A 113280-nucleotide genomic window follows, 5' to 3' on the forward strand; every position below is an offset into this window, starting at 1 on the left:
CAAAGTGTCGCAGGGCCTGGGCTCGACGCCATCTGATCCGGTTTTAATCGAATTATCTGAGCCTGTTATGCAAACAGTTCAATGGTCATAGTGCGCCAGCCAGATACAGGCTGATGAGCGACCCGACCATGAGCGAAAGAATCCCCGTCCAGTTGATACAGACCTTCGAGCCCGCGCCAGTGAAAAGCAGGGCCGGGTCCACCGATAAGCTGATCCACACCCGCAGTTTTACCGGCTTGTTCCGCACCTTGCGCATCAGCGGTGCGGGGGTTCTGTTCCTGCTGTTCTTCGGCACGGTGTGGCTGAATTGGGGCGGTCGCCAGGCAGTGCTCTGGGATCTTTCCGAAAGCAAGTTCCACATTTTCGGCGCGACCTTCTGGCCCCAGGATTTCATCCTGCTCTCGGCGCTGTTGATCATTGCCGCCTTCGGCCTGTTTGCAATCACCGTGTTCGCCGGCCGCGTGTGGTGCGGCTACACCTGTCCGCAAAGCTCCTGGACTTGGATTTTCATGTGGTGCGAAAAAATTACCGAAGGTGAACGCAACCAACGGATCAAGCTGCAGGCCGCACCCTGGGGCGTGAACAAACTGTTACGCCGCACGGCCAAGCACACATTGTGGCTGGCCATCAGCCTGCTGACAGGCCTGACCTTCGTTGGCTACTTCACCCCGATCCGGCCGTTGGCCGAAGAGCTGCTGACCTTGCAAATGGCCGGCGTCAGTCTGTTCTGGGTGCTGTTTTTTACCGGGGCCACCTACCTCAACGCCGGCTGGCTGCGAGAAGCGGTGTGCATGCACATGTGCCCCTACGCACGGTTTCAGAGCGTGATGTTCGATAAAGACACACTGACCATCTCCTACGACACGGCCCGTGGCGAGATTCGCGGCCCGCGCAAGCGCGATGTGAACCCGGCGAATATCGGCCTGGGCGATTGCATCGACTGCCAGATGTGCGTGCAGGTCTGCCCCACCGGCATCGACATCCGCGACGGCCTGCAAATGGAATGCATCGGCTGTGCAGCGTGCATCGATGCCTGCGACTCGATCATGGACAAGATGGGCTACGCTCGCGGGCTGATCAAATACACCTCCGAACATCAATTGCAAGGCGGCAAGACGCACCTGCTACGGCCCCGGCTGATCGGCTACACGGCCGTGCTGCTGGTGATGATCGGGGCCCTGGCCCTGGCCTTGGTGCAGCGGCCCATGGTGTCTCTGGACGTCAGTAAGGACCGCGGTCTGTTCCGAGAAAACAGCGCCGGGCAGATCGAGAACATCTACAGCCTGAAGATCATCAACAAGACCCAGCAGCGCCAGGAATACCTGCTGTCCCTGGTGGACGGTGACGGCTTTATTCTCCAAGGCAAGACACAACTGACCCTGGCACCGGGGGAAATCGTCGACGTGCCGGTATCGGTGGCAATGCTCAGCGAGCGGCCCCGAAGTGGCTCCCAGGAAATGACCTTCAAGGTGGCCGACAGTGACGAACCTGAAATCTACAGCGTGGCCAAGAGCCGTTTTGTCGCGCCGATGAATCGGTGAAGCTTTAAGATGCCGGCACCTGTGATAGCGAGTTTGGCCGCGATAGCGGCCTGCCTGGACCGAAGATGGCGAATATGCAGCCACCATCACGAGCAAGCCAGTTCCCACAGTTGAAGTGCAAACCACATGCCTCTCCAAACCGGGCCCGCCATGAAACGCTACGAAAAATTCGCCGATGACATCGCTGAACTGATCCGCTCCGGCATGCTGGGGCCGGGCCAGCGCGTGCCGTCGGTGCGTTACGCCAGCCAGACCTATGGCGTCAGCCCATCCACCGTGTTCCAGGCCTACTACCTGCTGGAGCGACGGGGCTTGATCCGAGCCCGGCCGCGTTCCGGCTATTTCGTCAATACGCACGCGCCGAGTCCTTTTTCCGAGCCGGCAATCAGCAGCCAGGTGCACGAGTCCACCGAAGTCGATGTCAGCGAACTGGTGTTTTCAGTACTGGATTCGATCAAGGACCCAACCACCATCCCCTTCGGCTCGGCGTTCCCCAGCCCTTCGCTGTTCCCCCTGCAGCGCCTGTCCCGTTCCCTGTCCAGCGCCACGCGGGACATGGACCCGCGCATGGTCGTTACCGACATGTCTCCGGGCAACCCACAGTTGCGTCGACAAATCGCCCTGCGTTACATGGTCGGCGGCTTGATGCTGCCCATGGAGGAATTGCTGGTCACCAACGGCGCTTTGGAAGCCTTGAATCTGTGCCTGCAAGCCGTGACAGAGCCTGGCGACCTGGTAGCAATCGAGGCACCGGCGTTCTACGCCAGCCTGCAAGTGCTGGAACGGCTCAAGCTCAAGGCCGTGGAAATTCCCGTCCATCCGCGCGACGGCATTGACCTGGACGTGTTGGCGCAGACCCTGGAACGTCATCCGATCAAGGCCTGCTGGTGCATGACCAGTTTCCAGAACCCCATGGGCGCGACCATGCCCGAGGAAAGGAAACAAGCGCTGGTGGAACTCCTGCGCCGTCATCAGGTGCCGCTGATTGAAGACGACGTCTACGCTGAGCTTTATTACGGCCAGCAGGCGCCCAAGCCGGCCAAGGCGTTCGACACTGAAGGATTGGTGATGCACTGCGGCTCATTCGCCAAGAGCCTGGCACCGGGTTATCGCATCGGCTGGGTTGCCGCCGGGCGCTACGCGCAGAAAATCGAACGGCTCAAGCTCATGACCTCGTTATGCGCCTCGATGCCGGCCCAGGCCGCCATCGCCGACTACCTGCAACATGGCGGCTACGACCGTCACTTGCGCAAACTGCGCTACGCCCTGGAGGAACAGCAAAGTGCAATGCTTGCCGCGATCGCCCGCTACTTTCCGGCCCAGACCCGCGTCAGCCAACCGGCGGGCGGTTACTTCCTGTGGCTGGAACTGCCGGAACAGATGGACTCGTTGAAATTATTCCAGATGGCCTTGGCCCAGGGCATCAGCATCGCCCCGGGGCCGATTTTTTCACCGACCCGGCGATTTCGGAACTGCATCCGCTTGAATTACGGCAGCCCGTGGACCGAGGCGTCGGAACAGGCGATGGAGACGTTGGGGCGGATTATTCGATCCTTTTGAATGCGATGTTGACCTGGTTATCGCGTTCGCGAGCAAGCCCGCTCCCACTTGTGTTCTCCTGCGAACACATATCTTGTGTGCACATCAGATCCAGGGTGGGAGCGGGCTTGCTCGCGAAGAGGCCGGTCCTGAAAACCAAAATCCAGAACCTCAGCGTCCACCGCCCAGGTCCACAAACGTCCCGGTCGTATACGAGGCCTTGTCCGACAGCAGCCAGATAATCGCTTCGGCCACTTCATCCGGACGACCGCCACGGGCCATGGGGATCGCCGATTCCAGCTTGCTGACCCGGTCCGGGTCGCCACTGAGGGCGTGGAAATCGGTATAGATGTAGCCCGGACGAACCGCATTGACGCGGATGCCTTCGCCGGCGACTTCCTTGGACAGGCCGATGGTGAAGGTGTCCAACGCGCCCTTCGAGGCTGCGTAGTCAACGTACTCGCTTGGCGAGCCCAGGCGGGCCGCCACCGAGGACACGTTGACGATGCTGCCACCCTGCCCGCCATGGCGGGGCGACATGCGCAGCACTGCGTGCTTGGCACAGAGAATCGGCCCCAGCACGTTGGTTTTCAAGATCTTGAGAATGCGGAACTCGGACATTTCATCGAGCCGGGACTTGTGCGCCACCGTGCCGGCGTTGTTCACCAGCGCCGTGACGCGACCCAGTTCGGCGTCCACACGATGGAACAGGCCAACCACTTCATCTTCGATGCTGACATCAGCCCGCACGGCAATCGCCTGCGCGCCCTTCGCCCGGACCTGTTCAAGCACGTCCTGCGCGGCATTTTCATCGGACTGGTAGTTGATGCAGATCCGATAACCCAGCTCTGCAGCCAGCAGCGCCGTGGCCGCCCCGATCCCGCGGCCGCCACCGGTGATGACGATGACTTTTTCCACCTTAGCTTCTCCCCTTCCCACGGATGACGTGCGCCCCAAGGATAGCGTTCACGTCACGCGTTGCACAAACCGCTGCGCTTAACGGGCCAGGGCCCGCAGATCCAGGCGCCCATCCAGCAGCGGAGGACACCAATAGTAGCCGCCAGTGATCGGCCGGCTCATGCGATACAGGCCGTCGGTAATGCCATCTTCCAGGCCGCTCATCCGCCGCAATTGCGCTTCGAAGGCATCGAGGGAGAAACCGAACGCGAGGAACATCAGGCCCGCGCGATCACCTTCGATCCAAGGCATGGAGCGACGCACGACAAAAGCCTCCGGTGCGAAGCTCTCCTGGGCCGTGCGTTTGACGTGGGCCGATTCGGGCGCCTCGTCGATTTCCTCGTTGTCACTCAGGCGCCGGCCCATGATGTTGTCGCGTTCGTGGGGCTGCATCGCCGAGAAACCGTCCAGGTCGTGTTGCCACTGCTGGATCGCCGCGAAACTGCCACCGCGCAGTCCATCGGTGCCTTGGGCCAAGGCTGCGGCGATGGCAGCTTCGTCGTGAGGGTTTTCGGTGCCGTCTTCGTAACCCGTGAGGTCATGGCCGGTCATGTGGCGGAAGGTTTCGTTCATCTGCACCAGGCGTAATGCCGGGGCCAGCGCTGCCTCGATGGCGCGGCTGCGGTGCATGAGCTCACCCCGATCCTCGCCGTGCAACCAGCACCACAACGCGTGCTGGGTCGAGGGATTGTCCACCCCAACCCCGGCCAGTGCGGGAAATGCGCGAAGGCCGTCGATTTGCGCGCCCAGAGCCTGGACCAGCGATTCACCCAAGCCGACCACGGCCCGACCGTCCACCCACAACAAGAGCTTGTCTATCGCAGCCGGCAGCGCCTCGACCGATTCCAAGGCAAAAAACAGATGACGGGCCTGAGGCGGAACAGGGGTGGCGAGAATGCCGGGCTGGTAGTAGCTCATGTCGACTCCTTTAGAAAGAGCGCAAGTTTACCCGGCGGCCACGGGTTTGTGTGGTTTGCCGTGCGCGGCCAAAGGCCCGAGGCATCAAAGATTTTTGTAGGAACGCTCCTGCGACCCGGTCGGATAACTCGGAAGCTGGCCGGGAGCAGACGGCACGCGATTGCCGAGCCACAGAAAACCTCCTAGATTGGCCTCCCTCCAGGCGCACCAAGGCATTGGAAATTGCCGTATACAGGGGCGGCTTGAACATCACTATCAAAGGAGACGGTCCGACATGCATGTTGCCAAATCGCTACTGACAGGCACTTTTCTATTGGCCTGCGGGACGACCCCGGGCTTTGCCCAGGACCGCCTCGAAGAGACGGTCAATGCCGTTATCCAACCCTTGATGAAGCAGCAGAATATCGCCGGCATGGCCGTGGCGATCACACATAACGGTCAGCACCGTTTCTTCAATTATGGCATGGCGTCCAAGGATACGAAGAAGCCCGTCAACGACCAGACCCTCTTCGAAATCGGTTCGATCAGCAAGACCTTTACCGCCACCTTGGGTGCCTATGCCCAGGCCCAGGGCAAACTGTCCCTGTCGGACCCGGCGAGCCGCTTCGCCCCGGAGCTGCGTGGCAGTGCCTTCGACGGCATCAGCCTGCTCAACCTCGCCACGTACACCCCAGGCGGCCTGCCGCTGCAATTCCCCGACGAGGCGGACCATCCGGATCGGATGCTCGATTATTACAAGGGTTGGAAACCGCTCTACCCGGCCGGCACCCAGCGGCTCTATTCAAACCCCAGCATCGGTTTGTTCGGCTTCCTGGCGGCCCGCAGCCTGGGGCAACCATTCGACGAAGCGATGGAACACACACTGATGCCCGGGTTGGGCCTCAAGCACAGCTATCTGCGGGTACCGCAGGATCAGTTGAGCCGATATGCCCAAGGCTATGCCAAGGACGGCAAGCCCGTGCGGGTCGGGCCTGGCGCGTTGGATTCCGAGGCTTATGGGGTGAAGACCAGTTCATCGGACCTGGTCCGCTTCATCGAGGCCAACCTGCGACCCGGCAAACTGGACGCTGACCTGCGCAAAGCCATCGCCACCACGCACACCGGCTTCTATACGGTCGGTGGGATGACCCAGGGGCTGGGCTGGGAGCGTTACCCTTACCCGGTGAGTCTGGAGGTGCTGCTGGCCGGCAATTCGACGCCAATGGCCATGCAGGCAAACAAGGTCGAACCGCTCGACCCGCCGCGCCCAGCCCCTGACGACGCCTGGATCAACAAGACCGGCTCTACCGGCGGCTTCGGCGCCTACGCGGCGTTCGTTCCCGGCAAGGACATGGGCATCGTGCTGCTGGCAAACAAGAACTATCCGAACGAGGAACGGGTGAAAGCCGCGTATCAGATCTTGACGGCGCTGCAAGGGCTGTAAGCCGACAGGCTTTGGTGAGGGCGCTTGTTCCCTCACCAAAAGGGTCTGTCAATCATCCAACGGCGTGGGTGCTGCAGCAGGTGCTTTCCCCGCCTTGCCGGACTTGCCGGGCTTGGCGCCCTTGGCATCCTTGGTCGGTGCAGGTTCTGCCGCAGGCGGTGGGGTTGGGGCCGCCGCCTCTTTCTCTGCGGGAGGCAGCTTGTCGACGGCCTCGAAGATATCCTTGAGCTCGATTGCTCCGGAATGCTCAAGCTTCTTTTCCCCATCCTTGCCTACCAGGATGAACTTGGTTTGTGCGCCGGCCCCCAGCTTGAGTGAACGGATCAATGCCATGGTGCTTTGCGGGTCGAGGTCTTTGCCATCGCGCTGACCGATGGTATTGAGCACCGTGTAGAGCACCATGTTGCGCTCGGAAAAGCCTTGTTTGCCGGCCGGCTCCTCCAGGGCTTTTTTCAGGCTGACCCAGGCCGGGTCGACGGTGCTGGGCGCGATGACAATCAGGGGGCGTGCCTTGCCCACCTCCGCCACCAAGGGAGTATCGCCATCCGCGGCGAACAGGGGGCCAGCGATAGCCAGCAAGGTAGCGAAGGTCAAAGACCGAATGAGCATGCGCCTCTCCTTTTGATATTTACGCTGTACTGATTGCACATGGCGGCGATTGTTCCGCGAGAGTCGCCCGATACAGCACCTGCTTGCCTTCAAGCTTAGGTCAGGGGGGTCATTGCGCAACCGTGGGGAGAGGCGAAACCATTTCCTGTGCAGGTCCACTTGGGATAGACACAAAACCTGTGGTGAGGAAATTTATCCCCGGCCCATCAACGTTATCAGAACGCCAATTTGAAGCCGATCATCGCCAGCATCACCGCCAGGCACGGGCGCAGCAGTTCGTCTGAAACACGTCCCGACAAATGACTGCCCAGGTAAATACCGGGCAACGAACCAACCAGCAGGAAACCGAGGATGTGCCAATCCATGTTGCCCATGCTCGCATGCCCAAGGCCCGCGACCAGGGTCAACGGCACGGCATGGGCAATCTCGGTGCCCACCAGGCGCTTGGTGACCAGGAACGGATAGAGGATGAACAGCGCGACGGTGCCCAGGGCGCCGGCACCGATGGAGGTCAGCGCGACCATCGTGCCCAGTACCAGGCCAGTAATGACCGTGAGTACGTTGAGTCGCGAACCGGATGGATTGTAGTGGCCGCCAGCGCGGTCGTGGGCGAACTGCAGCAGGCGCTTCTTGAACAGGATTGCCAGGGCGGTGGCAAACAGCACGACACCCAAGGCTTGCTTGATCACAGCGTTCATGGCGTCGGGAGAGCTGTGCAGACAATTGAGAAACCACAGCGTCAGCCCCACCGCCGGCACGCTGCCCAGGGTCAGCCAGCCCGTGACGGCCCAATCGATATTGCGGTTCTTGGCGTGAACCAACACACCACCGGATTTGGTAATGGCCGCGTACAGCAGGTCCGTACCCACCGCAGTCGCCGGGTTGATACCGAACCACAACAGGATCGGGGTCATCAGCGAGCCGCCACCGACGCCGGTCATTCCCACGATGAAGCCGACCACCAGGCCCGCCACGACTAAACCGACATTACCGAAATCCATTGAACCCGTCTCAACGCGACCGCATGAAAAAACTGGCCGCGAGCATAGCGATTTTTCTTATAACTCCCTATATCGATATGATCTATGTTTATTCCTTTTGCGCAATTTCACTGCACCGGCAGGAAATTGAGGAACAGCAGGCTCTGTGCATAGTTCAGCCCGATACGCCGGTAACGCTCGTCCAGCATCTGGGTGAGCAAGTCCAATCGCGCGACGATTTTCCCGAACTCAACGGCGAAACTGAGGTTGCTGCCCTCCTCCGAAATTTCATTGGAGAACAGCAATGGCTTGCCTTCCTTGTCCTGTCGCTGGCTGAGCAGCCAAGTGGCTTTTTCAATGTTGCGCGCCGCATTGCTGACAAAACGCGGGTCGATGGCGTCGGTCATGTAGAACTCAAGGCGATTGCCATGGGCCGTGACCAGCATGCTACCGATGGCATAGATGAAAGCCCCTACCCGATCCCCCAGGAAATCCGGACTCATGGCATAGCTCAGGGCGGCCAAGTCCTTTCTGCCACCCAGGGTCGGCAAGGGTTGCTGCTGCTCGATGGCCATGCGCACCTGCTTCTCAGCGGTGCGGGCATCGAGAAAGCCGGATTTGCGCAGCTCTTCGGGGTTGCGCAGGTACAGCTTGCTCATCAGCAGATAAAGGCTCTGCAGGTTGTCATGCATCGACAACGTGGCCATGCGGTCGACGCTGGTCTGCAAGAACTCCTGGGGCCTGGCGTTGCTGAACTGCGTGACCATGTCCTGCCCCTGCTGGTGGCTGCAACCGCTGAGCAGCATCAACACACCCGCCACCCAGGCTGAAAAGCGCTGTCGCAACATTGTCACAGGATAAAAAGCACCGGCCATCGAGTCTCGGTCTGGCATGGGGAAGCGATGGGGGTCGCCGCTTCCAGGCCATGGATAGAGCGGCAAAAACCATAAAAGTGCAGTACCTGGAGAAAATGTCTGAGTTCGATTTAGCGTCGCCCCCTTCAATTAGTCTTACTTTTTAATTGAAATATCTATTTTTCCGACTATAAATCCCTTCTCTACTCTCAAATAGAAAGACTACTGAACAAAAAAACCTCCACCACTGTCCGACCAAGTAACGGACTCGACCCGCGTTCAAAACAACAACAAAACAACAGGAAGGTCACACCATGCTTGAATCCAGACATCTGCTCACGGCCCTCGGAGTGTCTCTGATGATCGCCACCTCTGCTTCCCAGGCTGCCGGCCTGACCAACCAACGTAGCGCGTTCGGCAAGACCGACGACGGTACGGCGGTGGAGAAATTCGTGTTGCGCAACAGTCACGGCATGCAGGCCACCGTGATCACCTACGGCGGTATCCTCCAGTCGTTGAGCGTGCCGGACAAACAGGGCAAGACGGCCGACGTCGTGCTGGGTTTCGATGACGTACAGGGCTACCAGAAGAACGGCAGCGTGTATTTCGGCGCGACGATCGGGCGCTTTGGCAATCGCCTGGCCGACGGTGCATTCGAGCTGGACGGCAAGCGCTACCAGGTGCCGCAGAACGACCATGGCAACTCCTTGCACGGCGGGCCGCAAGGGTTCGACAAACGCGTGTGGAAAGCCCAACCTCATGACGGTAAGGATTCGGTAGGCGTTACCCTGACCTACGTGTCGCCCGATGGCGAGATGGGTTTTCCCGGTACGCTGAAGACTGACGTGACCTACAGCCTCAACGAGCAGAACGAGTTGCGGATCGAGTACGCAGCCAGCACCGACAAACCCACCGTGCTGAACCTGACCAACCACAGCTATTTCAACCTGGCCGGCGCGGGTAACGGCGACATCCTCAAGCAGGTCGCCACCCTGCACGCCGCGCATTACACGCCTGTCACCGGCAAACTCATTCCTACCGGCGAACTGGCCCCGGTGGCCGGCACACCGATGGACTTCACCAAACCCACCGCCATCGGCACCCATATCAAGGCCGATCACCCTCAGCTCAAGTTCGCCGAACCGAAACAGGGTGGCTTCGATTTCAACTGGGCGCTGGACGCCAAGGGCGACGTGAGCAAAGTCGCCGCCGAGGTATACGATCCGCAATCCGGTCGGCACCTGCAGCTGTTCACTACCGAGCCTGGCGTGCAGTTCTACACCAGCAACTTCCTCGATGGCACGGTCAAGGGCAAGCAGGGCAAGGTCTATCCACATTGGGGTGCGTTTACCCTGGAAACCCAGCACTACCCCGACTCGCCCAACCAGCCGAATTTCCCGTCCACAAGGCTTGATCCGGGCCAGACCTACACCCAGACCATGGTCCTGAAGTTCTCGGCGAAGTAAGACAAAAGTCCATGCAGGAACTGTCACAGGCGGCGATCTTTTCTCGGTCGATGAGGTCGAGAGTGAAATATCAAGATCAAAAGATCGCCGTCTCTGGCAGCGCCTACCGGCTATCCTGCTGTCCATTGGATGATTGATCGAACGACAGGAGATAGGCATGAGGACTCTCGAATTGGCCGGCGTGTCCGTACCCGTGGTCGGCCAAGGCACTTGGCGCATGGGTGAAGAACCGTCGCATCACAAGAAGGAGGTAGCAGCCCTGCGATTGGGGATCGAATTGGGCATGACCCTGATCGACACTGCAGAGATGTACGCTGAGGGCGGCGCCGAGACAGTCGTTGGCGAAGCGATCACCGGCCTTCGCGACCAAGTGTTCCTGGTGAGCAAGGTCTACCCCCACAACGCCAGCCGCAAAGGCATTCCATTGGCCTGCGAGCGCAGCCTGCGCAGGCTCGACACCGATTACATCGATCTTTATCTATTGCATTGGCGTGGACAGTACCCACTGGACGAAACCGTCGAGGCTTTCGAACGCCTGCGCGAAGAAGGCAAGATCGGCCGTTGGGGCGTGTCGAACCTGGATGTCGCCGACCTTGAAGAACTGGCCTCGCCCGCCTGCGCCACCAACCAGGTGCTGTATAACCTGCAAGAGCGCGGCATCGAATTCGACTTGCTGCCCTGGTGCCGCCAACGAAACATGCCAGTCATGGCCTATTGTCCAGTCGGCCAGGGCAAGCATCTGCTCAAGGACCACACACTGGGGCAGATCGCCGAACGTCACGGCGCCACGCCGGCGCAAATCGCGCTGGCCTGGTTGCTGCGCCAGGACAATGTCATTGCCATCCCCAAGGCCGTGCAACCTGACCATGTGCGCTTGAATGCCGAAGCGGCCAACCTGAAGCTCGACCCTCAGGACCTGGCGGCATTGGACCTCATGTTTCCACAGCCCCAGGGCAAGCAGCGGTTGGCGATGGTCTAAAGCAAAAGAGTTTTATGTGGCGAGGGAGCTTGCTCCCGCTGGGGCGCGCAGCGGCCCCATTATTCTTACGATCGCTGCGCAATCGAGCGGGAGCAAGCTCCCTCGCCACAACAGCAAAAAGCAACAGCAACAGCAACAGCAACAAGACGCAGCCTTCAGAACAACCCCATCTGCCCGCCGACCAACGTCGAAAAATCATCGTCCACAAAGGGCAGGATCGCGTCCGCCACCGGCTGGAGCTGCTTGGTTACATAGTGATCGTAATCGATCGGTGCGCTGCGAATCTCCAGCGGCTCGGGCCCGGCCACGGTGATGACGTAACTGATCCAGCCGCCATTCTGGTATTGCCGCGGACGGCCTTGGCGCTGGTTGAACTCGTCGGCCAACCGCGCGGCCCGGACATGGGGCGGCACGTTGCGTTCGTAATCCTCCAGCGGGCGGCGCAGGCGCTTGCGGTAGACCAGCCGATCGTCGAACGCGCCGGCCAGGGTCTGCTGCACGTAATCGCGCACGTATTCCTGATAAGGCTGGCGGTGAAAAATCCTGCCGTAGAGTTGCTGCTGAAACTGCCGGGCCAGCGGCGACCAGTCGGTGCGCACGGTTTCCAGGCCCTTGTAGATGATGTCATCGCTGCCGTCGGCGCGAGTTACCAGCCCCGCGTAGCGTTTCTTGCTGCCTTCCTCGGCGCCGCGGATGGTCGGCATCAGGAAGCGCTTGAAGTGGGTTTCGAATTGCAGCTCCAGCGCACTCTCCAGGCCAAATTCCTCACGCACCTGTTCGCGCCACCATTGGTTGACGTGGGCCACCAGTTCGCGGCCAATCGTCGCCGCCTCCTCCTGGCCATGGGCACGGCGCAGCCAGACGAATGTGGAGTCGGTATCCCCGTAGATCACCACATGTCCCTGGGCTTCGATCAGTTGCCGGGTGCGTTGCATGATCTGATGACCACGCAATGTGATGGATGAGGCCAGCCGTGGATCGAAGAAGCGACAGCCGCTGGAACCGAGCACGCCGTAAAAGGCGTTCATGATGATTTTCAACGCTTGGGACAACGGTGCGTTGTGTTCGCGCTTGGCGGTTTCCCGACCTTCGGCGACCCGCGCCACGATGGCCGGCAGACAATGGCGAGTCCTGGAGAAGCGTGCCCCGCGAAAGCCTGGCACCGACTCGCGGTCGTCCGGGTGACGCAAGCCTTCGATCAAACCCACCGGGTCGATCAGGAACGTGCGGATGATCGACGGATACAGGCTTTTGTAATCGAGCACCAGCACCGACTCGTAGAGCCCCGGCTGGGAATCCATGACAAACCCTCCCGGGCTGGCCTCCGGCGGGCGCTGCCCGAGGTTCGGCGCTACGAAACCCTGGCGGTGCATCAGCGGCATGTACAGGTGCGTGAAGGCTGCCACGGAACCGCCGCTGCGGTCCGCCGGCAGGCCAGTGACACTGGCCCGCTCCAACAGGAACTTGAGCAGCTCGGTCTTGGCGAAGATCCGCGTCACCAGCTCACAATCCTTGAGGTTGTAGCGGGCCAGAGCCGGTTTGTCCTCGGCAAACATGCGATTGATCTCGTCCATGCGCTGGTAGGGATTGTCGATGGACTTGCCCTCTCCCAGCAGCGTCTGTGCAACGTTTTCCAGGCTGAACGAGGGGAAGCTCCATGTGGCCGAACGCAGGGACTCAATGCCGTCGATAATCAACCGACCGGCCGCCGAGGCGAAAAAGTGGTTGTTGCGCGCACCGTGTTCGCGCCATTGCATCTCTTCCCCGCCACGCCCCAGGCGCAACGGCACGGCCAGCCGTCGGGCGTGTTCATGCAGCACGCGCAGATCGAACTGCACCAGGTTCCAGCCGATGATCGCATCGGGGTCGAAACGGGCGAACCAGTCGTTGAGTTTTTTCAGCAGCTCAGTACGCGATTCGCAGTATTGGAGCTGGAAATCCACGCCGGTATCGTCGCCATTGGGCGGCCCGAGCATGTAGACCTGACGCTCGCCGCAGCCCTCAAGGGCGATGGAATACAAATCGCCCTGGGCGGTGGTCTCGATGTCCAGGGACACCAGGCGCAACGGCGGGCGATACTCCGGCGCCGGTTTCATCTGCGCATCAACCAGCAGCCCGCCGGCAGCCGGGGTCCCACCGAACCAGACCGGCGCGGTGATGAAGCGCTCCATCAGGTAGCGCTCCGGTGGCCGGACATCCGCCTCGAACACCTCGACGCCGGCACGGCGCAAGGTGGTGTCCAGGCGCATCAATTGGGCGTGTTGCTGGCAATACAGGCCGAGCACCGGGCGATGCTCGAAATCCAGCAGGTCCAAGGGGCGCAGTTCGATGTCCTTTTCGCCTTGCAGCAGGGCTTCAAGCTGGCCGCGCTGGACCTGCGGCACAAATGCCACCGACGGCTGCGCCGCAAGACGCACCCGCCGGGGGCCGGCGTCGGTCGCCAGCCAGAATTCGACTTCGGTGCCGGCCGGGGTATCGCGCCAATGCCGGGTCAGGACGAAGCCCTGCTGTAAATCCACCGCTACAACCTCGAAATGTGTGTATGGCGCGATTCTACCTGTGGCGAGGAGACTTCACCCGCTCAACCGTGGCGAGGGAGCTTGCTCCCGCTCGATCGCGCAGCGGTCGTCAAGAACTTGGGGCCGCTACGCAGCCCAGCGGGAGCAAGCTCCCTCGCCACAACAGCGCAGGGCATCGGATCGAGGGGGAATTCACCGGCCATGACGCTTTTGGACGACTGGCCGCCGCTTTACCGCTTGCTCTGCGCCGTTGGGTCTACGATGCTTGAATCACCCGCAAAAACATCACCCGAGGCTTCCCCATGAAAACCGTCGCGCAGTTGCTCCGGATAAAAGATGAAAAAACCAGCAAGTGCACACCATCTCACCGGACGACATGGTATTGCAGGCCCTGATGCGCATGGCCGAGAAAAACGTCGGCGCCTTGCTCGTGGTGAAGAACGATGAAGTGCTGGGGATCATCAGTGAGCGCGACTATGCGCGCAAAATGGTCTTGCATGGACGCTCATCGGTGGGCACGAAGGTGAGTGACATCATGGTATCCCCGGTGATCACCATAGACCCGCACCAGAATGTCGAGACCTGCCTGAGCATCATGACCGAGAAACATCTGCGGCATTTGCCGGTGGTCGAGGACGGCAAGCTCGTCGGCCTGTTGTCCATTGGTGACCTGGTCAAGGAAGCCATTGCCGAGCAGGCGGACCTGATCCGACAACTGGAGCAATACATTCGCGGCGAATGATCCGCGGGGTCGGGGTTGCTCATTCCCTGGGTACTTCTATATTGAAGGGGTTGTTCCTGCCCGAGCATCCTGATGGCCAATGCCGACCGACTGATCATTTGTGAACATTGCGATGCGGTATACGAGCCGGTTGTACTCGCCCGCCATCAGAAAGCCTCGTGCGTGCGATGCCACGCAGTCATCCAGCGTTACGACGGCCTAAGCATCGAGCAGCGCCTGGCCTTGAGTCTCACGGCCGCAGTGCTGTGGGCTTTTGCCAATGTCTACCCGGTGATGAGCATCCGGCTCCAGGGCTTGAACAACAGCGCCACGCTGTGGGATTCCATCGTGGCGCTCAGCCATGGGCCGATTACCTTCATTGCCCTCGTGGCTGCGGTAGCGATCATCGTCGCGCCGGCCCTTCAACTGGCGCTCCTGCTTTGGGTGCTGGCCTACGCCTACAGCCAACGGCGGGCGCCGGGGTTCAGCCTGTGCATGCGCAGCCTGGAAACCCTGCGGCCCTGGAGCATGCTGGAAGTGTGCCTGCTGGGCGCACTGGTGGCGGTGATCAAGCTCGCCGGGCTGCTGGACGTGTTGCCGGGCATCGGCCTGTTCGCCCTCGCGGCCTTGAGCCTGCTGATGATCCGCATTGCCGGGCGTGATGTCCGTGACCTGTGGGATCGTCCATGAACGGCCAGCCGCAGGTCACGCCGCCAGAAGCCAGCGACCTGAACCTGTGCCTGTGTCACAGCTGTGGCCTGGCCTGCGACATGACCGACGAGCCCGACACCTGCCCTCGCTGCGACGCCGCCCTGCATCGACGCAAGCCAGACTCCATCACTCGCACCTGGGCCTACATGCTCGCGGCGCTGGTGTTCTACATTCCGGCCAACCTGCTTCCGGTCATGAATACCCAGATGTTGGGCGAAGGTGCCGACAGCACCATCATCAGCGGCGTGATCGAATTCTGGCAAGGCGGTGCCTGGGACATCGCCCTGATCATCTTCATCGCCAGCATCGCCGTGCCCGGCATCAAGTTCGTGGTGTTGACGCTACTGCTGGTGACCGTGCAACGGCGCAGCACTTGGGCCCAACTGCAGCGGGCGAAGCTGTACCGGCTGGTGGAAGTCATCGGCTATTGGTCGATGCTCGACGTGCTGGTGGTGGCCCTGGTGGCAGCGCTGGTCAAGTTCCAGGCCCTGAGCGATATCGAACCGCGACCGGGCATTCTGTTCTTCGGCCTCGTGGTGCTGTTCACCATGCTGTCGGCCATGAGTTTCGACCCCCGGCTCATCTGGGACACCCAACCATCCGAGGAGATCATGGATGAAGTCGCAAGCCACTGACGGGCAACGACCCGCACCGGGTCGCGCCCATGTCACCACGCGCCGCTGGACGGTGTCGCTGGTGTGGATCGTGCCGATCATCGCCGTGCTGGTAGGGGTTTCCCTGGTGGTCCACAACTGGCTGCAGGAAGGCCCGACCATCTCCATCACCTTCAAGACCGGGCAGGGCCTGACCGCCAACAAGACCCAGGTGAAATATCGCAACGTAGTCATCGGCCAGGTCACCGATGTGCAATTGAGCAATGACCAGAAGAACGTCACCGCCACCGTCAAGCTCGCCAAGACGGCCGATACCTTCACCCACGAAGACTCGGTGTTCTGGGTAGTACGGCCGCGCATCGGCGCCGGCGGTATCTCAGGCATCGACACCCTGCTCTCTGGCGACTTCATCGGCGCCGACGCCGGCCAGTCGAAAGTACGGGCCAAGTCCTTCACGGGCCTGGAAGCCCCGCCACCGATCACTTACGGCGAACCGGGCAAGCGCTTCACCTTGCATTCCCAGGACCTCGGCTCGCTGGACATCGGCTCGCCGGTCTACCTGCGCAAGATCCCGGTGGGCCAGGTCGTGTCCTACGCCCTCGACGCCGATGGCAAGGGCGTCAATATCGACGTGTTCGTCAACGCACCCAACGATGTGTATGTCACCGAAAATACCCGGTTCTGGAACGTCAGTGGCGTGGACGTGAACGTCGGTGCCAATGGTTTCGCGGTCAAGACCGAATCATTGTCGGCGCTGCTGCTGGGCGGGATCGCGTTCCGGGCACCGGAATACAGCCCTGGCGACGTCCCCGCCACCGATGACAAGACCTTCGAGTTGTTCGCCGACCAGCAGAGCGCCCTCGCCCCGCCCAATGGCAAGGCGCAGTACCTGGCCTTGCGTTTCGACCAGGCATTGCGCGGTTTGCGGGTCGATGCGCCGGTGGAATTCCTGGGCGTGGAGATCGGCAGGGTCGTTGCCATCAATCTGGATTTCGACGAGAAGCAGCGCAGCTTCCCGGTCAATGTCGGGGTAGTGATCTATCCGCAGCGGCTGGGCAAGGCCCACGAAAAACTGCTCAGTGCGCTCAATCACAATCCGGACGACGAAGCCGCCGGCGCCCGCCTGATCGGCAGCTTCGTCGAACGGGGCCTGCGCGCCCAGGCCCGCAGCGGCAACCTGCTGACCGGGCAGTTGTATATCTCGCTGGACTTCTACCCCAAGGCTGAAAAAGTCGCCTTCGACCCCGCCGCCCGACCTGTGCGCATACCGACCATTCCAGGCAGCCTCCAGCAATTGCAAGAGCAATTGCAGTCGATGGTCGAACGCATCAACAAACTGCCGCTGGAAAGCATCGCCAGCAACCTGGATGGCAACCTCGTGGAGTTGCGCAAAGGTCTTTCCCAGTTCAACAGCAAGACCTTGCCAGGCGTGCAGAGCACGTTGCAGGACGTGAGCAAGACCCTGCAATCAGCCAACTCGACCCTGGCCGAAGATTCGCCGCAACGCGAACAACTGACCCAGACCCTGGACGATCTGGGGCGCATGTCGCGTTCGTTGCGCGAGCTCTCCGACTACCTGAGCCGCCACCCCGAGTCGCTGCTGCGCGGTCGCCCCAAGGACGCACCGGCACAGAACCTCACATTCCCGGTAAAAGAATGACCACAGGAGCGCGCCTTATGCCGCGAATGCTGAAATGCTCGTTGATTGCCTTGGCATTGCTGCTCGGCGCCTGCCGTAGCGATCCCATTCACTATCACACCCTGAGCCCGGCCCAACCGGCGGATCAAAGGCGCAGCAATGTGGACATCCAGGTCGAGCAAGTCAGTGTTCCACCTCAAGTGGATCGCACCCAGATGGTCATCCGCCAAGGCAACAGCGGGCTGGCGATCCTGGAAACCGAATGGTGGGGCGCCAGCCTGGCCGATGAACTGCACAGCAGCCTGGATGAACAATTGAACAACCCCGGCGCACCGAAACTGTTGCTGCGGGTAGACGTGCAACGCTTCGACTCGATCCCCGGCCGCTACGCCCGCATGGACGTGCAGTGGCGCTTGCGCAACCTCGGTAACGAAGCCCGTCCCCTGACCTGCCGCAGCAGCTTGCAAACGCCGGCCGCAGGCAGCATCGACGAGCTGGTGACAGCGCACCAGAACAACGTCCGGCAATTCGTCGGCCTGGTAGAGCAAGCTGCTTCACGCAAGGCGTGTCCCTGATTCACTCGGGCCAATGCTGCGACAGGATCGGCGCAACGCGTGGATGGCGGTCGATACGCTCCAGCAACCCATGAAACTCTGGGCGGGCGTTTAACATGGCTTCGCGCGTACCCTGCCACTGGGTGATCACGGCGGCCAGGATATCCAGCGCACCTGGCTCGGCGCCGCTGAGAAACGGCCGGGCCGGGAATTGGTCGGCAAACAGCGCCCAGTTGCGATACAGCCGCTGCTGTGTGCCGCGGACCAATTGCTGCCGAGTCGCCTCGTCCGCATCCTCCAGCCAGCGTTCCGGAAAATCGATGATGCCGATGGGCGTATAACAATGGGCGACGATGTAGACCAGGCCCCGTATGGCTTGCGCACGCTGCCCAGGATCGTCAGGCAGCAATTTCGACTGTGGAAAGGACAAACCGAGGTGAATCAGAATCGCCGCGGCTTCAGTCAGCACCGAGCCGTCCGGCAATTTCAGCGTCGGGACCAACTTCTGCGGGTTCAGCGCCTCGAGTTCCTTCGCCGCGGTGCTGTCCTCAGTGGAATACGCATCGACCCTGCGGTACGCCACGTCGCACAGGCCCAAGGCGATTTCCACCGCTGAGGAGCCGGATTGCCTGTGACCGAATAACAGATACATGAGTTTGCCTCCTGCTGAGTACTCAGCCCGGTAGAACCCGCGAACCCGCCGGTGTTCCACTTGGCGGACGACGCGCACCTTCCTCTATCACGCCAACCAAAGGTAGCTGAACGAGCTATCACTGCCATCGATGTTCACCATCATGTCAATGAAGTTCTCTTGATGATTGCCCGGCGCAACAATGGCATCACACCAACCCACTACACCCCGGAGCACACCATCATGAAACGCCAACTCATCCTCAGCTTCGCTTTCTCGGTACTGGCCGCCAACGTATTCGCCGCCTCCTCCCAACCGGTCGTTGCCGAAGGTGGCTCTGATCGCTTGATCGAAAATCGCGTTGCCGAAGGCGGTGCTGATCGTCTGCTGGAACGTCGCGTTGCCGAAGGTGGTTCTGATCGCCTGATCGAGAACCGCGTTGCCGAAGGCGGTGCTGATCGTCTGCTGGAACGTCGCGTTGCCGAAGGTGGTTCTGATCGCCTGATCGAGAACCGTGTTGCCGAAGGCGGTGCTGATCGTCTGCTGGAACGTCGTGTGGCTGAAGGTGGCTCTGATCGCTTGATCGAAAATCGCGTTGCCGAAGGCGGTGCTGATCGTCTGCTGGAACGTCGCGTTGCCGAAGGTGGTTCTGATCGCCTGATCGAGAACCGCGTTGCCGAAGGCGGTGCTGATCGTCTGCTGGAACGTCGTGTGGCTGAAGGTGGCTCCGACCGTCTGGCCCAGAACCGCGCATGAGGGGTTCGTTCGCTGCTGCAACATTCCAGACAGTTCTCGGACCAAACCCGTCGTCATAGAAGCCCGGCCTTATCCGCCGGGCTTTTTCGTGGGCCAGCCGCGCCTAACGACCCGATGCCCGCGCCATGCAGCGTTGATAGCGCTCATCCACCCGCTTGGCAAACCACGCCGTGGTCAGCTTGCGCGTGATCTTCGGACTCTTTAGCACGATCCCCGGCAGCACCGCCCGTGGCAACGGCTTGCCCTCGGCCCGTTCAGCCAGTTCGAAGACCTTTTTATAGAGTTTGCTGTCCTCGAATGCCAGGCTCTCACCCTGTTCCAACTGATCACGAATGGTCGGGTTGCGCATCTCCAATGATTTGCCCAACGTGCGCACCGCCAGCTCCGTACTGCCCGGCATGATGGAATCATGCACGATCAAATCGCCGTCCAGCGCCAGGGTAATGCCAGTTGCCCGACTCACCGCATGCTGGAAAGCCGCGTTGCGACTGGCGTACCACCCGGCATTGAAATCAGCGAAACGATACAGCGGCTCGGTGTAGCTCACCGGGTAGCCAAGCAAATGTGCGATGCCGAAATACATCCCGCCCCGACGGCTGAACACTTCGCGACGAATCGAGCCGTCCACCGCGTAGGGATAGTTTCGCGCATTGGCTTGGGCAAACGCGATGCTGACCTGCATCGGCCCACCCGTGTGCACCGGGTTGAAACCGCCGAACAGCGTCTTGCCCAGCGGCACCATGCCGATGAAGTCGTCGAAAATATCGCTCAGCTCTTTCTCGCTACGCGCCGCGTTGAGTCGGTCGCTGTAGCTTTTACCGTTGGAGGAACGCACCTGGAGCGCGCCGCTGACCAGCAGGCTCGGGATATGGACTTTGGCCGCACGGCGGTCGATCTCCTCCCGGGCAATCTTGCCCAGCCCGGGCACCGTCGGGTCCGCCTGGAATGTCGACTCCTGTTCGGTCACTGCCAGGACTGCGCAGATATTCTGCGTCGTGGGTGGGATCTGCTGCGCCGCGAAGGCCACGTATATATCAGTGGCCCAGCCTTCACGATCCGCCGTCTTGGCCGGTAACAACCGCACGATCTGCTGCTTGACCTCGGCAGGCTGACGCTCAGGCTCCTGCACCTGGCGACTGCCGCAACCGGCCAGGACCAGCAATGCGGCAAGGCTGATCATCAATCGATTGAAATGCATGGTGCTCCATCAGGTCGAGTACTCCGAAGCCACCATACGATCAAAAACGGACACGGGCTATGTTCCGTCGCGCAGAGCAACAAATATTCTGGAAGTAAAACCGATTCGATAACCCCCGCAGTCCCCTGTGTGCGAGCTTGCTCGCGATGGCGCCAGCACATCCGACATAGATGCAAACTGACCCACCGCTTTCGCGAGCAAGCTCGCTCCCACAGGGGATTTGTGGTGATTGCGATTGCAGCGTGTACCCCAGGAACCCGTGTGGTGAGTGCGGTGGGTCAGATTCCGCTCAGCGCCAGATCCATTGCGAAGTAGGTGAAGATCAGGTCTGCACCAGCCCGTTTGATCGCCCCCAAGCTCTCGCGTACCACGCGGGCTTCGTCGATGGCGCCTGCCTGGGCGGCGAATTTGATCATCGCGTATTCGCCGCTGACCTGGTAGGCCGACAGCGGCAGGTTCGAGGCCTGGCGGATGTCGCGGATGATATCGAGGTAGGCACCGGCCGGCTTGACCATCAGCGCATCGGCGCCTTCCTGCTCGTCGAGCAAGGATTCGCGCAGTGCTTCGCGGCGGTTCATCGGGTTCATCTGGTAGCTCTTGCGGTCGCCCTTCAAGGCGCTGCCGCCAGCCTCGCGGAACGGGCCGTAGAGCGCCGAGGCGAACTTGGTGGAATAGGCCATGATTGCAGTCTGGCTGAAACCGGCCTCGTCCAGGGCCTTGCGAATGGCCTGGACCTGTCCGTCCATGGCCGCAGACGGCGCGATCACGTCGGCACCGGCACGGGCTGCCGCCACGGCTTGCTTGCCCAGGTTGATCAAGGTCCGATCGTTGTCCACTTCGTGCCCGTGCAACACGCCGCAATGGCCATGATCGGTGTATTCACAGAAGCAGGTGTCGGACATCACGACCATTTCCGGCACCGCATCCTTGCAGATCCCGGCCATGCGCGACACCAGGCCGCGCTCGCTCCAGGTGTCGCTGCCGTCGCTGTCCAAATGATGCGACACACCGAAGGTCATCACCGACTTGATGCCGGCACGGGCATAGCGCTCGATTTCACTGGCCAGTTTCGCTTCGGGAATGCGTACCACGCCCGGCATGCTCTTGATCGGCACGAAATCATCAATTTCTTCTTCGACGAAAATCGGCAGCACCAAGTCGTTCAAGGTGAACTCGGTTTCTTGGAACAGGCTGCGCAGGCTGGCATTGCGGCGTAGACGGCGTGGACGTGCATCGGGGAACTGGCTGGACATGGGACTCCTGGGCAAATAGGTGTTCGATCACAGGGGCAAAGCTTATGCCCTGGCTGGCCAGGGCACAAACGCCGGCGGGAAAACAGAGTGTTACCCGGCGAGCAATAATCGCCTCACAAGCTCAGCGAGCCATTGATGCACGTCACCACCGCGCCGCCAATCCAAACGTCATCGCCCAATTGCTCGACATGAATGCGCCCGGCCCGGCCCATCGTCAGCCCCTGGCTGACCACGTAGGACGTCGGCGCCAAGCCCTTGGCCAGCATCCATTGCGCAAGCCCGGCATTCAGGCTGCCGGTCGCGGGATCCTCCGGCATGCCATCTCCGGCAATGAAACCGCGCACTTCAAAATGCGCCTCATCGCCATCCACCACCGGGTCCCAAGGCGCAATCACGCCCACGGCCAGATCCAGCAACTGGTGATAATCAGGCTTGAGCGTCAACACCTGCTGGCGATCCTTGAGCATCAAGGCCAACCAACCGGCGCCGTTATCGACCCATTGCGCGTCGACAATCGCCTCGGGCGCAAGCCCTAGCCCCTGGCGCACCCGCTCCAGCAGATCGGCCGCAAGCGGACCGGATTTGAGCAAGGGCGGCGCAAGAAACGCCAATCCGTGATCGCTGCGGCGGATTCTGACCAGGCCGACGCCACATTCCTGCACGATCTCCTGCCCTTTCGGCACGCCCCCGGCTTCAAGCCACGCGTGGCAACTGCCCAACGTCGGATGGCCGGCGAAGGGCAATTCGGTCGACGTGGTGAAGATGCGCACCCGGTAATCGGCTTGCGGATGTCGCGGCGCCAGCAGAAAAGTCGTTTCGCTGAGATTAGTCCAATTGGCGAAGGCGACCATACCTTCGTCGCTGATCCCATCGGCGCCGAGCACCACCGCCAGCGGGTTGCCCTTGAGGGGCACTTCGCTGAACACATCCAGTTGCTTGAAATCGAATCGGCCGGCCATGGATTTGTTCATTCCGGGATCTTCAAACCACGCGCCACGGCCGGTCGGGCCAGGAAGCGCTCCAGCACCCGCGTCACATTGGGGAAGTTCTGGATGCCGACCAAATCACCGGCCTCATAAAAGCCGATCAGGTTGCGCACCCACGGAAACGTGGCGATATCGGCGATGGTGTAGCGCTCGCCCATGATCCAGTCCCGCCCTTGCAGGCGCCCTTCCAGCACTTTGAGCAGGCGCTTGCTTTCCTCGACGTAACGATCGCGAGGGCGCTTGTCTTCGTAGTCCTTGCCGGCGAACTTGTTGAAGAATCCCAACTGCCCGAACATCGGCCCGATCCCACCCATCTGGAACATCAGCCATTGGATCGTCTCGTAGCGCGCCGCCGACTCCTGGGCCAGCAATTGGCCGCTCTTGTCCGCCAGGTAGATCAGGATCGCCCCCGACTCGAACAACGCCAACGGCTGATCGCCCGGACCATGGGGGTCGAGAATCGCCGGAATCTTGTTGTTGGGGTTCAGGGAAAGGAACTCGGGGGACAACTGGTCGTTACTGCCGAAGTCCACTTTGTGGGGTTCGTAGGGCAGGCCGGTCTCTTCCAGCATGATCGAGACTTTCACCCCGTTGGGCGTTGGCAGGGAGTAGAGCTGGATCCACTCAGGGTATTGGGCGGGCCATTTCTGGGTGATGGGGAACGGGGTCAGGTCGGGCATGGGTGTCAGCTCGAAAAATAAAGGAAAGGCCCGAGGATAATCCAAGATTCGCACGGCGGCATCAGCGACGCGTCATGGGATTCACATCGGCCATTCTTAATTTCGCAACATCTTGTCGCTAAGGTTCGTCCCATCCCCCGAGAGAGGCCGCTACAGTGCGGCGCATTCGGCCGGGATCGAACCAAAGGGCCTCAGGAGACTCTGAGCAATGCCCCGAGGAATCGAAGCGGCGTCATGACAGGGAAAACACCCGAGGTCAAAAGCCTTGCGGTGCCAAGGTTTGTCAGCCTGACTCACGAGTGCTGAAGAATATTTATTCGATGATGAACCCACTGAATTTCGCCAGACGTTTCAAACACCGTTCGTGGCTGATGCTGCCGACGCTGCTGGTTGTCTGTGGTTTGGTGCTGTCCCTGGAGTCGAGCGTCAGTCGCGCCCAACCCGCCGACGGCGTGCAGACCCTGGTGTTCCTGCGCCATGCCGAGAAACCCGCCGGTGGCCTAGGCCAACTCAACTGCCAGGGCCTGAACCGCGCCATTGACCTGGCGACCCTGCTGCCGGAAAAATTCGGCAAGGCCGACTACGTGTTCGCCGCCAACCCTACCCGCAACGTCGAGGAAGGCGAGAAGGACAACTCCTACAGCTACATTCGCCCGCTGATGACCATCAGCCCCAGCGCCATCAAGCTCGGGTTGCCGGTGAATATCAATTATTCGGCCAACGACACCAGCGAACTGGCCGATGAGCTGCTGCATGACAAGTACCACAACGCCACGATCTATACCGCCTGGTCCCATGGCTACCTGCCGGAGCTGATCAATAAGGTCGCCGGCGAGGCCGTGGGTAAGAAGCAGACCATCACCGATGATTGGGCATCAGGGGATTTCGATTCGCTGTACGTGCTGACCCTGACCTGGCACAACGGCAAGGCCAGCCTCAGGAGCCAGAGCTACAAGCAAGGCCTGGACAACGGCAAGGAAGCCTGTCCGACCTGACCGTTCGCTGGCTCCCTGCCTTTGTGGGGCTTGCCCGCGAAAGCGGCGGATCAGCCGCCGACGATGCTGACTGATGTTCCGCTTTCGCGAGCAAGCTCGCTCCCACATTGATTCAGCCTAATCACACGCCGCGAAGCGCTCGCTCACGCAGATAGTCGAGCACCGCCGCCCGCTCCCCCGCGAACTCGATCCGCAAGCCCTTCTTTTCCCGCTGGAACACGTACATCGGGTCGTAGTATTCACACAGCAGGCCTTCGATCCAGCCGCGATGCAAGTCGACGGCGCCGGTGTTGGCCTGTTCGATCAGGGCTGCTTCCAAAATAGCCAGCAAACGCCGGTGACGGTCACCGCCCAAGCGCTTGTGGATGTTGTTCAGACTCGCCAGCAGACGCTCGGAAAACAGCGCGAAACCTTCCTCGCCATGCACAGCGACAAACTCGGCACAAAGGTCGATCACGTAATCACGCAGGATTCGCTCGACTCGCTGCGCCAGGCTGTCTTCCAGCCAGACCATCGGAACCTGCTGCATACGCTGGAACAGCGGCAGCGGCAAGGCGCAACTGCCGACCATGCGGCTCTCGTCTTCGAGGACGAATTGTTCGATACCGGCGGCGCGCTTTTTCAGCACGTCTACCGCCAGTCGGTTTTCAAAGTCGATATTCGAAGGCTGGCCGGTGGCGCGTTTGCCGAAGCTTGAACCGCGATGATTGGCATAGCCTTCCAGGTCCAGGCCATTGTCCAGTTGGCTCAGCACCTCGGTCTTGCCGGTGCCAGTCATTCCGCCCAGCAACACCAGGTCGCATTCGGTGGTCGCTCGCTCGACAGTGTCGAGCAGGAAGGTGCGCATGGCCTTGTAGCCGCCACCAACCCTGGGGTAGTCGATGCCCGCTTCGTCCTTGAGCCACTGCTGGACGATCTGCGAACGCAAGCCACCGCGAAAGCAGTACAACACGCCGTCAGGATGGGTTTGCGCGAATTCGGCCCAGGCCTGGATGCGATGCGCCTTGATCTCGCCGGACACCAGTTGATGGCCGAGAACGATGGCCGCTTGCTGGCCCTGCTGTTTGTAGCAGGTGCCGACGCGTTGCCGTTCGAGGTCGGTCATCAAGGGCAAGTTGACCACGCCGGGGAATGCGCCCTTGAGAAATTCGACCGGCGCGCGGGTATCCATCATCGGCCGGTCGTTGAGGAAGATGTCGCGGTAATCGGTGATGTCACGGGGCATCATGACACCTCGACCGCGTGGATCTGTCGCTCAACCAGTTCGCCAATGGGCTCCAATGCAAGGCCAAGCTCAACGGCCACCCGCAGGAACTCTTCCTCGCCTTGGGCAGTGACGGCAACCAGCAATCCGCCGCTGGTCTGTGGATCGCACAGGACGCGCTTGTGCAGCTCCTGGACACGACCGACCTTGCTCGCGTAGCTGTCGAAATTGCGCAGCGTGCCGCCCGGCACACAGCCCTGGTCAAGGTAATACTCGACGCCCGGCAGACGCGGCACCGCGTCGTAACGAATGCGTGCGGTCAATTGGCTGCCGTCGGCCATTTCGACCAGATGCCCGAGCAGGCCAAAACCGGTGACGTCGGTCATCGCCGTCACACCGTCGAGCTTGCCAAAGCGGCTGCCGGGCTTGTTCAGCGTGCACATCCAGTCACGGGCCAGGCCGACATCGGCGGCGCGCAACTTGCCCTTCTTTTCGGCGGTGGTCAGGATGCCGATGCCCAGCGGCTTGGTCAGGTACAGACGGCAGCCGGCGGTGGCGGTGTCGTTGCGTTTCATGTGGCGCTTATGCACCAGGCCAGTGACCGCCAGGCCGAAAATCGGCTCAGGCGCATCGATCGAATGCCCGCCAGCCAAGGGAATGCCGGCCTCGTCACACACCGAACGACCGCCGCGAATCACTTCCCGAGCGATCTCCGGAGCGAGTACGTTGACGGGCCAGCCGAGAATCGCAATGGCCATCAGCGGATCGCCGCCCATGGCGTAGATGTCGCTGATGGCATTGGTGGCGGCGATGCGGCCGAAATCGAACGGATCGTCGACAATCGGCATGAAAAAATCCGTGGTCGAGACCACGCCGCGCTCGTCATCGATGGCGTAGACCGCGGCGTCGTCCCGGGAAGCGTTGCCGACCCACAGTTTCGGATCAAGGTTCTGCGCACCGCTGCCGGCCAGGATCACCTCCAGCACCTGGGGCGAAATCTTGCAGCCGCAACCGGCGCCGTGGCTGTACTGGGTCAGGCGAATCGGCTCGCTCATGGGCATACCTCTCGTAAGTCAAGGGGAGCGATTCTACCAGCAACACCCACGCTTCAGTGCCCCACCGGGCGCCACATCCCTCTCCCTGCCGCCCTTTGGTGCTTCTGCAAGGCACCGCGAGACACCGAGGTGCGCGCTGTCTGACCAAAAGGACAGGAAAATAACCAATAACCTTGGCTTTTCAAGGCTCTCAAATGAATTGGTACGAGATATGCAAACGTTTGCGCAACCGATTGGGACCGCCTGATCGACGTTATTTTCTTCGCCCAAGGAACACGGGGTTCGCCCCGTATGAATAAGGACTTTCCATGCACTTCACTTCCAGGTGTTGCGCCTCATTCGGCGTTTTCGCAACCTCCCTGCTACTGGCCGCCGTTACTGGACTACACAGCATTGGAGCCCAAGCCCAAACGACCGAAGAGTCCGCCCAGGGCGAAGCCCTCAGCCCCAGAGCCACCCCATCGAAACAAGGCGCTTATCTGTCGGACTGGTACAACCAGGACCTGACGATCATCGGCAGCAAGGACATCAGTTTCGGCCCGCGGCCGGTCGATGATGTTTACCTGGAATACGAATACTTCGGGCGCAAAGGGCCTTTCGAGCTGTATGGCTACGTCGATATCCCGAAGATTTTCGATATCGGCAACAGCCACGACAAAGGGGTATGGGACCATGGCTCGCCCGTGTTCATGGAGCATGAGCCGCGGATTTCCATCGACTACCTGGCCGGCCGCAGCCTGGCCATCGGGCCGTTCAAGGAATGGTATGTAGCGTTCGATTGGATCTACGATCACGGCAGCAACAGCGCCAACCGCGGCAACACCTTGTATAGCGGCCTGGGGACCGACATCGACACTCATTCGAGGGTCAATCTGTCGGCCAACTTCTACGGCCGTTATCAATGGGAAAATTATGGCGCCAGCAATGAGTACGCTTGGGACGGCTACCGCGCGCAGCTCAAGTACATCGTGCCGATCAGCCAGTTCAGCAACGGTGCTTCGCTGACGTACATTGGCTTCACCAACTTCGACTTCGGTTCGGACCTGCACAAGGACAACCCGGCCCGCACTGCCAACGCTACGGTCGCGACCAACGTATTGCTCTATTCCTTCACGCACCTGCGCTTTACGCTGGTGGGCCGCTACTTTCACAACGGCGGCAATTGGCAGGACGGCAGCGAACTCAACTTTGGCGATGGCAACTTCCGTGCCCGCTCCGATGGTTGGGGATACTACGCCGGCGTCGGCTACCAATTCTGACCCATCGCTCACACACCGTTCCCTATCCATGGAGGTCACGAACACATGATCAATCGCCTGTCCATTTCCGTCGGCCTGGCCAGCGCCGCCCTCTTCTGCTCGGCTGCCGGAGCGGCACCGCCGCTGCAACCCAAAGTCATGTTGATCACGATGTTTGCGCCCGAGGCGCAGAACTGGATCGAACGCCTGGGGCTCAAGGAGCAAATCCGCGTGCCGGGCCTGTCCGCCGAGTATCCGAATATCCACTGCAATGCCGAGCGGGTCTGCCTGCTGATCACCGGCATGGGCCAGACCAACGCTGCGGCCTCGACATTGGCGCTGGCGCTTTCGCCAACCGTCGACCTGCGTAAAAGCTATTTCCTGGTGGCCGGGATCGCCGGCATCAACCCGCACCACGGCACCCTCGGCACTGCCGCCTGGGCCCACTACCTGGTGGAGTTCGGCACACAATGGGAACTGGATTCGCGGGATGCGCCCAAGGATTGGCCTACCGGCTACCTGGGCATCAACACCAAGGGGCCGAACGAAAAACCGCCACTGGACTACAAGACCGAAGTCTTCGAGCTCAACCCGGCGTTGCAAGCCAAGGCCTTTGCCCTCAGCCACAAAGTGACCTTGGCCGAAAGCAAGGAATCGGCGGCCTGGCGCTTGAAGTATCCGTATGCGCCGGCGAACCAGCCGCCGGTGGTCACGCGCTGCGACACCGTGGCCGGCAACACCTGGTTCTCCGGTACGCGCCTGAGCGAGCGCGCCGAAGTCTGGACCCGCCTGCTCACCGACAACAAAGGCGTTTATTGCACGACCCAACAGGAGGACAACTCCACCTACGAAGCCTTGCTGCGGGCCAGTCGCGAAGGCCGGGTAGACATCAATCGGTTGGCGGTGCTGCGGGCCGGATCCGACTTCGATCGTCCCGAGCCTGGCGGCAATGAAGTGGACAACTTGCTCAAATACGCTGACCAGGGCGCGTTCGTTCCGGCTTTGGAGAATCTGTTTCGCACCGGTAATCCGCTGGTGCAGGACATCGTGAAGCATTGGTCGGCATGGCAAAACGGCGTGCCCGGGCACTGATTTCTCGTCGTGGCGCGCGAGCTTGCTCCCGCTCGGGTGCGCAGCAGTCGCAAAAAAGCCAGGGGCCGCTTCGCAGCCCAGCGGGAGCAAGCTCCCTCGCCACACAGTCTGCCGAGCTGAACGGCGGGGCCGTTCTCAACGGATCAGCCAATGGAATTTTCAGCCCCAGGCGGGATCACTTGAACATCAACCTTGCGCACCCACCCAGGAGACTGCCGATGCCCGTCGCCCCTGCCGACAGCACCCACCTTGACTACGGTCTCGACACGCTGTTCGGTCGCGAGACCAAAAGTGTCGATTGCCAGTTCGATGTCAAGCGCCTCGATGACGGCGAGCCGCCATGGTTCGCCTTGCATGTGCGCCCGCCGATGCCCGTGGATCTGGATAAAGCCCAGATCGTCGTGTTCAGCGCCGAAGGCCGACGTGTCAGCGGCATTGTCCGGCGAACCGAGCGCCTGGCTGATGACAGCCTGCAACTGGAAGTGGAACCCGACTGAGGCGTTCAGTCCTGACGCACACTGCTGCGGTACATGAACACCAGCGCCAGTGCCAGGCAGGCCATGGCCAGGATCCGGCTGGCGGACAGCTCGATGGCCGGATTGCCCAGCCAGCCGAAGTTGTCGATCAGCATGCCCATGCCCAGTTGCCCGATAATCACCGCCACTGTCGCCACGGCTGTGCCAACCCTGGGTACCGCTCCCACCATGACAATCATGTAAACGACCCCGAACAACGCGCCGCTGAGCTGCCATTTCGGCACGTCCAACAGGCTGACTGCGTGGGCCGGTTCAAAAAACACGATCAGCAACCCGGTGATGACCGTGCCCACCGTAAACGTCAGCAAACTGCTGCGCAGCACACCCACGGTCTGGCCTAAGCGCCCATTGATGGCCGCCTGCACGCTCAACACCGCGCCGGCAACGACGACCACCAGCAACAAAAGAAACAGACTCATATTCAACCTCGGGCAATCAGGACAAGGGCGACGACAATCAGCGCTAATGCCAGCCAGCGCTCGCCATTGACGCGCTTGCGGGTGGCACCGAACCAGCCGAAATGATCGATCAGCACGCTTTTGCCGACCTGGCCGGAAAGAATCGCGATCATCGTCATGGCGATGCCAATGTGCGGCGTGGCGAGCGTGAGCACGACCACATAGATCGGTCCGAGGAAGCCGCCGATCAGTTGCCAGCGCGGCAGTTCATTCAAGGCCGGGCCTTGCTGGCGGCCGCTGAACAGCAACAGCAGGAACAGAATCGCCGAACCGACCCCGAAGATACTCAGGGTGGCCCACAAATGACCGACCTGGCCCCCGAGCGGCCCCAGCAGGCCGGCCTCCACCGACAAGCCCATGCCGGCCAGGATGACCAGGGGCAGCAACAGCCAGCGCAAGAATGCCCGGGGTTTGGACGCTGTCGTCACCGACGCGGCCTCGTTGAGTGAAGACGCCTGCATAAATCCGAACCTGTTCAGAAAAGAATGGCCGGCATTATCGGCTGGCGGCCCTGTGCGATAAATGGGAGGATTGCGATAACACTTTTGCGCAATACGCACAGGACCGCCGCCATGCACGGCCTCAATGAACTTGGCTTCAAGGCGCTGCGATTATTCGTCGCGGTGCTCGACCACGGCAGTTTTTCCGAAGTAGCCCGGCGCGAAGGCCTTGCCCCGTCGTCGATCTCCCGGCAGATCCAATTGATGGAGCAGGCGCTGAACCAACAGTTGCTCTATCGCCACACCCGCGCCGTGTCCCCCACCGAGGCCGGCCGTCTGTTGGGGCATCACGCACGTCTGTTGCTGGTGCAGTTGGAAGAAGCCGAACAAGCCTTGCAGGAACAGCACAGCGAACCGTCCGGCCTGGTGCGGATCAATGCCCCGGTGGTATTCGGCCAACGCCATCTGGCGCCATGGCTGGGCCAGCTGTGCGAGCGTTACCCGAAATTGCAATTGGAGATCCAGCAAACCGACAGCTACGTCGATCCGCTGCTCGAAGGCACTGACCTGCTGTTTCGCATCGGCCCATTGCACGACTCAAGCATGCAGGCGCGGGTCGTGGCGCCTCATCGCTTCCAGATCGCGGCCAGCCCGACCTACCTGGCCCGCTACGGCGCGCCACTCAAGCCTCAGGACCTGGCACATCATCAGTGCCTGGCCTACAAAGGTGTGACCGGCCAACAGCGTTGGTTCTTCCGCCGCCCGGGCCACGCCTGGACGCCTTACAGCGTCAGGGGCCCGATCACCGGCAACCACGCCGACACCCTGACCCAGGCCGCGGAGCAAGGCCTGGGGCTGGTGATGTTTCCGTCGTGGCTGATCGGCGAAGCGGTTCGCAACGGCACGCTGGTTCCGGTGCTGCAGGATTACCAGGCGTCCAACAGCCTCGAACCCCAGCAGATCGCCATTCTCTGGCCGGGCAGCCGGCGCCTGTCGGTGAAGGTCCGCACGGTGATCGATTTCTTTCTCGAGTGTTTTGGCGAAGTGCCGTACTGGGATCGCTGATGGTGTGAATGGCTTTGAGGCTGCGGCGCAACCCAGCGGGCGCAAGCTCCCTCGCCACAGGAGTAATTGCCACTTGCCATTCGTCCTGTACCGCTGCGCATAGAAACTGAAAGGCGCTGGAGTCCATAACAATGCCCGTGGGATGATCGGCGTCCAAGCGCGACCATCCGTGGAGAGTTTCATGTCATTGTTGAGTAAACACGCCGCCGCTCTGGTGCTGACGGCCATCGCCAGCCTGGCCGTGGTGCCTGTCCAGGCGGCCCAGCCCAAACCTGCCGCCGAAGCACCGGCGCAGAAGGTTTCGATGCTGGGGGGCAAGTTCGTTTTCAACCTGCCCAAGGGTTTCACGGCGACACCGTTGCCCGCCGGTGACGCGGCCCAGGGCACAGCGGGAGCGACGGGGACGATGTACAGCAATGCCACCAGCCGGACCGTGGTAATCGCCGCCGAAAACCTCATTATCAACGGCGCCACAGTGAAGGATGACGACGGCGCGTTTCTCGACATGACCATGGCGGACTTCGCCGCCCAGCGAAGCAAAGCCTTGCCGGACGCCAAGATCCTCAGCGAAAAAAGCCTGACCCAGAAAGGCACCGGCCTGGGCCTGCGCCAGCTCGACACCAGCGCCACCCAGGGCGGCGGTCCGACCTTGGATACCACGCTGCTGGCCGCCTCCGGCACCCGCATGGCGGTGGTGCAGATCATTTCCCGGGCCAGCGACAAGACCGGTCATGAAGCCTTGGTCAAACAGATCGCCAGCGGCAAGTGAGTAGGCCTGTGGGCTGATGGACCGCGTGGTCCCCAAATCGCGGACAAGCCCGCTCCCACAGGGGCTTGCGCAGGTCCCTCTTGCGGTGAACTTCTCGGATAAAACGGTGGGAGCGAGCTTGCTCGCGATAGCGCTGGTTCAGTTTGCGTCGATGCCGGATGAGCTAGGGATTGAGTCGCTCCAGCCAGGCTCGCAGGTCCTGGACTTCCAGGGCGCTGATCGTGTGGCCGACGCCTGGATAGGCATGGAATTCCGGTTCCAGGGCCAGGGTTTTCAAGAACGTGTTGGCTTCGGCGCCGTCGTGGTAAGGAATGATCGGGTCGGCCGTACCGTGGCCAATGAACACCGCCAATGCCCGCCGCGACTCGTCGGGGGTCAGTTCTGCCTGGAGCACGGAAAGCACACGCCCGCCCATGGCAGCGATGCCGCCGACGGCTTCGGGGTGTCGCAGGGCCACTTCGTAGCTCATCATCGCGCCCTGGCTGAAGCCCACCAGGTAGACATTGCTCGCATCTGTTGGGTACTTGGCGCGAGCCTTCTCGATGAAATCCAGCAGCATTTGACCACTGGCCTTCAGGTCCGATGTGTCGCCGTCATAGGCACCATCACCCTGCTTGGCAAACCATTGATAGCGGCCCGGCTCCATGGTCTTGGGCGCGCGTACCGAGAGGTAGTTGTAATGCCCGGGCAGTTCGTCCTTGAGGTCGAACAGGTCCTGTTCGTTGCTGCCGGAACCGTGCAGGAAGATTATCAGCGGTCGATTCCTGGCTTGCTCATCGGCCTGGGCCAGATAGCTGAGCGGCAAATCGGTGTGCAGCGAGGGTTGGGCCTGCAACCCGGACGAGACCAGCAGCAGGAACAGGGCGAGCGCTTTGAACATCAATCTTCCTCCGTCGTTCGATAGCCGCACGGCAAGGACCGTGCGCTGAGGTAGACAGCACTTATCAGTCGTTGATCAGTTTGCCCGCGCGAATAGGTTCACGTCCGGCGACTTTCGCCTGCCAGATGCCCGGCTGGGTGTAGCGCCCACGATCCAGGGCGAACAACACCCCGCTGGTGCCGGCACGAACGGTGGTGACCCGATCGTTCAAGGGATCGACCACTTCGAACAGCGCATCGCCCTGCTCCACCCATTCACCGGCCTCACGCAGAAAGCTCACTACGCCATGGTGCGGCGCGAACAGGTATTGAGTGCCTTCGAATGGAAAACCCTCGCAGCATTGCGCGGGTGCAGACGGCCAGTCGCCGCCAATGAAACCCTGTTCGGCCAGGAAACCGAGAATGGCTTCGCAGTTGGCCTGGGCCTGTTCGACCCGGGTATCGCCCATGCTGCCCAGCTCCAGGGTCGTCGCGAGGTTGGCCGGGGGAATCGAAGCCTCGGGAAAGGCCTTCGCCAGACGTAGCCAGGGCGAGGAGCAAGACTCATCGAAGGAACTGCCCCCGGAGTCTTCGCACAACAACGCCACGCCGGCCTTCAACCGTGCGGCCAGGGAACGCCACTGCGGCCAATGCTGCGGCAAGGCATACAAATGAATCGCCGCCTCGAAATCGCAATGCAGGTCCAGGGTCACATCGGCGTCACACGCATGGCGCAGCAACAGACGATGCAGCGCCTCGAGTTGTGACGGTGGCGCCGGCAGTTCATCGAGCACTTCGGCCATGGTCTGGCGAATCAAGGTGGTATTGGCGGCCGGGTCGTCACCCAGACGAGCACCGATGCGCTGCGCCACCGGGCCGCTGAGTTCGACGAAGGAACGGTTGAAATTCTTGCCGCTGCCCAGCTCGAAACGCCCCATGTGGGCGCTCTGCACATGCTGGTCCAGGCCGATGGGGTTGGCCACCGGCACCAATTCGATCACGCCTTTGAGCAAACCTTGGGCCTCAAGGTCGTTGAGCCGCTGCTTCAGCTCCCAGGCGGTGCGCATGCCCGGCAGCTCATCGGCGTGCAGGCTGGCCTGGATGTAGGCTTTGCGCGGGCCGTGGCCGTAGCGAAACACGCTGAGCCGGCGCTCGGTGCCCAAGTGACTCCATGGCAGGGTATGGTCGATGCGTTGCATGAAAACTCCCGATGACGGTATTTCGATAGGCGCAGGGTAAAACACTCGCCCATGAAAAAGGTGGCCGACCGGTTCAACGGCGGGCCACCTTGGGCTCAACGATTAATGCCCGTAGACATCAAAGGCGAAGTATTTGTCCTGCACTTTCTTGTAGGTGCCGTTGGCGCGGATCTCGGTGATGGCGGCGTTGAATTTCTCCGCCAGGGCCTGATCGCCCTTGCGCACCGCAATGCCGGCGCCGCCACCGAAGTATTTCGCATCTTCATAGGTCGGGCCCACGAAGGCGAAACCCTTGCCGGTGTCGGTTTTCAAGAAGCCTTCATCCAGGGTGACCGAATCGGCCAGCATGGCGTCGAGACGCCCGGCGACCATGTCCAGGTTCGCCTCTGGCTGGGAACCGTAGCGCACCAGGTTGATGCCCGCAGGCACCAGCACTTCGGTGGCGAAACGGTCATGGGTACTGGCACGCAGCACACCGACTTTCTTGCCCTTGAGTTCGGTCAGCGGGTCCTTGACGTCGGAGCCCTCCTTCATCACGAAACGTGCTGGGGTGTGGTAGTACTTGATGCTGAAATCGACGTTTTTCTTACGGTCGTCGGTGATGGTCATGGACGACAGGATCGCGTCGATTTTCTTCACTTTCAGCGCCGGGATCAGACCGTCGAATTCCTGCTCGACCCAGGTGCACTTGACCTTCATCTGCTCACAGAGCGCGTCACCGATATCGACATCGAAACCGGTCAGCTTGCCGTCGGGGGTTTTCATCGAAAAAGGTGGATAACCGGCTTCGATCCCGAGGCGGATCGGCTTGGCTTCTTCGGCCATGACCGACAAGGACAGTACGGACAGTGCCAAGGCACCGAACATGACTAGCTTCTTCATTTTTGCTCCTGAGTGCGCAGGTTTTTATTGATAATGATTGGCAGATTCGTAGGCAGCGTTCGGTCAGCAAGAACCGAAGTGGCCGGGAGTCTAGAGGGGCACTCAGGCGGGGAATTGTGTGGAGGCGACAATTAGTTATAAAAATAGCTTGGTTTGTGTGTATATCCGTTGCTGCGGTAACGGATATACACACGAACTAAAAAACCAAGTCAGCAGTCGCAACGGATGGCCTGATCCGCCACACGCTCCACCAGACCGTTCAGACGAAAGCCCTCATCAAGCCACCCCATGACCCCACCAATCATCTCCTTCACCGGATACCCCAAGGTTGCCAGACGCACCGCCGCCTTGTTCGCCCCATTGCAATGCGGACCGGCGCAATACACCACGAACAAGGTGGTCTTGGGGTAGGCAGCCAGTGCCTCTAAGGTGAGCGTGCGGGTGGGCAGATTGATCGCCCCGGGCACATGCCCGCGCTCGTAAGCCAGCGGCCCGCGCACATCCACCAGCACAAAATCGACGTCACCAGCCTGTTGGCTGGCGTGAACGTCGGAACAATCGGTTTCGAACGTCAGGCGACGACTGAAATGCTCCAAGGCAATTTCGGGCGGTGCGGCAGGCACTTCGCGAACCAGACTAGTCATCGGTGTGTACTCCAGGATAAAGGGGCGTAAGAAGACTTTATCTGCCCGGGGCGTACCGCTACAGTGGCGTACAAGACACTCTGTGGGAATTTTCCGACAAATGCAGCCTGCCCCCGGTCTGGTCGCGATCCTCGCCTACGACGGCCTGTGCACCTTCGAATTTGGCGTCGCCGTCGAGATTTTCGGATTGGAACGCCCCGAATTCGATTTCCCCTGGTACGAGCACCGGATCGTCGCCGTCGATGCCGGCCCGATGCGCGCCATGGGCGGTTTCCGGGTATTGGCCGATGGCGGCATGGAACTGCTCGAGACAGCCCGAACCATCATCGTGCCAGGCTGGCGCAGCCGCAGCGAGCCACCTCCCGAAGCCTTGCTTCAAGCCCTGCGCAGGGCCCATGCACGAGGCGCACGTCTGCTGTCGATCTGCTCCGGGGCGTTCGTGCTGGCCGCCGCCGGGCTGCTCGATGGGCTGGGCGCCACGACCCATTGGCGCTACACCGACGAGTTGGCCAAGAGTTTCCCTGCCGTGCGGGTCGACCCTGATGTGCTCTATGTGGATTCAGGACAGGTCATCACCTCCGCCGGCAGCGCAGCAGGTATCGATGCCTGCCTGCACCTGGTGGCACGGGACCATGGCGTCCAGGTCGCCAACAGCGTGGCGCGCCGCCTGGTGACGACCCCGCAGCGTACCGGCGGCCAGGCGCAGTTCATTCCCTCGCCAGTCAGCCGCACGCCACGCAGCGACCTGTCGAGCGTCATGCAATGGGCTCGCGAACGCCTGCATGAACCGCTTGGAGTGCGGGAGCTGGCCAGCCAGGCGGCCATGAGCGAACGGACTTTCCTGCGACACTTCACCCAGGCCTGCGGCGTGTCACCCAAGGCCTGGCTGCAACATGAGCGCCTGGCCCGGGCCCGCGAGCTGCTGGAAAGCACCGCGGACAATACCGACAACATCGCCCAATTGTGCGGCTACCGCTCGGTGGAAAGTTTTCGCGTGGCGTTTCGCAGCGTCGTGGGGTTGGCGCCGTCGGTGTATCGGGAGCGGTTTGGGCGGGGATGAAAACAGCCGGCCACAAGTTGATGTGCAAGCTTCATTCAGGCTTGCGCAACAAATAACTGTCCATGATCCACCCATTGGCCTGCCGTGCGGCCTTGCGGGTGCGTTCGATGTCATCGGCCACGTCCCCCAGCCGACCGGCGATGAGAATCTCATCCGCCGTGCCCACGTAGGCGCCCCAGTAGATTTGCGTATCGGGATCGCCCACCTGGCGATACGCATCCTCGGCATCGAGCATCACCACCACGTTGGCGGCGTCACTTACTTGCCCCGCCGCCAATCGGCGCCCGGTGGTGATTTCCAGCGAGCCACCAATGCTGTTCAAAGGCACTTTGTGGCACGCCGCAAGGGCCTGGACGCTGGTGATGCCAGGGATCACCTCGAACTCGAAGGCGCAGCGGCCCGTGTCGAGGATCGCCTGCAAGATGCGCACAGTGCTGTCATATAGCGCCGGATCGCCCCATACCAGAAAACCACCGTACTGCTCGTCAGACAGCTCTTCGTTGATCAAGCGCTCGAAGGTGGCCTGCTTCGCACGGTTCAGCTCTTCGACACTGGTGGCGTAGTCCAAGTCGCCACGTTGGCGCTCGGGGCTGTAGGCTTCGACGAAACGGTATGTACGATCAACGATGTAACGCCGGCAGATGTCGTGCCGCAGGTCCCGCAGCTTGTGCTTGGCGGGTCCTTTATCCATGAGGAAAAACACGTCCATCCGATTCAGCGCTTTCACTGCCTGCATCGTCAGGTGATCGGGATCGCCGGCGCCAATGCCGATGACTGATAACTTCTTCATTCCACTGACTCCTGGCCAGGCCCCAGGGCGCGCAATCGCCATACGCCGTTGAAACGCAACTCGATGGCGGACAGCGGCTCGATGTCGATGCGGTTGAACGTGGCGGCCGGACACTGCAATACATTGATCAAGGCTGCGCGGATCACGAATGGATGGGTGACGGCCAGCACGTGGCCCGGTCGGTTTTCCAGACTGGCGAGCCAGTCTCCGACACGACGGCACAACTGCGCGACGGATTCGCCGCCATGGGGAGCGGCCTCGGGATCGTCGAGCCAGGCTTGCAATTGTTGCGGCTCGGCCTTGAGCAAGTCGTCGATGGACAAACCGCGCCAGCGACCCAGATCGCAATCGGCCAAGGCCGCGACCACCTGGGGCTCATCGCCAAACAGCGCGGCCGTCTGGCGGGTACGCAGCTCCGGCCCACAGAGCAACTGCCGGACCTTTCGATAGCCCGGCCCTGTGGCCGGGCGCTGCGCCAGGTTGTCGCTATCCAGCGGTTCATCCAGGGCAAAGCGCGCCTGTTTCTGAGCGATGGTCCGGGCGTGACAAATCAGGGTCAGGCGAGTGGCTTGCACGCGGGATACTCAACTATTAGTGGGCCGGATATTCACAGGTTTTCTTGTACATAACCTTATATGAAATCAAATAACTTAGACAAAACGGCGCTATATCCGACAAACACTTGAGCGTTAACTGACATATTCATCGCAAGTCACCAAGGCCAATTCCTACAAGGGTTTCGCACTGTCTTCGAGCATTTTAAACGGAACGTAAAAAGCGCTGGACATGTAGCACCAGCTACATAAATACTCTTTTGCTCAGTTATGAAAGAAATCCAACACCCCATCCAGGCAAGGAGCACGGATGCCGCCCCTCAGAGACCTCATCACCGATCCCGGCCTGGAGTTAACGCCGTCGGAACGCAAGGTCGTGCGCGCCCTGCTCGATCATTATCCTCGCAACGGCCTGGGTCCGATGTCACGCCTGGCCGACCATGCCGGCGTCAGCGACCCGACCATCGTGCGGCTGGTGAAAAAACTCGGCTTCGGCGGTTATGCCGAATTCCAGGATGCGCTGCTCAGTGACATGGACCATCGCCTGCGTTCGCCCCGCACCCTGTTGCGACCACGGGCCAAACTGCAGCAAGGCGATACCTGGAGCCAGTACCTGGCCGACGCCCAACGTCACCTCATCGACACCCAGGCCCTGACCCAGCCCGAAGACGTGCGCATTCTTGTGCAATGGCTGCTCGACAGCCGGCATCAGGTGCACTGCTTCGGCGGGCGTTTCAGCAGCTTCCTGGCCCACTACCTGCTCAACCATTTGCGCCTGCTGCGGGCCGGCTGTTTTGCCCTTGAAGACAATGCCCAATTGCCCGACCGGTTGTTCGACGTGCAGCGCCAGGACGTGGTGTTGATCTTCGATTACCGCCGTTACCAGGCCCAGGCCCTGCGCGTGGCTGCCGCGGCCAAGGAGCGGCACGCCCGGGTCGTACTGTTCAGTGACGTCTACGCTTCGCCGTTGCGAGAACTGGCCGACCTGATCATCAGCGCGCCGGTGGAGTCGGTCTCGGCGTTTGACAGCCTGGTACCGGCACTGGCCCAGGTGGAAGCACTGATCGCTTGCCTGACCTTGCAATGCCCCGACCTGGCCGAGCGCCTGGAAGGGATCGATACCTTGCGCACGGAATTCAACACGCACCTGCTGGAGGAAAAATAAGGATGTTCTCGCTCCCCCACCGCTCGCCCCGGGATGTGCCGTTCACGTTCGACCATACGGCCCTGTTGCTGGTGGACATGCAGCGCGCCTGGCTGGAACCGCAATTCGACGCCCACCTGGAGGCACCCGAAGCCGAGTACTTCCTCCATCGCGCCCGCCAGCAGGTCATTCCCAACCAGCAGCGCTTGCTCTCTGCGATGCGAAAGGCGCGACAAAACGTGTTGCACACGCACATCGAAAGCCTCACCGCCGATGGCCGCGACCGTTCCCTGGATCACAAGCTGTCGGACATGCACCTGCCCAAGGGCAGCCCGGAGGCGCAGATCATTGCCGAGCTGGCGCCGCTTGAAAACGAAATCGTGCTGCCCAAGACGTCTTCCGGGGTTTTCAACTCCACCAACATCGACTATGTGCTGCGCAATCTGCAAACCCGGCACCTGATCGTCGCCGGCATCGTCACCGACCAGTGCGTCGACATGGCCGTGCGCGACGCCGCTGACCGTGGCTACCTGGTCACTTTGGTGGAAGATGCTTGCGCCACCTACACCGAACAACGCCACCTGGCATGCCTGAACGCGATCAAAGGCTATGGCTGGATCACCGACACCGAGACCGTCCTCGCTCGTTTGCAGGAGATGCAGCCATGAGCCGCCTCGATGCCGCCACAACCCTGGCCCCGCTGCCCGTGACCACGCTGGTGAGCACCGACCTGATCGGCGTGACCCGCGGGCGCTCGTTTCCCAGCGATGAGCTGCCCCACTACGTCACCGCCGGCTGTGGCTGGGTGCCGGCCAACAGCGCGCTCACGCCCCAGGACATCATTGCGTCAACCAACCCTTGGGGCGCTTATGGCGACCTGCGGCTGGTGCCGGATCTCTCCAGCCGAGTGACGGTGAACAATGGTCCCGATGCCCAGGCTCCCGCGTTGGACTTTATTCATTGCGACGTGCGCGAAACCGACGGCCGGGCCTGGGGCGCCTGCCCGCGCACGCTGTTGCAGGATGAAGTGGAGCGTTATCGCGCCGAGCTGGGCCTGCAAGTCTTTGCCGCGTTCGAGCATGAGTTCAGTCTCGACACGACGCCGTCCCAGCCCGATCGCCTGGCCTTCAGCCTCCAGGCCCAGCGCCAGCAGGCCGGGTTCGCCGGATGGTTGCTCAGCGCATTGCGAGCCGGTGGCGTCGAACCGGAAATGTTCCTGCCTGAATATGGCAAGCATCAGTACGAAATCACCTGTCGCCCGGCCTTGGGCGTGGCCGCGGCGGACCGTGCGGTGAACGTGCGGGAAATCACCCGCGAGATCGCCCGGCAAATGGAGCTGAACGTCAGCTTTGCCCCCAAGACCTCGGAAAATGCCGTGTGCAACGGCGTGCACCTGCACCTGAGCCTGCAAGACCTGAGTGGCGATCCGGTGCTTCACGACGCCGCCAGCGATAACGGCTTGTCCAGCCTCGGCCAACACTGGGCCGCCGGTGTGCTGCATTATCTGCCGGCGCTGTGTGCCCTGACCGCGCCGACGCCGGTGTCCTATGAGCGCCTGCAACCCCATCACTGGAGCGCATCCTATGCGTGCCTGGGACAGCGCAACCGCGAAGCGGCGTTGCGTATCTGCCCGACCGTGAGCCTGGGGAGTAAATCGGTGGCGACCCAGTACAACCTGGAATTTCGCGCCATGGACGCCACCGCCTCGCCGCACCTGGCGATGGCAGCGCTGTTGATCGCCGGGCGGCTGGGCATCCAGCAACGGCTGGCATTGAATGCCGTCACCGATGAAATACCCGATGAGCTGGATGAAGCACAACGTCGCGCCCGTGGCATTATCGCCCTGCCGACGACCCTGGCGCAGGCACTGGATTGCCTGCGCCATAGCGGGGCTCTGCTGGAGGCCTTGCCCGGCCCCCTGGTCGAAACCTACTTCGCCTTGAAGGCCCAGGAGCTAGCCTTGACCCAGGCGCTGACACCTGCCGAGCGTTGTGAGCACTATGCACGAATCTATTGAATGTGCCGAAGCGGGCCTGTACACCGGGCCGGCCTACCGACTGATCCGGGAAGACGCCGAGCACCCGGTACTGCTGGTGTGCGAACACGCCAGCCGCTTCATTCCCGCGCAGCTGAACGACCTGGGCCTGGACGAAACCGCCGCCCGGGAGCACATCGCCTGGGACATCGGCGCCCTGGCCCTGGCCGAACGCCTGTCCGAAACCCTCGGTGCGACGTTGCTGTCGGCCAACTATTCACGCTTGTTGATTGACCTCAACCGCCCGCTTCACGTGGCCGACAGCATTCCGCCCCAAAGCGAGATCTACCAGATTCCGGGCAACCATGCCCTGGACGAAGCCACGCGCCAATACCGCCAGCGCTGCCTGTTCCATCCCTTCCACGACCGCTTGCGCTCGCTGGTCGACGAACGCCTGGCGGCCAATCGGCCAGTGCGGGTCGTGGGCATACACAGTTTCACGCCGGTGTTCTACGGCCAACCGCGCGCCCTGGAAGCCGGCGTGCTGTTTGGCGCCGCCGAGGATTATGCCCAGCACATTGTCGATGGACTGAGTCGGCATTCACTGCGCGCGGCAGGTAACCAGCCCTACAAGATCAATCCCTTGACCGACATGACGGTCCCCGTGCATGGCGACGCGCGCGGCCTGGACTCGGTGTTGATCGAGGTACGCAACGACCTGCTGCGCGACCCCGCGGCGGTACGGACCTGGAGCGCTTACCTGGCCCCGTTGTTGTAGGAAAGCAGCGACAAGCTTTGAGCAATGAGCAACAAGCAGGGACACATCCACACACAGCTGAGAAGGAAAACGGCTAATGAGTATCGAGGCATTTGGCTACAAGCAAGAATTGAAACGCAGCCTGTCGCTGACCGACCTGGTGGTATACGGGATGATTTTCATGATCCCCATCGCACCGTTCGGCGTGTATGGCTACGTCAACGCCGAAGCGCCGGGGATGGTGCCGCTGGCGTACATCATTGGCATGGTGGCGATGCTGTTTACCGCGTTGAGCTACGGCAGCATGGCCCGGGCGTTTCCCGTGGCCGGTTCCGTCTATTCCTACGCGCAAAGGGGCCTTAACCCACACGTTGGCTTCATCGCTGGCTGGTTGATGTTGCTGGACTACCTGCTGATCCCACCGCTGCTTTATGTCTACGCGGCCATGGCGTTGAATCATTTGTACCCGGACATCCCCAAGGTCGGTTTCATCCTGGCCTTTCTGGTGAGCGCGACCTTCGTCAACCTGCGGGGGATTACCTTCACCGCGCGGATGAACATCATCTTCCTGCTGGCGCAGTTGGCGGTGCTGGGGATTTTCCTGTTCTACGCCTGGAATGCGCTGCACGGCGGTGCCGGTAACGGCCAATTGACCCTGGCGCCGCTGTACAGCCCGGAACACTTCAATTTCGCCCTGCTGATGCAAGCCGTGTCCATCGCCGTGTTGTCGTTCCTGGGCTTTGACGCCATTTCCACCCTGGCCGAGGAAATCAAGGGTGACCCGGGCCGCAGCGTCGGAAAGGCTGCGCTGGTGACCTTGCTGGTGATGGGGGCGATTTTCGTGGTGCAGACCTGGATCGCCACGGACCTGGCCGCAGGCATGGGTTTCAAGTCGGCCGACACCGCCTTCTATGAAATCGCCGAACTGGCGGCCGGCAGCTGGCTGGCGACCCTGACCGCCGTCGCCACGGCCCTGGCCTGGGGCGTGGCAGTGGCAATCACCTCGCAGGCGGCGGTGTCGCGCCTGTTGTTCGGCATGGCCCGGGACGGCAAGTTGCCCAAGGTACTGGCCAAGGTCCATCCGAAACACAACACCCCGTACCTGAGCATTTATCTGGTGGCGGTGCTGTCGCTGCTGATCTGTTACCTGTTCATCGACGCGGTGGACACCCTGACCTCATTGGTCAACTTCGGCGCCCTGAGCGGCTTCATGCTGCTGCACATCACCGTGATCAACCATTACTGGCGCCGCCAACGGTCCGGCCAGGTGATTCGCCATCTGCTCTGCCCGCTGGTCGGCTTCGTGATCGTCGCGGCCATCATGTACAACATGGGCGTGGACGCGCAAAAACTCGGCCTGATCTGGATCGCCGCCGGTGTGGTGTACCTGTGTGCGCTGAATAAATTCGGCCCCCACACGGTACTTGCGGATCCGGCCGCACCTTGAGATTCAGCGGTGAAGGATTCGACCCCGCCGTAGCTGTAACGCGTGGACATCGACAGTGATCGTCAAGCCTGGTGCCCGTCGCCAGGCGCCCTGGAACAGGAGTGCAATCCATGCTGGCCTTACGTCCAGTTCAGTTAACCGATCTGCCGCAACTGCAGCAGCTGGCCCGCGACAGCCTGGTAGGCGTCACGTCGCTTCCGGACGATACCGAGCGCCTGCGGGAAAAAATCCACGGCTCGTGCGCTTCGTTCGAAGCCGATGTGCAGAAACCCGGTGGAGAGAATTACTTTTTTGTCCTCCAGGACCTGGATTCCGGGCGCCTGGTGGGCTGCTCCGAAATCCTCTCCAGCACCGGCTGCAACGAACCGTTCTACAGCCTGCGCAACCGGCCGTTTTCCAGCGAGTCCCGTGAGCTGAACATCCAGCACGGTGTACCGGCGCTGTCGCTGTGCCAGGACCTCAATGGCCAGACCCTGCTGCGCGGCTTTCACATCGACGCCGGGCGGGTGCGCACGCCGGAATCGGAGCTGTTGTCCCGCGCTCGACTGATGTTCATCGCCGCCCACCCCCAGCGCTTTGCCGAATCGGTGATCACTGAAATTGTCGGCTACAGCGACGATGACGGTCAGTCGCCCTTCTGGGACGCCATCGGCCAGCACTTCTTCGACTTGCCCTACGTCGAGGCCGAACGACTGTGCGGTTTGCAGAGCCGCACCTTCCTCGCCGAACTCATGCCGCAGTACCCGATCTATGTGCCCATGCTGCCCCAGGCGGCCCAGGACTGTATCGGCCGAGTGCATCCCGATGGCCAGGAAGCGTTCGACATCCTGGAGCGCGAGGGTTTCGAAACCAATAGCTATGTGGACATCTTCGACGGCGGGCCGACCTTGCATGCCCGTATCGCGAACGTTCGCTCCATTGCGCAGAGTCGTCTCGCCAGCGCCCGGCAAAGCTTGCAGATCGACGCTCGCGGCCGCTACCTGGTGAGCAACGATGGCGTGGGCAACTACCGCGCCATCGTCGCCGAACTGGGCATCGATACCGAGGGTTGCGTGGACCTTACGCCCGACATGCTGGCCGCCCTGGACGCCACGGATGGCGAGCGGGTGCGGGTGATTGCCTTATGAATCTCATTCGACCTTATGCCTCGCATCGGCGCGAGGGCCGACACGCTCAAGGAGCTGCATCATGATTGTCCGTCCGGTCGCCATCACTGACCTTCCGGCATTGCTGGACCTGGCCCATTGTGCGGGCACCGGCCTCACCAGTCTGCCGGACAACGAAGAGCGCCTGGCCCATCGCGTGCGCTGGGCCCAGCGCACCTTTGCCGGGCAAGTCGAACGCGCCGATGCCGATTATCTATTCGTCCTCGAAGACGACGACCGCCAGGTAGTGGGGATCAGCGCACTGACCGGTGCGGTGGGCTTGCGCGAGCCCTGGTACAACTATCGGGTCGGCGTGACCGTCAGCTCGGCTCCGCAATTGGGCATACAGCGGCAGATCCCCACGCTGTTTCTCAGCAATGAGATGACTGGACAATCGGAGATTTGCTCGTTGTTCCTGCACCCGGAGCAGCGCCGCGGTCACAACGGCCGCCTGCTGTCACTGGCGCGCCTATTGTTCGTTGCCGAGTTCCCCCAGTTGTTCGGCGAAAAACTGATCGCCGAACTGCGGGGGCATGCCGACGAGCAAGGTTGTTCGCCGTTCTGGGACAGCCTGGGCCGGCACTTTTTCCAAAGGGAGTTCAGCCACGCCGACCAACTATCCGGCATGGGCAACAAGTCCTTCATTGCCGAACTGATGCCACGCCAGCCGCTGTACACCTGCCTGCTCACCGAACAGGCCCAGGCCGTGATCGGCAAGGCACACCCGAACTCGGAGCCGGCCCGCAAGATCCTGAGTGCCGAGGGTTTCAGCCATAAGGGCTACATCGACATCTTTGACGCCGGACCGGTCATCGAAGCCCCGGTTCCGAAGATCCGTACCGTGCGCGACAGCCAGGCGCTGACCCTGGCCATCGGCGCTCCGGATGACCAGGCACCGGTCTGGCTGATCCATAACCGGCGCTTGGAAAACTGCCGCGTCACCAGCGCCCGGGCCCACCAGCACGGCCACAGCCTGCTGGTCGACCGCCTGACCGCCAAACGCCTGCAAGTACAACCAGGCGACACGGTGCGCGCCGTGGCGTTGCCGCGCCAGGGACAACAGGCGGTGGCGGCCTAGCTTTCACGCCCAGCGCCTGCCGCTTGCCGCTCGCCCTCCTCCCTGGCTTCGCGGGATCGACTTCGGCCAGTCTGTCCCTGTACATTCGTCATCATGTACGGCCGTCCCGCGTGATAGCTTTCCATCCTTCGGCGTTGACACTTTTGCTCAAGCCTTTCCATTCCATTGGTGGAACTTATATGTCCAGGCTTTCCCATCAAGATTTGCGTCGTAACTTTCGCCAGCTGCTGGCTTCCAAGACCTGTTACCACACAGCCTCGGTGTTTGACCCGATGTCGGCGCGCATCGCCGCCGACCTGGGCTTTGAAGTGGGAATCCTGGGAGGCTCGGTAGCATCCCTGCAAGTGCTGGGCGCACCGGATTTCGCCCTCATCACCCTCAGCGAGTTCACCGAGCAGGCCACCCGCATCGGCCGCGTCGCCCAACTGCCGGTGATTGCCGACGCCGATCATGGCTACGGTAACGCCCTGAACGTCATGCGCACCATCATCGAACTCGAACGCGCCGGCATAGCGGCGCTGACCATCGAAGACACGCTGTTGCCGGCCCAGTTCGGGCGCAAATCGACTGATTTGATCAGTGTCGCCGAAGGCGTCGGCAAGATCCGCGCCGCATTGGAAGCGCGCGTCGATCCGGAAATGGCGATCGTTGCCCGGACCAATGCGGGCATATTGCCGGTCCAAGAAATTATCAGCCGCACCCGACAGTATGAGCGGGCCGGGGCTGACGGGATTTGCATGGTGGGTGTGCAAGACTTCGAGCACCTGGAACGGATCAGCGAAAACCTGACGGTGCCGTTAATGCTCGTCACCTATGGCAACCCGCAGCTACGCGACGACAAGCGCCTGGCCGAACTGGGTGTGCGCGTTACCATCGACGGTCATGGCGCCTATTTCGCTGCCATCAAGGCTACCTACGACAGCCTGCGCGAACAGCGGCAGATCTTCACCCAGGCTTCGGACCTCAGCGCCACCGAACTGACCCACACCTACACCCAGCCTGAGGACTATATCCGTTGGGCAGAGGAGTACATGAGCGTCAAGGAGTAAGCGGCCGGCGAATCGAAAATCCCCGCGGCACAGCCGGGCCGCTTATCGGTGGTTCAGTGTGCATCGATGTTGAATGGACTGGCGCATTCGCGAGCAAGCCCGCTCCCACAAGGGCTTTGCGGTGGACACCTGGTGAGTGGACACCAACAACCCCTGTGGGAGCGAGCTTGCTCGCGATCGCGTTACCCCGGATGAAACGGGCCTTCAGCGCCCGCTACGCAACATCTCCCGGGGCACGTACTTGCCGATCTCGAACTTGCCGATTGCAGCGCGGTGCACTTCATCCGGGCCGTCGGCCAGGCGCAGGGTACGTTGCATGGCGTACATGTAGGCCAGCGGGAAATCATTGGAAACCCCGGCGCCACCGTGGATCTGGATCGCCCGGTCGATGACTTTCAGGGCCACGTTCGGCGCAACGACCTTGATCTGGGCGATTTCACTCTTCGCCACTTTATTGCCCACCGTGTCCATCATGTACGCCGCCTTCAAGGTCAGCAGGCGCGCCATGTCGATTTCCATCCGCGAGTCGGCAATCTTGTCGATGTTGCCGCCCAGGCGCGCCAATGGCTGGCCGAACGCAGTGCGGCTGACGGCGCGCTTGCACATCAACTCCAGTGCGCGCTCGGCCATGCCGATGGAGCGCATGCAGTGATGGATCCGGCCCGGGCCAAGCCGACCCTGAGCAATTTCAAAGCCGCGTCCTTCACCCAACAGGACGTTTTCGTACGGCACCCGCACGTTATCGAACAGCACTTCGGCATGGCCGTGAGGCGCATCGTCGTAGCCGAACACCGGCAGCGGCCGTACGATTTTTACCCCAGGAGTGTCCACCGGCACCAGGATCATCGAGTGCTGCGCATGACGCGGCGCATCGGGGTTGCTCAGGCCCATGAAGATCAGGATCTTGCAGCGCGGGTCACAAGCCCCCGAGGTCCACCATTTCTTGCCGTTTATCACCCACTCGTCGCCATCACGCTCGGCCCGGGCGGCCATGTTGGTGGCGTCCGAGGAGGCAACGTCCGGCTCCGTCATGGCGAAGGCCGAGCGGATCTCACCGCGCAGCAGCGGCTCGAGCCAGCGTTGCTTCTGTTCTTCATTGGCGTAGCGCACCAGCACTTCCATGTTGCCGGTGTCCGGTGCCGAGCAGTTGAACGGCTCAGGGCCCAGCAGCGAGCGTCCCATGATTTCCGCCAGCGGTGCGTATTCCAGGTTGGTCAGGCCGGCGCCCAGTTCCGACTCAGGCAGGAAAAGATTCCACAGGCCTTCAGCCTTCGCCTTGGCCTTGAGCTCTTCCATGATCGCGGTGGGTTGCCAGCGGTCACCTTCGGCCACTTGGCGTTCGAACACCGCTTCGGCCGGGTAGACGTAGGCGTCCATGAACGCCGTGACGCGTTCACGCAGTTCCTGAACCTTGGGGGAATACGCGAAATCCATGAGCAGCACCTTCTTGGCAGAGGTTGTTTTAGGTCATGAAATCGATGCTAGATCAGCTACGAAAATTTACCTAACCTATTCTCGGCGTGTATTAACATTCATCACCGATATATGTTTCACTGATTCGCATCGCCACCCGGCACCTCAAAACAAGCCCAAGAATAAGAGTGCAGCGCCATGAACCTGAGCAAGGTCGATCTCAACCTTTTCATTGTCTTCGATGCGATCTACACCGAAGCCAACCTGACCCGCGCCGGGCAGATTGTCGGCATCACTCAGCCGGCCGTGTCCAATGCCCTGGCCCGCCTGCGCGAGACATTCAACGACCCGCTCTTCGTGCGCACCGCCCAAGGCATGGTGCCTACGCCCATGGCCCAGAACATTATCGGCCCGGTGCGCAACGCCCTGTCGCTGCTGCGGGTGTCGGTGCAAGAAAGCCGGATCTTCAACCCTTTGCAGGCCGTCAAGACCTACCGCATCAGCATGACCGACCTCACCGAAGGCGTGATCCTGCCGCCGCTGTTCCAGCGCTTGCGTCGCCTGGCGCCGACCGTGGCTATCGAGAGTTTTCTGTCCAAGCGCCGCGAAACCACCAAGGAACTGGCGGCCGGTCGCCTGGACTTCGCCGTGGACGCCCCGCTCAACACCGACCCGCAGGTACGACATGTCAAGCTGATGGAAGACCGCTACGTGTGCGCCATGCGCAAGGGCCACCCTCTGGCGGGCAAGGAAAAGATCAGCCTCGATGACTATCTGGCCCAGACCCACGTGCATATTTCCAGCCGACGCAACGGCCTGGGCTACGTCGATCTGGCGCTGGGCAAGATGGGGATCCAGCGCAAGATCGCCCTGCGCTCCCAGCATTACTTGATGGCTTCCCAGGTGCTGCAGCAAACCGACATGGTCATGACCGTGCCCGAGCGTTTTGCCCGCCGTCACGATTTGCATGCCTTTGTGCTACCGGTCAACGACGTGCCGCCGGTTGAAACCCACTTGTACTGGCACGAAAGCACCGACCAGGACCCGGCCAACCGCTGGATGCGCGAGCAGATGATCGAGTTGTGCCAGCAGGTGACGGCTCATGAGAAGAAGCTGGATAAGATCGTGTAGGCTCATGCCGCGTCATCGTTTTTCGCGAGCAAGCCCGCTCCCACATTGAGTACATAGTTCACGCAGCATTGTGTGTAGGACGCTAAACCTGTGGGAGCGGGCTTGCTCGCGAAGAGGCCAGCACAGACAACCCGCCCGCGATTGCTTGACGTGAACGTCAACCTGCCATTAGCTTAGCGCAGCCCTTTTCGTTTCGAGCGCGTCCATGAGCAGCCAGACCTACAGCATCTCCGACCTCGCCCGCGAGCTGGATATCACCACCCGGGCCATTCGTTTCTATGAGGAACAGGGCCTGCTGAGTCCTGAACGACGGGGCCAGGAACGCATTTATTCGCCACGGGACAAAGTCAGCCTCAAGCTGATCCTGCGGGGTAAGCGCATCGGGTTTTCCTTGGCCGAGTGCCGCGAGCTGATCGAGCTCTACGACCCCACCAGCGGCAACCAGAAGCAGCTGCACAGCATGCTGGCGAAAATCACCGAGCGCCGGGAACAGCTCGAACAGCAACTGCTGGACATCGAACAAATGAAGCTGGAACTCGACACCGCCGAAGAACGCTGCATCCAGGCGCTGGAGCAGACGATCAACGGGCAGGAAGCCATCCAATAACGACACCAATCTCTTATGGGAGCGGGCTTGCTCGCGAATGCGAATTTACCTTCGGCCTTATGTCGACTGACACACCGCTTTCGCGAGCAAGCCCGCTCCCACATGGGCTTGGTGCACCCACTTTTACAGGTCAACCCCCATGTCACTTCCCTCCTTTGTACGCCTGATCGAAGTCGGCCCCCGCGATGGCTTGCAGAATGAAGCGCAACCCATCAGCGTCGCCGACAAGGTGCGCCTGGTGGATGCGCTGAGCGCCGCCGGCCTGGGTTACATCGAGGTCGGCAGTTTTGTTTCGCCCAAGTGGGTACCGCAAATGGCCGGCTCCGCCGAGGTGTTCGCTCAAATCCAGCGCAAGCCCGGTGTTACCTATGGGGCCTTGGCGCCAAACCTGCGGGGTTTTGAAGATGCGCTGGCGGCAGGTGTGAAGGAAGTGGCGGTGTTCGCCGCCGCGTCCGAAGCGTTTTCCCAGCGCAACATCAACTGCTCCATCAAGGAAAGCCTGGAGCGCTTCGCGCCGATCATGGAGGCCGCCAAACAGCACGACGTCAGCGTGCGCGGTTACGTGTCCTGCGTGCTGGGCTGCCCATACGAAGGTGCCGTCAAGCCCGAGCAGGTCGCTTGGGTCGCTCGGGAGCTGTATGCAATGGGCTGCTACGAGGTGTCCCTGGGCGACACCATTGGCACGGGCACGGCGGGCGCGACTCGCAAGATGTTCGAGGTGGTTTCGGCCGATGTGCCCCGCGACAAGCTCGCCGGACATTTCCATGACACCTATGGCCAGGCGATGGCCAACGTATACGCCAGCCTGCTGGAAGGCATCGCCGTGTTCGACAGCTCCATCGCCGGTCTCGGTGGCTGCCCCTATGCCAAGGGCGCCAGCGGTAACGTTGCCACCGAAGACGTGCTGTACCTGCTCAATGGGTTGGGGATCGAAACCGGTATCGACCTGGACACATTGCTCGCCGCGGGCCAACAGATTTGTGACGTGCTCGGCCGCCCTACCGGTTCGCGCGTCGCCAAGGCCCGCAGCGCACAGTAAGGTGTTACCACAGGCTTTGTAACGACAGCGAAACGAGTAACACGGAAACAATTTGTCTGCTTTGCCACGCTCGGTTTTTCAGCTAAAAAATATAAGCTATTGATTTCTATGAAATTTTAAAAGTTGGCACGCCACCTGCTATATCTCTGACATAACAAGAATAAAAAAACGCGGCAAACCCAATAAAAACAAGACGAAACGACTCTGACATAACAAAAACAACACGGCAGAGACGCAGCTAACAGATTTTTTTGGAGAAGATGTGCTTTTCAGGGTGCTTTCAGGAGCAACCCGCAACCGGGCAGAGAACAATAAAACTACCTTCAGGTAGCTCCCGAATCGGTTGGATCGCCAGGCGAAAAAGCAGGTCAGCGCTCAAAAAAATACGTTTGCTCTTGATCCCGGATGGGGATCGCCAAAAACAGCGGTAAAGGGTCACGGCCACCAAAAACAACAATAGGCCGCCCCTCAATAATAAAAAAAGAGCACGCGACGACAAAATTAAAGGGGAGCTTCGGCTCCCCTTTGTGCTGTCTGGCGTTTGGGGTTTTCTTGTGGGAGCGGGCTTGCTCGCGAAGACGGCGGCATAGCCAACATTTATGTCGCCTGGCACACCGCTTTCGCGAGCAAGCCCGCTCCCACAGGAGATCTTGCTCAGCCGTCGTGATCACTCAATTCTTCGATGCTGATTTCACGCATGCGGAATTTCTGGATCTTGCCGGTCACCGTCATCGGGAATTGCTCGACGAACTTGAAGTGGCGTGGCGTCTTGAAATGAGCGATACGCTCCTTGCACCAGGCCTGCAACTGCGGCGCTGTTACGCTGTGGCCGGGATGGAGCTTGATCCAGGCAACGATTTGCTCACCGTAGCACGAGCAGGGAATGCCGATGACCTGCACGTCCACCACCGCCGGGTGAGTGAAGAAAAATTCCTCCAGCTCACGCGGGTAAATATTCTCTCCACCACGGATGATCATGTCCTTGTTCCGCCCGACGATGCAGACGTAGCCCTGCGCGTCCATGGTCGCCAGGTCGCCGGTGTGCATCCAGCCATCCGGGTCGATGGCCTCGGCGGTGCCCTTGGGGTTGTTCCAATAACCGAGCATCACGCTGTAGCCGCGAGTACACAGTTCGCCGACGGTGCCTTGGGGAACAATCTCACCGGCTTCATCGATGATCTTGCTTTCCAGGTGCGGCTGGGTGCGGCCAACGGTGGTTACCCGCAATTCCAGCTCGTCCGCAGGACCGGTCTGCAGTGACACCGGGCTGGTTTCCGTCATGCCGTAGGCAATCTGCACTTGGGCCATGTGCATCTCGCTGATCACTCGGCGCATCACTTCGATGGGGCAAGTGGCTCCGGCCATGATGCCGGTGCGCAGGCTGGACAAGTCGAACTCGCCGCGCAGGGGTTGATCGAGCATGGCGATGAACATGGTGGGCACGCCGTACAGCGCAGTGGCTTTCTCTTCGGCCACAACCCTTAATGTCAGCAACGGATCGAACGCGTCAGCGGGATAGATCATGGTGCTGCCGTGGGTCATGCAGCCGAGGTTGCCCATGACCATGCCGAAACAATGATAAAGCGGCACCGGGATCACCAGCCGATCGGCGGCGGTCAGGCTCAGGCTTTCGCCGACCATGTAACCGTTATTGAGAATGTTGCGGTGGCTGAGCGTCGCCCCCTTGGGGAAGCCGGTGGTACCCGAGGTGTACTGGATATTCACCGGTTGGTCAAAATGCAGGCTGGCCTGACGCTCGGCCAACTGACCAGGCGTTACCGCCGCGCCCAGGGCCGTCAGTTGCGACCAAGGCAGAAAGCCTGACGGCGGCTGTGGATCGAGACTGATCACACCGCGCAAATCCGGCAACCGCTCGCTGTGCATCTGACCAATCGACTGCTCTGCCAGTTCTGGCACTAGCGCTTGCAGCATCGCATGGTAATCCGACGTCTTGAACGCCCCGGCGCAGACCAGCCATTGGCAACCGGATTGTTTGAGCGCGTATTCCAGCTCTGAGACCCGATAGGCCGGATTGATGTTGACCAGAATCACGCCGATCTTCGCACTGGCAAACTGGCTGATGCACCACTGCGCGCAATTGGGCGCCCACACGCCGAGGCGATCGCCGGTTTTCAAGCCCAGCGCCAACAAGGCCCGCGCATGCAGGTCGACAGCGTCGGCCAGTTGTTGCCAGGTGTAGCGCAGCGATTGATGGCGTACCACCAAGGCCTCGCCATCCGCATAACGAGCGACCGTCTGGTCGAAAGCCTGGCCGATGGTCTGGGCCAGCAAGGCCTTGTCCTGGGCACCATGGGTATAGCTGGACTGCAAATGCGAACCGGATTGATCCATGACGCCCCCTCTTGTCTTTTTTAATGGGTGTATCGGTGAATCTCATAGGCGAAGCGCCGTTACTCTGGCTCAAGTTGACGTTAACGTAAAGCGTGATTGACAGCCGCCCGTCCCAGGCTTACGTTAACGTAAAGGTGAAAACCGCCTCCCGTTCTCCGCACCCGATAAAAAAGCCAAAGGTGTCCCATGAGCTACCCATCCCTGAATTTTGCCCTCGGCGAAACCATCGACATGTTGCGTGACCAGGTACAGGCCTTCGTCAAGGCCGAGCTGGCGCCCCGCGCAGCGCAAATCGATATCGATAACCTGTTTCCCGCCGACATGTGGCGCAAGTTCGGTGACATGGGCCTGCTGGGCATCACCGTACCGGAAGAGTATGGCGGCGCCGGCCTGGGCTATCTGGCCCATGTCGTGGCAATGGAAGAAATCAGCCGCGGATCGGCCTCGGTCGCCCTCTCCTACGGCGCTCACTCCAACCTTTGCGTGAACCAGATCAACCGCAACGGCAATCATGAGCAAAAAACCAAGTATTTGCCCAAGTTGATCAGCGGCGAACACATCGGCGCACTCGCCATGAGCGAGCCCAACGCCGGCTCCGACGTCGTATCGATGAAATTGCGGGCCGACAAGCGTGGCGACCACTACGTCCTCAACGGCAGCAAGACCTGGATCACCAACGGTCCCGATGCCAATACCTATGTGATCTACGCCAAGACCGACCTGGAAAAAGGCGCCCACGGCATCACGGCCTTCATCGTCGAGCGCGACTGGAAGGGCTTCAGCCGCAGCAACAAGTTCGACAAGCTCGGCATGCGCGGCTCCAACACGTGCGAGCTGTTTTTCGATGACGTCGAAGTGCCTGAAGAAAACATCCTCGGCACGCTCAACGGCGGTGTGAAGGTCTTGATGAGCGGCCTCGATTACGAGCGCGTGGTGCTGTCCGGAGGCCCCACCGGCATCATGCAAGCCTGCATGGACTTGATCGTCCCGTACATCCACGACCGCAAGCAGTTCGGCCAAAGCATCGGGGAATTCCAGCTGATCCAGGGCAAAGTCGCCGACATGTACACCCAACTGAACGCAAGTCGCGCCTATTTATACGCCGTGGCCCAAGCCTGCGAGCGCGGCGAAACCACCCGCAAGGACGCCGCCGGGGTGATCCTCTACAGCGCCGAGCGGGCCACGCAAATGGCCCTCGACGCCATCCAGATCCTGGGCGGCAATGGCTACATCAACGAATTCCCTGCCGGTCGCCTGTTGCGTGACGCCAAGCTGTACGAAATCGGTGCCGGCACCAGCGAGATTCGCCGGATGCTGATCGGCCGCGAACTGTTCAACGAAACCCGCTAACGGAGCTGACCATGGCCACGCTGCACACTCAGCTCAATCCGCGCTCGGCGGAGTTCATCGCCAGCCGCGACGCAATGCTCGGACAGGTCGAGGCCCTGCGCACCTTGCTCGGGCAGGTCCGCCAAGGCGGTGGACCCAAGGCCCAGGAACGGCACACGTCGCGGGGTAAATTGCTGCCCCGGGAACGTATCAACCGGCTGCTGGACCCAGGCTCGCCGTTTTTGGAAATCAGCCCGCTGGCGGCCCACGAAGTCTATGGCGAAGACGTGCCAGCGGCCGGCGTGATTGCCGGCATCGGTCGGGTGGAAGGCGTTGAATGCATGATCGTTGCCAACGATGCGACGGTCAAAGGTGGCTCGTATTACCCGCTGACGGTGAAGAAACACCTGCGCGCCCAGACCATCGCCCGACAGAACCGCCTGCCCTGCATCTATCTGGTGGACTCCGGCGGCGCCAACCTGCCGCGCCAGGACGAAGTGTTTCCGGACCGCGAGCACTTCGGCCGGATCTTCTTCAACCAGGCCAACATGAGCGCCCAGGGCATCCCGCAGATCGCCGTGGTCATGGGTTCCTGCACCGCCGGTGGCGCTTATGTGCCGGCCATGGCGGATGAGGCAATCATGGTCCGCGAGCAAGCCACCATTTTCCTCGCCGGTCCGCCGCTGGTAAAAGCCGCCACCGGCGAAGTGGTCAGCGCCGAAGACCTGGGCGGTGCCGATGTGCATTGCAAAATCTCCGGCGTCGCCGACCACTATGCTGACAGCGATGAACACGCCCTGGCCCTGGCCCGCCGCAGCGTGGCCAACCTCAACTGGCGCAAGCTCGGTGAAGTGCAGCAACGTACGCCCATCGCCCCGCTGTACGCGAGCGAGGAGCTGTACGGCGTGGTGCCGGCCGATGCGAAGCAGCCGTTCGATGTCCGGGAAGTGATCGCGCGCCTGGTGGACGGCTCGGTGTTCGATGAATTCAAGGCGCTGTTCGGGACGACGCTGGTGTGCGGTTTTGCGCATCTGCATGGCTACCCGGTCGCGATCCTGGCCAACAATGGCATTCTCTTCGCCGAAGCCGCGCAAAAAGGCGCGCACTTCATCGAACTGGCCTGCCAGCGCGGCATCCCGCTGTTGTTCCTGCAAAACATCACCGGCTTCATGGTCGGGCAGAAATACGAAGCCGGCGGTATCGCCAAGCATGGCGCAAAACTGGTTACCGCCGTGGCCTGCGCGCGGGTGCCGAAATTTACGGTCATCATCGGCGGCAGCTTTGGCGCGGGCAACTATGGCATGTGCGGTCGCGCCTATGACCCACGGTTCCTGTGGATGTGGCCGAATGCGCGAATTGGTGTGATGGGTGCCGAACAGGCGGCCGGTGTGCTGGTGCAGGTCAAGCGTGAACAGGCCGAACGCAGCGGTCATCCGTTCAGCGCCGAACAGGAAGCCGAGATCAAGCAACCGATCCTCGACCAGTATGAAAAGCAGGGCCACCCCTACTATTCCAGTGCAAGGTTGTGGGATGACGGCGTCATCGATCCGGCCCAGACCCGCGATGTACTGGGCCTGGCCTTGTCCGCGTCACTGAACGCGCCTATCGAATCGAGCCGCTTCGGCGTGTTCCGGATGTAAACGGGGAATGCCCATGGATAACTTCAACACCCTTGAACTGCTCACCGACCCGCGCGGCTTTGCCACGCTGTGGCTCAGCCGTGAGTCGAAAAACAATGCGTTCAACGCCGAAATGATCCGTGAACTGATCCTGGCGCTGGACCATGTCGGCGGCGACCCGAACCTGCGCTTCCTGTTGATCCGCGGGCGTGGCAAACATTTCAGCGCCGGCGCCGATCTGGCCTGGATGCAGCAATCGGCCGAGCTTGATTATCACACCAACCTCGACGACGCCCGGGAACTGGCGGAACTGATGTACAACCTCGCCAAGCTGAAGATTCCTACGCTGGCCGTCGTCCAGGGCGCGGCATTCGGTGGTGCACTGGGGCTGATCAGCGCCTGTGACATGGCGATTGGCGCCGATGAAGCGCAGTTCTGCCTGTCGGAAGTGCGCATTGGCCTGGCACCGGCGGTGATCAGCCCGTTCGTGGTCCAGGCCATCGGCGAGCGCGCGGCTCGTCGATATGCCCTGACCGCTGAACGTTTCGGCGGGCAGCGTGCGAAAGACATCGGTTTGCTGTCGGAAAGTTATCCGGCCGAGGCGTTGGACCAGCACGTCGAGCACTGGGTGGAAAATCTTTTGCTCAACAGCCCGGCAGCCATGCGCGCCAGCAAAGAATTGTTGCGTGAAGTGGGCAACGGCGCCCTCACCCCGGCCCTGCGCCGCTACACCGAAAACGCCATCGCCCGCATTCGCGTCAGTCCCGAAGGGCAGGAAGGGCTGCGGGCCTTCCTGCAAAAACGCACGCCGAACTGGCAAGCCGAATCGAATAACAAGGAGCCGCGTCGATGAGCGCCCCTGTCCTTACTACGTTGCTGGTGGCCAACCGCGGCGAAATCGCCTGCCGAGTGATGCGCACCGCCAAGGCCATGGGTCTGACCACCGTGGCCGTGCACAGCGCCACCGACCGCGATGCTCGTCACAGTCGTGAAGCCGATATCCGCGTCGACCTGGGCGGCAGCAAGGCCGCCGATAGCTACCTGCAGATCGACAAGCTGATCGCCGCCGCCCGGGCCAGTGGCGCCCAGGCCATCCACCCTGGCTATGGTTTTCTTTCCGAGAACGCAGGGTTCGCCCGGGCGATTGAAAACGCCGGACTGATCTTTCTCGGCCCGCCCGCCTCGGCCATCGATGCCATGGGCAGCAAATCCGCGGCCAAGGCGTTGATGGAAACCGCCGGCGTGCCGCTGGTGCCCGGTTATCACGGCGAAGCCCAGGACCTGGAAACCTTTCGTGCTGCCGCCGAGCGCATCGGCTATCCGGTGCTGCTCAAGGCCACCGCCGGCGGTGGTGGCAAGGGTATGAAAGTCGTCGAGGATGTCAACCAACTGGCCGAGGCCCTCGCGTCGGCACAGCGCGAAGCGCAGTCTTCGTTCGGCGACTCGCGGATGCTGGTGGAAAAATACCTGCTCAAGCCGCGCCACGTGGAAATCCAAGTGTTCGCCGATCAGCACGGCAACTGCTTGTACCTCAACGAGCGCGATTGCTCGATCCAGCGCCGTCACCAGAAAGTGGTGGAAGAAGCCCCTGCCCCCGGCCTGACCTCGCAATTGCGCCGTGCAATGGGCGAAGCGGCCGTGCGCGCGGCCCAGGCGATCGGCTATGTCGGGGCAGGTACAGTGGAATTTCTGCTGGATTCGCGGGGCGAGTTTTTCTTCATGGAAATGAACACCCGCTTGCAGGTGGAGCATCCGGTCACCGAAGCGATCACCGGGCTGGACCTGGTGGCCTGGCAGATCCGCGTGGCCCAGGGCGAGCGCTTGCCGATCACTCAGGAGCAAGTGCCGCTGTTGGGGCATGCGATTGAAGTGCGCCTGTATGCCGAAGACCCGGCCAACGATTTCCTGCCGGCTACCGGGCACCTGGCGTTGTACCGCGAATCTGCAGAAGGGCCGGGTCGGCGGGTCGACAGCGGGGTTGAAGAAGGCGACGAGATTTCGCCCTTCTACGACCCGATGCTTGGCAAGCTGATCGCCTGGGGCGAGGACCGTGAGCAGGCACGGCTGCGGCTGCTGGGCATGCTCGACGAATTCGCCATCGGCGGATTGAAGACCAATATCGGTTTCCTGCGACGCATCGTGGCCCACCCCGCTTTTGCAGCAGCAGAACTGGACACAGGATTTATCCCACGCTATCAGACGCAATTGCTGCCAACGCCTGGTGAACTGGATGACGGTTTCTGGCTCGCCGCCGCCCATGGTTTTGCCTTGGGCCTGGCCCCGCATGTCCGGTCCGACGACGCCAATTCGCCCTGGGCCGACAACGGCGGCCTGCGTCTGGGGCTGCCCCGGGAAACCACCCTGCATTTGAGCTGCGAAGGACAGGATCGCGCGCTGACGCTGGACGTTTCTGCCGGTGGTGCGGCGCTCAAGGGCGAACAACTGACAATCGAGCACAATGGCGTGCGCCGCACTCATCGGGCCATTCGCCAAGGCGAAAGCCTGTATCTGCAATGGGAAGGTGACCTGCACCGCGTTGACCCGTACGACCCGTTGGCTGCCGCCGATGCCAGCCACAGCCACCAAGGCGGCCTGAGCGCCCCCATGAACGGCAGCATTGTCCGAGTACTGGTGAGCGTCGGCCAAGCGGTGGAAGCCGGAGCTCAACTGGTGGTGCTGGAGGCGATGAAAATGGAGCACAGCATTCGCGCCCCCAAGGCCGGGACGATCAAGGCGCTGTATTGCCAGGAAGGTGAAATGGTCAGCGAGGGCTGCGCCCTGGTGGCATTCGAAGAATAGGTATCGGCCCGTTCCAAGGGCCGATCCGGTCAGAACCTGATGGTGGCCTGCACGACCACGCCGATGATGCGGCATTGCTCGGTGTACAGGCTTTTCGGGTAGGTGGGATTGAGCGGGACCAGATAATGCTGTCCGCTCTCTTCGATCAATTTGCGAAAGGTCGCATCGCTGCTGCCGGGCAAGCAGGCGACCACCAGCTTGCCCGGCTGCGCGTCGATGGCCGGATCCACCAGTATCGACATCCCCTCGGGAATGCTCAACCCGCTCGGGGCGGTCATCGCATCGCCCACGACCACCAGCCAGAATGCGTCCCCGCGGGCGTGATAGTCCGTCAGCTCATATCGCGTCGGGCTGTAGGCGTCGGGGTCGCCCTCGCGAACGTCGCCAACCTGGTGCCATTCACTGACCGGGTAGCGGAAGTACGGGTTGTACTTCTGCGCCAGAGCCATGCCTTCGTCCGTGGACGTATCCGGCTCCTGAATCACCATCGCCACTTCGAGAAATTCCAGTCCCAGCTCCCGCAGGACTCGATTCATGTCGTCGACACTGGGTTGCCGGCGCTTGGTCAGCCAATGGCCGACGCCGCCCTGGGACATACCCAACCGTTCTGCGAGCACCACTTGCGTGATGTGCAGCTCCTTCATCTTGGCCTTGACCAACTCTATCCATTTATCCATGTGCGGCACGATACGTCCCTGGCTCCGGCCATCAAAACACATATTGTAGTATTTAAATTGTCGTCACAATTACGATAAGTACTATTCTGGACTCAGGATTCAAGCCCCGACACGGAGAAACTCGACACCATGGAAACGCCTAATAAAAACCAACCCAACCCGCCTTCCGACGGCGCGTATCAGTCGTTTCAGGATTGCCCGGCGGCCCAGCGCGCCCTCGATTACTACTTGAAACCAAGTGTTTCAGACGCACCGACGGAACACCGTTTCTTCGACGTGAACCGCAACATCAGTGCAGAAGAAGCCCTGGTCCACGCATGCGACCTGCTGCGCTGCGCGGCGGCGACTGCCCACGAATCCGCCAACCAGTTGAATGGATCGAACCGCGACCTGGCGTTTTCGGTGGTGCATATGATCGATCTGGTCAAGGTGATGCTTGACCGATCCCTGGATGGCTACCCTACTCGCTAGGCGTAACGCTTGGGATGTGCCGCGAACGCGGACGAACGAAATAAATTTTTTAATCGATGCGATAAAACCATTTGACTTGCAAATGATAATGATTATTATTGCACCAACTGGTCGCGAGATCAGTCGATAGCCCAGAAGACCTTAGGTCGGACTTCTGGAATATCTCCTCATCAGGCTAATCACGGTTTTTGACCCGGCTTTTTGCCGGGTCTTTTTTTGCCGATTTTTCGGCTTATGGCTTCAGGCTAATGAAGTCTTTGGGTGTCGCTCATTCGATGGCGGCGATGATATCAAATCAATATCACTTTTCAAGACTTCGGGTCGCCGGACCGGCAAAACTATCGACAGCCAGCACTTGAGAATCAATTGCCGACTCTCTAAGCTGGCTTCGCGTCCAGGGAGGACGCCCCCTTCTCTTTCGTGATGCAAATCGTCCCGATATTTCCTTTCTTGCGTGTAAAGTAACGGCCATGAAAATCCTTTCCAGGAATCGTGACCGTGGCTAAATCTTCGTTTGATATCAGCGCCAATTTCGACAGCGGCAATATTGAAATCGTCGACATCAGCAACCCGTTGCAGTCGCTGCTCAAGATCAGGCCCGATACCCGCAGTGCCCATTTCCAATGGTTTCACTTCAAGGCCAGCGGCTTGCATGTGGGCCAGGAATATTCCTTTCGCCTGCTCAATGCCAGCCAATCGTCCTACAACAAGGCCTGGACCGGCTACCAGACCGTTGCTTCCTACGATCACGTCAACTGGTTCCGCATCCCTACACAGTTTGAGGGCGACGCGCTGCGCTTTCACTTGGAAGCGGAACAACCCCACGCCTGGTTCGCTTATTTCGAACCGTATAGCCGTGGCCGCCACGATTGGCTGATCGAGCAGGCAAGTCATAAGGCCGGCACCGAACTCCTCGCCGTCGGTAAAAGCGTGGAAGGCCGTGACATCCAATTGTTGCGCAAGGGCAGCGGTGCCGAAGGCCGCCATAAAATCTGGATCATCGCCCAACAACATCCCGGCGAGCACATGGCCGAGTGGTTCATGGAAGGCGTGATCGAACGCTTGCAACAACAGGATGATCCGCAGCTGAACCGACTGCTTGCCAAAGCCGATCTGTACCTGGTGCCAAACGTGAACCCGGACGGTGCCTTCCATGGGCATCTGCGGACCAACGCCATGGGCCAGGACCTCAATCGTGCCTGGCAGAACGCCAGTCCGGAAATCAGCCCCGAGGTCTTTTTCGTCCAGCAGCAAATGGAAAAGTATGGCGTTGATCTGTTCCTCGACGCCCATGGCGATGAGGAGATTCCCCACGTCTTCACCGCCGGTTGTGAAGGCAACCCGGGCTATACGCCGCGTATCGCCGAGCTCGAAGAACGTTTTCGCAGCCACCTCAAGCATCAGACCAAAGACTTCCAGACCACTCACGGCTACACCCGCGACGCACCGGGCCAGGCCAACATGACCCTGGCCTGCAACGCGGTCGGCCAGAAATACGATTGCCTGTCCCTGACGCTGGAAATGCCCTTCAAGGACCACGACGATCACCCGAACCCGCGTACCGGCTGGTCCGGCAAACGCTCGATGCAGCTGGGCAAGGATGTGTTGAGCACCATCGCGGACATGGTCGACGAATTGCGCTGACCCAGCAGCCGCCCCCGTGGCGAGGGAACCTGCTCCCTCGCCACGGATTCGTGCCTCAGCCTTTGCCCCGCAGCATACTGTCCAACACCTCATCCCGACGCACCCACGCGTGAAACAACGCCGCCGCCAGGTGCAACAGCACGGTCAAGAACAATAAATAAGCCAGATACCCATGGGCCTTGCGCAGCAGTGCGAAGGTCTGGGCGTGGGCCGGCAGGATCGAGGGCAGTTGCAGCCCATTGCCAAGCGTCACCGGGTCCCCCGCCGCTGAAATCATGGCCCAACCCAGTAGCGGCAGAATCAGCATCAATGCGTACAGCAACACATGCGAAGCCTTTGCCGCCAGCACCTGCCAGCCCGGCAGATCGGCCGGCAGCGGCGGTTGTCGGGTACTGAAGCGCACCACCAGGCGCACGACTACCAGCAGCAGGATCGCGATGCCCAGGGGCTTGTGCAACTGCAGCAACCATTCATGACGCTCGGACACCGAGGCGACCATGCCCGCGCCGATAAACAGCATGGCGATGATCATCAATGCCATCAGCCAATGCAGCAGCCGCGCCAGCGGTACGAAGTGACGGGGGGCGCTCATGGGCGGGACTCCTGGGTGGCGGGCAATGGGTGCACTTCGCTGGTACGCCGCAGATAGGAACTGGCGTACGCGGCAGACCGGGCGGCCAACAGCGGGTCTTGGGAACCTTCGATTCCGTTGGGCAGGATCAACGGGTCATAGTTGATATCGCGGCAATCGCCGTTGTCCTGTGGCTGGGTGCGCTCCAGCACCAGCGTGCCAGCGTTGAGCACCTTGCGATCGGCGGGCCAGGCCTTGCTGGCATCGTTTACCGGATCACCTGGATTGGCGAGGGTGATGTTCAACTGCCAGCGCAATGGCCCGGCGGCGAGACGCTTGACCAAATCCTGCTCCAGGAAATCCGCCCCCTGGGGTGGCGCTGCATCCGCGGCGTCCTGACTCATCGGTACCACGCCCCAGCGCACTGCCTGGCGCTGCCCCGCTGGGTTGATCAGGTAAAACGCATTGATGCCGTTATAGGTTTCGGTGGCATAGCTGGCTGACGGCTTGGCGGTCTTGATCCACTGCAGGAACGGCACGGCTTCCGGGTGAGCGGCAAAAAACGCCGGTACGGCCGCAGGGTCGGGTTTGCCCGTGGCGGGAAGCGGCGACTGGGCCTGCTGGAGTTGGTAGAACGCCTCGGGCGTGCCCACCGGAAACACCGGCATGCTATTCATGCCGGTACGCCACTGCTGGCCGTCGGCCTGGGTAAAACGCAGCGCCAGGCTGCGGATCGGGACACTGCTGTCAGGGGCGTAGGGATTACCGCTGGGCAAGGCGAAACGTCCAACCACGGGCGTGCGCGACGGTTTGAACACCTGGGCGCTGGAATAGGCGCCGGCCTCGCCACTGCCTTCGAAATAGCCGGCGACACAGACGCCCTTGGAATGATTGCGCCGGAATCCCGGGTGAACCCCGTTGTTTTTCTCCAGGACATTAACCAACGCATCAGGTGTCAGCCGCTGCGGGTCGAGCGTGCCGTTGACATAGGCAAATGCCCCCGCCAGCCCGGCCACCACCACAGCGATGGCGGCCAGGCGAACTGTCAACTGGGCGGCACTCAAGGGTCGCCGACGCGGCGGGGATGAAGGGTCAACCATGACGAAGCTCCAAGGCTCAAGGCCATCTTTGGAAAGAATCCGTCAGACGCATACCCGATGGCTTTATTCCCACATCCCGTATTTATTTTTCCTGCGCTGGAATAATCTCGTTCACGGGTCGTCTTTCCAGTCCCGGCGCAGTGACAGCCCAACGAAGCCACACTCTCATGAACGAACTCGACGATCAGTTGCGCGAGCTTATCCCCAGGCTACGGCGTTTTGCCGTATCGCTGACGCGCAACCCGAGCAACGCCGACGACCTGGTGCAGACGTGCCTGGAGCGGGCGCTGTCCAAATGGAGCGATAAACGCCCGGACGGCGACCTGCGGGCCTGGCTGTTCTCGATTCTGTATCGGCAATTTCTCGACGCCCATCGCCGTTCCCGGCGTTATTCGCGCATGCTGGAATTCTTCACCGGACGCGACGATGCCCATCCGTCGGCCGAACGCAGCGTGATCGCGCAATCGTCCCTCCAAGCCTTCGATCAGCTCAGCACGGAACAACGTGCGCTGTTGATGTGGGTCTCGGTGGAAGGCTTGAGTTACCAGCAAGTCGCCGACATTCTCGGCGTGCCGACCGGCACCGTGATGTCTCGCCTGTCTCGCGCCCGGCAGGCCTTGCGCCAACTCAGCGAAGGCGAAATCACCCGCCCTGCCCTGCGGATACTCAAATGATCAGCATGCCCCCCAGCGAACATGACCTGCACGCCTACGTCGATCGCCAACTGAGCGAAGCCGACCAGCGCCAGGTGGAGACCTACCTCGCCAACCAGCCTGACATCGCCGCCCAGGTCCGCGCCTGGCAACAGGACGCGCAACACCTGCGCACGGCCCTCAGTGGCGCCTTGCAGCAGCCAGCCAATCCGGACCTCGACCCGGCGATGATTCGCCAGCGTCTGAAACACCGATCCCGTCGCTACCTGGCCAACGTTGCCCTGTTGCTGCTGGCGATCGGCATGGGCGGGTTCAGCGGCTGGCAGGCTCGCGAGATGACCCTGCTCAGCGCGGCGGCGCCCATGGCCGATGCCCTCCAGGCGTATCGGTTATTCGCCCAGCAAGGCATCCTCGCGGCCGATTACCAAACCGATGACGAGGGCAGCATGCAGGGCTGGCTCGACCGCTACTTCACCCAGGCCAACCGACTGCCGGACCTTTCGGGCGCAGGGTTCAAGCCGGTCAGCGGCCGGTTGCTCAGCACCGAGCAAGGCGCGGCGGCGATGGTGGTTTATCAAGACGCCAGCGGCCAGAAGATCAGTTTCTATGTGCGCCCGCCGGGTCCGAAGAACTTCCTGCTGCCCCGGGGCAGTCGCCGCGACGGCGACCTGCAGGCCGAGTATTGGTCAGGGCCGGGGTATAACTATGCGATGGTCATACCCAGTGACACGCCGACGGTGCAGAGGCTCAAGCAAACCCTGGACTTCTGATTACCATCGCCCCTTTGTGGGAGCGGGCTTGCTCGCGAAGGCGACGGCACATCCAACATTGACGTCGTCTGATACACCGCTTTCGCGAGCAAGCCCGCTCCCACAGGGGACGGTGGTGTTCTTGAGAAGATGCTCACCCCTGCCCAAACACCTGCGAAGGCCTGCGCAACAAGGGGTCGAACGGGTTGATTCGTGGTCCGATCAAGGCTGCCTCGCGCTTGAGCATTTCGACCACCGTCGGCAGGCGATCAGGGCCCAATCGGTCGCTCACCGTGGCCACGCTCAACGCCGCCACGGCCCGGCCTCCACGGTCGAGAATCGGCACGGCCACCCCGGCCATGCCTTGCAAGACGCCGGTGTTGCGCCCGGCGTAGCCCAGGCTGCGCACGTTCTCCACTTCCGAGCGCAGGAAGACTTCGTCGTACAAATGAAAATCCTTGAGCCGCGGCAAATTGTATTGAATCACGGTGTCGCGCTCTTCTTCCGGCAGGAACGCCAGGATGGCCAAACTGCCCTGTCCGACGCCTAACGCCACCCGACCGCCGATATCACCGGTGAACGTGCGGATCGGGAATGGCCCTTCGCTGCGATCCAGGCAAATGGCGTCGAAGCCACTGCGCGCCAGCAAAAACAGCGAGTCCCCCAGGGAAGCCGACAGCCGCAGCATGGCCGGGCGCACCAGTTCGCGCAGGTTGCCGGTGTTGCCGGCTCGGGCAGCGAGGGCGAAGAAGTCCAGGCTCAGGCGATAGCGCTTGCTGCGCGCGTCCTGCTCGACCATGCCCTCGTCCATCAGGCTGCGCAGCAAACGATGCGTGGTCGGCTGGGACAGCCCGATGCGCTGGGCCAGCTGTGTCACCCGTTCGCCGCCCTCAGCGGTCTCACTCAGGCTGCGTAGCACGGCAAACAACCTGGAGACGGCGCCGACGCCGACTTCGTTTTTTCCGTTATTCCGATCAGTGGAATCTGGCATGGTATTTCTCATTATTAAATTTACTCACTGAATGAAACTGAAAATAGTCATCGATTCAGTGAAATAGTCCATTGAGCCCATCCTATTCTTCGTCCTACTCTGCGTCCATACAGGGGCGATTCGAACAACAGCGGCAGCCGACTCAAGGTCGAGCGCCAACGCACCCCGCAGCACCCTTTCGTATCTGCCCATACAAAAAAGCGCGCCTTGCGGCGACGCATAACAATTTCAGGTGGAGCGCAGCGATGGCTTTCATGCAACTTGAAGGACTTGGCAAACGTTACGGCGATATCGACGCCGTGGTTGCCACCGACCTCTCGGTGGAGAAAGGCGAATTTGTCTCACTGCTGGGGCCTTCCGGCTGCGGCAAGACCACAACCCTGCAAATGATCGCCGGCTTCGTCGAAGCCAGCAGCGGGCGCATTCTGCTGGATGGTCGCGACATTACCCACGCCAAGCCCGCCAGCCGAGGCCTGGGCGTGGTGTTCCAGAGTTACGCACTGTTCCCCCACATGACGGTCAGGGACAACGTTGCCTTTGGCCTGCGCATGCGCAAAGTGGCCAGCGCCGAACTGCAACAACGGGTGGACCGAGTGTTGAAGCTGGTGCGCCTGGACCAGCATGCCGAACGCTACCCACGGGAACTCTCCGGCGGCCAGCGCCAACGCGTGGCCCTGGCCCGGGCGCTGGTGATCGAGCCGCCAGTGCTGCTGCTCGACGAGCCGCTGTCCAACCTCGACGCCAACCTGCGCGAGGAGATGCAGTACGAAATCCGCCGCATCCAGCGCGAGGTCGGCATCACCACGCTGATGGTGACCCATGACCAGGCCGAAGCGCTGTCCATCAGTGATCGCGTCGTGGTGATGCAGGCCGGACGCATCACCCAGATCGACGCCCCCTACACACTTTACGAACACCCACGCACCGAATTCATTTCCGGCTTCGTCGGCAAGGCCAATCTGCTGCCTGGCGTGCGTGACAGTGCAGGCGTGGTTCAGGTTTGCAGCGAGGGCAACGCCGACCTGACCCTGAGCTTGCGCCCGGAAAAAATCGACCTGCTGGCGTCCGGCTCAGGCCATCTGCAAGGCACCATCGTCAGCCGCTTCTTTCTTGGCAGCCAATGGCTCTACGGCGTCTCGACTCCGCTGGGCGAACTCTGCGTGGTGCGGCGCAACGACGGTTCCGCGCCCATGAACGAGGGCACCGTCGTGGGCCTGGATTGGGACCCCGCATTGCTGCGGGTACTGAGCGTGGACGAGGTGTCGGCATGAAACTGCTCGATGCCGTGCGCCGGGGACGCCAAGGCTACTTGCTGTCGGCACCAGCCCTGGCCTTGTACCTGGGCCTGCTGGTCATTCCCCTGGGCCTGACGCTGGTGCTGTCGTTCAACGTCTTCGACTACAGCTCGGGCATCGATGGCGGCGCCTACACCTTCGACCACTACACCAGCCTGCTGGGCGATCCGTACTTCTACGAGATCTTCCTGCGCACATTCTGGATCAGTGCCCTGACCACCATTCTCTGTGTGCTGATCGGCGTGCCAGAGGCGTACATCCTTAGCCGCATGGGCGCACCATGGCGTTCGATTTTCCTGATCCTGATCCTCACCCCGCTGCTGATTTCAGTGGTGGTGCGGGCGTTCGGCTGGAGCCTGCTGCTCGGCGCCGACGGCTTGGTCAACCAAGCCCTGCAAGCCTTCGGCGGTTCGCCGATGAAGCTGCTCTATACGCCATTCGCCGTGGTCATCGCCCTGGTCCATGTGATGTTGCCGTTCATGATCATCCCGGTCTGGACTTCGTTGCAGAAACTCGACCCCGCCGCCGAACAGGCCGCCCTGTCTTTGGGGGCCAGCCAGTTCACGGTAATCCGCAAGGTGGTGCTGCCGCAGATCATGCCCGGCGTGCTGTCGGGCACGCTGATTGTGTTCGGCCTCGCCGCCAGTTCCTTCGCCATTCCCGGCCTGCTCGGCGGACGCCGCCTGAAGATGGTCGCCACGCTGATCTACGACCAGTACCTGTCGGAGCTGAACTGGCCGATGGGCGCGGCCATTGCCGTCGCGCTGCTGCTGCTCAACCTGCTGATCATGCTGTCGTGGAACCGGATGATCGAAGGCCGCTACAAGAAGTCATTGGGGTAATCAATCATGTCCAGGAACGGTCCTTTCGCCCTGTTGTTTCATACCCTGGTGGTGGTGTTCATGCTGGCGCCGCTGGTGGTGGTCTGCCTGGTTGCCTTCACCCCGGAAAATACCCTGAGCCTGCCGACCACAGAGTTTTCCCTGCGCTGGTTTCGGGCGGTGTTCGAGCGTGCGGACTTCATCGATGCGTTCTACAACAGCCTGATCCTCGCCTTCAGTGCGGCCTCGCTGGCGACGTTGATCGCGGTGCCGGCAGCGCTGGCGATCACCCGGCTCGAGTTTCCCGGCCGGGACTTTTTCAACGGCCTGTTCCTCTCACCGATCATCATTCCGCATCTGGTATTGGGGGTGGCGCTGCTGCGCCTGTTTGCGCTGATGGGCGTGAACGGCAGCTTCGCCTGGCTGATTTTCGCCCATGTGCTGGTGATCACACCTTATGTACTGCGCCTGGTGCTTGCCTCGGCCATCGGCCTGGACCGCAGTGCCGAGCAAGCCGCGCAGTCGTTGGGGGCCGGACGTTTCACGCTGTTCCGGCAAATCACCCTGCCGATGATCCTGCCGGGGGTGGCCGGGGGCTGGCTGCTGGCGTTCATCAACAGTTTCGATGAGGTCACGTTGTCGATTTTCGTCACTTCGCCGGCCACGCAAACCTTGCCGGTGCGCATGTATGTGTACGCCACCGAATCCATCGATCCGATGATGGCGGCGGTGTCGGCGCTGGTCATTGCGCTCACTGCGCTGACCATGATTCTGCTCGACCGGGTCTATGGCCTGGATCGGGTCCTGGTAGGAAAACAATGAGGGCGCCATGGCTCTGCTGAAACGACTGGCCGAAGGCGACCGCCCGGCCCTGGACTTTACCCTCGACGGCAAACCGGCCATCGGCATGCTGGGCGACACGCTGTTGACCGCCGTGCTGACCTGCAGCGAACACCTGCGCGGCAGCGACTTCAGCGCCGAGCCCCGGGCCGGTTTTTGCTTGATGGGCGCCTGTCAGGATTGCTGGGTGCGCCTGGGCGACGGTCGCCGCGTACGCGCCTGCTCGACCCTGCTCGAAGCTGGGCAGCAAGTCATTCGTGAGCCGGGGCGCCACGTATGAACGGCGCGGACCTCATCGCGAGCAAGCTCGCTCACACAGTCCTGCCGCGCACAGGAAATCCATGTCCACCACAAATCAAATGTGGCGGCGAGCTTGCTCGCGAAAGCGCCTTCGACGACAGCACCGATCCCTCGGAACTGCCAGTGAGGTGGCCATGAAACCCGTCGTCATCATCGGCGCCGGCCCGGCCGGCATTCGTGCCGCGCAGACGCTGGTCGCCCATGGCATTTACCCTGTCCTGCTGGATGAGGCCAGTCGCGGCGGTGGGCAGATTTATCGGCAGCAGCCGGCCAATTTCAAGCGCTCCCCAGCCAAGCTTTATGGCTTGGAAGCGCACAAGGCCAGCGCGATTCACCGGACCTTGGAAAAGCTGCGCGAACAGCTTGATTACCGTCCCGACACCTTGGTGTGGAACGCCGAGTCGGGCCTGCTGGATACGTTGCGAGCAGGCCGCGCCGAGCGCATCGAGTACGCCAGCGTGATCGTTGCCACTGGCGCCACCGACCGGATCCTGCCCGTGCCAGGATGGACGCTGCCCGGGGTATACAGCCTGGGCGCGGCGCAGATCGCCTTGAAGTTCCAGGGCTGCGCCATCGGTGAACGGGTCGTGTTCGCAGGCAGCGGTCCGTTGCTGTACCTGGTCGCCTATCAATACGCCAAGGCCGGCGCCAACGTAGTCGCCGTGCTCGACAGCTCCCCGCTCAGCGCCCAGGTCCGCGCCCTGCCCGGCTTGCTGGCGCAACCGGCCACCCTCGCCAAAGGACTCTACTATCGCGTCTGGCTGACCGCCCATGGTATCAGCGTGCATCAAGGCGCGAGCCTGTCGCGCCTGGACGGAGAGCGCCGGGTGCAGTCGCTGAAATGGCGCAACGCCAAGGGCGAACATGCCCTCGACTGCGACGCAGTGGCCTTCGCTCACGGCTTGCGCAGCGAAACCCAACTGGCCGACCTTCTGGGCTGCGAATTCTCCTGGAATGCCCTCAACCGCGCCTGGCTGCCACAACGGGATCGCGCCGGGCGCAGCAGCGTGCCGGGGGTCTACCTGGCCGGTGATGGCGCTGGAATCATGGGCGCCGACGCGGCCGAAATGGCCGGTGAACGGGCCGCCCTGGCCTTGCTCGAAGACATGGGGTACCTGACCGACTCGCAGCGTTGCGGCCAACTGGAGCAATCGCTGGAGCGCATCGGCGATTTCCGACAGGGCCTGGAGCGTGCGTTTGCCTTTCCAGACAATTGGGCCGCCAACGTTGCCGATAACGTGTTGATTTGCCGTTGCGAGGAAGTCAGCGCCGGCGACATCCGCCAGGTCGTTGGCGAAGGTCATTGGGAAATCAACCGGGTCAAGGCCCATTGCCGGGTCGGCATGGGCCGCTGCCAAGGGCGGATGTGCGGCGCTGCGGCGGCGGAAATCATTGCCCAGGAAAGTGGCCGGCCCATCGCCAATATCGGTCGCTTGCGTGCCCAAGCGCCGATCAAGCCCGTGCCGTTCGGCCTGGAGGTCGAGCCATGATCGAAGTGGACGTGGTGATCATCGGCGGCGGCATTGTCGGCGCCTCGGCGGCGTTGTTCCTGAGCCAGGCCGGACGCCGGGTGGCGCTGCTCGAGCGGGACTTTTGCGGCTCGCATTCCAGCGGCGTCAACTACGGCGGCGTGCGCCGTCAGGGCCGGCCGTTGTCACAGTTGCCCTTGTCGCAACGGGCCCATGAAATCTGGAGCCAGTTACCCCAACTGATCGGCATCGACGGTGAATACCAACGCAGCGGTCATCTGAAGCTGGCCCGTAGCGCTGGGGACCTGCAAGCGCTGCACGACTACGCCGCTGCCAGCCAGGGCTTTGGCCTCGATCTGCAACTGCTCGATCGAGAAGCGTTGCGCGCACGGTTTCCGTGGGTCGGCGCCGTGGCGGTCGGGGCATCGTTGTGCCCGGACGACGGCCACGCCAACCCACGGCTGGTATCGCCGGCCTTTGCCCAGGCAGCCCGCCGGCATGGCGCACAGGTTCGCGAACAATGCGCTGTCAGCGTCGTGGAGCATGACGGCCAACGCTTTGATGTTCGCACCAAAACCGGTCTGGCATTGCGCGCACCCTGGCTGCTGAACTGTGCCGGGGCCTGGGCGAGCCAGTTCGCCGCGCAGTTCGGGGAAGCGGTGCCGATGCACGCCGGGCATCCGGCGATGTTGGTCACCGAACCGTTGCCGTTGGTGATGAACGCCAGCACCGGCGTGGAGGGCGGCGGCATCTATGCCCGTCAAGTCGCGCGGGGCAACTGCGTTTTGGGGGGCGGCCAGGGTTTTGCCCTGGACGAAGCACGCGCCCGTCCCGGCCAGAACGCGGTAATCGAAATCCTGCGCCAGGCGGTCGAGCTGTACCCGTTCCTGGAAGGCGCCCAGGCGATTCGTACCTGGAGCGGCACCGAAGGTTACCTGCCCGATCGCCAGCCGGTGATTGGCCACAGCAGCACCCAACCCGGTCTTTTGCATGCGTTCGGTTTTGCCGGCGCAGGCTTCCAGATCGGTCCTGCGGTGGGCCAGGCGCTCACCGAGATCATCTGTAGCGGCGCCTCAACCACGTCGCTGGATGCGTTTTCAATCACCCGGTTTCACTCCATCTCCGTTGCTTGATGAGGAAGGTCGCGCCAATGAATAACGTCAAACGCAGTGCATTGTTCGGTTTCTGCTCGCTGGGTTTCTCTTGCCTGGGCGCCCTGCTCCCGGTCACCCAGGCGTTGGCCGAGCCGACGCTTTACCTGGGCATGAACGGCGGAACCATGGAGCGGCTCTACGCCGACAAAGTCTTGCCGTCCTTCGAAAAAGCCAACAACGTCAAAGTGGTGATCGTGCCCGGCACCTCCGCCGACATCCTGGCGAAGGTCCAGGCCAGCAAAGGCAATCCGCAGATGCACGTGATGTTCCTCGATGACGGCATCATGTACCGCGCCATCGCCATGGGGCTGTGCGACAAGCTCGAGGAAAGCCCGACCCTGGCCCAGATTCCGGCCAAGGGGCGCATCAAGGACCAAGCCGTGGCCGTCAGCCTCGGGGTGACAGGGCTGGCCTACAACACGCGGTTATTCAAGGAAAAAGGCTGGAATGCGCCAACTTCCTGGATGGACCTGGCCGACCCGCGCTTCAAGGATAAAGTAGTGTTCCAATCGATGGCGTCGTCCACCTTCGGCCTGCACGGTTTCCTGATGTTCAACCGGATCCAGGGTGGCAGCGAAACCGACGTCGAGCCGGGCTTCAAGGCGTGGCCGAACACCGTCGGGCGCAACGTGCTGGAATATATCCCGAGCTCGGCGAAGATTTCCGAAATGCTGCAGACCGACGAGGCCGCGCTCTTCCCGCTGACGCCGACCCAGGTGACCGCGCTCAAGCTCAAGGGCATGCCGGTGGAGTACGCGCAACCCAAGGAAGGCGCCGTGGTGCTCAACGTGGCCGAATGCGCCATCGCCCAAAACACGCAGCCTGAGCTGGCGCAAAAACTGGCCGCATTCCTGCTGAGCCCCCAAGCCCAGGCCGTCGCTCTGGAGGAAGGCGACCAGATCCCGTCCAACCCCAACACGCCGACCACCGACAAGACCCGCGGCCAGGTGGAGGCGATGAAGCAATACCTGGAAACGGCGATTGCCGTGGATTGGGATCAGGTCAACGAACAGCGTCCGGCCTGGAACGCACGGTGGAACCGCAGCATCGAGCGCTAGAGCATTCAACATCAGCCTGCGCTTTGCCTTTATCATGCCAGCCATCTTGGGCTTGATAACTGATGCCAATGAACCGGAATGAGTGACCTGTGGCGAGGGAGCTTGCTCCCGCTCGGCGGCGAAGCCGTCGTGAATGAGTCTACCCGGTCTGACTGAGAGATCGCGGTGCCTGGATCAGGGCTGCTTCGCAGCCCAGCGGGAGCAAACTCCCTCGCCACGAGGCCTGCGGTCGGCTTCAGGTGTTGCGCCCGCCCCTTGACCAACAGCGAACCCTTTCATGAACACCCTCGCCCAACTCCGCGCCGGCCAGCTGTCAGGCATCACCCGGCTTGACCTGGCCTGCGGCCTGACGCAGTTCCCTCGGGAAATCTTCGACCTGGCCGATTCCCTCGAAGTGCTCAACCTCAGCGGTAACGCACTGGACACGCTGCCCGACGACCTGCATCGGCTGACCCGCCTGCGAGTGCTGTTCTGCTCGGACAATCGCTTCACTGAACTGCCCGAATGCCTGGGTCGTTGCGCGGCGCTGACCATGGTCGGTTTCAAGGCCAACCGCATCGAGCGCGTAACCGGTGCCGCACTGCCGCCGCTGCTGCGCTGGCTGATCCTGACCGACAACAACCTTACCCAATTGCCGGAGGAGCTGGGCCAGCGCCCGCATCTGCAGAAGCTGATGCTGGCCGGCAACTGTTTGCAGCAATTACCGGCTAGCCTGGCACAGTGTCATCGCCTCGAACTGTTGCGCATCGCCGCCAACCAATTGACCGAACTGCCGCAGTGGTTGCTGGAACTGCCGAGCCTCAGTTGGCTGGCCTACGCCGGTAACCCGCTGGAAACCCAGGCCGACGCCGCGGCGTTGAATACAACGACGCTCATCGACTGGTCGCAGTTGGACCTGCAACAACAGTTGGGCAAAGGCGCATCCGGGGTCATTCACCAGGCACTGTGGCAATCGCCGGGCCAAGTCGCCTGCAACGTCGCGGTGAAACTGTACAAGGGCCAGATGACCAGCGACGGCTCGCCATTGCACGAAATGCATGCCTGCATCACTGCTGGACAGCATCCGAACCTGATTGATGTGCTGGGCCAGGTCGACGGGCATCCCGAGCAACAGGCCGGCCTGGTGATGGCACTGATCGAGCCCAGCTACCGCAACCTGGCCGGGTTGCCGAGCCTGGCATCGTGCACTCGCGATGTGTATGCCGACGGGCTAAGCCTGAGCGCCCCGGTGGCGTTGCGCATGGCCCACGGCATCGCCTCGGTGGCAGCGCACCTGCATCGCCAGGGCATTACCCATGGGGATCTCTACGGGCACAATATTTTGTTCAATGATCAAGGCCACTGCCTGCTGGGGGACTTTGGCGCGGCGTCGTTCCACGCCATTGCCGACAGCGTGCAAACCCGCGCACTGCAACGCATCGAGGTACGGGCCTTCGGGATTTTGTTGGAGGAATTGTTGGCGCGGATCGAACCGGTGCTCAATGCCGTGGAACTGACCACGTTGCAGGACCTACAGGCGCGCTGCTGTCAGCCAGAGGTGCTGGCGCGACCGGGGTTCGATGAGATTGAAGGTATATTGCGCAACCGTGGCAAGGGAACAAGCTCCCTGGCCACAGTGGATGGGGTGTAGTCGTTTAACCGGCCAACCCGACAAACATGTCCTGCACGTCATCGTGGTTGTCGAGGCCCTCGAGGAAGGCTTCGACTTCGGCCATCTGCTCGTCGGTCAAACCGCTGACCGGGTTTTTCGGCTGATAGCCGAGCTTGGCCGACAAGACGGTAAAACCCTGCTCCGGCAGTGCTTTCTGCACCGCATCGAGGTCAGCCGGGTCGGTCAGGAACAGCGTCGCGCCGTCTTCACCTGGCTCGAAATCCTGCGCGCCCGCCTCGATGGCCGCCATTTCTGGATCGGCATCCGGGCTGTCCGGTGCGGCCTCGATCATGCCGACATGGTTGAAGTCCCACGCCACCGAACCCGAAGCGCCCAGTTGGCCCTTGCGGAACGCGACACGGATCTCGGCAACGGTACGGTTGATGTTATCAGTCACGCATTCGACGATCAGCGGCACCTGATGCGGGGCGAACCCTTCGTAGGTGACGCGGTGGTATTGCACGGTCTCACCGAGCTGGCCGGAACCTTTCTTGATCGCGCGCTCCAGGGTCTCGCGGGGCATCGAGGCCTTTTTCGCCTGCTCGACCACCAGGCGCAAGTGTGCGTTGGTGGCGGTATCGGCGCCGTTACGCGCGGCAATGGTGATTTCTTTCACCAACTTGCCGAAAATCTTGCCCTTGGCGTTGGCAGCCGCTTCTTTGTGTTTAACCTTCCACTGTGCGCCCATTACTCACTCTCTTGTCTGACGCGCCGAGACATCTGCCGGCCGGCGCTGTGGCGCAAGTTTATACGGCCTAAACCGGCTGATCGACCAAAAAATTCAGCCGATGGAATCAACATTTTCACAGCGTGTCGTAGGGCTTTTCTGAAATAGAGCCTTCCCCGCAGCGTTCCTCCCTGCGGTTTCGTACCCTCTGCGCCTTTCTCCCGTACCTGAGAGTCGCGATGCGCAACGACACGGAAAGCCCCTTCAGCCTGACACTCACGCAAAGCGACTTGCAGCTGCAAGTATTGCGGTTCAATGGCCGCGAAGCCCTTAACCAACCCTACCGATTCGAACTCGAATTGATCGGCCTGGCACCTGCGTTGAACCCGGACAGGCTGCTGGGACAACCGGCCTTCCTGCGCCTGGAGAGCGAATCGGGCATTCATGGCGTCGTTCAGAGTGTCAGCCTGAGCGATCGGGGCGCGCACCGGGTCGGCTATCGCATCACGCTGGTTCCGTACTTGCAGCGCCTGGAACAAGACCCACGGCGACGGGTGTTCTCCGGGCTCAGCGTCGTGCAGGTGCTGCAGCGTCTGCTGGAGGAAAACGCGCTGCCCCCCAGCAGTTACCGTTTCGAGCTGCCTCACGGGCAATACCCGCGACAGCCGTTCTGCATCCAATACGAGGAAAGCGATCTGGCGTTCTTGCAGCGGTTATGCGAAGCAGAAGGCATTCACTACCACTTCGAACACGCTCCCCAGGGCCACGTGCTGGTGTTCGCCGAGGACCCGAAAAGCTTTCCCGCCCAGGTGATCGAGCTGCCTGTTCGGTCCAGCGATGCTTTGCAACCGGCCATCAAGCGGATGTATATGCGTCACCATCATGTCAGGCCCGACCCGCCCTTCGGGTTCAGTGACCGGGGCATGACCGATGCGCAATCCATGGCGGCGAATCAACATCTTGGCGACGCCGGCCACGAGGCCCTGCGTGGCGACCCGGTGCTGGCCCACCGTTACCAGACTGTTCGCCGCCACCTTGAACGGTTGCGCTGCCGACAACGGGAGATCCACGGCCACAGCACCCAACCGACCCTGGGCAGCGGCTACATCGTCCAGGTGTCCGGGCATCCGGTTTCCACCTTCAACGATCAATGGCTGATCACCGAGGTGCAGCATCGCGGGCGGCAGTTCTCGATTCTTGAACCGAACCTGCCCGCCATCCCGCCGGGCGGGGCATACCGCAACCGGTTCGTTGCAATTCCCTGGTCCACCGTATTCAGGCCAGCCCTTAAACAGCCCAAGCCCTGCATCCCCGGGTACCATCTGGCTCATGTGCCAGGACGCGCCGGCCAACCGGTCATGACCGATGAGCACGGCCACGTCACGGTCAACCTGTGGAGGCCGGGCCAAGAAAGCATCACGCTGCCCGTGTCGCGGCTGACACAGGCGGGCAGCCCTGTGCTGGTGGCCGGCAGCGAAGTGCTGGTGAGTTTCCTCGACGGCGACCCCGACCGACCGGTGTTGTGCCCGGGAGCGATCGATTCCGGCGCAGGACCGGCCGCCGCGCCACCCAAACCACCTCGGGGCAGTAGTGACCCGGGGCCGCTGCTGGACTGGCTCCTGAACCCGCCAGACCTCAACCCCTGACGCAACGCCGGGGTCCGCTGAATGGCGTTGCCACCTGGCAGCTCTACCACCCTAGTACCCATCATCCATTGTCCGGCCGAGCCGGCAAAACTGATCTGGCTCATGCAAACCCAACGAAACCGGCATACAGTGGACGACAACGCTGCTCAAGACGGCGCTCTACCCTGATAGTTGGAGATACCCGCAATGCCCTGGAAAAACTCAGAAAGCCGCTACAGTACCGTCACGGTGACCCTGCATTGGCTGATGCTGGTCCTGCTGGCCGTGGTCTATGCCTGCATCGAATTCCGGGGCATATTTCCGAAGGGAAGCGGCGGTCGGACCCTGATCAAGGAAGCGCATTTCATGCTCGGCCTGACGGTGTTCCTGCTGGTCTGGCTGCGCCTGTTCGCCCGCAGCATGGGCAAGGCACCGGCGATTTTCCCGGCTTCGCCTGCATGGCAAACCTTTCTGGCGCGCCTGATGCACTGGGCGTTGTACCTGTTCATGATCGCCATGCCGCTGCTGGGCTGGTTGATCACCAGTGCCGAAGGCCACCAGGTGATGTTCTACGGCTTCGATCTGCCGTTGCTCATCGATCAGGACAAGAATTTCGCCAAGCAACTGGAAGGCTGGCATGTGCTGGGCGGCACTATCGGCTATTGGCTGATCGGCCTGCATGCCTTGGCGGGCCTGTACCATCACTATGTGGTGCGCGACAACACGCTCTTGCGGATGATGCCCAAACGCGGTTGATGGACAGCTATTGAAACCCTCGGCGGCCTTGCAAGCCGCCCGTGTGGACAAAGATCAAGCGGGTGCCCGGAGCAAGACGCCCTGCCTCGACCTGTGCCTTGAGCAGCATCAAGGCCTTGCCGGTGTACAGCGGCTCCAATTCGATGGCATCCGTGGCCTGAATAAACTCGCTCAGTTCGCCATCGACCTGGGCAAACCCGCCACGGCTACCGTCGAACAACGTGTATTGAGGCTTGGAGAGCCCCGCCGCCTCCACGATGCGTTCGACCTGCTGCGCCACGCCATGGTCCTCGGGCACGGCCAGTACACCGTAGACCGGGCGCTTGCCGGCCTCGGCCAGCACCAGCCCCGCCAGCGACGTTCCAGTGCCGCAGGCCAGCCACCAACCGTGATAATCCGTCCACCCCAACGCCGCCAACTGCTCGCGGGCATCGGCGACCCAGGCCATGCAGCCCTGCGCGCCGGGTAAGCCTGAACCGCCCTCCGGCACCGGATGCAACCTTGGGTAGCGCGCCCGCCAAGGCTCCCAGAAATCCGCAGCATGACGTCCACGGTATCCGCCGTAGCCCAACCAGTGCAGGTCCATGCCGAACGCTTGGAGGTCGAGCACCGTGGGTGTTTCCCGAGGATGACCGCGCAGCAGCCCGACCGTTGGAAAACCGAAGCGCTTGCCGGCCGCCGCCAACGCATGCAAATGATTGGAATAGGCGCCGCCCAGGCTCATGATCCCCTCGGCACCGACCTCATGGGCGGCACGCAAATGATGGACAAGCTTGAACCACTTGTTCCCGCTGATCAGTAGATCGATACGGTCCAGACGCAGCGCTGCGACTTCAATTCCGGCACGGGCTAGCCAGTCCAGATGAAGGCGTTCGAGTCGGGGCTGGGGATGCCAGTCGAGGGCGGGAAGCAGCATTGCGGCGGGCCGGGAGAAAGATGCCGGCATCTTAGCAGCTGGATGCGACTTCAAGCCGTTCCCCGGTGGAAACGAGCTTGCTCGCGATAGCGGCAGTCCAGCTTGAATCGTTGCTGAATGTACCGTCGTCATCGCGAGCAAGCTCGCTCCCTCAGGGGGAATGGGCCGTTCTACCGGTCTGCGCCTTACAACTGCGCCGCCAAGCGCGAACCCTGGTTAATCGCCCGCTTGGCATCCAGCTCCGCCGCCACGTCGGCACCGCCGATAAGATGGACGTTCTGCCCCGCCGCCTCCAAGCCTTCCTGCAACTCTCGCAGCGGATCCTGGCCGGCGCAGATCACGACGTTGTCCACCGGCAACACTTGCGGCTCGCCGGTTTCGCCGATGCGAATGTGCAGGCCTTCGTCGTCGATCTTCAGGTATTCAACGCTGTTGAGCATCTGCACCTGCTTGTTCTTCAGCCCCGTGCGGTGAATCCAGCCAGTGGTCTTGCCCAGGCCATCGCCGACCTTGGATTTCTTGCGCTGCAACAAAAACACCTGGCGTGCCGGCGCATGGGGCTCTGCCCGGATCCCCGCCACGCCGCCTCGGGCCTGGAGCTGGGTATCGATCCCCCACTCCTTCCAGAACGCCTCGCGGTCCAGGCTGGTGGCAACCCCCTGGTGAACCAGGAATTCCGAGACGTCGAAGCCAATGCCACCGGCGCCGATTACCGCCACGCTGCGGCCCACTGGCTTGCGCTCGAGGATTACGTCCAGGTAGCTCAATACCTTGGCGTGCTCGACGCCGGGGATCGCTGGGACGCGCGGCGCGATACCGGTGGCGAGAATGATCTCGTCGTAACCGCCCGCCACCAATTGCGCCACATCCACCCGGGTGTTGAGGCACAGTTCCACGTTGGTGGTCTGCAACTTGCGATTGAAGTAACGCAAGGTTTCGAAAAACTCTTCCTTGCCTGGCACGCGTTTGGCGATATTGAACTGGCCGCCGATTTCGCTGGCCGCATCGAACAGCGTTACCTGGTGCCCTCGCTCGGCCGCCACGGTGGCAGCGGATAATCCAGCCGGGCCGGCACCCACCACCGCGATTTTCTTCACCTGGGTTGTCGGCAAGTAGTTGAGTTCCGTCTCATGGCACGCCCGTGGGTTCACCAGGCAACTGGTGAGCTTGCCGCCAAAGGTGTGGTCGAGGCAGGCCTGGTTGCAGCCGATGCAGGTATTGATCTCATCGCTGCGACCGGCAGCAGCCTTGTTGACGAAGTCCGGATCCGCCAGGAAGGGGCGCGCCATTGACACCATGTCGGCATCGCCTTCGGCCAGGATCCGCTCGGCCACTTCCGGGGTGTTGATACGGTTGGTGGTGATCAGCGGGATGCTGACCGAGCCGCGCAGTTTAGCCGTGACCTTGCTGAACGCGGCCCGCGGCACCTTGGTGGCGATGGTCGGAATCCGCGCCTCGTGCCAGCCGATGCCGGTGTTGATGATCGTCGCACCGGCTTGCTCGATGGCCTTGGCCAATTGGACGATTTCATCCCAGGCGCTGCCACCTTCCACCAGGTCGAGCATCGACAGACGAAAGATAATGATGAAATTCGGGCCTACCGCTTCGCGCACCCGACGGACGATTTCCACCGGCAGGCGCATGCGGTTTTCATAACTACCGCCCCAACGGTCGGTACGGTGGTTGGTGTGGGCGGCCAGGAACTGGTTAATGAAATAACCTTCCGAGCCCATGATCTCGACGCCGTCGTATTCCGCTTTCTGGGCCAGAACCGAGCAGGTAACAAAATCGCTGATCTGTTTCTCGATGCCCTCTTCGTCCAGTTCCTTGGGCTTGAATGGGTTGATTGGCGCCTGGATCGCGCTGGGAGCCACTTGCTTGGGGCTGTAGGCATAGCGCCCGGCATGGAGAATCTGCATGCAGATCTTGCCACCGGCCTCATGAACCGCGCGGGTCACGATTTGATGCTTGAGCGCTTCTTCTTCAGTAGTCAGCTTGGCGGCACCGGAGTAAACGCCCCCTTCATCATTCGGCCCGATACCGCCGGTGACCATCAAGCCGACGCCGCCACGGGCGCGCTCGGCAAAATACGCCGCCATGCGTTCGAAGCCGCCGGGCTTTTCTTCAAGACCGGTGTGCATCGAACCCATCAAGGTTCGGTTGCGCAACGTGGTGAAACCCAGGTCCAACGGAGCCAGCAAGTGCGGGTAATGGGAGGCGGTCATCGGTAACTCCACAACGGGCGATCACGGAAAATGCGGAAGCTCTGCGGCTTCCCTCAGTCATGCCGACAGACTAAGAGCCGGTGTGCAGCCGCTCAATGACCGTAACTGACAAGTTGATGATCAAAATGCGCAACTCCTGGGGACTACAATAAGCGCGCGCCCTTCGCTAATCCTTTGTTTTACCGTAACCTGCCCCTAGTTCCTGATGAAAAATCACGCACCTGCAAACGGCCGCTGACTGTCCCCATGCGCAAAATTCTGTACCTGCTGTTCTCACTGGCCTTGATGGCCGTCCTCGTCACCTATGCACTGTGGACGACGGATCGCCCGGCGGGTCATTACCTGTCAGACCTGCGGATCAACCTGGCCGTCGACCAGGGCGCTCCCGCCGACCGCGGCAACCTGCTGGGCATCCAGCCTGAATTGTTCCCCACCGACTACCAAAGCCCCGAGCGCCTGCATCGAAAACTGGCGGCCTATTTGCAAACTGCCCGCGACCAGGGTTTTCTCAACGAAAAGACCGTCGTCGTGCTGCCCGAGCACATCGGCACATGGCTGATGATCAACGATGAAAAGGACGAGCTGTATCAGGCCGCCACGTTGAAGGAGGCCATGAACTGGCTGGCAGCCAGCAACCCGCTGGCCTTTATCCGAGCATTGGTCAGTGCCCAGGGGGATAACCGACTCGACGATGCCTATCTGCGCATGAAAGCCGACCGCATGGCCCATGACTATCAGGCACTGTTCGGCGGGCTGGCCAAGGAATTCGGCGTCACCTTGGTGGCAGGGTCCATCGTATTGCCCGAGCCCAGCGTCAGCGAGGGCGAACTGAAAATTGGCCGCGGCGCCCTGTACAACGCCAGCCTGGTGTTCGGCAGCGACGGTCGGCCAATCGGCCAGCCCCAACGCCAGCGTCATCCAGTATTCGAGCAGCAGGATGTGCTGGGGGCTGCCCCGCCGGATACGACTCACGTCGTCGATACGCCTGCCGGACGCCTGGGCGTGCTGATCGGCAGCGACAGTTGGTACCCGGTCCACTACCGGCAGCTCAACGACCAGGGCGCCCAATTGATAGCGGTGCCCGCGTTCGTCACTGGCCGAGGCACATGGGACAAGCCTTGGGGCGGTTACAAAGGCTTGTCCACGCCAAGCGAAGTGAGCCTCAAGCCCGGAGAAGTGAGTGAAGGCCAGGCCTGGCATCGCCTGACACTGATCAGCCAGTTGCCAATCAGTCAGGCCCGCGGAGGCGTCAGCGTGTTCCTGCGCGGCCAGTTCTGGGACAGCGGCAGCGCCGGCCAGAGTTTTATCAGCCACAACGGCCAACAGTTCCCTGATGGCGAAGCCCGTGGCGCCCGCCTGCTGAACCTGTGGCTGTGAACATGAAGCCACAACCAATGCGCCTGGGGGACTTGTCGGTGGGCTTCGTCCACAGCCTGGCCGATGCGGTTGCCAGCCACGGCCAGGACCCCCTGCCCTTGCTTGAACAGTACGGCCTCGATGCGGCGCGCCTGGCCGAGCCCGGCGCAAGGCTGTCGATCCCACGCTACATGCGCCTGGGGCATGCCGCGATTCAACTGACCGACGATCCGGCCCTGGGCCTGCGCATGGGTCGGCTGAGCCGTCTGAGCCAGGCAGGGCTAGCGGGTGTTACCGCAGCCCAGGCACCGACCGTGCGAGAGGCAGCCCGTTGCATGACCCGCTTCGAGCCGCTGTATGGCTCCAACTACCGCGGCCAGTCCAGTTTTCATGAGGATGCCCGCGGCGCCTGGCTAAGGTTCTATTCCATCAACCCCTACAACGCCTATAACCGCTTCGTCGTGGATTCGATAATCGCCGGCTGGCTTGCGCAACTCTCCAGCGTCGGTGGCGTCGCGCTGCGCCCCGAACGCATCGACATCGAATTCGAAGAACCGGTCTATATGGATGCCTACCGCATCCTCGGTGACTGCCCGATCCAGTTTGGCGCCGAACAGAACCAACTGCGCCTGGGCCTGGACAGCCTCGCCCAACGCAATCCGCAGCATTGCCCCAGTACCTGGCAACACCTGCTTCAGTTGTGCGAACGGGAATTGGAACAGCTGACCCGCACGCGCAGCCTGCGTGAACGCATCATCCAGATGCTGGGGCCATTGCTCAACGGCGGTCGGGAACCCGGACTGGAAGAAATGGCGGCTCGCCTGAAATTGCCGACCTGGACGCTACGTCGCAAGCTGGCCGAAGAAGGCACGCAATTTCGCGCCATCCTCAACGACACCCGCCGCGACCTGGCGATGACCTACATACGCGATACTGAACTGGCGTTCGGTGAAATCGCCTACTTGCTGGGATTCGCCTCAGCCGAGGCCTTTCAACGTGCCTTCAAGCGCTGGAACGACCAGACGCCGGGAGAGTTTCGTCGCGGCCACCGGATCAACTGAGCTTCAAGCTTGCCGCTTGCCAGCAGTCGCCTCAGAGCTCCGTGGCATCTTCGGCGGGTTCCAGCGGGTCCAGTTCATACGCCTGGTATTCCAGCAGCTCTTCCTGATAATCGTCCATTACGCGTCCTTCCCCTGTTATCGAAACCAATGCCCTGATGGCGCTGGAATCAGCATAAAGCTGCTTTATGAATAAAATATGAAGCACAGGCTTCATCAATTAAACGTAGCACAGCGTTGGGAAGTTAACGCCTGAAGGCGTGACAAGGAATGTCTTCCTCGCCAGTGGCCTCAGTACGCGGGGAGCGCCTGGATCGATTCGCTCGGAGCCGGCAAGGTGCTCGCAGGCGGCGGCGTGACCGCTTCCATTGTCGACTCCGGGCCTACCGGCGCGGCAGGCTCAGCCGGCGCAATTGGCGCTGGCTCGACTGGCGGTGCGACCGGTTCCGACACGGCGGCGGCCGGTTCAACGGGGGCTGGCGCCGCAGCGTCCTGCACGATGCCAGGTGCGGGTTCTGGCGCCAGCGCCGCCGGCTCGGCCTTGGTTTCCGGGATCCCCAGCTCAGTTTTCGGTTTTTCGGCGTCCTGGGCAGCCTTTTTCGCCTCTGGCGGAAGGAACAACTCTACCAACGCAAAGAAACGCTCATAGAACTTCGCGGCCGATACCGTTTCGCTGGCGACCTTGACCATCGAATCATCCGACGAACCGATCGGCATCGATACCGAGCCCAGTACGCCCACGCCAAGGCTGGCGGAGTTGTTGGTCTTCTTCAGGGCGTAACGGTCCTGCAAGGCATTGGCGAACATGGTTGCACGGTGCCCGGCTCCGCCATCTTCGGCACAGACCAGGTTGAAACTGATCTCCATGTGCGTGTCACCGGTCTGCTGAAAGCTCTTGTGCCCACTGACCAACTTCGGATCACTGCTGGTAATGATGTAGCCCTGGCTGAGCAGCGCCCGGCGCCCGGCTTCGCAGGTCGCGGCGTCACTCACCGGATAAGTGCGCGAAAACGTCCCGGAGTCGTCGAAATTCTCGTGCTCATAAATGGCAGCTTTCTTGGACGAGCAACCGGCTGCGGCGACCAACACCAATGCAAGCCCGATGGTGCGCGTATGAAATGATTTGAACATTGAACATCCTGAGAAAAACGGTCCGGGGCGTATTGTGCAACAGAACGCCGCCAGGCAGCGTGGCTAATCTTGTTTCAAAGGGGTTACAAGTCTACTGGGGGTTGTTTGCAGGAAAAAGACATTCACCCGCCGGATCGACGAACACCCTGCCCAAAAGGCAAAAAGCAGAAACAAAAAACCCCGGCGTTTCGGCCGGGGTCCTGTTTGATTGACCACAAGCGTCAGAAACGCTTGATGTCCGCCTGGCTCTCCAACTGCTTGCGGTAAGCAGCGAAGTCCTGCTGGCCGACACGGGACGCGAGATAGCGGCGATACTCGGCTTTCTCTTGCTCGGTCGGTGCCGCCGCTTCGTTCACGCCGTTCAAACGCACCACCACCAGGCCGCCGTCAGGCAACGTCACGCTGGTGAACGTCGGCTTGTCCTTGGAATCAGGCTTGGGCATCCGGAACAATGCCTGCAACACGGCCGGGTCGATGCCTTCCTGGTTACGGGTCGCCGCTTCAGTGGCTTTCCAGGCTTGGCCGTCGACTGGCTTATTCAGCGCCGTCTTGCCATCACGCAGGCTGGCGATCAACTCGTCGGCCCGGGTCTTGGCAGCCGAACTGGCGTGTTCCTTGGCCAGTTGTGCACGAATAGGCCCTGCGACGCTTTCCAGCGGCAATTGCGCAGGCTTGCGGTGCTCCTTGGCACGCAACACCACGACGGTTTCCGGGTCCAGCTCGATAGCGGTGCTGTTAGCGCCTTCATCCAGCACTTCCGGGCTGAACGCAGCGGTTACCACGGCACGGTTGGCCGCAATCCCGTCACCACCTTCACGACCGAACGGTGCCGATGTGTGAACGGTCAGCTTCAGATCCTGGGCCGGTTGCGCCAGGTCGGAGGCTTCGAACGAGGCGTCTTCCAATTGCTTGGTTGCTTCTACGAAACGCTGCTCGACCTGCTGGGTTTTCAGCTCGCGGGTCAGCTTGTCTTTCAAGCTTGCAAAGGTCGGCACTTCAGGTGCTTCGACGCCCAGCAGCTTGATCAGGTGCAAACCGAAGCTGGTGCGAACCGGCGCCGAAACCTGATCCTTGTTCAGGGCATACAAGGCCTTCTCGAACTCTGGATCGTAGACGCCTGGACCGGCATAACCGAGGTCGCCACCGTTGGTGGCCGAGCCCGGATCCTGGGAAAACTCCTTCGCCAGTGCTTCGAACGACTCACCCTTGGCCAAGCGAGCCTGGATCTCCTCGATCTTCGCCTTGGCCTGGGCTTCGGTGACCTTATCGTTCACCTCGATCAGAATGTGCGCAGCTCGACGCTGTTCGGACAGATTGGCGATTTCCTTCTGATAGGCCGCCTGCAAGTCTTCATCTTTCACGCTGACCTGATCGAAGAAAGAGGCTTTCTTCAGTTCGAGGTAGTCGATGACCACCTGGTCGGGCGTCATGAATTCCTTGGCATGCTTGTCGTAGTAAGCCTTGACCTCTTCATCGGTCAGCTTCACGGACGACGGATCGGCCTTGATGTTCAGGGTGGCGAAATCACGAGTCTGTTTTTCCAGCCTGGCGAACGCCAACACCTGCGCATCGGTGACGAAACCGCTGCCAGCAAGACCTGCGCGCAGCTGGCCGATCAGCATTTCCTGAGCCAGCATCTGGCGGAACTGCATACGGTTGTAGCCCAGCTGGCGGATCACCTGGTCGAAACGTTCAGGGCTGAATTTGCCCTCTACCTGGAATTCAGGCGTCTGCAGGATCACTTGATCCAGCGCGGCTTCGGAAAAAGCGAATTTTGCGTCGTGTGCGCCTTGCAGCAACAGCTTGCGATCGATCAGGCCCTTGAGCGCCGAATCACGCAGCATTTTCTCGTCCAGCAGGGAGGCGTCGAAATCCTTGCCCAGCTGTTGCATGAGCTGACGGCGTTGCATGTCGACCGCTTGGCTCAGTTCGTTCTGACTGATTTCTTCGCCGTTGACCTTCGCCGCGTCGTTGCTGTTGGTAGTGGCCTTGAAAATGGCATCGAAACCGGTCAACGCCATCAATGCGACGATGACCCCGATGATGGTTTTGGCAATCCAGCCTTGTGAATTGTCCCTGATATTCTGCAGCATGCGTCCCCCAGAAACGGTTGAACTTCAAATTTAGGCAACCGTGGAGCGTGGGTAGAATCCGGATAGAAGAAAGGCGCATCCGAGGATGCGCCTTCTCGTAACTGGCGGAGCGGACCAGGCTCGAACCTGCAAGCCCTGGCGTGCCAGACCGGTTGCAACCGGCCGTATTACCGCTCCGCTGCCAAGCCAGGCATGACCCCGACCCGGATAAACTCAACGAAACCTTAGTTAACGGCTTCTTTCAGCGCTTTACCAGCTTTGAAGCCTGGCTTCTTGGCAGCAGGGATTTCCAGAGTCTTACCGGTCTGCGGGTTGCGACCGGTACGCGCTGGACGATCAGTTACGGAGAAGGTGCCGAAACCAACCAGAACCACGGAGTCGCCAGCCTTCAGAGCGCCAGTGACGGATTCGATTACAGCGTCCAGCGCACGGCCAGCAGCAGCTTTCGGGATATCAGCGGATGCAGCGATAGCATCAATCAGTTCCGACTTGTTCACTCTAAGTCCCCTTTATCTATTTTGAGATGATTCTAAGTTTTTTTGGTAATGCAAAAACGAGCGCTGAATGGCCTGCAAACACTTAAGAGCCGCTTTATAACAAGGGCTCTAAAAAACTGTCAAGGAAGCCCCCCAGGCAAATGCGTATTAATGCGTGCTAATTCTTTCCTTAGAGTCAGACTCTCGCTTTTCATCCTTCGCGACAATCTCCGGAGCCACATCCGGTAAGGGCTCCGGCGCGTATTGCAGCGCAATTTGCAGGACCTCGTCAATCCATTTAACAGGTTTGATTTGAAGATCCTGCTTAATATTGTCAGGAATTTCCTTCAGATCACGCACGTTCTCTTCGGGAATGATCACAATCTTGATCCCGCCACGGTGAGCCGCCAGCAGTTTTTCCTTCAAGCCACCAATGGCCAATACCTGACCACGCAGTGTGATTTCACCCGTCATGGCGACATCGGCGCGCACCGGAATACCGGTCAATGCCGACACCAGGGCCGTGCACATGCCTACGCCTGCGCTTGGGCCATCCTTGGGCGTAGCCCCTTCCGGCATATGGATATGCGTGTCACGCTTCTCATGGAAATCCAGCGGGATCCCCAGGCTGCGGGCACGGCTGCGAACCACTGTCAGTGCCGCCGTGATCGATTCCACCATCACGTCGCCCAGGGAGCCGGTCTTGATCAACTGCCCCTTGCCCGGCACTACAGCCGCCTCGATGGTCAGCAGCTCACCGCCGACCTGCGTCCACGCCAAGCCGGTCACCTGACCGATCTGGTCCTGCTGCTCGGCCAGGCCGTAGCGGAATTTACGCACACCCAGGAAATGCTCCAGCAGGTCCGAAGTGACCTTGACCGCGAAGCGTTTTTCCAGCGCATGCTCCTTGACCGCCTTGCGGCAGACCTTGGCAATCTGCCGCTCCAGACCACGCACACCGGCTTCACGGGTGTAGTAGCGGATAATGTCGCGAATCGCTTCCTCGTCGAACTCCAGCTCGCCTTTCTTCAGGCCATTGGCCTGGATCTGCTTGGGCGAAAGGTACTTCACGGCGATGTTGATCTTCTCGTCTTCGGTGTAGCCCGGCAGACGAATCACCTCCATCCGATCCAGCAACGCTGGCGGAATGTTCATGGAGTTGGAGGTGCAGAGGAACATTACATCGGACAGGTCGTAATCGACCTCAAGATAATGATCGTTGAAATTGTGATTCTGCTCCGGATCGAGCACTTCGAGCAACGCAGACGCTGGATCGCCGCGCATGTCGCTGCCCATCTTGTCGATTTCATCCAAAAGGAACAGCGGGTTGCGCACCCCCACCTTTGTCATCTTTTGAATCAATCTTCCTGGCATCGAACCGATGTAAGTCCGACGGTGACCACGAATTTCCGCTTCATCGCGTACGCCGCCGAGGGCCATGCGGACGAATTTCCGATTGGTAGCGTGGGCAATCGACTCGGCCAGGGAAGTTTTACCAACCCCAGGAGGACCGACCAGGCACAGAACCGGGCCACGAATCTTCTTCACGCGCTTCTGCACGGCGAGGTACTCAAGGATGCGCTCCTTGACCTCTTCCAGCCCGTAATGGTCGGCGTCGAGGATGTCTTCGGCGCGCGCCAGGTCCAGGCGCACCTTGCTCTGGGCTTTCCATGGCACCTGGACGAGCCAGTCGATGTAGGAACGCACGACAGTCGCTTCAGCAGACATTGGTGACATCTGCTTGAGCTTGTTCAGCTCAGCCTGGGCCTTGGCGAGCGCATCCTTGGGCAGGCCGGCCGCATCGATGCGCTTTTTCAGCTCTTCGATCTCGTTGTGACCTTCATCGCCATCACCGAGCTCTTTCTGAATGGCCTTCATTTGCTCATTCAGGTAATACTCGCGCTGGCTGCGCTCCATCTGCTTCTTGACGCGACCACGAATGCGTTTTTCGACCTGCAACAGATCAATCTCACCATCGAGCAATGCCAGCACGTGTTCGACACGAGCCGACAAATCAACGATCTCGAGAATTTCCTGCTTCTGTTCGATCTTGAGGGCCATGTGGGCCGCCATCGTATCGACCAGACGGCCAGGCTCGTCGATGCTGTTGAGCGACGACAGCACTTCCGCAGGCACCTTCTTGCCCAACTGCACGTATTGCTCGAATTGAGACAGCAGGCTGCGGACAAACACCTCGGATTCGCGCGCCGGTGCATCGACTTCTTCGATCAGCGACACTTCGGCCCGGCAATGGCCGTCCACTTCACTGAAACGCTCGACAGCACCGCGTTGCTCACCTTCGACCAGCACCTTGACGGTGCCATCGGGCAGCTTGAGCAACTGCAGGACCGTTGCAATCGTACCTACGCGATACAGCGCGTCTTCGCCGGGATCGTCGTCAGCAGGATTTCTCTGAGCCAGCAGAAGAATCTGCTTGTCACCCGTCATCGCAGCCTCGAGGGCTTCGATAGACTTCTCGCGCCCCACGAACAGCGGGATAACCATGTGCGGATACACCACGACATCACGCAATGGCAGGAGAGGCAATTCGATGGTTGTCTTCATGATTTCGCCTCTACGGCGGCCCTAAGGCCGGAAACAGATGGGAGTAAGCTTGAAACCAAGATGGGGGCAGGCTTGAAAAAAAACAAGCGCCAAGACGCGTCTAAATCGCGCAAAAAGCAAAGGGGCCCGAAGGCCCCTTCTTTGTTCCGCCGGTCGGACGCTTAAGCGTCCGGTGCGGCCTTGGCAGCCGGCTCACTGTTTTCGTAGATATACAGTGGCTTGGACTTGCCTTCTATCACACTTTCGTCGATCACGACTTTGCTCACCTCGGATTGCGAGGGGATTTCATACATCGTGTCGAGCAATACACCTTCCAGAATCGAGCGCAACCCACGGGCACCGGTTTTACGCTCCAGGGCACGCTTGGCGACCGACTTCAGCGCGTCGGAACGGAACTCCAGGTCTACGCCTTCCATCTCGAACAGCTTGGCATATTGCTTGGTCAACGCATTTTTCGGCTCGGTCAGAATCTGCATCAATGCCGCTTCATCCAACTCGTCCAGCGTGGCCAGGACCGGCAGACGACCGACGAACTCCGGGATCAGACCGAACTTGACCAAATCGTCAGGTTCGACTTCACGCAGGGATTCGCCCACCTTCTTGCCTTCTTCCTTGCTGCGCACTTCGGCGTTGAAACCGATGCCGCCACGAGTGGAACGGTTCTGGATAACCTTTTCCAGGCCAGAGAACGCGCCACCACAGATGAACAGGATGTTGCGGGTGTCGACCTGCAGGAACTCTTGCTGCGGATGCTTGCGACCGCCTTGGGGCGGAACGGAAGCGACCGTACCTTCGATCAACTTGAGCAAGGCCTGCTGCACGCCCTCGCCGGAAACATCCCGGGTGATGGACGGGTTATCGGACTTGCGGGAAATCTTGTCGATTTCGTCGATGTAGACAATGCCCATCTGGGCCTTTTCCACATCGTAGTCGCATTTCTGCAGCAGCTTCTGAATGATGTTCTCGACGTCCTCACCCACATAGCCAGCCTCGGTAAGGGTGGTTGCGTCGGCGATGGTGAACGGAACGTTCAGCAAGCGGGCCAGGGTTTCAGCAAGCAGGGTCTTACCCGAGCCTGTCGGGCCGATCAGCAGGATGTTGCTTTTGCCGAGTTCGACGTCGTCATTTTTCTTGTCACGTTGGTTCAGGCGCTTGTAGTGGTTGTACACCGCTACGGCCAGTACTTTTTTCGCACGCTCCTGACCAATTACATATTGGTCAAGGATGCCGCTGATTTCTTTAGGCGAAGGCAACTTATGCGCGCTGCTTTCGGCCTGGGCTTCCTGCACCTCCTCGCGGATGATGTCATTGCACAGGTCGACGCACTCGTCGCAAATGAAGACCGAGGGGCCGGCAATCAATTTGCGTACTTCATGCTGGCTTTTGCCACAGAAGGAGCAATAAAGCAGTTTGCCGTTGTCCTCGCCGTTGCGGGTGTCAGTCATTCGATCGATCCAAATCCGATAGGCTTGCAACACAAGATGAAGGCAATTGCGGGCTTTTTCAAGCCCGCAGGCGGCCGGTCATCCCAACCACCTGCATCTGAGCCGCTTAGGCAGGCATTTGACGCTTGTTGATCACAGAGTCGATCAGGCCGTATTCGGCTGCACGCTCGGCGCTCATGAAGTTGTCACGCTCGGTATCACGCTCAATGGTTTCGAGGCTTTGGCCGGTGTGATGGGCCAGCAGCGAATTCAGGCGCGAACGTATATGGAGGATTTCCTTGGCATGGATATCGATATCCGACGCCTGGCCCTGGAAGCCGCCCAATGGCTGGTGAATCATCATCCGCGAGTTAGGCAGGCAGTGACGCTTGCCCGCTGCGCCACCGGCGAGCAGGAACGCGCCCATGCTGCAGGCCTGGCCAATGCAGATGGTGGAAACGTCGGGCTTGATGAACTGCATGGTGTCGTAGATCGACATGCCAGCCGTCACCGAACCGCCAGGTGAGTTGATGTAGAGATGGATATCCTTGTCCGGGTTTTCCGCTTCAAGGAACAACAGCTGCGCCGCGACCAGGTTGGCCATGTAGTCTTCAACGGGGCCGATCAGGAAGATGACGCGTTCCTTGAGCAGACGCGAGTAGATGTCATAGGCACGTTCGCCACGGGCGGACTGCTCGATAACCATCGGGACCAGGCCGCCTGCGGCTTGGATGTCAGAGCTCTGCTGATAAAAAGAATTGCGGGACATGTCTCGCAGTCACTCCCAAATAGTTATGTCTTGAATACGCATAAGCCAGCACGAAGGCTGGCTTATGGGTGTTTATTTCTTACCGCAGAACCATCAATCGGCTTGTGGAGCTTCCACCGGCTTGACCGCTTCTTCGTAAGAGACCGCTTTATCGGTCACGCTAGCTTTCTGCAGAACAGTATCCACAACTTGTTCTTCCAGCACAACCGAACGGACTTCGTTCAGTTGCTGCTCGTTCTTGTAGTACCAGGACACGACTTGCTCAGGCTCTTGATAAGCCGAAGCCATTTCCTGGATCAGCTCACGAACGCGGGCTTCGTCAGGCTTGAGCTCGAACTGCTTGACCACTTCGGCCACGATCAGGCCCAGCACGACACGGCGCTTGGCTTGCTCTTCGAACAGCTCGGCAGGCAGTTGGTCCGGCTTGATGTTGCCGCCGAACTGCTGAACAGCCTGCACGCGCAGACGGTTCACTTCGTTGTCCAGCAGCGCCTTTGGCACTTCGATCGGGTTGGAAGCCAGCAGACCGTCCATGACCTGGTTCTTGACCTTGGACTTGATGGCCTGGCGCAGCTCACGCTCCATGTTCTTGCGAACTTCGGTGCGGAAACCTTCCAGACCGGTTTCCTTGATACCGAACTGGGCGAAGAACTCTTCGTTCAGCTCAGGCAGCGTCGGCGCGGAAACACTGTTGACGGTCACGGTGAACTCGGCGGCTTTGCCAGCCAGGTCCAGGTTCTGGTAATCCTCTGGGAAGGTCACGTTCAGAACGCGCTCTTCGCCGGCCTTGGCGCCAACCAGGCCATCTTCGAAACCGGGGATCATGCGACCGGAGCCCAGCACCAGCTGGGTGGCCTTGGCGGAACCGCCAGCGAACACTTCGCCGTCGACTTTGCCAACGAAATCGATGTTCAGCTGATCTTCGTTCTGGGCGGCACGATCGGCCACTTCAAAACGGGTGTTCTGCTTGCGCAGGATGTCCAGCATCTTGTCCAGGTCGGCATCCGACACGTCGGCGCTCAGGCGCTCGACGGCAATGGACTCGAAGCCGGCAACAGTGAACTCAGGGAACACTTCGAACGTGGCGACGAATTCCAGGTCCTTGCCTTTTTCCAGCACTTTAGGCTCGACGGACGGTGCGCCAGCCGGGTTCAGCTTCTGCTCGACCACTGCTTCGTAGAACGAAGACTGGATCACGTCGCCCACGGCTTCCTGACGCGCATCAGCTTCGTAACGCTGACGGATCACGCTCATTGGCACTTTGCCTGGGCGGAAACCTGGGATTTTGGCCTTTTGGGCAGTCTGCTGCAGACGCTTGTTGACCTGAGTCTCGATGCGCTCAGCCGGCACGGTGATGCTCATGCGGCGCTCAAGAGCAGAAGTATTTTCAACAGAAACTTGCATGGATATTCCTCGTTGCACAGACGTTGGCCGGGCGTTTCCGACCCCAGAATCAAGGGCATGCATTCTAGTAGGTCAAACTCAAGAAGTCACCCTACTGAAAACGCGCAGGAAACAGGCGCCGAATTTACGGACAAGGCAAACAGGCATGCCCCGCCCGGATTGCATATACGGTTGATCAGTCCAAGGCTCTGCGCCCGCGCTTCTATATATAGAAGCGTTATGGGCGTGCGCAAAACTCCCGGCCCCACAAGGAGACCGACGGGCATGCCGCGCATCATCACGAAACACAATCGTGAGGAATCGATCGCTGCGTGCCCACTCCGGAAATGGAGCTGGCGACAAACACAGAACCCATCAAAAACAAAAACGGCGCAGCCCCTTTCAGGTACTGCGCCGTTTTCTGCTATTTAAATAGCGACTTGTATGGTGCGGACGGAGAGACTCGAACTCTCACACCTTGCGGCGCTGGAACCTAAATCCAGTGTGTCTACCAATTCCACCACATCCGCGTATCAAGCTTTTAAAGCAAAGGCGCCAGATTGTTAGATCTGGCGCCTTTCTAGAATATGGGGTGGACGATGGGGATCGAACCCACGACAACGGGAGTCACAATCCCGTGCTCTACCAACTGAGCTACGCCCACCATATTGCCTTGTTGCCTTACTTGTGCCAAAGCTGCCTAATGGCGCACCCGGCAGGACTCGAACCTGCGACCATCCGCTTAGAAGGCGGATGCTCTATCCAGCTGAGCTACGGGCGCCTTTTTAATCTGTATTCTTGGACGATTACAAACTAAGTGCTTTCAGTTTCACCGAGTTGAAGCAACCAACTCCGCTCCGCCTTCTTAACCAGTGCTAGGCTGTGCCCGACAAGTGCGACGAATGTTATAGACGGCCTGATAGGTCGTCAACTCTTTTTTAAAAAAAATTCATTTAATTAAAGGGGTTAGGGGAATTTGCAGACCAAGCGCCTTTGCCCTCACGCCCTGGCATGCGAGAATGCGTTCTCTTTTTTTCCCCTCTCGATGGTTAACCACGCGCAATGACTGCACAACTTATCGACGGCAAATCGATCGCCGCCAGCCTGCGCCAGCAGATCGCCCAACGAGTCACCGAGCGCCGCCAGCAAGGCCTGCGCACGCCCGGCCTTGCGGTGATCCTGGTCGGCAGCGATCCTGCCTCTCAGGTTTATGTCTCGCACAAGCGTAAAGACTGTGAAGAGGTCGGCTTCCTTTCCCAGGCCTACGACCTGCCTTCCGAAACCACCCAGCAAGCGTTGGCCGATCTGATCGACCGCCTCAATGATGATCCGAACATCGACGGCGTTCTGCTCCAGCTTCCACTGCCTGAACACCTCGACGCCTCCAAGCTGTTGGAGCGCATCCGCCCGGACAAAGACGTCGACGGCTTCCACCCTTATAACGTCGGTCGCCTGGCCCAGCGCATCCCGCTGCTTCGCCCTTGCACCCCCAAAGGCATCATGACGCTGCTGGAAAGCACTGGCGTTGATCTGTATGGCCTTGACGCCGTGGTCGTGGGCGCGTCCAACATTGTTGGCCGCCCGATGGCCATGGAGCTGCTGCTGGCGGGCTGCACCGTCACCGTGACCCACCGCTTCACCAAGGACCTGGCCGGCCATGTCGGTCGTGCGGACCTGGTGGTCGTGGCCGCCGGCAAGCCCGGCCTGGTGAAAGGCGAGTGGATCAAGGAAGGCGCCATCGTCATCGACGTGGGCATCAACCGCCAGGAGGATGGCAAACTGGTGGGCGACGTCATCTACGAGACCGCCCTGCCCCGCGCGGGCTGGATCACCCCGGTTCCTGGCGGTGTAGGCCCGATGACCCGAGCCTGCCTGCTGGAAAACACACTGTACGCGGCAGAGACGCTGCACAGCTGATCCGCGTCAACCAAGACCTGTGGGAGCGAGCTTGCTCGCGATAGCTGTAGCCCGGCCGACATCCAAGTCGGATGCTACACCGCTATCGCGAACAAGCTCGCTCCCACAGGTGCTTCTGGCGCCAGGAAATTCGAGTCGCGCACATTACGAATTTTTCAGATTCGATTCGCCACAATCACGCCTGCATTAAATTTTATTTATTCAGCCCTCCCAGTGGTACAGGCATGTAGCGCTGTTGTCGCCCATACTCCTAAAATGCGACGTTTTTTCTATAGTCGTCGCTGAACGACATCTTCAACTTCATCGAGTCTATTCGCGTGAAAATCCGTATTTCGATCTTCAGCCTGTTCTTTGCTTTCACGGGCCTCTTCATCACGCAAACGTCCAGCGCGCAGGAAACCATCGCCCCTCCACGAGACACCACGAAGTTGCAAGTTGCCTCGGGCAGCGCGATCCTGCTGGACCTGCAGACAGACAAAGTCGTTTATTCGAGCAATCCAGACGTGGTGGTGCCCATCGCTTCCGTAACCAAGCTGATGACCGGCCTGGTCGTGCTGGACGCCAAGCAGAACCTCGATGAATACATTTCCATCACCATCACCAACACCCCCGAAATGAAAGGCGTGTTTTCCCGGGTCAAACTCAACAGCGAACTGTCACGCCGAGACGTGCTGCTGATTGCCTTGATGTCTTCGGAAAACCGTGCCGCCGCTAGCCTCGCCCACCATTATCCGGGCGGTTACGCAGCGTTCATCGCAGCCATGAACGCCAAGGCCAAGGCATTGGGCATGACCAGCACCCATTACGTCGAACCCACGGGCCTGTCGATCCACAACGTCTCAACCGCCAGGGACCTGACCAAACTGCTGATCGCCGCGCGCAAATATCCGCTGCTGAGCGAACTGAGTACCACCAAGGAAAAGACCGTGACCTTCCGCAAACCGGTCTACAGCCTGGGTTTTCGCAACACCGACCACTTGGTCCACAAGGCCAACTGGGACATCCAACTGACCAAGACCGGCTTTACCAATGAAGCGGGCCATTGCCTGGTGCTGGTGACAAAAATGAATGATCGCCCGATGGCGCTGGTCATTCTCGATGCTTTTGGCAAGTACACGCACTTCGCCGATGCCAGCCGGATTCGAAGTTGGATGGAAACCGGTAAAAGCACCAACGTGCCGGCAGTGGCCCTTCAATATAAAGCAGCCAAGAATCTCAAGAGTCGCCAGAGTGGCGTGGTGGAAGCGTCCAAATAATCCGCTTCAAAAAAAGAGCCCCGATTTGTCGGGGCTTTTTTTGCTCAGTGCTTGAGATCTCCCAGCGGATCATACGACTTGGGTTTCTCCTGCTCTTTTTTCTCGTCCAGCGGTGCCTTGGCCGGCCCTACCGGATCGACCTGGGGATCATCAAGATCCGGCGAGTCCGGATCGAAGCCCAGGTCATCTCCTGAAGAATGCTCTGATGAATGTGGCCCCGTAGGTGTTTTGGACTGTGCCATGCATGCCTCCTCGATCACGGTCGGGAAATTCCGTACCCTGACGATAAGAGCCCAGGCATGGCCGGGCGTGCCCGGCAAGTGACGAACGGGACTGGCGTCAGTGTGCGGCGCCCAGGGCCTTGGTCGCCCGCGCCGCGGCTTGTTCCTGCCCTGCCCCGGCCAAATCGGCAGCCGCTTTGAGCCAGCGCTGCGAGTCGACACTGGCCGGAAGCTCGGTGGGCCGTTGGGCCAGCACCGCCCAACCACCCGCGCTCTTGAAGGCCGATTCGAAAGCACTGAAGCTCATCAACTGCCGCCGGTTCATGCCTGAGCGCAGCAAGACCGTCTGTTTCTGACGGTTGTAGCCCGCGAGGATCCCGTATCGCGGTTCTGCCCAGAATACCGAACCGTCGATATAGCGCACCAACACGGGATAGCCCGCCGCGACCTGCTCCAACAGTGCGGGCAGTCTGCCGTCGAGGGGGTACACCACCAGGCCGTACTCGCGCACCAGGGTCTGCATGTTTTGCTGCAACGCCGCTTCGCCCCCCGGCAGGTGCAACGGTTTTTCCAGCAACCCCGGCGTGATCACGGTGCCCTGCAACGTCAGCAAGGCGGCCAGGGACTGCGGCGCGCCCTGATACAGTTCGCCACGGAAGAACGGCACGCTGTTGAGCTCCACTCGTTCGGGCAGGCGCTGGATCTGCGGTGACACGCCGCCCGCGCAACCAGCGAGGGCCGCGAAACAGGCCGTGGCCAATACCAGTGATCGAAAAGAGGAAATTACCGGCAACATGATGACTCTCTTGTTCAGGAACCCGATATCCGGGCCAGGCTTGGGCCGTCGATCATAAGGCGCCCACACGCCTGGGTATAGCCTTAAACCGCAGTTGCGACGTTGCGATAGAACCAAGCGGTCCATGGCCAAGCGCCAACGATCGACTGCCTGCAACACTTGAGCGACTAGACTGTCCATTGTACCGAGTGCATGGCCCCTGAGCCGGGGCAGAAGGAGGCGCCGATGAGCCTGACCACGACAATTCTGATGCTGATATTCGGCGGGCTAAGCGTAGCGACTGCCATGCTGTGGGGCGTGCTGCGCGTTGCTCGCCGCCATCATCACGCGCCGTCTGCACAGCCGGGAAAAGCCGAGAAAACCACCCGTCGTCACGCCGCCGCCCACTGACAGCCAGCCACGCAGAAAAACCAGACAAAAAAAACCGCCCGGGCTCGAACCCGGACGGTTTGCGCGCGCCTTGAATCAGGCTTGTTCGGACGATGCCTTTTGCCGGGCACGACGGGACATCATATTCAGCACCTCGATCGCCGCCGAGAACGCCATGGCCGCATAGATATAGCCCTTGGGCACATGGGCGCCGAAGCCTTCGGCGATCAGTGTCATACCGATCATGATCAGGAAGCCCAGGGCCAACATGACCACCGTCGGGTTGTCATTGATGAACTTGGCCAACGGCTCGGCTGCCAACAACATCACCAGCACCGAGATCACCACGGCGATGATCATGATCGGCAAGTGCTCGGTCATGCCCACGGCCGTGATGATGCTGTCGATGGAGAACACCAAGTCCAGCATCAGGATCTGCCCGATCGCAGCGGCAAAACCCAACGTCACGCCAGACGTGGCCGATTTCGGATCGTTCGGCGCAGGGTCCATGCTGTGGTGGATTTCCGTGGTGGCTTTCCACAGCAGGAACAGGCCGCCGGCGATCAGGATCATGTCCTTCCAGGAGAACGCCTGGCCAAGGATCTCGAAGACCGGCTCAGTCAACTGGACGATAAAGGCGATAGTGCTCAGCAAGCCCAGGCGCAGGATCAGGGCCATGCCGATACCGATTCGCCGGGCCTTGGCGCGATGCTGTTCGGGCAATTTGTTGGTCAGAATCGAAATGAAAATGAGGTTATCGATGCCGAGCACGATTTCCATGACAACCAAGGTAGCCAAGGCGATCCACGCGGTGGGGCTGGCGGCGAGCTGTAAAAGATAATCCATGGGTCAGTCCTGACTGATGTGCCGAGTTAGATGGTTTTGGTAGGGGCTTGTGTTTGGTCAGCTTCGTCCGCCGGCTCTTTCTTCGGGCTGATCAACCCGCCAGTGGCTTCGCTCAAGGCCTGCTCGGCCGCCTTGTGGGTATCGTCGATGGCCTGCTTGGCGGTTTCGGCAGCTTGTCCCATCAGTTGTTGGGCGCTTTTTTCGGCCTGCTCGCAGCCTGCCAGTGTCAGGGAAGACACCATCAGTAAAGCCGTCAGCCCAAGGGATTTGTATGTCATGAGTCGATGCCTCTTGAAGAATGAGAAGGCGCACGAGGGTGGCACACCAATGGCGAGGCATTCTAGAGAGCCTAATACTTCAGGAAAATTCGTATTTTCAGCGGCTATACTTCGGTTTTTACGAACTCAAGTGATACCATGCTCAATTACCGACAACTGCATTACTTCTGGGTCGTGGCGAAAACAGGCAGCATTGTGCGGGCGTGCGAGCAGCTGAACCTGACCCCACAAACCATCAGCGGACAGATCTCCCTGTTCGAGCAAACCTATAACATCAAATTGTTTCGCCGCGTCGGGCGCCAACTGGAACTGACCGAGGCCGGCCGCCAGACCTTGCCCTACGCCGAACATATGTTTCAGCTCGGGGGCGAGCTGGAACTGATGCTGCGGGCCCAGCCCAACGAGCAGCAAACCCTGTTTCGGGTTGGGGTGGCAGACGTGGTGCCCAAGTCCATCGTCTATCGGCTGCTGGCGCCGACCATGGAATTGACTGAACCGCTGCGCATCACTTGTCGCGAGGACAAGCTCGAAAGACTGCTGGCGGACCTGGCGATCCAGCGTCTGGACCTGGTGATTTCCGACAGCCCGATGCCCACTCATCTGGACATCAAGGGTTATAGCCAGAAGCTGGGGGAATGTGGGATCAGCTTTTTCGCCACCGCCGCCCTGGCCGAGCGCTACGGGACGGATTTCCCCCATGGTCTGCACGATGCCCCATTGCTGATCCCGGGGCCCGAGACCGTCGTGCGCAGCCGCTTGCAGCGCTGGTTCGCCGAGCAACAAATCCAACCGCGCATCGTCGGCGAGTTCGACGACAGCGCGTTGATGCAGGCCTTCGGCCAATCAGGCAGCGGGATTTTCATTGGCCCGAGCGTGATCGCCGACGAGGTAAAGCGCCAATATGGCGTGCAGGTGATCGGCCAGACCGACGCGGTCAGCGAATCCTTCTACGCCATTTCCGTGGAACGCAAGGTCAGCCACCCGGGCATCGTTGCGATTGCCGAGGGCGCTCGACGCGAGCTGTTCAGCGTTTAGGCATCGGTGCAAGCCGCGCGAGGCTTGAAGGTCATCAACAGCAACGCCAGCAGAATCGATACGAAGATGAAACCGGCCGCCGCAAACCCGACGCTGCCCAGCCCCAGCGTATCGATGACCCGACCACCGACCATCGCGCCCAGGCCAATCCCCAGGTTGGCCCCGGCAATGTTCAACGATGCAGCAAACGCCGGGGCTTGCGGGGCCGCCTTCATCAACCGCACGTGGCTGACCAGGAACAACGCAGCCTGGGTCACGCCCCAGATACCCATCGCCGCCGCCAGCGCGAGGGGCGAATGAATGCTCGGCACCAACGCCACCACGCCGCCGATCAGGAACAGGCAAAACACCATCGACGCGATCAACGGGTGCTTGTCCACCGCACGACCGCCCAACGAATTGCCCAGCAGCCCGACGGCGCCGAAGCCCATCAGGCACCAGCCCACCAACGTGCCGTCGAAACCGGCAAGGCGCTCAAGAATATCCGCTAGATAGGTGTAGGCCGTGAACATGCCGCTGAAGACCAGGATCGATAACAGCACATGCCCCTGCATCAGCGGGCTGCGCAGGATCTTGAACTGCGAACGCAAGCTCACCTGCTGCTGGTGCAGGTTGGTTTTAGGCAGGTAGATAAACAGCAACAACGCCTTGGCGAAGGCGATGACCGCCAGGATCGCAAAGGCGCTGCGCCAGCCAAACGCATCGGAAATCAATGTCCCTACCGGAATACCGAACACCGTCGCACAAACGATGCCGAAGCCGATCCGGGCGATGGCGCGCCCAGCGTACTCAGGCCCGACAATGTCCACCGCCGTTTCACTGGCCAGGGCCCAGAACACCGGCAACCCCAGGGCCGGTATCAAGCGGGCAATGGCCATCACCCAGATGTTGGGGGCGAACGTCGCCAGCAGGTTGGCCAGGCCGAACATCACCAGCACGCTGATAAACAACTTGCGTCGCTCGAAACGGGCGAACCAGGCCGTCAGGAATGGCCCGAACGCCGCCACCGTAAACGCAAACAGCGTCACCAGCAGCCCCGCTTGGGGAATGGTGACGTGCAGGTCGCGAGCGATGGATGGCAACAGGCCGACGATGACGAATTCCGTGGTCAGCACGGTAAAACCGGCGGCCGACAGCAGGAAAATGGGTAACAACATGCAGAACTCCAGCAAAACGACGACACCAGCGTTAGCCCGAAGGCTCGCTGGCGGAATGGAAAGTTGATAGGGCAAAGCCTAACAGAATGCGCCCACCAGACAAACGCGCATGCACACCGGGTGACGGATCGTCACAGGTCCGTCAGATTTTTCCTCGGCCTGTGATAAAGTCCGCGGCCTGCAAACCCCGTACTTTCCCTCGGTCCGCTCATGTGGCCTGCCCGCTTGTTGCCCTGACTCGTCGACCGTCGTACACAATAAAATCAGAGATGCCGCTATGACAGCTTCGTCCGTTACCCCTTTGCAACGCCTCAAGCGCACCAGCCTGGTGACGCGAATCATCATTGGTCTGATTGCTGGTATCGTCCTGGCATGGCTGGCGCCCGACCTGGCCAAGTCCACCGCGTTCATTGGCAAGGTCTTCGTGTCCGCGCTCAAGGCCGTCGCGCCGATCCTGGTGTTCGTACTGGTGATGGCGTCGATCGCCAACCACAAGCACGGCCAGGAAACCCACATCCGACCGATCCTGTTCCTTTACCTGCTGGGCACTTTCGCCGCAGCGGTGGTCGCGGTGGTTGCCAGTACGCTGTTTCCCTCCAGCCTCGTGCTGTCGACCCAGGATGTCGCCGTCACCGCGCCCGGCGGCATCGGCGAGGTGCTGCAGAGCCTGTTGCTCAGTGTGGTGGACAACCCGGTCCGGGCACTGATGGAGGGTAATTTCATCGGCATCCTGGCCTGGGCCATTGGTATGGGCATCGCCATTCGCCATGCCGGCGAAACCACACGCACCGTGCTCGGCGACCTGTCCAACGGCGTGACCGTGATCGTGCGCCTGGTGATCAGCTTCGCGCCGCTGGGGATTTTCGGCCTGGTGGCATCGACCCTGGCCACGTCCGGCTTCGGTGCCTTGCTGGGCTACCTGCACCTGCTCACGGTCTTGATTGGCTGCATGCTATTCGTTGCCCTGGTGGTGAATCCGCTCATCGTGTTCTGGAAGTTGCGTCGCAACCCGTTCCCGCTAGTGTTTACCTGCTTGCGCGAAAGTGGCATCACGGCGTTTTTCACCCGCAGTTCGGCGGCGAACATTCCGGTGAACCTGGAACTGAGCAAGCGCCTGGGCCTGCATGAAGACACCTACTCGGTGTCGATCCCACTGGGTGCGACCATCAACATGGCAGGCGCCGCGATCACCATCACCGTGCTGACCCTGGCCGCTGTGCACACCCTGGGTATCGCGGTGGATGTGCCGACGGCCGTGTTGTTGAGCGTCGTCGCGGCCATTTGCGCCTGCGGCGCATCCGGCGTGGCGGGCGGCTCGCTGCTGCTGATTCCCCTGGCCTGCAGCCTGTTCGGGATCCCCAGCGAAGTCGCCATGCAGGTGGTCGCGGTGGGCTTCATCATTGGCGTCTTGCAGGATTCGGCGGAGACCGCGTTGAATTCGTCGACGGATGTGCTGTTCACCGCGGCCGGGTGCCTGGGTGAGGAAGAAAAGCACGCGCGTACCGCTTAAAAGCGCGTCGTCTGTTCGCGATAGCGGTATCAAATCCCCTAGAAGTTAACCAGACAGCCACAAAAAAGCCCGGGAACGGCTCACACCGTCCCGGGCTTTTTCATGCCTGCGGGTTTAGAACGCGCCCATGTAATCGCGCTTGCCCACTTCCACGCCGTTGTGGCGCAGCAAGGCATAGGTGGTGGTGACGTGGAAGAAGAACTGCGGCAGACCGTAGGTCAGCAGGTAGTTTTGACCGGTGAAGCGTTTTTCCTTCGGCGTGCCCGGACGGGTCACGATTTCAATGTTTTCCTTGCCATCGATCTGCGCCGGGCTGATGCCGTCGATGAAGGCCAATACCTTGGCGATCAAGGCTTGCAGGTCAGCGAATGTGGTTTCGCTGTCGTCGTATTTCGGCACTTCGATCTCGGCCAGGCGTGCGGATACACCTTTGGCGAAGTCCACGGCGATCTGCACCTGCCGCACCAGCGGGAACATGTCCGGGAACAGACGGGCTTGCAGCAGAGCGTTCGGCTCGATGTTTTTCGCGCTGGCGTGGGCTTCGGCCTTGTTCAGGACGTCGCTCAGGGCGTTGAGCATTTGTTTGAAGACCGGGATGGAAGCGGCGTACAGGGAAATAGTCATGGCGATCTCATGCAGGTGGGAAAAGAGGACAAAACAAACGTGGCGCGATTATAGCCACGGCTGCTGCACCGCTTGTCTTTTATTGCGCAAGGATTAGGCTAGGCGGCTTCCACAGCATAGGGAACGCGCGATGAGCATCGAAGAACAACATCAGGCTGAAGAACCACGGCTCAACAGCACGGAAATTCGCATCCTCGGCGCGCTGGTCGAGAAACAGGCCACCAACCCCGAAACCTACCCGCTGACGCTGAACGCGCTGGTACTGGCCTGCAACCAGAAAACCAGCCGTGAACCGGTGACGAACCTCAACCCCGGCCAGGTCGGCCAGAGCCTGCGGGCGCTGGAAGGTCGCGGCTTTACCAGACTGGTGATGGGTAGCCGCGCCGACCGTTGGGAACATCGGGTCGACAAAGCCCTGGAGTTGGTGCCGGCCCAGGTGATCCTGATGGGTTTGCTGTTCCTGCGCGGCCCGCAAACGGTCAACGAGCTGCTGACCCGCAGCGGTCGGATGCACGACTTCGAAGATGCCGAACAAGTGGTGCATCAGCTTGAACGCCTGATCGCCCGTGGCCTGGCATTGCTGGTGCCGCGCCAGGCCGGCCAGCGCGAAGACCGCTATGTACACGCGATGGGCGATCCGGCGGACATCGAAGCCATTCTTGCCGCCCGTCATCAGCCGGCCGACCGTAGCGTCGGCAGCGGTGGCGTGTCGCTGGAGCGCATTGAAGAGCTCGAAGCGCGGATCGCAGCACTGGAAGAGCGTTTGGCGCGCCTGGAATAACCGCCGATCAGGACCGGGCGAAGGCCACGGCTTTTTCGAACTGCTCCAGGTTGGGCCGCACGCCGGTATACAGCACGAACTGCTCCAGGGCCTGGATCGCAATGACTTCCAGCCCGGTGATGACCCGCTTGTCCTCAGCCTGGGCACGCACGATCAATGGCGTTTGCGACGGAATCGCCACGACATCGAACACGGTCTCGGCCGCCGCGATGGTCTCGGCATCGAATGCCAACTGGTCGGCTTCGGGGCCGCCGGTCATGCCGATCGGCGTGACGTTGATCAGCATCTGCGGCCGCCGACCCCCCAGTTCGGCTTGCCACTCATAGCCCAGGGACTCGGCCAGGGCGCGCCCGGTGGTTTCATTGCGGGCAACGATCAAACCGTTTTTGTACCCACCGTCGCGCAAGGCGCTGGCCACGGCCTTGGCCATGCCCCCGCTGCCGCGCAGGGCAAAGGTCGAGTCCTTGGGCACGGCATGGCTCTGCAATAGCTGCGCAACGGCGATGTAGTCGGTGTTGTAAGCCTTTAAATGGCCCTGGGTGTTGACGATGGTATTGATGGACTGGATGGCCGCGGCGGAAGGGTCAAGCTCGTCCATCAGGGCTATACAAGCCTCCTTGAACGGCATCGACACCCCACAGCCGCGAATGCCCAGGGCGCGAATTCCCCTGACTGCGCCAGGCAGGTCTTGGCTGCTGAATGCCTTGTAATAGAAATTCAGGCCCAGTTGCTCATACAAATGGTTATGAAAACGCAGGCCGAAATTTCCGGGGCGTCCCGATAGCGACATGCACAATTGGGTGTCTTTGTTCGGATTGATCTGCACGCGGGTCTCCTTTGCATTCTCTTTTCGGACAGACGGGATCACCGTCCCGGCAGACCTTACACAATATTTACCCAACGGCGTCGCAAATCCTGGGAAAATCGCTGTCAGAGCAAGTATCCCCGCGACCCTCATCGGGTCTGTTGCAGACCACAGGCGCCGGGGCCGGAACGAGGAACAACACATGAATCGTAAACTTCCCATCATTGCCCTGCTGCTGGGGGCACTCACGGTCACCGGCCAGGCATCCGCCCACGGTCGTGGTGGTTGGGAGGGGCCCGCAGTGTTTGGCGCCATCGTCGGTTCAGCCATCGTCGGCTCGGCCTTCATCAACCGTGATCGGCCGGTGTACGTCCAACAACCGGTCTACGTGCAGCCACAACCGGTGTACGTGCAGCAACCGCCGCCGGTCTACTACCAGCCGCAGCCGGTGTATGTAGAACAACCGATTTACTATCGCCCAGCACCGGTGTATTACGGGCCACCACGTGGCTATTACTACGGCCCGCCCCGTGGTCATTACGGCCGCTGGTAATCAGCCGCTGAGGCTATAAAAAAACAGCCTGTGATCGAGGATCACAGGCTGTTTTTTTGCGGCGCAGTCAGCGGCTCAATCAGAAGTGCTCGCTGCTTTTCAATCGCGCCGGTCCATGCTCGGCTGAGGCTTGGGAGGGCTCGGCCACCACCGGCACTTCGTTGCCATCGCAGTCATGCAGCTTGCCATCACTGAAATAGTCACCTTCGCGCAGGGCCGCCAGGTCCTGGTAACGCAACACCCGTTCGGTGCCGGCGGCAAAGACCGACTGCTGGTCCGAGTTGCCCGTAGTGAAGTGGTTGAAGGCCAGGTTCAGCACGATCGCCATGATGGCCGAGGAGCTGATTCCGGAGTGGAAGATGGTCGCGAACCAACTCGGGAAATGGTCATAGAAATTCGGGGCCGCGATGGGAATCATGCCGAAACCGATGGAAGTGGCGACGATGATCAGATTGACGTTGTTACGGTAATCGACCTTCGACAGCGTACGGATGCCGCTGGCGGCAACGGTGCCGAACAGCACGATACCGGCGCCGCCCAGCACAGAAGTCGGCACGGCGGCGATCACCCGGCCCATGAATGGCAACAGACCGAGCACTACCAGGAACACCCCGCCGGTCGCCACCACGAAACGGCTCTTGATGCCGGTCACCGCCACCAGCCCGACGTTCTGGGCAAAGGCACTTTGAGTGAAGGAACCGAAGATCGGCGCGATCATGCTCGACAGCATGTCGGCGCGCAGGCCGTTACCCAGGCGCCGTGAGTCGACTTTGGTGCCGATGATCTCACCCACCGCCAGGATGTCGGCAGAGGTCTCCACCAGGGTCACCATGATCACGATGCACATCGACAGAATCGCGGCGATGTGGAAGGTCGGCATGCCGAAGTGAAAGGGTGTGGGGAAGCCGAACATCGGTCCCTGGCTGACCGAGGAGAAATCCGCCATGCCAAGGAATACGGCGATAATCGTACCGATGACCATCGCCAGCAGGATCGAAAGCCGGGAAATCGTCGCACTGCCCATCTTGCTCAGCACCAGCACCAACACCAGGGTCACCGCCGCCAGGCCAATATTGGCCATGCTGCCAAAATCGCTGGCGTGGCTGTTGCCACCCATGGCCCAGCGCGCCGCTACCGGCATCAGGGTCAGGCCGATGGTGGTGATGACGATGCCGGTCACCAGCGGCGGAAAAAATCGGGTAATACGCGAGAACACCGGGGTAATCAGCAAGCCTATCAGGGACGCGGCGATGACCGCGCCAAGAATGGCTTGAAAGCCCCCTTCTCCACCGCTGCCGACAATCGCCACCATGGTCGCGACGCCCGAAAACGATACGCCCTGCACCAACGGCAACTGACAGCCGAAAAACGGCAGGCCAAGGGTTTGCAATAACGTCGCCAGGCCTCCCGCAAACAATGACGCCGCAATCAACAGGCCGATGTCCGCCGGCGAAAGCCCGGCCGCCTGGCCGATGATCAACGGCACCGCGACGATGCCACCGTACATGGTCAACACATGCTGCAGGCCGTAAGCCATATTCGCGCCGACGCCGAGGTTTTCGTCCTCGGGCCGTGGGAGTGAAACATGGGGCGTTTTCATGGTTCGGGGATTCCCTGTTTTTTGTTATGCGCACACTGTATTCAAAACTCACGACAAATGTCCATATAGTTGTATACAACTTGTTGCCATGCACGCGTCCAACTGAACCGCACCGCGCAGCCAAAAAGCCCCGTTCCAGCCGTTAAAGCAGCCCTGCCAACGCGGGCCGCAGTAGCTCGCGCGGTGGTACTGTCAGGTCGAACTCTTTTTCCAGCAGGTCGATCAATCCATCGGCGTCGGTGACCACCCGTCGCTCGCTCTCCTGCCCTATCCGGTGCACCGCATAACTGTTGCCGTTAAGGGTCTTGCGCAAGCCGTCCCCGGTGCGAGCCACCATCAACCGCCCCATGAATGGCGATTCAGGGTGAGTGCTGACGTACCAGTTGCCGACGGTGTAGTCGATGTCCTCCTGGCGTTGCAGGTCGAACAGATACATCGCTCGCCACTCCCCAGCAACGTTGGCGCGCAGCATATAACCGTCCTCGTTGAGGTCGATGCGGTACGGTTCATGGGGGGTCGCCTGGGTATCGCGGCTGTCCAGCAGCAGCGGCGCGGTGGGCACCATGCCGCCGAAACCGACGTCAGTGATGTAACGCACATCGCCGAACGTCACCAGGCTGAGCCGGTGGGTCCGGGCGGGCCAGGCGCCTTCCCCGGCATTCATTACCACGCGTCCGGAGATGCTTCGGGCGTCGAAGCCCAGTTCCAGCAACAGCGTCAGGAATAATTGATTGAGTTCATAGCAGTAGCCGCCTCGCCCTTGCTCGAGCACCTTGCGCTCCACCGATTCGAGGTCGATGGGCACCGGTTGACGCAGTAGCGTCGCGAGGGTCTCGAAAGGAAATTCGGCGGTGTGGCGCCATTGCAGTTGACGCAACGTATCAAGGGTCGGGGCTGGCGGCTTGTCAAAGCCCAGCCGTCGCAGATATCGACCCGTATCGCTCAGTCGGGGTTGGCTCATGAGGGTGTCCTTTTCCTGGTGCGGCGCAGGGCTCAAGGCAAGCGCGCTGCCGTTGGGCGCCAGGTATAAGGCATTCCTTTTTCAGAGACAACCGCCCGCCACGACGCTGGGGCCCCTCACCGGCGTTTTCGCGACGCCAGCCGGATCCAAGTGGGCGCATGGTCGCTGGGGTGCGGCTGGTTCCTGACCCAGGCGTCGACGCCCGCCTCGCTCAGGTACGGACTGGCCGCCGGGTTTAGTAGCAGGTGGTCAATCCGCAGTCCGGAGTTCTTTTGCCAATGCTGGCGAAAATAATCCCAGAAGGTGTAGATCCGTTCATCCGGATAGAGGTGGCGCAGCGAATCGGTCCAGCCCTGGTCCAGCAATCGCTGGTAGCACGCACGGCTTTCAGGTTGCAACAACGCGTCCTTGAGCCATGAACGCGGGTTGTAGATGTCCATGTCGGTGGGGACCACATTGTAGTCACCGGCCAGCACCACAGGATGGTCGCTGGCTTGCAACGCCTGGGCGTAATCGATCAGCCGTTCGAACCAGTCCAGTTTGTAGTCGAACTTGGGGCCTGGCTGCGGATTGCCATTGGGCAGGTACAGGCAGCCCACCAACACACCATGCACCGCCGCCTCCAGATAGCGGCTGTGGCTGTCGTCGTCCCCGCCGGGCAGGCCGCGGCGGCTCTCCAGCGGTTGCGCATCGCGGGCGAGGATGGCGACGCCATTCCAGGACGCCTGCCCATGCCAGATCGCCCCGTACCCCGCCGACTCTAGCTCCGCCGCCGGGAAGTCCTTGTCCAGCGCCTTGAGTTCCTGCAAGCAGGCGATGTCGGGTTTCTCCCGCTCCAGCCACTCCAGCAAATTGGGCAACCGGGCCCGGATGCCATTGATGTTGAACGTCGCGATCCTCAGGTTTTTCATAGGGCCAGAACTCGAAATGCCAGGATACTAGCTGTGACCGGCAACCGGCGCCGGTGGTTGCAACGGGCATTCAGGAAGCGGTTTTCGACAGGGACTGGCCACTATCCAACAGGCGCGCGAACGCCTGTTTGTCGATCGGCCGGCTGAGGAAATACCCCTGCACTTCGTGGCACTGGTCCGAGCCCAACGAACCAAGCTGGGCCTGGGTTTCGACACCTTCCGCCGTGACGGTCAACCCCATGGCCTTGCCCAGGTTGATGATCGCCTGGACCACCGCCCTATCGTTACTGCTGTTGCTCATGGACGCGATAAACCGCTTGTCGATCTTGATGCCATCAAACGGGTAGGTGCGCAGGTAACCCAGGGAGGAATAACCGGTACCGAAATCGTCCATATTCAAGCGCACGCCCAATTCCTTCAGGGCATTCATGACCTGGAGCGCACCGTCCACATCGTTAAGCATGACGTTTTCGGTGATTTCCAGTTCCAGACGGCTCGCTGGAAAGCGCGTGTCGATCAGCACCTGGCGAACATCTTCCACCACATCGCTGCGCTCGAATTGCGCCGGCGACAGGTTGACCGACACCATCAGTTCCCCCGGCCAGGTCAGCGCGGTTTCGCAAGCCTCGCGCAATACCCATTGCGAAAGCGGCACGATCAGGTCGGTCTGCTCCGCCAGCGGAATAAAGGTGTCGGGGCCCAACAGGCCTTGGGTCGGATGTTGCCAGCGAACCAACGCTTCGACGGCCACGATCGCCTGGCCATCGACCTTGTAGCGCGGCTGGAAATGCAGGACGAATTCGTTTCGCTTCACCGCTTGGCGCAAGTCGCTTTCCATTTGCCGCCGGTGCTGGATCTGATCGTTCATTTGCGGGGCGAAATAGCACCAGGTCTTCTTGCCCTCGGATTTGGCCTGGTACAAGGCGATGTCGGCGCAGCGAATCAGTTCGCCTGGCACGTACCCCTGGCGACGGCTCACGGCGATGCCGATGCTGGCGCCGATGTGCAAGGAGTGAGTCTCATAAGGGATCGGTTGCTGCAAGCTGTCGATCAACCGCGCGCAGAATCGGTCGATCTCGGTGCTGTGCTCGACCCCCTTGAGCACCACCACGAATTCGTCACCGCCCAGCCGTGCCACCAGATCGTGCTCGCGAGTGCTGTCGCGCAGCCGCTGGGCGACCTCCAGCAGCACCGCATCGCCCGCTGGATGGCCGAGCGAATCGTTGATTGGCTTGAAGTTGTCCAGGTCCACCATCAACAGGGCCAACGGCGCGGAATGCTCCTTGGCCAACAAAGCATCATCCAGGTAGCGCGCCAATTTGTTGCGGTTCGGCAGGCCCGTCAACGCATCGTGCAGCGATAGATGCTGGACCTGGGCATGGGCCGCCACCTCATCGGTGATATCGCTGGCAGTGCCGCGATACCCCGCCACCGCGCCCTTATCGTAGATCGGCCGCGCCGACACCCGACAGAAGCGCAATTGCCCGGAATGCTCGCGGTAGGAACAGCGCAAGTGACTGGTGCTCTGCTCCAGCGTCAACTTGCTCAGCCACAGGGCAATCGGCGTGGTGTCGCAATACAACAGTTGCTCAAGGTCTTGTCCCAGCCATTGCTGGTGGGAATATCCCGTAACGGTATTGAAGCGTCCCGACAGATAAGTGATGCGTCGTTCGTCGTCGACTTCCCAGATCCAGTCGGAGGCGGCCTCAGCCACAGCCCGAAAGCGTTCTTCGCTGGCCTCAAGGGCGCGGGTGGACGTCTCCAAGCTGTCGTAGCTGGCATCCACGTGCCGAGCCGTGCGCAGGGCGTAGCGAAAAAAATAGGCGGTCAACAAAGCCAGGACCAACAGAGCGCCACCCAGCACCGGCACCAGGGACCAGAGCAATTGCTGGCCGGGCCGTTCCAGCCGGGACACCAAACTGTAGCCAGTGCTGTCGAGCGGCACGGCGGGCTGGCCCGGTTCCAGCTCGGTGTCCTTCTTGAGATTCAAGTCGGTGAGGCCGTAGCTCTTGCCCAGCTTGCGCAACTTGACGGGGGTCAGTTGATCGACAAACAGCAGGACCGAGGTACCTTCGGGCTTTACCTGGGGGCGCTCGTCATTGGGCAGTATCACCGAAGCCGTGACGACAGCCGGCCAGCCTTCGAACAGTGTGTAGCGGATCGCCGGCACCGTCAGGTCGGGCTGCCCTTGCAGGTGCTGTACCAGATCCTCCAACGGCGTGTCCATGTAGGCCGCCGCGTCGGCCTGGACATACCTGCCCCGCACAACCGTGTACTTGGTGCGCTGCCGGTCAATGACAAACACACCCTCATATTCGTCATTGGTGAACAGGGTCTTGCCCATATTCTGTTCGGCATAGGCCCACTGCACATCGACTTCGCCGTTGAGGTGGTCATAGGCGGTGGTCCAATAGGCGTAACTGGCGATGTAGTTTTTTGAGGCAGTGATGCGATTGTCGAGGGCGCGCTCGGTGTAGAAAAGGGTTTTACGCACGTCTTCTTCGTCCAGCTTATGGGCGATGTTGAACAGCGCGAAAACGGCTACCAGGACGCCCAGGACAAACAGTCCCGCGACACCCGCCACCAGGCGACGGGTAATGGGGGTGTGGCGCGTGGTGTTTGAGGGGGTATCGGCAGCGGAATCCATTGGCCTGCTCCTATCCTGTCAACGCTGGCTTCGACGGTGAGCACGGCGAGAGTCGTTGGCGAGTTCGCAAGATTGCGACAAGGCCTGCACGCTCCGGCGTTTCGCCAGCGAAGTCCTGAGCAATGGACCGCCACGAACCGTCGATGATTCCAACCGATCTCAGCGATCCGAGCGTTCCAGCGCATCGAGCCCGCCTTCCAACGACAACACTGCCACACGATTGCGGCCGCTGTGCTTGGCCTGGTAAAGCGCCGCGTCGGCCCGTTGGATAAACACCTCGACGCTGTCCAGGCTGCTGGGCACGAAGGCATAGCAGCCCAGGCTCACCGTCAGGAAACCGGTGGGAGAGCCGGAATGGGCGATGTGCTTGTCGATGATCCTATGGCGGATCTGCTCGGCCAGCGCCATGGCCCCGTGAAGATTGGTATCTGGCAGCAACACCGCGAATTCTTCGCCACCGTAACGCACCGCCAGGTCAGCCTTGCGATGGCAGCAGTCCTTGAGCACCGTCGCCACTTGCGCCAGGCAATGGTCCCCGGCGACATGCCCGTAGGTGTCGTTGTAGCGCTTGAAGAAATCGATATCGACCATGATCAGGCTCAGCGGGCTGCGCTGGCGGGCACCGCGCCCAAACTCGATGTCCAGCGCGCGCTCGAACAATCGCCGGTTCGCCAGGCCCGTCAGGCTGTCATGGGTGGCGATCAGTTCCAGCGCTTGCTGGGCCTCGCGCAGGTCTGCTTCGATCCGCTCGCTGTTGCGCACCTGGCGTACGAATACCCAGCCGAACAGGCAAATCCCCAGGACCACCAGGGCCACGATGAGGCTCGATTGAAAGGCCCTGTCATGCCAGCCTGCCAGAATCGCGTCTTCGGACATGGCGGCGGTGACGACCAGCGGATAAGCCTGCAGATGTTGATGCCCATACAGCCTGACAATGCCGTCAACGTCAGACCGGATCATTGCATCGCCAGACATCCCCGTTGCCAGGTCATGCTTGAAAATATGCTCTTCCGCCAGCGGACGACCAATCCGCGCCTCATCGAAGGGCCGGCGTGCCAGCAATGTCCCATCGGACAACGCCAGGCTCATCTCACCCTGATCGTCCAGGCTGAAGCTTTTGAAGAATCGATCGAAGTACGACATCTTGATCCCGGCCATCAGCACGCCTTGGAAGTTGCCGTCCTGGTCATTCAGGCGTCGTGAAATCGGGATGATCCAATCGCCGTTCTGGCGACTGCGAATCGCCGGCCCGACATGGCCGATCAAGGACGCGTTCTGTTGGTGGAAAGTGAAATACTCGCGATCCGCCACCCCCGCCCCTCTTTGCAAATATTCGAAAGAGGTGGTGACCCAGTGACCGTTCTTATCGAACAGGAACAAACCGTGCAATTGCTCCAGCGACTGCACGCGCCGGGCAAAGGTTTGTTGCAAGCGTGGCTGTGTCGTCGGGCCGAACCCATCGACCTGAATCCAGTCCGCCAGGCTGGCGAGGACCAGATCGGCCTGAAGAAACGTGTCCTGGGCCTGCTGCGCCATGGCCCGGGTAAGGTTGGCCGAGGCGATACGGGCCGATTGCAAGTCATAACGACGGGACTGCTCCAACTGCAGGTAGAGCAAACCACAAAGGCACAGGCACACCGCAGCGATAAACGTCACCGCTGCCTTGAGTAAAGGCAGGCGTTTGAGGTTACCGCCAGGGGCGTGGAACGGATCGATGATGGGGACTGGCAAGCGAATTCCTGAAGAGGACAAAGCATGAGCAATTCGCCCAAAGCCCCCAATATCCGTGAGCTTATCCTACCGTTTGTGAGGCGGCAATTTGCCTTTGTTGCGCAGCCGATGGGTGGCGGAGTGGATCCAAAATCAAACCCCAA

Annotated in this window: 105 protein-coding genes, 3 tRNA genes and 1 pseudogene; 56 read left to right on the plus strand and 53 right to left on the minus strand. The window is 60.9% G+C overall.

Annotated features, from left to right (window positions below; all coding sequences use genetic code 11):
• Positions 1-128: 128 nt before the first annotated feature.
• Positions 129-1541, plus strand: a complete 1413-nt coding sequence (gene ccoG / locus PFLQ2_RS10950; protein ID WP_003183007.1) for a cytochrome c oxidase accessory protein CcoG — start codon at positions 129-131, stop codon at positions 1539-1541.
• Between the two features lie 150 nt (positions 1542-1691).
• Positions 1692-3101 carry a GntR family transcriptional regulator MpaR gene (gene mapR / locus PFLQ2_RS10945; RefSeq protein WP_003183008.1) on the plus strand — a complete coding sequence of 470 codons (1410 nt, stop codon included), beginning with the start codon at positions 1692-1694 and terminating at the stop codon, positions 3099-3101.
• Between the two features lie 150 nt (positions 3102-3251).
• Here the strand turns inward: mapR and PFLQ2_RS10940 are convergent, their stop codons facing one another.
• Positions 3252-3998 carry an SDR family oxidoreductase gene (locus PFLQ2_RS10940; RefSeq protein WP_003183011.1) on the minus strand — a complete coding sequence of 249 codons (747 nt, stop codon included), beginning with the start codon at positions 3996-3998 and terminating at the stop codon, positions 3252-3254.
• 78 nt (positions 3999-4076) lie between these two features.
• Positions 4077-4955 (minus strand): Dyp-type peroxidase, encoded by an 879-nt coding sequence (locus tag PFLQ2_RS10935; protein WP_003183012.1) that lies wholly within the window; start codon positions 4953-4955, stop codon positions 4077-4079.
• 274 nt (positions 4956-5229) lie between these two features.
• On the opposite strand from PFLQ2_RS10935, the gene ampC reads away from it, so the two are divergent.
• Positions 5230-6378, plus strand: a complete 1149-nt coding sequence (ampC, locus tag PFLQ2_RS10930; RefSeq protein ID WP_003183014.1) for a class C beta-lactamase — start codon at positions 5230-5232, stop codon at positions 6376-6378.
• Between the two features lie 48 nt (positions 6379-6426).
• Here ampC and PFLQ2_RS10925 read toward each other — a convergent pair whose 3' ends face one another.
• From PFLQ2_RS10925 to PFLQ2_RS10915, 3 genes are all read right to left on the minus strand, one after another.
• Positions 6427-6987: a DUF4174 domain-containing protein gene (locus tag PFLQ2_RS10925; protein ID WP_003183016.1), complete on the minus strand. Its 561-nt coding sequence runs from the start codon at positions 6985-6987 to the stop codon at positions 6427-6429.
• A gap of 215 nt (positions 6988-7202) precedes the next feature.
• Positions 7203-7988: a sulfite exporter TauE/SafE family protein gene (locus tag PFLQ2_RS10920; RefSeq protein ID WP_003183018.1), complete on the minus strand. Its 786-nt coding sequence runs from the start codon at positions 7986-7988 to the stop codon at positions 7203-7205.
• A 107-nt stretch (positions 7989-8095) separates the two neighbouring features.
• Complete coding sequence (locus tag PFLQ2_RS10915; protein ID WP_033046551.1) at positions 8096-8815, minus strand: hypothetical protein; 720 nt, start codon at positions 8813-8815, stop codon at positions 8096-8098.
• A gap of 320 nt (positions 8816-9135) precedes the next feature.
• Here PFLQ2_RS10915 and PFLQ2_RS10910 point away from each other — a divergent pair, with 320 nt between their 5' ends.
• The gene (locus PFLQ2_RS10910; RefSeq protein ID WP_003183022.1) at positions 9136-10287 is read left to right on the plus strand and encodes an aldose epimerase family protein; all 1152 of its coding nucleotides are present in this window, start codon (positions 9136-9138) and stop codon (positions 10285-10287) included.
• Positions 10288-10444: 157 nt separating this feature from the next.
• Positions 10445-11266, plus strand: coding sequence for an aldo/keto reductase (locus PFLQ2_RS10905; RefSeq protein WP_003183024.1), 822 nt, complete (start codon positions 10445-10447; stop codon positions 11264-11266).
• Between the two features lie 155 nt (positions 11267-11421).
• On the opposite strand, the gene PFLQ2_RS10900 is transcribed toward PFLQ2_RS10905, so the two are convergent.
• Entirely contained in the window at positions 11422-13785 is a 2364-nt protein-coding gene (locus PFLQ2_RS10900; RefSeq protein ID WP_003183026.1) for a DNA polymerase II, read from the minus strand.
• Between the two features lie 302 nt (positions 13786-14087).
• On the opposite strand from PFLQ2_RS10900, the pseudogene PFLQ2_RS10895 reads away from it, so the two are divergent.
• The 5 genes and pseudogenes from PFLQ2_RS10895 to PFLQ2_RS10875 all read left to right on the plus strand — a co-directional run bounded on the left by PFLQ2_RS10895 (position 14088) and on the right by PFLQ2_RS10875 (position 18045).
• Positions 14088-14527 (plus strand): annotated as a pseudogene (locus PFLQ2_RS10895) (CBS domain-containing protein).
• 72 nt (positions 14528-14599) lie between these two features.
• Positions 14600-15196 (plus strand): paraquat-inducible protein A, encoded by a 597-nt coding sequence (locus PFLQ2_RS10890; protein ID WP_003183029.1) that lies wholly within the window; start codon positions 14600-14602, stop codon positions 15194-15196.
• Entirely contained in the window at positions 15193-15852 is a 660-nt protein-coding gene (locus PFLQ2_RS10885; protein ID WP_003183031.1) for a paraquat-inducible protein A, read from the plus strand. The genes PFLQ2_RS10890 and PFLQ2_RS10885 overlap by 4 nt, the downstream gene beginning before the upstream one ends.
• Complete coding sequence (locus tag PFLQ2_RS10880; protein ID WP_003183033.1) at positions 15833-17491, plus strand: intermembrane transport protein PqiB; 1659 nt, start codon at positions 15833-15835, stop codon at positions 17489-17491. The genes PFLQ2_RS10885 and PFLQ2_RS10880 overlap by 20 nt, the downstream gene beginning before the upstream one ends.
• Before the next feature lie 17 nt (positions 17492-17508).
• A complete protein-coding gene (locus PFLQ2_RS10875; RefSeq protein ID WP_033046126.1) occupies positions 17509-18045 on the plus strand; it encodes a PqiC family protein in 537 nt (178 codons plus the stop codon).
• 1 nt (position 18046) lies between these two features.
• On the opposite strand, the gene PFLQ2_RS10870 is transcribed toward PFLQ2_RS10875, so the two are convergent.
• Positions 18047-18676, minus strand: coding sequence for a glutathione S-transferase family protein (locus PFLQ2_RS10870; protein ID WP_003183037.1), 630 nt, complete (start codon positions 18674-18676; stop codon positions 18047-18049).
• Positions 18677-18898: 222 nt separating this feature from the next.
• Here PFLQ2_RS10870 and PFLQ2_RS30660 point away from each other — a divergent pair, with 222 nt between their 5' ends.
• Complete coding sequence (locus tag PFLQ2_RS30660) at positions 18899-19411, plus strand: hypothetical protein (protein WP_033046553.1); 513 nt, start codon at positions 18899-18901, stop codon at positions 19409-19411.
• 103 nt (positions 19412-19514) lie between these two features.
• On the opposite strand, the gene PFLQ2_RS10860 is transcribed toward PFLQ2_RS30660, so the two are convergent.
• The 4 genes from PFLQ2_RS10860 to PFLQ2_RS10845 form a co-directional block, all read right to left on the minus strand.
• Complete coding sequence (locus PFLQ2_RS10860) at positions 19515-20609, minus strand: DUF1615 domain-containing protein (protein WP_003183041.1); 1095 nt, start codon at positions 20607-20609, stop codon at positions 19515-19517.
• 278 nt (positions 20610-20887) lie between these two features.
• Positions 20888-21862: a porphobilinogen synthase gene (hemB, locus tag PFLQ2_RS10855; RefSeq protein ID WP_003183043.1), complete on the minus strand. Its 975-nt coding sequence runs from the start codon at positions 21860-21862 to the stop codon at positions 20888-20890.
• Between the two features lie 113 nt (positions 21863-21975).
• On the minus strand, positions 21976-22833 hold the full coding sequence (locus tag PFLQ2_RS10850; RefSeq protein WP_225970837.1) for a PhzF family phenazine biosynthesis protein: 858 nt from the start codon (positions 22831-22833) through the stop codon (positions 21976-21978).
• Complete coding sequence (locus tag PFLQ2_RS10845) at positions 22830-23528, minus strand: glutathione S-transferase family protein (protein WP_003183046.1); 699 nt, start codon at positions 23526-23528, stop codon at positions 22830-22832. The genes PFLQ2_RS10850 and PFLQ2_RS10845 overlap by 4 nt, the downstream gene beginning before the upstream one ends.
• Before the next feature lie 320 nt (positions 23529-23848).
• Between PFLQ2_RS10845 and PFLQ2_RS10840 the strand changes: the two genes are divergently transcribed.
• Positions 23849-24523 (plus strand): hypothetical protein, encoded by a 675-nt coding sequence (locus PFLQ2_RS10840; RefSeq protein ID WP_033046127.1) that lies wholly within the window; start codon positions 23849-23851, stop codon positions 24521-24523.
• A gap of 121 nt (positions 24524-24644) precedes the next feature.
• Here PFLQ2_RS10840 and mnmH read toward each other — a convergent pair whose 3' ends face one another.
• Together mnmH and selD are read right to left on the minus strand one after the other, a co-directional pair.
• Positions 24645-25748: a tRNA 2-selenouridine(34) synthase MnmH gene (mnmH, locus tag PFLQ2_RS10835; RefSeq protein WP_003183049.1), complete on the minus strand. Its 1104-nt coding sequence runs from the start codon at positions 25746-25748 to the stop codon at positions 24645-24647.
• Positions 25748-26782 carry a selenide, water dikinase SelD gene (gene selD / locus PFLQ2_RS10830; RefSeq protein WP_033046128.1) on the minus strand — a complete coding sequence of 345 codons (1035 nt, stop codon included), beginning with the start codon at positions 26780-26782 and terminating at the stop codon, positions 25748-25750. Before selD ends, mnmH begins: the two co-directional genes overlap by 1 nt.
• A gap of 308 nt (positions 26783-27090) precedes the next feature.
• Between selD and PFLQ2_RS10825 the strand changes: the two genes are divergently transcribed.
• The 3 genes from PFLQ2_RS10825 to PFLQ2_RS10815 all read left to right on the plus strand — a co-directional run bounded on the left by PFLQ2_RS10825 (position 27091) and on the right by PFLQ2_RS10815 (position 29609).
• Positions 27091-28041 (plus strand): nucleoside-specific channel-forming protein Tsx, encoded by a 951-nt coding sequence (locus tag PFLQ2_RS10825; protein WP_003183053.1) that lies wholly within the window; start codon positions 27091-27093, stop codon positions 28039-28041.
• A gap of 45 nt (positions 28042-28086) precedes the next feature.
• Entirely contained in the window at positions 28087-29112 is a 1026-nt protein-coding gene (locus PFLQ2_RS10820) for a purine-nucleoside phosphorylase (protein WP_003183056.1), read from the plus strand.
• A gap of 218 nt (positions 29113-29330) precedes the next feature.
• Positions 29331-29609, plus strand: a complete 279-nt coding sequence (locus PFLQ2_RS10815) for a hypothetical protein (RefSeq protein WP_003183059.1) — start codon at positions 29331-29333, stop codon at positions 29607-29609.
• Between the two features lie 5 nt (positions 29610-29614).
• Here the strand turns inward: PFLQ2_RS10815 and PFLQ2_RS10810 are convergent, their stop codons facing one another.
• Both PFLQ2_RS10810 and PFLQ2_RS10805 read right to left on the minus strand, forming a co-directional pair.
• Positions 29615-30067 (minus strand): DMT family transporter, encoded by a 453-nt coding sequence (locus PFLQ2_RS10810; RefSeq protein WP_033046129.1) that lies wholly within the window; start codon positions 30065-30067, stop codon positions 29615-29617.
• A gap of 2 nt (positions 30068-30069) precedes the next feature.
• Entirely contained in the window at positions 30070-30567 is a 498-nt protein-coding gene (locus tag PFLQ2_RS10805; RefSeq protein WP_003183063.1) for a DMT family transporter, read from the minus strand.
• Between the two features lie 111 nt (positions 30568-30678).
• Here PFLQ2_RS10805 and PFLQ2_RS10800 point away from each other — a divergent pair, with 111 nt between their 5' ends.
• Together PFLQ2_RS10800 and PFLQ2_RS10795 are read left to right on the plus strand one after the other, a co-directional pair.
• Entirely contained in the window at positions 30679-31611 is a 933-nt protein-coding gene (locus PFLQ2_RS10800) for a LysR family transcriptional regulator (RefSeq protein ID WP_003183065.1), read from the plus strand.
• 181 nt (positions 31612-31792) lie between these two features.
• The gene (locus PFLQ2_RS10795) at positions 31793-32380 is read left to right on the plus strand and encodes a hypothetical protein (protein ID WP_003183067.1); all 588 of its coding nucleotides are present in this window, start codon (positions 31793-31795) and stop codon (positions 32378-32380) included.
• A 163-nt stretch (positions 32381-32543) separates the two neighbouring features.
• Here the strand turns inward: PFLQ2_RS10795 and PFLQ2_RS10790 are convergent, their stop codons facing one another.
• From PFLQ2_RS10790 to PFLQ2_RS10775, 4 genes are all read right to left on the minus strand, one after another.
• Positions 32544-33260, minus strand: a complete 717-nt coding sequence (locus PFLQ2_RS10790; protein ID WP_003183069.1) for an alpha/beta hydrolase — start codon at positions 33258-33260, stop codon at positions 32544-32546.
• Positions 33261-33324: 64 nt separating this feature from the next.
• On the minus strand, positions 33325-34437 hold the full coding sequence (locus tag PFLQ2_RS10785) for a M14 family metallopeptidase (RefSeq protein ID WP_003183072.1): 1113 nt from the start codon (positions 34435-34437) through the stop codon (positions 33325-33327).
• Between the two features lie 102 nt (positions 34438-34539).
• Entirely contained in the window at positions 34540-35319 is a 780-nt protein-coding gene (locus tag PFLQ2_RS10780) for an ABC transporter substrate-binding protein (protein WP_003183077.1), read from the minus strand.
• Positions 35320-35528: 209 nt separating this feature from the next.
• Positions 35529-35963 (minus strand): rhodanese-like domain-containing protein, encoded by a 435-nt coding sequence (locus PFLQ2_RS10775; RefSeq protein WP_003183079.1) that lies wholly within the window; start codon positions 35961-35963, stop codon positions 35529-35531.
• A 100-nt stretch (positions 35964-36063) separates the two neighbouring features.
• Here PFLQ2_RS10775 and ftrA point away from each other — a divergent pair, with 100 nt between their 5' ends.
• Complete coding sequence (gene ftrA / locus PFLQ2_RS10770; protein ID WP_003183081.1) at positions 36064-37023, plus strand: transcriptional regulator FtrA; 960 nt, start codon at positions 36064-36066, stop codon at positions 37021-37023.
• 31 nt (positions 37024-37054) lie between these two features.
• On the opposite strand, the gene cobF is transcribed toward ftrA, so the two are convergent.
• Complete coding sequence (gene cobF, locus PFLQ2_RS10765) at positions 37055-37813, minus strand: precorrin-6A synthase (deacetylating) (protein ID WP_003183083.1); 759 nt, start codon at positions 37811-37813, stop codon at positions 37055-37057.
• Positions 37810-38388, minus strand: coding sequence for a histidine phosphatase family protein (locus tag PFLQ2_RS10760; protein WP_003183085.1), 579 nt, complete (start codon positions 38386-38388; stop codon positions 37810-37812). Before PFLQ2_RS10760 ends, cobF begins: the two co-directional genes overlap by 4 nt.
• Positions 38389-38677: 289 nt before the next feature.
• Here PFLQ2_RS10760 and PFLQ2_RS10755 point away from each other — a divergent pair, with 289 nt between their 5' ends.
• From PFLQ2_RS10755 to PFLQ2_RS10720, 8 genes are all read left to right on the plus strand, one after another.
• A complete protein-coding gene (locus PFLQ2_RS10755; protein WP_003183087.1) occupies positions 38678-39532 on the plus strand; it encodes a MurR/RpiR family transcriptional regulator in 855 nt (284 codons plus the stop codon).
• A 2-nt stretch (positions 39533-39534) separates the two neighbouring features.
• The gene (locus tag PFLQ2_RS10750; protein WP_003183089.1) at positions 39535-40179 is read left to right on the plus strand and encodes an isochorismatase family cysteine hydrolase; all 645 of its coding nucleotides are present in this window, start codon (positions 39535-39537) and stop codon (positions 40177-40179) included.
• Positions 40176-41528 (plus strand): glutamine synthetase family protein, encoded by a 1353-nt coding sequence (locus PFLQ2_RS10745; RefSeq protein WP_003183091.1) that lies wholly within the window; start codon positions 40176-40178, stop codon positions 41526-41528. The genes PFLQ2_RS10750 and PFLQ2_RS10745 overlap by 4 nt, the downstream gene beginning before the upstream one ends.
• Positions 41512-42264 carry an N-formylglutamate amidohydrolase gene (locus tag PFLQ2_RS10740; RefSeq protein ID WP_003183093.1) on the plus strand — a complete coding sequence of 251 codons (753 nt, stop codon included), beginning with the start codon at positions 41512-41514 and terminating at the stop codon, positions 42262-42264. The genes PFLQ2_RS10745 and PFLQ2_RS10740 overlap by 17 nt, the downstream gene beginning before the upstream one ends.
• Positions 42265-42340: 76 nt before the next feature.
• Positions 42341-43690, plus strand: a complete 1350-nt coding sequence (locus PFLQ2_RS10735) for an APC family permease (RefSeq protein ID WP_003183095.1) — start codon at positions 42341-42343, stop codon at positions 43688-43690.
• Positions 43691-43800: 110 nt separating this feature from the next.
• Positions 43801-44817 (plus strand): arginine N-succinyltransferase, encoded by a 1017-nt coding sequence (locus PFLQ2_RS10730; protein WP_003183097.1) that lies wholly within the window; start codon positions 43801-43803, stop codon positions 44815-44817.
• 61 nt (positions 44818-44878) lie between these two features.
• Positions 44879-45913, plus strand: a complete 1035-nt coding sequence (gene astA, locus PFLQ2_RS10725; RefSeq protein WP_003183099.1) for an arginine N-succinyltransferase — start codon at positions 44879-44881, stop codon at positions 45911-45913.
• Positions 45914-46092: 179 nt separating this feature from the next.
• A complete protein-coding gene (locus PFLQ2_RS10720) occupies positions 46093-46962 on the plus strand; it encodes an isocitrate lyase/PEP mutase family protein (RefSeq protein ID WP_003183100.1) in 870 nt (289 codons plus the stop codon).
• Positions 46963-47166: 204 nt separating this feature from the next.
• On the opposite strand, the gene PFLQ2_RS10715 is transcribed toward PFLQ2_RS10720, so the two are convergent.
• Positions 47167-48396, minus strand: coding sequence for an acyl-CoA dehydrogenase (locus PFLQ2_RS10715; RefSeq protein WP_003183102.1), 1230 nt, complete (start codon positions 48394-48396; stop codon positions 47167-47169).
• Between the two features lie 177 nt (positions 48397-48573).
• Here PFLQ2_RS10715 and PFLQ2_RS10710 point away from each other — a divergent pair, with 177 nt between their 5' ends.
• From PFLQ2_RS10710 to PFLQ2_RS10700, 3 genes are all read left to right on the plus strand, one after another.
• A complete protein-coding gene (locus PFLQ2_RS10710; protein WP_003183103.1) occupies positions 48574-49506 on the plus strand; it encodes a LysR family transcriptional regulator in 933 nt (310 codons plus the stop codon).
• Positions 49507-49711: 205 nt separating this feature from the next.
• Positions 49712-50113, plus strand: coding sequence for a MerR family transcriptional regulator (locus PFLQ2_RS10705; RefSeq protein ID WP_003183105.1), 402 nt, complete (start codon positions 49712-49714; stop codon positions 50111-50113).
• 139 nt (positions 50114-50252) lie between these two features.
• On the plus strand, positions 50253-51152 hold the full coding sequence (locus PFLQ2_RS10700; protein ID WP_003183107.1) for a hydroxymethylglutaryl-CoA lyase: 900 nt from the start codon (positions 50253-50255) through the stop codon (positions 51150-51152).
• A gap of 654 nt (positions 51153-51806) precedes the next feature.
• Here the strand turns inward: PFLQ2_RS10700 and PFLQ2_RS10695 are convergent.
• On the minus strand, positions 51807-53504 hold the full coding sequence (locus tag PFLQ2_RS10695; RefSeq protein WP_003183109.1) for an AMP-binding protein: 1698 nt from the start codon (positions 53502-53504) through the stop codon (positions 51807-51809).
• A gap of 186 nt (positions 53505-53690) precedes the next feature.
• Between PFLQ2_RS10695 and PFLQ2_RS10690 the strand changes: the two genes are divergently transcribed.
• The 4 genes from PFLQ2_RS10690 to PFLQ2_RS10675 are packed head-to-tail and all read left to right on the plus strand — an operon-like array spanning position 53691 to position 59251.
• Positions 53691-54854 carry an isovaleryl-CoA dehydrogenase gene (locus PFLQ2_RS10690; protein WP_003183110.1) on the plus strand — a complete coding sequence of 388 codons (1164 nt, stop codon included), beginning with the start codon at positions 53691-53693 and terminating at the stop codon, positions 54852-54854.
• Between the two features lie 11 nt (positions 54855-54865).
• Positions 54866-56473 carry a carboxyl transferase domain-containing protein gene (locus PFLQ2_RS10685; RefSeq protein ID WP_003183112.1) on the plus strand — a complete coding sequence of 536 codons (1608 nt, stop codon included), beginning with the start codon at positions 54866-54868 and terminating at the stop codon, positions 56471-56473.
• Between the two features lie 13 nt (positions 56474-56486).
• Entirely contained in the window at positions 56487-57305 is an 819-nt protein-coding gene (locus PFLQ2_RS10680; protein ID WP_033046130.1) for a gamma-carboxygeranoyl-CoA hydratase, read from the plus strand.
• Positions 57302-59251, plus strand: a complete 1950-nt coding sequence (locus tag PFLQ2_RS10675; RefSeq protein WP_003183116.1) for an acetyl/propionyl/methylcrotonyl-CoA carboxylase subunit alpha — start codon at positions 57302-57304, stop codon at positions 59249-59251. Before PFLQ2_RS10680 ends, PFLQ2_RS10675 begins: the two co-directional genes overlap by 4 nt.
• A 29-nt stretch (positions 59252-59280) precedes the next feature.
• On the opposite strand, the gene PFLQ2_RS10670 is transcribed toward PFLQ2_RS10675, so the two are convergent.
• Entirely contained in the window at positions 59281-59928 is a 648-nt protein-coding gene (locus PFLQ2_RS10670; protein ID WP_003183119.1) for a LexA family protein, read from the minus strand.
• Between the two features lie 129 nt (positions 59929-60057).
• Here PFLQ2_RS10670 and PFLQ2_RS10665 point away from each other — a divergent pair, with 129 nt between their 5' ends.
• Positions 60058-60399, plus strand: a complete 342-nt coding sequence (locus PFLQ2_RS10665; RefSeq protein ID WP_003183122.1) for a DUF6124 family protein — start codon at positions 60058-60060, stop codon at positions 60397-60399.
• Positions 60400-60891: 492 nt separating this feature from the next.
• A complete protein-coding gene (locus tag PFLQ2_RS10660; RefSeq protein WP_003183124.1) occupies positions 60892-62043 on the plus strand; it encodes a M14 family metallopeptidase in 1152 nt (383 codons plus the stop codon).
• A 55-nt stretch (positions 62044-62098) separates the two neighbouring features.
• Here PFLQ2_RS10660 and PFLQ2_RS10655 read toward each other — a convergent pair whose 3' ends face one another.
• The gene (locus tag PFLQ2_RS10655) at positions 62099-62635 is read right to left on the minus strand and encodes a cytochrome b (protein ID WP_003183126.1); all 537 of its coding nucleotides are present in this window, start codon (positions 62633-62635) and stop codon (positions 62099-62101) included.
• The gene (locus tag PFLQ2_RS10650; protein ID WP_003183129.1) at positions 62632-63714 is read right to left on the minus strand and encodes a catalase family peroxidase; all 1083 of its coding nucleotides are present in this window, start codon (positions 63712-63714) and stop codon (positions 62632-62634) included. Before PFLQ2_RS10650 ends, PFLQ2_RS10655 begins: the two co-directional genes overlap by 4 nt.
• Before the next feature lie 167 nt (positions 63715-63881).
• Between PFLQ2_RS10650 and PFLQ2_RS10645 the strand changes: the two genes are divergently transcribed.
• Together PFLQ2_RS10645 and PFLQ2_RS10640 are read left to right on the plus strand one after the other, a co-directional pair.
• A complete protein-coding gene (locus PFLQ2_RS10645; protein WP_003183130.1) occupies positions 63882-64388 on the plus strand; it encodes a sigma-70 family RNA polymerase sigma factor in 507 nt (168 codons plus the stop codon).
• Positions 64385-65137, plus strand: coding sequence for an anti-sigma factor family protein (locus tag PFLQ2_RS10640; RefSeq protein WP_003183132.1), 753 nt, complete (start codon positions 64385-64387; stop codon positions 65135-65137). The genes PFLQ2_RS10645 and PFLQ2_RS10640 overlap by 4 nt, the downstream gene beginning before the upstream one ends.
• A gap of 133 nt (positions 65138-65270) precedes the next feature.
• On the opposite strand, the gene PFLQ2_RS10635 is transcribed toward PFLQ2_RS10640, so the two are convergent.
• On the minus strand, positions 65271-66107 hold the full coding sequence (locus PFLQ2_RS10635; RefSeq protein ID WP_003183134.1) for an IclR family transcriptional regulator: 837 nt from the start codon (positions 66105-66107) through the stop codon (positions 65271-65273).
• A 245-nt stretch (positions 66108-66352) separates the two neighbouring features.
• On the opposite strand from PFLQ2_RS10635, the gene PFLQ2_RS10630 reads away from it, so the two are divergent.
• From PFLQ2_RS10630 to PFLQ2_RS10595, 8 genes are all read left to right on the plus strand, one after another.
• On the plus strand, positions 66353-67378 hold the full coding sequence (locus tag PFLQ2_RS10630) for an ABC transporter ATP-binding protein (protein ID WP_003183135.1): 1026 nt from the start codon (positions 66353-66355) through the stop codon (positions 67376-67378).
• Positions 67375-68244, plus strand: a complete 870-nt coding sequence (locus PFLQ2_RS10625) for an ABC transporter permease (protein ID WP_003183137.1) — start codon at positions 67375-67377, stop codon at positions 68242-68244. The genes PFLQ2_RS10630 and PFLQ2_RS10625 overlap by 4 nt, the downstream gene beginning before the upstream one ends.
• A 6-nt stretch (positions 68245-68250) precedes the next feature.
• Positions 68251-69045: an ABC transporter permease gene (locus PFLQ2_RS10620; protein ID WP_003183138.1), complete on the plus strand. Its 795-nt coding sequence runs from the start codon at positions 68251-68253 to the stop codon at positions 69043-69045.
• A 7-nt stretch (positions 69046-69052) separates the two neighbouring features.
• Entirely contained in the window at positions 69053-69343 is a 291-nt protein-coding gene (locus PFLQ2_RS10615) for a (2Fe-2S)-binding protein (RefSeq protein WP_003183140.1), read from the plus strand.
• Between the two features lie 154 nt (positions 69344-69497).
• Positions 69498-70853: an NAD(P)/FAD-dependent oxidoreductase gene (locus PFLQ2_RS10610; protein ID WP_003183142.1), complete on the plus strand. Its 1356-nt coding sequence runs from the start codon at positions 69498-69500 to the stop codon at positions 70851-70853.
• Entirely contained in the window at positions 70850-71965 is a 1116-nt protein-coding gene (locus tag PFLQ2_RS10605; RefSeq protein WP_003183144.1) for an NAD(P)/FAD-dependent oxidoreductase, read from the plus strand. Before PFLQ2_RS10610 ends, PFLQ2_RS10605 begins: the two co-directional genes overlap by 4 nt.
• Before the next feature lie 17 nt (positions 71966-71982).
• A complete protein-coding gene (locus PFLQ2_RS10600) occupies positions 71983-73044 on the plus strand; it encodes an ABC transporter substrate-binding protein (RefSeq protein WP_003183146.1) in 1062 nt (353 codons plus the stop codon).
• 277 nt (positions 73045-73321) lie between these two features.
• Positions 73322-74674, plus strand: a complete 1353-nt coding sequence (locus PFLQ2_RS10595) for a leucine-rich repeat-containing protein kinase family protein (protein WP_003183147.1) — start codon at positions 73322-73324, stop codon at positions 74672-74674.
• A 4-nt stretch (positions 74675-74678) separates the two neighbouring features.
• On the opposite strand, the gene PFLQ2_RS10590 is transcribed toward PFLQ2_RS10595, so the two are convergent.
• On the minus strand, positions 74679-75383 hold the full coding sequence (locus PFLQ2_RS10590) for a YebC/PmpR family DNA-binding transcriptional regulator (RefSeq protein WP_003183149.1): 705 nt from the start codon (positions 75381-75383) through the stop codon (positions 74679-74681).
• A 218-nt stretch (positions 75384-75601) separates the two neighbouring features.
• Here PFLQ2_RS10590 and PFLQ2_RS10585 point away from each other — a divergent pair, with 218 nt between their 5' ends.
• Both PFLQ2_RS10585 and PFLQ2_RS10580 read left to right on the plus strand, forming a co-directional pair.
• Positions 75602-77008 (plus strand): type VI secretion system Vgr family protein, encoded by a 1407-nt coding sequence (locus PFLQ2_RS10585; RefSeq protein ID WP_003183150.1) that lies wholly within the window; start codon positions 75602-75604, stop codon positions 77006-77008.
• A gap of 186 nt (positions 77009-77194) precedes the next feature.
• Complete coding sequence (locus tag PFLQ2_RS10580) at positions 77195-77743, plus strand: cytochrome b (RefSeq protein ID WP_003183152.1); 549 nt, start codon at positions 77195-77197, stop codon at positions 77741-77743.
• A gap of 7 nt (positions 77744-77750) precedes the next feature.
• On the opposite strand, the gene PFLQ2_RS10575 is transcribed toward PFLQ2_RS10580, so the two are convergent.
• Together PFLQ2_RS10575 and PFLQ2_RS10570 are read right to left on the minus strand one after the other, a co-directional pair.
• Complete coding sequence (locus PFLQ2_RS10575; protein WP_003183154.1) at positions 77751-78659, minus strand: 1-aminocyclopropane-1-carboxylate deaminase/D-cysteine desulfhydrase; 909 nt, start codon at positions 78657-78659, stop codon at positions 77751-77753.
• 185 nt (positions 78660-78844) lie between these two features.
• The gene (locus PFLQ2_RS10570; protein ID WP_003183157.1) at positions 78845-80884 is read right to left on the minus strand and encodes an FAD-dependent oxidoreductase; all 2040 of its coding nucleotides are present in this window, start codon (positions 80882-80884) and stop codon (positions 78845-78847) included.
• A gap of 246 nt (positions 80885-81130) precedes the next feature.
• On the opposite strand from PFLQ2_RS10570, the gene PFLQ2_RS10565 reads away from it, so the two are divergent.
• Positions 81131-82261: a carbon-nitrogen hydrolase family protein gene (locus PFLQ2_RS10565; protein WP_003183158.1), complete on the plus strand. Its 1131-nt coding sequence runs from the start codon at positions 81131-81133 to the stop codon at positions 82259-82261.
• 2 nt (positions 82262-82263) lie between these two features.
• On the plus strand, positions 82264-83301 hold the full coding sequence (locus PFLQ2_RS10560) for an AraC family transcriptional regulator (RefSeq protein WP_003183160.1): 1038 nt from the start codon (positions 82264-82266) through the stop codon (positions 83299-83301).
• Between the two features lie 31 nt (positions 83302-83332).
• Here the strand turns inward: PFLQ2_RS10560 and PFLQ2_RS29980 are convergent, their stop codons facing one another.
• From PFLQ2_RS29980 to PFLQ2_RS10510, 11 genes are all read right to left on the minus strand, one after another.
• Positions 83333-83515, minus strand: a complete 183-nt coding sequence (locus PFLQ2_RS29980; protein ID WP_083455164.1) for a hypothetical protein — start codon at positions 83513-83515, stop codon at positions 83333-83335.
• A gap of 74 nt (positions 83516-83589) precedes the next feature.
• Positions 83590-84429, minus strand: a complete 840-nt coding sequence (locus PFLQ2_RS10555) for a DUF2242 domain-containing protein (protein ID WP_003183164.1) — start codon at positions 84427-84429, stop codon at positions 83590-83592.
• Between the two features lie 221 nt (positions 84430-84650).
• Positions 84651-86522 carry a SurA N-terminal domain-containing protein gene (locus PFLQ2_RS10550; RefSeq protein WP_003183166.1) on the minus strand — a complete coding sequence of 624 codons (1872 nt, stop codon included), beginning with the start codon at positions 86520-86522 and terminating at the stop codon, positions 84651-84653.
• A 224-nt stretch (positions 86523-86746) separates the two neighbouring features.
• Entirely contained in the window at positions 86747-87019 is a 273-nt protein-coding gene (locus PFLQ2_RS10545; protein WP_003183171.1) for an HU family DNA-binding protein, read from the minus strand.
• 147 nt (positions 87020-87166) lie between these two features.
• Positions 87167-89563, minus strand: coding sequence for an endopeptidase La (gene lon, locus PFLQ2_RS10540; protein ID WP_003183172.1), 2397 nt, complete (start codon positions 89561-89563; stop codon positions 87167-87169).
• Positions 89564-89724: 161 nt separating this feature from the next.
• Positions 89725-91008: an ATP-dependent Clp protease ATP-binding subunit ClpX gene (gene clpX, locus PFLQ2_RS10535; RefSeq protein ID WP_003183176.1), complete on the minus strand. Its 1284-nt coding sequence runs from the start codon at positions 91006-91008 to the stop codon at positions 89725-89727.
• Positions 91009-91114: 106 nt separating this feature from the next.
• Positions 91115-91756, minus strand: a complete 642-nt coding sequence (gene clpP / locus PFLQ2_RS10530; RefSeq protein WP_003183177.1) for an ATP-dependent Clp endopeptidase proteolytic subunit ClpP — start codon at positions 91754-91756, stop codon at positions 91115-91117.
• Positions 91757-91849: 93 nt separating this feature from the next.
• Positions 91850-93160, minus strand: coding sequence for a trigger factor (tig, locus tag PFLQ2_RS10525; protein WP_003183179.1), 1311 nt, complete (start codon positions 93158-93160; stop codon positions 91850-91852).
• Positions 93161-93584: 424 nt separating this feature from the next.
• Positions 93585-93669, minus strand: a tRNA-Leu gene (locus tag PFLQ2_RS10520).
• A 58-nt stretch (positions 93670-93727) separates the two neighbouring features.
• Positions 93728-93803, minus strand: a tRNA-His gene (locus tag PFLQ2_RS10515).
• Positions 93804-93843: 40 nt separating this feature from the next.
• Positions 93844-93920: transfer RNA gene (locus PFLQ2_RS10510), tRNA-Arg, on the minus strand.
• Positions 93921-94201: 281 nt separating this feature from the next.
• Here PFLQ2_RS10510 and folD point away from each other — a divergent pair.
• On the plus strand, positions 94202-95056 hold the full coding sequence (folD, locus tag PFLQ2_RS10505; RefSeq protein ID WP_003183181.1) for a bifunctional methylenetetrahydrofolate dehydrogenase/methenyltetrahydrofolate cyclohydrolase FolD: 855 nt from the start codon (positions 94202-94204) through the stop codon (positions 95054-95056).
• Between the two features lie 317 nt (positions 95057-95373).
• Positions 95374-96312: a D-alanyl-D-alanine endopeptidase gene (pbpG, locus tag PFLQ2_RS10500; protein ID WP_003183183.1), complete on the plus strand. Its 939-nt coding sequence runs from the start codon at positions 95374-95376 to the stop codon at positions 96310-96312.
• 44 nt (positions 96313-96356) lie between these two features.
• Here pbpG and PFLQ2_RS28885 read toward each other — a convergent pair whose 3' ends face one another.
• Positions 96357-96554 carry a DUF6021 family protein gene (locus PFLQ2_RS28885; protein ID WP_003183184.1) on the minus strand — a complete coding sequence of 66 codons (198 nt, stop codon included), beginning with the start codon at positions 96552-96554 and terminating at the stop codon, positions 96357-96359.
• Positions 96555-96651: 97 nt separating this feature from the next.
• Positions 96652-97329 carry a hypothetical protein gene (locus PFLQ2_RS10495; protein WP_003183187.1) on the minus strand — a complete coding sequence of 226 codons (678 nt, stop codon included), beginning with the start codon at positions 97327-97329 and terminating at the stop codon, positions 96652-96654.
• 225 nt (positions 97330-97554) lie between these two features.
• Between PFLQ2_RS10495 and PFLQ2_RS30480 the strand changes: the two genes are divergently transcribed.
• The gene (locus PFLQ2_RS30480; RefSeq protein WP_003183188.1) at positions 97555-97719 is read left to right on the plus strand and encodes a hypothetical protein; all 165 of its coding nucleotides are present in this window, start codon (positions 97555-97557) and stop codon (positions 97717-97719) included.
• A 75-nt stretch (positions 97720-97794) separates the two neighbouring features.
• Here PFLQ2_RS30480 and PFLQ2_RS10490 read toward each other — a convergent pair whose 3' ends face one another.
• Both PFLQ2_RS10490 and PFLQ2_RS10485 read right to left on the minus strand, forming a co-directional pair.
• Positions 97795-98544, minus strand: coding sequence for a TerC family protein (locus PFLQ2_RS10490; RefSeq protein WP_003183190.1), 750 nt, complete (start codon positions 98542-98544; stop codon positions 97795-97797).
• Between the two features lie 26 nt (positions 98545-98570).
• Positions 98571-98822 carry a hypothetical protein gene (locus PFLQ2_RS10485; RefSeq protein ID WP_003183192.1) on the minus strand — a complete coding sequence of 84 codons (252 nt, stop codon included), beginning with the start codon at positions 98820-98822 and terminating at the stop codon, positions 98571-98573.
• 138 nt (positions 98823-98960) lie between these two features.
• On the opposite strand from PFLQ2_RS10485, the gene nhaR reads away from it, so the two are divergent.
• The gene (nhaR, locus tag PFLQ2_RS10480) at positions 98961-99857 is read left to right on the plus strand and encodes a transcriptional activator NhaR (RefSeq protein WP_003183194.1); all 897 of its coding nucleotides are present in this window, start codon (positions 98961-98963) and stop codon (positions 99855-99857) included.
• On the opposite strand, the gene PFLQ2_RS10475 is transcribed toward nhaR, so the two are convergent.
• On the minus strand, positions 99854-101014 hold the full coding sequence (locus tag PFLQ2_RS10475; protein WP_003183197.1) for an MFS transporter: 1161 nt from the start codon (positions 101012-101014) through the stop codon (positions 99854-99856). The genes nhaR and PFLQ2_RS10475 overlap by 4 nt on opposite strands.
• 277 nt (positions 101015-101291) lie before the next feature.
• Between PFLQ2_RS10475 and sstT the strand changes: the two genes are divergently transcribed.
• Positions 101292-102524: a serine/threonine transporter SstT gene (sstT, locus tag PFLQ2_RS10470; protein WP_003183201.1), complete on the plus strand. Its 1233-nt coding sequence runs from the start codon at positions 101292-101294 to the stop codon at positions 102522-102524.
• Positions 102525-102638: 114 nt separating this feature from the next.
• Here the strand turns inward: sstT and PFLQ2_RS10465 are convergent, their stop codons facing one another.
• A complete protein-coding gene (locus tag PFLQ2_RS10465; protein ID WP_003183203.1) occupies positions 102639-103148 on the minus strand; it encodes a DUF1993 domain-containing protein in 510 nt (169 codons plus the stop codon).
• 130 nt (positions 103149-103278) lie between these two features.
• Between PFLQ2_RS10465 and PFLQ2_RS10460 the strand changes: the two genes are divergently transcribed.
• Positions 103279-103929 (plus strand): YceH family protein, encoded by a 651-nt coding sequence (locus PFLQ2_RS10460; protein ID WP_003183204.1) that lies wholly within the window; start codon positions 103279-103281, stop codon positions 103927-103929.
• Positions 103930-103936: 7 nt separating this feature from the next.
• Here the strand turns inward: PFLQ2_RS10460 and PFLQ2_RS10455 are convergent, their stop codons facing one another.
• Positions 103937-104755, minus strand: coding sequence for a shikimate 5-dehydrogenase (locus PFLQ2_RS10455; RefSeq protein ID WP_003183206.1), 819 nt, complete (start codon positions 104753-104755; stop codon positions 103937-103939).
• A gap of 181 nt (positions 104756-104936) precedes the next feature.
• Here PFLQ2_RS10455 and PFLQ2_RS10450 point away from each other — a divergent pair, with 181 nt between their 5' ends.
• Complete coding sequence (locus tag PFLQ2_RS10450) at positions 104937-105287, plus strand: hypothetical protein (RefSeq protein WP_003183208.1); 351 nt, start codon at positions 104937-104939, stop codon at positions 105285-105287.
• 79 nt (positions 105288-105366) lie between these two features.
• Here the strand turns inward: PFLQ2_RS10450 and PFLQ2_RS10445 are convergent, their stop codons facing one another.
• The 5 genes from PFLQ2_RS10445 to PFLQ2_RS10425 form a co-directional block, all read right to left on the minus strand.
• Positions 105367-106887 carry a nucleobase:cation symporter-2 family protein gene (locus PFLQ2_RS10445; protein WP_003183210.1) on the minus strand — a complete coding sequence of 507 codons (1521 nt, stop codon included), beginning with the start codon at positions 106885-106887 and terminating at the stop codon, positions 105367-105369.
• Between the two features lie 142 nt (positions 106888-107029).
• Complete coding sequence (locus PFLQ2_RS10440; RefSeq protein ID WP_003183212.1) at positions 107030-107848, minus strand: arylamine N-acetyltransferase family protein; 819 nt, start codon at positions 107846-107848, stop codon at positions 107030-107032.
• 116 nt (positions 107849-107964) lie between these two features.
• The gene (gene xth / locus PFLQ2_RS10435) at positions 107965-108759 is read right to left on the minus strand and encodes an exodeoxyribonuclease III (RefSeq protein ID WP_003183214.1); all 795 of its coding nucleotides are present in this window, start codon (positions 108757-108759) and stop codon (positions 107965-107967) included.
• Positions 108760-108829: 70 nt separating this feature from the next.
• Positions 108830-111406 (minus strand): bifunctional diguanylate cyclase/phosphodiesterase, encoded by a 2577-nt coding sequence (locus PFLQ2_RS10430; RefSeq protein ID WP_003183217.1) that lies wholly within the window; start codon positions 111404-111406, stop codon positions 108830-108832.
• 159 nt (positions 111407-111565) lie between these two features.
• On the minus strand, positions 111566-113137 hold the full coding sequence (locus PFLQ2_RS10425; RefSeq protein ID WP_003183219.1) for a sensor domain-containing diguanylate cyclase: 1572 nt from the start codon (positions 113135-113137) through the stop codon (positions 111566-111568).
• Between the last annotated feature and the right edge of the window lie 143 nt (positions 113138-113280).

The organism is Pseudomonas fluorescens Q2-87, assembly GCF_000281895.1.
GTDB classification, from domain to species: domain Bacteria; phylum Pseudomonadota; class Gammaproteobacteria; order Pseudomonadales; family Pseudomonadaceae; genus Aquipseudomonas; species Aquipseudomonas fluorescens_S.

Bases quoted from the DNA above. Each gene is read 5' to 3' on its own strand.
- ccoG (WP_003183007.1), top strand. From the start codon at position 129: ATGAGCGAAAGAATCCCCGTCCAGTTGATACAGACCTTCGAGCCCGCG.
- mapR (WP_003183008.1), top strand. From the start codon at position 1,692: ATGAAACGCTACGAAAAATTCGCCGATGACATCGCTGAACTGATCCGC.
- PFLQ2_RS10935 (WP_003183012.1), bottom strand. From the start codon at position 4,955: ATGAGCTACTACCAGCCCGGCATTCTCGCCACCCCTGTTCCGCCTCAG.
- ampC (WP_003183014.1), top strand. From the start codon at position 5,230: ATGCATGTTGCCAAATCGCTACTGACAGGCACTTTTCTATTGGCCTGC.
- PFLQ2_RS10925 (WP_003183016.1), bottom strand. From the start codon at position 6,987: ATGCTCATTCGGTCTTTGACCTTCGCTACCTTGCTGGCTATCGCTGGC.
- PFLQ2_RS10920 (WP_003183018.1), bottom strand. From the start codon at position 7,988: ATGGATTTCGGTAATGTCGGTTTAGTCGTGGCGGGCCTGGTGGTCGGC.
- PFLQ2_RS10915 (WP_033046551.1), bottom strand. From the start codon at position 8,815: ATGTTGCGACAGCGCTTTTCAGCCTGGGTGGCGGGTGTGTTGATGCTG.
- PFLQ2_RS10910 (WP_003183022.1), top strand. From the start codon at position 9,136: ATGCTTGAATCCAGACATCTGCTCACGGCCCTCGGAGTGTCTCTGATG.
- PFLQ2_RS10905 (WP_003183024.1), top strand. From the start codon at position 10,445: ATGAGGACTCTCGAATTGGCCGGCGTGTCCGTACCCGTGGTCGGCCAA.
- PFLQ2_RS10890 (WP_003183029.1), top strand. From the start codon at position 14,600: ATGGCCAATGCCGACCGACTGATCATTTGTGAACATTGCGATGCGGTA.
- PFLQ2_RS10885 (WP_003183031.1), top strand. From the start codon at position 15,193: ATGAACGGCCAGCCGCAGGTCACGCCGCCAGAAGCCAGCGACCTGAAC.
- PFLQ2_RS10880 (WP_003183033.1), top strand. From the start codon at position 15,833: ATGAAGTCGCAAGCCACTGACGGGCAACGACCCGCACCGGGTCGCGCC.
- PFLQ2_RS10875 (WP_033046126.1), top strand. From the start codon at position 17,509: ATGCCGCGAATGCTGAAATGCTCGTTGATTGCCTTGGCATTGCTGCTC.
- PFLQ2_RS10870 (WP_003183037.1), bottom strand. From the start codon at position 18,676: ATGTATCTGTTATTCGGTCACAGGCAATCCGGCTCCTCAGCGGTGGAA.
- PFLQ2_RS30660 (WP_033046553.1), top strand. From the start codon at position 18,899: ATGAAACGCCAACTCATCCTCAGCTTCGCTTTCTCGGTACTGGCCGCC.
- PFLQ2_RS10860 (WP_003183041.1), bottom strand. From the start codon at position 20,609: ATGCATTTCAATCGATTGATGATCAGCCTTGCCGCATTGCTGGTCCTG.
- hemB (WP_003183043.1), bottom strand. From the start codon at position 21,862: ATGTCCAGCCAGTTCCCCGATGCACGTCCACGCCGTCTACGCCGCAAT.
- PFLQ2_RS10850 (WP_225970837.1), bottom strand. From the start codon at position 22,833: ATGAACAAATCCATGGCCGGCCGATTCGATTTCAAGCAACTGGATGTG.
- PFLQ2_RS10845 (WP_003183046.1), bottom strand. From the start codon at position 23,528: ATGCCCGACCTGACCCCGTTCCCCATCACCCAGAAATGGCCCGCCCAA.
- PFLQ2_RS10840 (WP_033046127.1), top strand. From the start codon at position 23,849: ATGATGAACCCACTGAATTTCGCCAGACGTTTCAAACACCGTTCGTGG.
- mnmH (WP_003183049.1), bottom strand. From the start codon at position 25,748: ATGCCCCGTGACATCACCGATTACCGCGACATCTTCCTCAACGACCGG.
- selD (WP_033046128.1), bottom strand. From the start codon at position 26,782: ATGAGCGAGCCGATTCGCCTGACCCAGTACAGCCACGGCGCCGGTTGC.
- PFLQ2_RS10825 (WP_003183053.1), top strand. From the start codon at position 27,091: ATGCACTTCACTTCCAGGTGTTGCGCCTCATTCGGCGTTTTCGCAACC.
- PFLQ2_RS10820 (WP_003183056.1), top strand. From the start codon at position 28,087: ATGATCAATCGCCTGTCCATTTCCGTCGGCCTGGCCAGCGCCGCCCTC.
- PFLQ2_RS10815 (WP_003183059.1), top strand. From the start codon at position 29,331: ATGCCCGTCGCCCCTGCCGACAGCACCCACCTTGACTACGGTCTCGAC.
- PFLQ2_RS10810 (WP_033046129.1), bottom strand. From the start codon at position 30,067: ATGAGTCTGTTTCTTTTGTTGCTGGTGGTCGTCGTTGCCGGCGCGGTG.
- PFLQ2_RS10805 (WP_003183063.1), bottom strand. From the start codon at position 30,567: ATGCAGGCGTCTTCACTCAACGAGGCCGCGTCGGTGACGACAGCGTCC.
- PFLQ2_RS10800 (WP_003183065.1), top strand. From the start codon at position 30,679: ATGCACGGCCTCAATGAACTTGGCTTCAAGGCGCTGCGATTATTCGTC.
- PFLQ2_RS10795 (WP_003183067.1), top strand. From the start codon at position 31,793: ATGTCATTGTTGAGTAAACACGCCGCCGCTCTGGTGCTGACGGCCATC.
- PFLQ2_RS10790 (WP_003183069.1), bottom strand. From the start codon at position 33,260: ATGTTCAAAGCGCTCGCCCTGTTCCTGCTGCTGGTCTCGTCCGGGTTG.
- PFLQ2_RS10785 (WP_003183072.1), bottom strand. From the start codon at position 34,437: ATGCAACGCATCGACCATACCCTGCCATGGAGTCACTTGGGCACCGAG.
- PFLQ2_RS10780 (WP_003183077.1), bottom strand. From the start codon at position 35,319: ATGAAGAAGCTAGTCATGTTCGGTGCCTTGGCACTGTCCGTACTGTCC.
- PFLQ2_RS10775 (WP_003183079.1), bottom strand. From the start codon at position 35,963: ATGACTAGTCTGGTTCGCGAAGTGCCTGCCGCACCGCCCGAAATTGCC.
- ftrA (WP_003183081.1), top strand. From the start codon at position 36,064: ATGCAGCCTGCCCCCGGTCTGGTCGCGATCCTCGCCTACGACGGCCTG.
- cobF (WP_003183083.1), bottom strand. From the start codon at position 37,813: ATGAAGAAGTTATCAGTCATCGGCATTGGCGCCGGCGATCCCGATCAC.
- PFLQ2_RS10755 (WP_003183087.1), top strand. From the start codon at position 38,678: ATGCCGCCCCTCAGAGACCTCATCACCGATCCCGGCCTGGAGTTAACG.
- PFLQ2_RS10750 (WP_003183089.1), top strand. From the start codon at position 39,535: ATGTTCTCGCTCCCCCACCGCTCGCCCCGGGATGTGCCGTTCACGTTC.
- PFLQ2_RS10745 (WP_003183091.1), top strand. From the start codon at position 40,176: ATGAGCCGCCTCGATGCCGCCACAACCCTGGCCCCGCTGCCCGTGACC.
- PFLQ2_RS10740 (WP_003183093.1), top strand. From the start codon at position 41,512: ATGCACGAATCTATTGAATGTGCCGAAGCGGGCCTGTACACCGGGCCG.
- PFLQ2_RS10735 (WP_003183095.1), top strand. From the start codon at position 42,341: ATGAGTATCGAGGCATTTGGCTACAAGCAAGAATTGAAACGCAGCCTG.
- PFLQ2_RS10730 (WP_003183097.1), top strand. From the start codon at position 43,801: ATGCTGGCCTTACGTCCAGTTCAGTTAACCGATCTGCCGCAACTGCAG.
- astA (WP_003183099.1), top strand. From the start codon at position 44,879: ATGATTGTCCGTCCGGTCGCCATCACTGACCTTCCGGCATTGCTGGAC.
- PFLQ2_RS10720 (WP_003183100.1), top strand. From the start codon at position 46,093: ATGTCCAGGCTTTCCCATCAAGATTTGCGTCGTAACTTTCGCCAGCTG.
- PFLQ2_RS10715 (WP_003183102.1), bottom strand. From the start codon at position 48,396: ATGGATTTCGCGTATTCCCCCAAGGTTCAGGAACTGCGTGAACGCGTC.
- PFLQ2_RS10710 (WP_003183103.1), top strand. From the start codon at position 48,574: ATGAACCTGAGCAAGGTCGATCTCAACCTTTTCATTGTCTTCGATGCG.
- PFLQ2_RS10705 (WP_003183105.1), top strand. From the start codon at position 49,712: ATGAGCAGCCAGACCTACAGCATCTCCGACCTCGCCCGCGAGCTGGAT.
- PFLQ2_RS10700 (WP_003183107.1), top strand. From the start codon at position 50,253: ATGTCACTTCCCTCCTTTGTACGCCTGATCGAAGTCGGCCCCCGCGAT.
- PFLQ2_RS10695 (WP_003183109.1), bottom strand. From the start codon at position 53,504: ATGGATCAATCCGGTTCGCATTTGCAGTCCAGCTATACCCATGGTGCC.
- PFLQ2_RS10690 (WP_003183110.1), top strand. From the start codon at position 53,691: ATGAGCTACCCATCCCTGAATTTTGCCCTCGGCGAAACCATCGACATG.
- PFLQ2_RS10685 (WP_003183112.1), top strand. From the start codon at position 54,866: ATGGCCACGCTGCACACTCAGCTCAATCCGCGCTCGGCGGAGTTCATC.
- PFLQ2_RS10680 (WP_033046130.1), top strand. From the start codon at position 56,487: ATGGATAACTTCAACACCCTTGAACTGCTCACCGACCCGCGCGGCTTT.
- PFLQ2_RS10675 (WP_003183116.1), top strand. From the start codon at position 57,302: ATGAGCGCCCCTGTCCTTACTACGTTGCTGGTGGCCAACCGCGGCGAA.
- PFLQ2_RS10670 (WP_003183119.1), bottom strand. From the start codon at position 59,928: ATGGATAAATGGATAGAGTTGGTCAAGGCCAAGATGAAGGAGCTGCAC.
- PFLQ2_RS10665 (WP_003183122.1), top strand. From the start codon at position 60,058: ATGGAAACGCCTAATAAAAACCAACCCAACCCGCCTTCCGACGGCGCG.
- PFLQ2_RS10655 (WP_003183126.1), bottom strand. From the start codon at position 62,635: ATGAGCGCCCCCCGTCACTTCGTACCGCTGGCGCGGCTGCTGCATTGG.
- PFLQ2_RS10650 (WP_003183129.1), bottom strand. From the start codon at position 63,714: ATGGTTGACCCTTCATCCCCGCCGCGTCGGCGACCCTTGAGTGCCGCC.
- PFLQ2_RS10645 (WP_003183130.1), top strand. From the start codon at position 63,882: ATGAACGAACTCGACGATCAGTTGCGCGAGCTTATCCCCAGGCTACGG.
- PFLQ2_RS10640 (WP_003183132.1), top strand. From the start codon at position 64,385: ATGATCAGCATGCCCCCCAGCGAACATGACCTGCACGCCTACGTCGAT.
- PFLQ2_RS10635 (WP_003183134.1), bottom strand. From the start codon at position 66,107: ATGCCAGATTCCACTGATCGGAATAACGGAAAAAACGAAGTCGGCGTC.
- PFLQ2_RS10630 (WP_003183135.1), top strand. From the start codon at position 66,353: ATGGCTTTCATGCAACTTGAAGGACTTGGCAAACGTTACGGCGATATC.
- PFLQ2_RS10625 (WP_003183137.1), top strand. From the start codon at position 67,375: ATGAAACTGCTCGATGCCGTGCGCCGGGGACGCCAAGGCTACTTGCTG.
- PFLQ2_RS10620 (WP_003183138.1), top strand. From the start codon at position 68,251: ATGTCCAGGAACGGTCCTTTCGCCCTGTTGTTTCATACCCTGGTGGTG.
- PFLQ2_RS10615 (WP_003183140.1), top strand. From the start codon at position 69,053: ATGGCTCTGCTGAAACGACTGGCCGAAGGCGACCGCCCGGCCCTGGAC.
- PFLQ2_RS10610 (WP_003183142.1), top strand. From the start codon at position 69,498: ATGAAACCCGTCGTCATCATCGGCGCCGGCCCGGCCGGCATTCGTGCC.
- PFLQ2_RS10605 (WP_003183144.1), top strand. From the start codon at position 70,850: ATGATCGAAGTGGACGTGGTGATCATCGGCGGCGGCATTGTCGGCGCC.
- PFLQ2_RS10600 (WP_003183146.1), top strand. From the start codon at position 71,983: ATGAATAACGTCAAACGCAGTGCATTGTTCGGTTTCTGCTCGCTGGGT.
- PFLQ2_RS10595 (WP_003183147.1), top strand. From the start codon at position 73,322: ATGAACACCCTCGCCCAACTCCGCGCCGGCCAGCTGTCAGGCATCACC.
- PFLQ2_RS10590 (WP_003183149.1), bottom strand. From the start codon at position 75,383: ATGGGCGCACAGTGGAAGGTTAAACACAAAGAAGCGGCTGCCAACGCC.
- PFLQ2_RS10585 (WP_003183150.1), top strand. From the start codon at position 75,602: ATGCGCAACGACACGGAAAGCCCCTTCAGCCTGACACTCACGCAAAGC.
- PFLQ2_RS10580 (WP_003183152.1), top strand. From the start codon at position 77,195: ATGCCCTGGAAAAACTCAGAAAGCCGCTACAGTACCGTCACGGTGACC.
- PFLQ2_RS10575 (WP_003183154.1), bottom strand. From the start codon at position 78,659: ATGCTGCTTCCCGCCCTCGACTGGCATCCCCAGCCCCGACTCGAACGC.
- PFLQ2_RS10570 (WP_003183157.1), bottom strand. From the start codon at position 80,884: ATGACCGCCTCCCATTACCCGCACTTGCTGGCTCCGTTGGACCTGGGT.
- PFLQ2_RS10565 (WP_003183158.1), top strand. From the start codon at position 81,131: ATGCGCAAAATTCTGTACCTGCTGTTCTCACTGGCCTTGATGGCCGTC.
- PFLQ2_RS10560 (WP_003183160.1), top strand. From the start codon at position 82,264: ATGAAGCCACAACCAATGCGCCTGGGGGACTTGTCGGTGGGCTTCGTC.
- PFLQ2_RS29980 (WP_083455164.1), bottom strand. From the start codon at position 83,515: ATGAAGCCTGTGCTTCATATTTTATTCATAAAGCAGCTTTATGCTGAT.
- PFLQ2_RS10555 (WP_003183164.1), bottom strand. From the start codon at position 84,429: ATGTTCAAATCATTTCATACGCGCACCATCGGGCTTGCATTGGTGTTG.
- PFLQ2_RS10550 (WP_003183166.1), bottom strand. From the start codon at position 86,522: ATGCTGCAGAATATCAGGGACAATTCACAAGGCTGGATTGCCAAAACC.
- lon (WP_003183172.1), bottom strand. From the start codon at position 89,563: ATGAAGACAACCATCGAATTGCCTCTCCTGCCATTGCGTGATGTCGTG.
- clpX (WP_003183176.1), bottom strand. From the start codon at position 91,008: ATGACTGACACCCGCAACGGCGAGGACAACGGCAAACTGCTTTATTGC.
- clpP (WP_003183177.1), bottom strand. From the start codon at position 91,756: ATGTCCCGCAATTCTTTTTATCAGCAGAGCTCTGACATCCAAGCCGCA.
- tig (WP_003183179.1), bottom strand. From the start codon at position 93,160: ATGCAAGTTTCTGTTGAAAATACTTCTGCTCTTGAGCGCCGCATGAGC.
- folD (WP_003183181.1), top strand. From the start codon at position 94,202: ATGACTGCACAACTTATCGACGGCAAATCGATCGCCGCCAGCCTGCGC.
- PFLQ2_RS28885 (WP_003183184.1), bottom strand. From the start codon at position 96,554: ATGGCACAGTCCAAAACACCTACGGGGCCACATTCATCAGAGCATTCT.
- PFLQ2_RS10495 (WP_003183187.1), bottom strand. From the start codon at position 97,329: ATGTTGCCGGTAATTTCCTCTTTTCGATCACTGGTATTGGCCACGGCC.
- PFLQ2_RS30480 (WP_003183188.1), top strand. From the start codon at position 97,555: ATGAGCCTGACCACGACAATTCTGATGCTGATATTCGGCGGGCTAAGC.
- PFLQ2_RS10490 (WP_003183190.1), bottom strand. From the start codon at position 98,544: ATGGATTATCTTTTACAGCTCGCCGCCAGCCCCACCGCGTGGATCGCC.
- PFLQ2_RS10485 (WP_003183192.1), bottom strand. From the start codon at position 98,822: ATGACATACAAATCCCTTGGGCTGACGGCTTTACTGATGGTGTCTTCC.
- nhaR (WP_003183194.1), top strand. From the start codon at position 98,961: ATGCTCAATTACCGACAACTGCATTACTTCTGGGTCGTGGCGAAAACA.
- PFLQ2_RS10475 (WP_003183197.1), bottom strand. From the start codon at position 101,014: ATGTTGTTACCCATTTTCCTGCTGTCGGCCGCCGGTTTTACCGTGCTG.
- sstT (WP_003183201.1), top strand. From the start codon at position 101,292: ATGACAGCTTCGTCCGTTACCCCTTTGCAACGCCTCAAGCGCACCAGC.
- PFLQ2_RS10465 (WP_003183203.1), bottom strand. From the start codon at position 103,148: ATGACTATTTCCCTGTACGCCGCTTCCATCCCGGTCTTCAAACAAATG.
- PFLQ2_RS10460 (WP_003183204.1), top strand. From the start codon at position 103,279: ATGAGCATCGAAGAACAACATCAGGCTGAAGAACCACGGCTCAACAGC.
- PFLQ2_RS10450 (WP_003183208.1), top strand. From the start codon at position 104,937: ATGAATCGTAAACTTCCCATCATTGCCCTGCTGCTGGGGGCACTCACG.
- PFLQ2_RS10445 (WP_003183210.1), bottom strand. From the start codon at position 106,887: ATGAAAACGCCCCATGTTTCACTCCCACGGCCCGAGGACGAAAACCTC.
- PFLQ2_RS10440 (WP_003183212.1), bottom strand. From the start codon at position 107,848: ATGAGCCAACCCCGACTGAGCGATACGGGTCGATATCTGCGACGGCTG.
- xth (WP_003183214.1), bottom strand. From the start codon at position 108,759: ATGAAAAACCTGAGGATCGCGACGTTCAACATCAATGGCATCCGGGCC.
- PFLQ2_RS10430 (WP_003183217.1), bottom strand. From the start codon at position 111,406: ATGGATTCCGCTGCCGATACCCCCTCAAACACCACGCGCCACACCCCC.